We start from the raw sequence: 114,273 nt of genomic DNA, 5'->3' as shown, positions 1-114,273 counted from the left end.
TCACCTTTGCGTACCATGGGGCCCGCTTCCATGGCGGTATGCATTTCGTCGCCGGTACGGTCAAGGAAGCCGGTGTTGATAAACGCCACCCGTGAAGCCGCTTCAGCGATACACGCCTTGAGGTTGACGGTGGTGCGGCGCTCTTCGTCCATGATGCCCATTTTCAGGGTGTCACGGTTCATGCCCAAAATGTCTTCGACACGACCAAACAGTTCGTTGGCGAAGGCGACTTCTTTAGGGCCGTGCATCTTCGGCTTAACGATGTAAACCGAACCGGTGCGGGAGTTGCGCGGCTGGTCGGCGTCTTTCTTCAGGTCGTGCAGCGCGAGCAGTGAAGTGACCACCGCATCAAGGATACCTTCCGGTAGCTCGTTGCCTTTCTCATCCAGAATCGCTGGTGTGGTCATTAAGTGACCCACATTGCGCACGAACATCAGCGAACGGCCGGGCAGCGTGACGCTGCTGCCATCGGTGGTTTGCCAGGTGCGGTCAGCGTTAAGTTTACGAGTAAACGTCTTACCGCCTTTTTCGATCTTCTCTTCCAGATCGCCCTTCATTAGGCCCAGCCAGTTGCTGTAAACACCGACCTTGTCTTCTGAGTCCACCGCGGCTACGGAGTCTTCGCAATCCATGATGGCGGTCAGTGCAGCTTCAACCACGACATCTTTAACGCCTGCCGGGTCAGTTTTGCCGATGGAGTCGCTGGGATCGATCTGGATTTCTAGGTGCAGGCCGTTGTTACCCAACAGAATCGCGTCGGGTTTAGCCGCTTCACCGGTAAAACCGATCAGCTTGCCGGAGTCCTTAAGGCCCGTCTCACGACCGCCTTCCAGCGATACCACCAAGTGCTCATCACGAATGGCGTATTTCACCGCATCACGGTGCGAGCCAGTGGCCAGCGGGGCTGCGCGGTCAAGCACGCCACGGGCGTAGGCAATCACTTTGGCGCCACGTTTCGGGTTGAAGCTGGTGCCTTTTTCCGCGCCATCCTCTTCGGAAATCGCATCGGTGCCGTACAGGGCGTCGTAAAGGCTGCCCCAGCGTGCGTTAGCCGCATTCAGCGCATAGCGTGCGTTGCTCACCGGTACAACCAGCTGCGGGCCTGCCTGAACGGCTACTTCACGGTCAACGTTGGCAGTGGTCGCTTTGACGTTAGCCGGTGCTTCTGCCAAGTAGCCGACCTCTTTCAGGAAGCGGCGGTATCCCGGCATATCGGTGACCGGGCCGGGGTTTTCACGGTGCCACGCATCAAGTTTCTCTTGCAGCGTGTCGCGCTCTTCCAGCAATTGACGGTTTTTAGGTGTCAGATCATGAAACAGGGCATCCACACCGGCCCAAAAGGCGTTTTCATCAACACCTGTTCCCGGTAGCGCCTGCTCATTTATAAAACGATCTAAATCGGCTGCCACTTGTAAACGGTGGCGCGTGATACGCTCGCTCATGGGGTTTCTCCTGTGAGGATGCCCGTGGGGAATGTGTTGGCCACGGTCAGAGTAAAATGTATTTATGGAAAATAATTCCACACCTGCTCGGGCATGTAAACAGCGTAGACCCTAATGCGGTAAAATGCTCGACCAAATGACTAGGTATTAGGTTTTGGGAATGCGGCTCGACAGCCGCGTCTAGGCCAACGGAACATGGCGTTATGGAGAAACAACGATGCGTGATTTCCAACATCTGGAAGGCTTGTTTCGCCACGCCTCGGGCGATACCGCCCTTAGCCGCCTGTTGCCAGGAGAAGTATTGGCAGACGCCATGCAAGGCTATTTCCACCACTATGGCTTAGAAGCACTGCTGTTAGATACCAGTGAAGTGCATGCAGGCTTTATCGATACGGGGCGCTTCGCGCTGTGGTGCCAAGTGTGGAGCCCTCCGCAGCCGGTGGGCACTGCCTTTGTGGTACATGGCTATTTCGATCATATGGGGTTATATCGCCATTTGCTTGAACGCCTGCTGGCTAAGGGGTGGCGAGTGGTGCTGTGGGATCTTCCCGGCCATGGCCTTTCCAGCGGTGCGCGGGCGGCAATAGAAGATTTCGATGATTATCAGCACTGCCTGGCCCATTTGCAGATGACCCTAAAGAGCCAGGGCATGGCGCCTGAGCCGTGGTTAGGCGTGGGCCAGAGTACCGGTGGGGCGATTCTGGCTACCGATGCACTCACCCGCCGTGAGGCTTCCGGTTGGTCGGGTTTGGTGCTGTTGGCGCCCCTGGTGCGGCCTTGGGGATGGAGCCAAACCAGCTGGCTGCACTTGATTGCCAGTCCTTTCGTAAAAGAGTTGCCGCGTAAATATCGCCCCAACTCAACCGATGAGCAGTTCACCGAATTTCTACGTGAGGGTGACCCGCTGCAGCCCGAGCGCTTGAGCGTTGCCTGGGTGAGCGCTATGCGCCGCTGGATGCCTCGCTTACTTGCGCAGGAGCCCAACCCACTGCCTACCCTGATACTCCAGGGCGAGCAGGATTTGACCGTCGATTGGGAGTGGAATTTAGCGATTTTGGCGAAGAAGTTTCCTAATGCCGAAATTCACCGCCACCCGGAAGCTCGCCACCACTTGGTAAATGAGGCAGATCCCATTCGTGAAGTGTTGTTTGCAGCGCTGGATAATTTTGTAGATGGGTTTGTCGATGATCATCATTAACGTCATGTTAGAAGGAGAGCATTGTGTCAGCTTTAAAAGTACTGGTATTTGCGGGCAGTGCCCGAGAAGCGTCACTGAATAAGCAGCTAGCCAAGCTGGCCGCCAAGCGTATTGAGGCGCTTGGCGGGGAAGCCACTTTTATCGATTTAAAGGATTACCCCTGCCCACTGTTTGATGAAGATATCGAAGCCCAGGGCATGCCGGAGAATGTGCTGAAGCTGCGTGAGATTCTTGCGGATCACCAAGCAGTGATGATCGCCTCACCGGAGTACAACGGTTTTATCACCCCGCTGCTGAAAAACACTCTGGACTGGCTGTCACGACCCTACCAGGATACGCCGGGGCTCGGGTTGTTTGCCGGTAAGTGGGCAGCGCTGGTGGCGGCTTCCCCCGGTGGGCTAGGTGGCATCCGTGCGCTACCGCTGGGCCAGCAACTGTTAGCCAATCTGGGGCTGGTTGTGCTGCCACAGCCATTATCGCTGGCAAAAGCGGGCAGCGCCTTCAACGATAGTGGCGCGTTACACGATGAAACCACGGGGCAGAAGCTGGATGCGTTGTGCCAACGCCTAGTGGACTCACTCGCCGCCACTCGCTAATCGCCCAGTGGCTTTCGGGGGCTTACGCCCCCTTTAGCATCCGATCCAGCTTGCGTTAACCAATGGCCTCAATGTAAGTAAGGTTGCTCAAGTCGTTAAATGAGAGAATTGTTCATGCCACTTGGTGACGGCGGGCTTCCTCTAGGTCATAGGCGTTCTGCAAACGAAGCCAGTAACCTTCGCTCGTGCCGAAAATCTTTGCTAGACGTAAGTCAGTATCTGCCGTAATCGCTCGGCGGCCCAAGGTGATTTCACCAATGCGGGTCGCTGGGACGCACATCTGCTTGGCCAGCGCATTTTTACTCAGCGCCATTGGCTGCATGAAATCTTCGTACAAAATTTCACCGGGATGGATATTAGGAAGTTTGGCCATTTTGTCACCTCCCTTTATGAGTGATCGTGTCTACTTCAATGCTACGCACCTTTCAGCATTCGATCCAACTGCCGATAGCCAATCGCTTCAATAAGGTGCGGCTGGGTGGGCTTGGGTTCGCCCTGAAGGTCGGCCAGGGTCAGGGCTACGCGCAGTACGCGGTGGTAGGCGCGGGCGGAGAGCTTGAGCTTTTCCAGCACACCCGCCAGCCAAGCGCGCTCTTCATCGTTAAGCGCGCAGGCGGCCTCCAGGGCCTTGCCGCTGAGCTGGCTGTTTAGCGCGCCACGGGCCATTTGACGTTCTCGGGCTGCCATCACCCGCTCGCGCACGGCTTCTGACGACTCGCCTTGGGTTTGCGCGGTGAGCTGCTCTGGCGGCAGCGCGGGCACTTCCACTTGCAGATCGATACGGTCTAGCAGTGGCCCGGAAAGCCGTGCTTGATAACGCTGGATTTGGCTGGCGGTACACTGGCAGCGTTGGCGCGGGTCGCCTAAGTGGCCGCAGGGGCAGGGATTCATTGCGGCTACTAACTGAAATTGAGCAGGGTAGCGACGTTCATGACTGGCGCGGGCTAAATGGATCTCTCCTGTTTCTAGCGGCTGGCGCAAAACCTCTAGCACATGGCGGGAGAACTCCGGCAGTTCATCCAAAAACAGCACACCATGGTGAGCGAGAGAGATTTCACCGGGTTTGGGTTTTGAGCCGCTGTCATTTTCAGCAATTAATGCGACCCTCAGCGCGTATTATCGGGCTATTATGGTAGTCTGTGCAGGATTGAATGCGACAGAATTGATAGTAATTGCTGCGACAGGTCATGTTTTATTCAATATTTGGTGCGACTGCCCATGCCATTGCCTACATCCGTTCGTAAAATTGGCCCTACCCGACGAAGTGTGTCTGGCTACTATGCCTTTCGCGGGGAGGAGTCTATTGCGTTCGAGTCGACGCTCGAACGTGATTTCCTCATCAAGGCTGACTTTGATGTGAGCGTCCTTGGTGTGATTTCCCAGCCGTGCGAGATCCCGTTTCATCATCCAGTGACCGGTAGGCGTTACACCTACACGCCGGATTATTTGGTTTATTACCGTCTCGGTAACCGTCATTACAAGGACTACCCGAAACCTCTCCTGGTGGAGGTCAAACCACGGGAAAAGTGGCAAGAACATTGGCGTGAATGGTCGCCTAAATGGAAGGCGGCTATGCGGCATGCCAACAATGAGGGCTGGGCGTTTCGCATTCATGATGAAAGCCGCATTCGTGATAAGACCTTGGACAACATTACCTTCCTAGCGCGCTACAAGCGGATGGTGTTTCCCTCTGTCGAAAGCCAGGCAGTGCTCAATACGGTGAGGGAGATGGGGGTGGCGACCTTGGATTACCTGCTTTCTCGGCACTTCATGGGCGATATTTACCGGGCAGAGGGGATTGCGCATTTATGGCATCTGCTGGCGACCCGGCAGCTAGATTGCGATATGGCTCAATCCTTCAGTCCTCTATCGGAGGTATGGGTACCCGATCATGAATAATCATCGTGGCAGCGCAACTGAACCCAATAACGGCGTCGCCCAAACACGCCAACACTTGCAGATCATGGTGGGTGAGCAGGTTCAGAAAGATGGCACCGTTTACCGAATTTCCCAGGTGCTCGATTTTGAGACGGTCATTGGCATTGCCGTTGAGTCCGGGCGTAGTTGCCCGCTTCGCATCAAAGAACTAGCGCCTCTCAATAGCGGGTCTGTACCCCCTGAGCAGGATATGTCCGAGATTGGGGATGCCGATTGGCGGGAGGCCGAGCATCGCTTTTCCATCATTAAGCCCTTGGTGGATCGCCATACGGTGGGGAGGGATGCAGCGGAGGAGCGTGCTAAACAAACGGGGGTTGATACGGCTACGATCTACCGTTGGTTGAAGCGGTATAAAGCGACGGGCTCGGTGCTCGCATTGATTCCTCAAAAGCCAGGGTGGAAAAAGGGGAAGTCGCGCATACCCGCGCATGCCGAGGCGGTGATTCAGGAAGTCATCAAAGAGGTGTATTTGACGTTGCAGCGTCCGTCCGCACAAAAAGCGGTACAGGAAGTCATGCGGCGCTGCCATGAGCGGCGCATCGACCCGCCGAGCCCTGGTACTGTTCGTTCTCGTCTGCGCGACATCCCAGAGCGCGACCGATTGCGTGGGCATGGCTTTAGAGAAAAAGCGATTAATAAGTTTCAGCCGGCTGCCGGGAAGTTTCCCAATGCGGATTATCCATTAGCCGTCATGCAGATTGACCATACGCCTGCCGATATTATTTTGGTCGATGACGTGTATCGCAAACCGATTGGTCGACCATGGATCACGTTGGCCATGGACGTGTGTACCCGCGTGGTCACGGGGTATTACTTATCGTTTGACCCGCCCTCTGAAACATCCGTAGGCATGTGTGTGGCGCACTCCATGCTTCCTAAAGATGAGTGGCTGCTACTGCATAACGTGGAGGCTGAGTGGCCGGTATGGGGCACACCCGCCACGATTCATGTCGATAACGGCCCAGATTTTCGCTCAGAGTCGTTTCGGCGCTCATGCCTAGCCTATGGGATCAATCTTGAGTTTCGGCCTGTTAAGCAGCCTCGTTATGGTGGTCATATTGAGCGGGTACTGGGCTCTCTTCTCAAGGAAATCCATAACCTGCCTGGGACGACCTTCTCCTCCATTAAAGAGAAAGAGGGGTACGATCCAGAGAAGCACGCGGCCATGACGAAAAGCGAGTTTGAAGAGTGGCTGGTGACGTTGATTTGCAAGGTTTACCACCAGCGGCTTCATTCTGGAATTGGCATGTCCCCGATGAAGAAGTGGGAAATCGGTGTGTTTGGCAATGCCGACGTGCAGGGGGTGGGATTAGCACCAAGGCCTGCTGACAGGCTCTCTGTATTGCTTGATTTTTTGCCCAGCTTTCAGCGCACAATCCAGACCTTTGGTGTGACCATCGATGGCATGAACTATTACGATGAGGCGCTAAGGCCGTGGATCAATGCCAAAGATCCAGATACGCCAAGTAAGAAACGAACCTTTGTTTTTCGGCGTGATCCTCGCGACATTAGCGTCATTTGGTTCAAAGACCCTGAGCTTGGGCAGTATTTTCGCGTTCCGTTTGCCAACCTTGCCCTCCCCTCGATGAGTGTGTGGGAGTATGCCCAAGCTAAGGCACGCCTTCGCCAGGAAGGCAGGAACTCGGTGAATGAGTCTGAAATTCTACGCGCTATTAGTGAGCTGCGAACCCATGTGGAGGAGTCGCAAGCGCGTACCAAGCGAAGTCGCCGCCAGGCGCAACGACGTAAAGAGCATGAGAAAAAGGTGACGCCGGCAGATCCTCTTTTAAATGCACCCTCAACCGCGGCCCCTCAAGAGTCACCCGCTCAGGGGGACGGTCTTTTAACGGGTGATATCGATGTGAACTGGGACATAGCATGAGCACACACCTTCATCCTGATCTTCGTCATGTCTTGGGGCTGTCCGCTAAAGAGCGAATGGAGTTTATGGATCAACCGCGATGGTTGGGGTATCCATTGGCCAATCGCGTCATTGAGGTCATGCGTGGGCTGATGGAGAAGCCTAGTCGCCCTCGTATGCCCAATCTTTTGATCGTGGGTGACTCCAACAACGGAAAGACAACCATCGTTCAACGGTTTCGTAAACAGTACGGTGAGGGCTACGTGAATGAAGACGTAGAACCAGTGAAGCCAGTTATTGTCACCCAAGCCCCACCGAGTGCCGATGAGAAAAGTCTGTATATCGCAGTGCTAGAGAGCTTTTGGGCTCCCTACCGACCTACTGACCCGGTTCCCAAGCTGCGCTACCAGGTGATTCATCAACTGCGTGCTTGCCATACGCGCCTGCTGATCATTGATGAGTTTCACTCATTGCTAACCGGTGGTGCCGTCAAACAGCGAGAAACGATGAATGCCATTAAGCTCCTGTGCAATGAGTTAATGATTCCCATCGTTGGCGTGGGCACGCAGGATGCCGTGCGGGTGCTGCATTCAGACCCGCAGCATGCGAGTCGCTTTGATGTGGTCGCGTTACCCAAGTGGGAGCTCAATCAGGAGTTTCAGAAGCTGCTCGCTGGCTTTGAGAAGATCCTGCCGCTCAAACACCCCTCCCAGTTACATGAGCCACAATTGGCTACCCAGCTTCACGCGATCTCTGGCGGCAATTTTGGTGACCTTCACCGGCTGCTGATTGAGTGTGCCAATGCCGCTATTCTGTCCGGGGCTGAGCGTATCGATGAGAAAATTATCCAGAGTAAATCGTGGGTGCGACCAACCCGTGGCATTAGGGAAGTGATGCTGTAATGCCCTGGGCGCTGAGTGTGCCCCTGTTGCCTGAGGAGTCCCTTTCCTCATGGTTCGTTCGGGCGGCGTTGAGGCAGGGATGTGATCCTTTGTCGCTCACCGGGGCTATTTGGCCAACATGGCGTATATGGACGAGGGATATTGACAGGGAAATTCCCTTCGTAAGAATGCGCCCATTAGTCAATGCCTCGGGGATCTCTTCTGCTGAGTTTCAGAAGGCGGGGATGCGGGACGATTGTGAGAAAGTGGTCGGTTACTCATTACCGGAAACGCGGACTTGGCCCTGGTTGTTAGCACTCGGCAGCCGAAATCGAACCCGCCATGGAGGACAACAGGTATGCACGTTGTGCTTGGCAGAGGACTCAACCCCCTACTTGCGCCGACAATGGCGATTCGCTTGGCACACTGGGTGCCGCTTTCATGGGGTGCAGCTGATAGATGAGTGCCCAGCATGTAAGGCCCCGATAGAGCCCCATCGCCTGTCAGCGGAAGATCAACATTTAGCTCAGTGCAGCCGGTGTCATGACGATTTTAGAAAGGCGGTGCACACGTCGCATTTACCTGAAGCGTTCAGTTTCCAAGTGATGGCGGATCGTGTTTTAAAAACGGATAACGTGACGTTTAGGCAGGCCTCTATCGCACCCGCCGATTGGTTTTCTATGGTGACCTTCTTTCTTGGCGTTGTACGGCGTGCAAGTCGGCGGCCTTCGTCACCCCTCGGCGATGCGCTTCTGTCATTGGGCGTTTCGGTTACGGATAGCCGGATGCCTTTGTCTGGGTTAGCGTTTGAGCTGTTGCCTGTCAGCGAGCGTCGTGCTTTATTAGCGCGGGTTGAGCGGTTAGTGAGCATAGGCGTTGAGGAAACGTTCAATGCGTTGGTCGCGTTCAATGTGAAAACGAGCGCGCTTCATGATCCCCGAAAGTCACCCCCCGTTGTGCTGTTGCCAATGTTGTCACGATTATCTCATCACCCTCATGGGCCACATCGCCGCCGCGTTCAACCGGATCATCGCCCTACGTCGGAACGTGCTGTTAGAGCCTCTTGGGCGCGTTTAAAACGCAGAATGAAAGCGGAGCCAACCTTTTGAATCAACACCAAACGGTCGGCTGCGATGAGTGTGGCCGGGAAGTCTCCAAGTTGTGGCGACGCCACAAGGGGCATGGTTACTGCTCAACCTGCTATGCCCGGGTGTTTAAGCGACGGATGTGCCCACGATGCGGTGAGTTAGCCCGCCTGCCGAAGAATGACCCAGAAGCCGTCTGTCGCCAGTGTGATGTCGACAAGCCGTGCGCAAGATGTGGAAAAGCCAGCTCAGACTACAACATCGGCAAGGTTACTCCATACGGCCCTGTCTGCAACGCATGTGCTCCCTATTTTCGAGAGCCGGAACCCTGCGAGGCGTGTGGGAGGCCGTCTCAACGTCTTACCCGGGTGACTCGCATGGGTCATGATCATCGCTTATGTCCAAGCTGTGCGACTGCAGACCACGGTACCTGCTCTGCGTGTCGTCGACATCGTTTATTGGTGGTGGTACCCAACGGGGATGCGTTGTGCAAAGCCTGTTATGAGCAAGGTGAGGTTGCCTGCCCATCGTGTGGCCATCCTATGCCATCGGGTCGAGGCGATGCTTGTGAGCCTTGCTACTGGACGCGGACATGTCGTAAGCGGATCACCATTGGCCAAGCTGGTATCAGTGCCAAAGCGTTAAGTGAGGCATTTGGGGAGTTTGGTGAATGGTTGATTCGCACCACGGGGCCGCATAAGGCTGCCCTCAAGATCAACCATTTCTTATCGTTCTTCCTGGAGCTCGACCAGGCATGGTCACGCATACCAAGCTATACGGAACTGCTCCATCACTTTGGGGCTGAGGGGTTGCGGCGTGTGAGGCTCCCTATGCGCTGGTTGCATGAAGAGAAAGGGGTTGAGCCGGATCATCAGGCCAAGCGCATCAGCTCGGAGAAACGGCGTATTCAGGCGTGCCTCAGTTCCATGCCGTCCGCTTCGTTATCAGAAGGCGTGCTGCAAACCTATTGGCAGCAATTGGAAGCACGTATTGAGGCGGGCAGAACGTCGCATACGTCCGCACGCTTTGCACTAAGCGCAGCAGCCGCATTGTTACTCAATACTGACCGAGAGGGACAGCGGCTACCTAACCAGGGCGATGTGGACAGTTACTTGAGTGCGGTGCCCGGACAAGCAGCCTCGGTGACGGGGTTTACCAATTTCTTAAATCGCCAACATGCCACCACACTGACCCCTAGGGTGGATGAGAAACGGGCAAGAAAACGGCGAAAAGAAAAGTTGGCTCGCACCATGATGCAAATGGCTAAGTCCGCTGATCAAGGGGAGGAGTGGAAGGAGCGGTGGGTCGTCACTGCCATGGAATACTTTCATGACAAGAAAGTATCTAAAAAAGCACTCCGTCAACAGACCATAGAACATTCAGGAGACGGGGTACGGGTTAGCATGAAGGGTGTGAGCTACTGGCTGCCTATTGCATAAGGGCTCAGATGCCTTATTGATACGTTAACAAGCACCAAAGCACACATAAGTGTAAACCCTGTTGTTTGTCGTTAGATGCGTTATGGGTGTACCGCCCCGGCCTATTGGCCGGGGCGGTTCAGGTGAGATATCAAAGCATTTGCTTCAGTTCCCCATAGTCCCCCCCAACACGCAAGACGATGGTCACGTCGTTGTCATTGCGGTTACGGAAGAACCAGCCGTGATTGCCAGTGAAAGCAGCTTCAAGCTCACCTTCATCTTCGGGCACACCACGGCCTTTCTCGTAGCTAATGGAGTTCCCATTGCCATCACCGTGCGTGTCAAAGTTGACGGGGCCACCTTCGGATACCCAGGCAAAGGTAGCCACCGCCCCTTCTTGCATGGTGAGTTTGTACTCCGTGCCTTCCCCTGGCGTCAGAGTAAAGCTTACTTCATCACTCCATGGAGATGCTTCTTCCGCTTGCGCCGTCTGGGAAGTGGCTTCCTCAGTCGCTAATGCCTCCGCCAGAGCCACGCTGGCGTCGGTCATCACCCTTTCAGGCTCAGTGGGTGAAGGTGCGACTGGATCACTCGCTGAGGCTGAATTGGCTGTTTGGGGAGCCATCTCTGCATCCGAAGTGGAAGTTTGCGCATCAGCATTGCTTGTTGCCTCAGGCTGACGATCACTGACGGTCTCTTGAGATGCAGTAGGTTGAGAAGCCTGCTGGACACTGGCTTGGTCGTTGGCCTGATCGAGCTCGGCTTCCTCAGCCAACTGGGTCTTGATTTCTCCCATCTCAGTCAGCCCCAACAAGCGCCCAGCACCGGTGGGGTCGATGGCGTACTCAGCAGGCAGCACGACGGTGATCAGCAAAGCGACGGCAATAACGGCTGCCATCAACGTAGAGCGAAGTAACTTACCCGTTGACGGCAGTTCGGCACGGGTTGGAAGATCAGTATTATACATCGGGGACTCCCTCAATTAGGCAATGAAATAGCCGGTCAGTTGATAACCCACCAGCATAAAACCAGCACACATCATGGCGACGTTGGCGGTATACGCGTGGCGTAAGAAGCCCGTCGTGCGTCGCCAGAAGCCCATCACAATGAGAATGGCGCTCAATGCCAGTAGCTGGCCGATCTCTACGCCTACGTTGAATGCCAGGAGGTTAGGGACGAGACCATCGGACGAGATATCGTACTCAATTATCTTGCTCGACAGGCCAAAGCCATGAAACAGACCGAACACCAACGTGGCGACCTTGGTGTGGGGCTGAAAGCCGAACCAACGTTGATACGCCCCGATGTTATCGAGCGCCTTGTAGACAACGGAGAGTCCGATGATGGCGTCGATCAGGTAGCTATTGATGCCGATATTGAAGTACACCCCTAACAGCATCGTCGTCGAGTGACCGATGGCAAAGAGGCTGACGTAAATGGCGATATGCTGCATTCGGTAGAGGAAAAAGATGACCCCTAGCAAAAACAGAATGTGGTCATACCCCGTTACCATGTGCTTGGCACCGAGATACATAAACGAGATCAGATGAACGCCATAGATCTCTTGAATATAGCCCTTGTCACCTTCAGCCACCGCGTGAGCAAGTACCTCACCACTGGCGCCCAGTAGCATTAACAGCAGGGTTAGAAAGGCTAAGGCGTGGCGTCGGGCCATCATAGGCAAGCCGAGCGCACCCCTTACTTGGGATGGAAACATGCAACCTCCACGGGTCTGTCATTAGTCTTGGCCATCGGATGGATGGCCCCAGTCATCAAGCGACGACTGGCCGTGGAGGCCGCTCCAAGCGGTAGACACGACGCAGGGGAAAAGCGTGTCGTTCGCCTAGCCGCAGGGCATGACGGACGCTGGGTGCCAGGGCAATGCTCGCCCCCAACCGATCCGCTTGTTCGTGGAAGTGACTGCCGCTCTCATGAGGGAGCTGGCGACCGTCTTCATGCATGTGGCCATGGGTATGCCCATGGCCGCTTAGATCACTCTTGTGGTCAAACGACGCAACGCTCGCCGCCCCATGGGCTTGCGCCTCGCCGAGGCTGGAGATGACCAGGCTCGGCAAGAACAATAGTAAGAACATAAGGTAGCCAAGACGGTGGCGCAGCCGATGGAGCATGATAAAACAACCAGAGTGAAAGTGATAACCAAGCAACACATGCTGTTTCAGCGCGAGCGTTGGCAGCATGATACCAATAGATTGCCATCCCCCCTAGGGGGATAGAAACAATGAAAAGGAAAAGAACATGACACCGCATACCCACCAGTCGCATCCCGATATCATCAAGCGGCTCAATCGCGCTCGCGGCCATCTACAAAGCGTGACGCACATGATGGAAGAGGGTCGTCACTGCCTTGACATTGCGCAGCAGCTCCACGCGGTCGAGAAAGCTGTCCAGCAGGCTAAGCGCGTATTGATCCATGACCATATTGAGCACTGTCTGGATGACGCCCTTAGGCCGCTCTCACCGGAACAGCAACACCATGTCGACGATTTCAAAGCGATTGCGCGTTATCTGTGAGGAGCTAACGCCAGGCCAGCGCTCTGGTCTTCCTCACAGGGCAATATCTCAACCGTGATGTGAACGAGAGAGGAACAGTGGGCCTGGATATGGCGTTTGTAAGCCGTGGGCGACTCGGGTTCATGGGCCACGATGGAGACGATAGCGGCATAAATATTGGGGCCGATCGACCACACATGAAGATCAGTAACACGGGCATCATCGTTCTCAACAGCTTGCTTGATGGCGTTTTCCATCGATTGATGCTGATGATCCAGCAGTACTGTCGATGTCTCTTTAAGCAACTGCCATGACCAGCGGGTGACCAAGATAGCGCCCACGATTCCCATGGCAGGGTCCATCCAACCCCAACCCGCATATTTACCCGCCAGCAGAGCCACAATCGCGAGCACTGACGTCAGTGCATCCGCCAATACATGCAGGTAAGCAGCACGACGATTATGGTCATGATGATGGCTGTGGTCATGATCGTGCCCATGATGGTGATCATGACCGGCCTCGCCTAATATCCAAGCAGAAATACCGTTGACCACCAAACCGATGAAAGCGACAAAAATAGCCCCGTTAAACGAGATCTCAACGGGTTGAATAAAGCGGCCCACGCTTTCTATCACCATGTAAAGGGCGAACACGGCCAGCAGTATCGCGCCGGTAAATCCCCCCAGCGCGTTGACCTTTCCGGTGCCAAACGAGAACCGGTCATTCGTAGCATGCTTACGGGCATAGGCATACGCAAAGGCGGCAATACCCAGTGCCACCGCATGGGAGCCCATATGCAACCCATCGGCTAGCAGCGCCATTGACCCGTAGATCACCCCCGCCGTAATTTCCCAAACCATCATGGCCAGGGTCAGCCCGACCACAATGAGCGTCCGCAACTCACCGGAGCGTTTATGGTTCTGGCCAAACGTATGATCGTGCTGCCATTGGTCAAGGCGATGGTGAGGCATGACTAGCGTACCTAATGGAAGAAGAACATGTTCAGCGTATGCGCTATCGAGCATTGCGACGCCACCTATCCCCCCTGGGGGGATAGGTGGGATACTAGTGGAGATCAGGTGGGTTCACAACCGGACTTGCGATAGCAAGCACAGCAAAACACAAAAGGCGATACAGGCGAGCCGGAAACGCCATCAGCGGGTGACTGCTGGCTAAAAAACCACAAGAGACGCTAAGACACCAATAAGCGCGCACCCTGCCAGCACTTTGAGCATGCCCACCTTGAAATGAAAAATCGCGACCATCGCGCCTGCCGCCAGTAATAACGCCAGTAAATCGAGGGACGCTAAGTTCGGCGCTAAAAGTCGTGCCCCCATCACGTGCCATTCGCCTACGTCAGCGAAGATAACGTGAAGTCCAAACCAAATGGCTAGGTTGAGGATAACCCCGACGACCGCAGCGGTAATGGCGGACAGCGCAGCGCTTAAGGCGCGGTTGTCACGTAGACGCTCCACATAGGGAGCCCCTAAAAATATCCAAAGAAAACAAGGAACAAACGTTACCCACGTGGTCAGCAATGCGGCCAGCGTTGCCGCCAACATGGGATCAAGGCCTGTGGCCTCACGATAAGAGCCCATAAACCCAACAAACTGCACGACTTGAATTAACGGGCCCGGTGTCGTCTCCGCCATGCCCAGGCCATCCAGCATCTCGCCCGGTGCCAACCATCCATAATTTTGCACCGCCTCTTGAGTGACGTAACCCAGCACCGCATAGGCACCGCCAAAGGTCACCACCGCCATCTTACTGAAGAAGAATGCGATCTGACTGAACACATTCTCGCTGCCGAATAGGGCCAATAGCACCACCACCGGTGTTAGCCACAATAGGAGTAACGTGCCTGACATGCGTAGCGACCACTGGCGATTGGGGCGTGCATGGGCAGGCAGCCCTTTTCCCAGTAGGGAATCTCGGTCGCTAAGCACTGACTCGTCGGCATCACCGTGGCCACCTCCTACCTGAAAGGCTGTCATGCCACGCTTCCCTCCCCAGTACCCCAGAAGGGCCGCGCTTAGAACAATCACCGGAAACGCCACCTCAAAAAAGAAGATGGCGACAAACGCGGCAGTGGCGATGCCAAGCATTATCTGATTTTTTAGTGCCCGCTTGCCTATACGGACGACAGCGTTAAGCACCACGGCCAGCACCGCCGCTTTTAGACCAAAGAAGAGCCCCTCAACTGCCCCCACATTGCCCAAAGCTGCATACAGGTAGCTCAGGGCCAGAATGGCGATGAAGCCAGGTAACACAAAGAGGCTGCCCGCCACCAAGCCACCTTTGGTACGATGCATCAGCCAACCGATATAGATAGCCAACTGTTGCGCTTCTGGCCCCGGCAGCATCATGCAGTAGTTAAGTGCGTGCAGAAAACGGCGCTCGCCAATCCATTTTTTTTCTTCGACAAGGATGCGATGCATCACCGCTATCTGACCGGCGGGGCCGCCGAAGCTCAATAGTGCGATTCGTAACCAGACCCTAACGGCCTCACGGAACGGTACTTGATGGGGCGACTCAATGTTGGGCGGCATGGCACACTCTTTAGCGATGTAGGGGTGTTATTTTGTAGAATGTATAACAGTTAGGTTATACATACAACGAAAGAGGCGGTATGACAGATAACGTACAACACTGGTTAATCCTGATCATGCGTCTCAGTGGGCGGGCGGGCACGCCCCGTATGAGGATCTGGCGGGCGCTTCGTGGTTTAGGTGCCGTGGTACTCAGAGATGGTGTGTACTTACTGCCTACTAGCCCCTCGCGAAGGGAAGCGCTGGAGCAGCAAGTCGGCGCTATTCGGGAGCTGGGGGGTAACGCGCTGTTGATCGAGGTAGACGATTCAGCCATAGATAGCGTCGATGCGTTGCCTTCGCTCTTTGATCGAAAGCCAGATTTTCAAGCCTTACGGGCGGCGGTGGTTGAGTGGCAGCAGGCATGCCCTCAGTTGGAGGAGCGAGAAGCGCAGCGTCAATTGACCCAGTTGCAACGACGTTTACAAGGCATTGTGGAGATCGATTTTTTTCCAGGGTCAGAAAGCGAGCGCGCCATTATGGCCTTGGCAGAGGCGGAGACCGTCTTTAATCGCTATTTTGTGCCAGACGAGCCCCAGCCGATCCAAGCCGAGATCCCGCGGCTTGATCACGCTGCATTTCGTGGGAGATCGTGGGCCACGCGCTGTCGCCCTTGGGTGGACAGGCTAGCATCGGCTTGGTTGATCAAGCGCTTTATTGATCCCGAGGCTCGCTTCGTGTGGCTTGAGCATCCAAACCAGTGTCCGCAAGACGCGCTGGGGTTTGATTTTGATGGAGCCCCTTTCACCCATGTTGATGACAAGGTGACGTTTGAAGTGCTGCTCGCGAGTTTTAGCCTTGAGTCGCAGACAGGTTTGAGCAGAATTGCGGAGCTAGTCCACTACTTGGATGTGGGGGGCACCCCCGTGCCGGAGGCCGTGGGGCTAAAACTTATGCTGGCCGGGGCCAAGGAGCGTTGTGACGACGATGATGCCCTACTGCAACATACCGATATGTTGTTTGATGACCTTTACCAGGCGTATTTGGCAGGAGACCCAGGCCGGGAGTGAGCATGCGCTAATAGTGAACAAGCTGTCACACAACACAGATGAGCTGTGCTCTACCACCTGAATCCGTGAAGCCGGCGCCGACACTTTCCCTATCACCGCCAGCGAGCACTTTTTGATCATTCGCCCCGTGCAAGTTGGCTTTCGCAAGCCCGTTATTGCCAAAACCCACCGTGCTGATCGGTGCTGACGGCCCGTTTTGTCATGCCTTTCCACCCGCCAGGCACGACATATCTGGCGATCGCGTTTCGCTTGGAACTGCTTGTGGATAGAGTGTCGCCGATTGACGGTCAGCATGGCGTTCCTCATGGATAACGTAGTCGGCTCCGCAGCGTCTTGAGCACCGTCATGCGCCCGATATCCTGCCCGAAGTCGAGGATGATCTGCCGTGCCTTGTGAATCACGAGAGCCGCACGGTGCACCAACTCTTGTAGCACGGTGCGCAGCCGGCGCCGCTTGGCCGGGTGGCGAACCGGGCTCAGCTCGCCGGTCATGCCCAGCTGTCCCATCAGGCGCAGGATGTTGTAGGCCAACTGGGCGAGATGCAGGATCAGATCGTTGGTGGCGAACTTGCCGGACGGCAAGCGCTCCAGGTCGAGATCGGTCTTGATCTCGCTGTGAAACTGCTCATGGGTGGCATGCGCCTGGTAGCGCTTGATCACCGCCTCCGGCGCCTCGTCCAGGCTGGTCCACCAGCCTTCCAACTCATAGTCCGGTTCGAGCAGCAACTGGCCATCGCGATCGGCGGTGCGCTCTACCAGGCGCATCACGCGTTGGACGACATATTCGGTCTTGTTGTCGTCGTGGATCGAGACGGTCTGCGGCCACAGCGCCTGGCGCTTGCCAGGACGCAGCTCTTCCCAGTAGTCCGCCGCCACCGCCAGCCAGGTATCTCGATCAGCCGTGGCCGAGCCGCGCGGGTTCCATTTGACGACATAGTCGAGCCGGCGCCCCTCGTCGGCAAAGACCTGGCGTTGCTGTTCGAGAAGCGCCAGGTGCGCCTGGCTGTCGAAGCCGCTGTCCTCGCGTAACAGGATCGGTTGCTTGGTCAGGCATTGGGCGCGAGGCAGTACCCGCTCCAGGAAGGCGTTGCTCTCCTTCATGGTGTGCTGCTTGCCAGGCCGCAGTTCCAGACCCAGGCACCACCCTTCGTTGCCCAGATAGGCGGCGATCGGGGTGTAGCCATCGACCTTCTGGTAGGTCCGCGAGACGCCTTCCTTCTTCGAGTTGCTGTTGTCCATGACGAAGGTGTCGATGTCCAGGCAGACGTGCGTCGTCTCGGCGGTGATCGGTGCTTCGATCAGTGACAGCAGGGTCGTGGACCAGGTGGCGGTGCGCGCCTGCAGGTCGTTGGCGGCAAGTTTCTCCAGCCGCTGTCGCAGCGTCGCCGCGCTCGGCACCTTCTGCAGGGTCAGCAGTTGTTGGAAGGGCTTGTCGCGGCGGATGTTCTCGACAGCGTCATAGTCGCTCATGCCCAGACACAGCAGGCCCAGGTAGCTCTTGATCACGTCACTGGTGCGCATGCCCAGCGTGGTGGGGAAGCGGCTGTCGATGCTGTCGACGCCAGCGATCTCGAAGCATTGCCCGATGATGGACAGCCCGGCGTGGCTGGTGAGGGTGCGGCGACTGGCGCGGAACTTTATGTTGGGCATGGCACTGTCTGGGTGAATGGCGATAATGGCTATATTGCCATGCAGGTCAGTGGGTTAGCCCGGATGTTGCATCGGGTTGGTCAGCAGCACCCAAATGCCAGGTTTGGTGGCGATGATGCCGCCCAGAGCTGGAAGTTGGCTATATATTGATCAATTTCCTGAGCTCAAGGCGCATTTCCCCCTACCCCCATGTGTTTTCTGTGCCGGGGACAGCACGCCGCGGCGCTATCCCGGCACCAGCTTGCTGGCCAGCTTCAGGAAGAGGTCCTGCTCCGGGTACTGGCTGCTCAACATCAGCCGAATCGTGCGCGTGTTGCGGGTGATGACAGCGCCGATCTTCAGCAGCTTCAGGCGGAGGGTGTTGACCTGGGCCTGGGCGAAGGCGGTGCGCTTGAGGTAGACCCGGCGCAGCCGCTCCAGCAGCAGGTAGGCCAACCCCGACAGCAGCAGTCGGTACTGGTTGGGCCGCCATTCGTGGCAGCTGGTGCGGTCGGAGAACAGGAACTGCTGCTCCTTGATACGGTTCTCCATCTCGCCCCGAGCACAGTAGCGGTGGTCATAGAGCCACTCGGCGCTGCAGCCGCGCAGGCTGGTGACCACATAGCGGGTGTTGAAGCCACGCCGGCTGGTCTCGGACTTGACGATGACCTTTCGTCGACGCTCCTTCCAGCTCTTGGCAGCGTACTCGATGAAGCCGAAGACACGCTCCTTCTCCCAGGTCTTCTCGAAGCGGATGGCCGACGCGTAGTCGATGTTCAGAGCCAGCTTGGCCAAGCGCTTGTTGCCGGCGAGGCCGATGATGTAATCGACGCCGTGGCGGTCACACCAGTTGAGGATCAGTGGACGGCAGAAGCCGCTGTCGCCTCGGAAGACGATCTTCACCTCAGGCCACGCCTGGCGCAGCCGCCGGACCAACAGGGCGAGGATGGCACCGGCGTGGTGAGCGGCATCCAGCGAGGCCGGACGCAGATAGCTGACCAGCAGCTGGTCGCCACAGAATACGAACAGCGGCAGGAAGATGTAGTGGTTGTAGTAGCCGTTGAAGTGCCGCCCGAGCTGCTGGCCATGCACCCGATCGTCGGTGGCATCGAAGTCGAGGTAGAGCGGTTTCTTGGGTGGCCGCCGGAACGAGCGGATGAACTGCTCGATCATCTCTTCGTGGATGGTGATCGCCCAGTCCCGGTCGGCTTGCTGCTCGAAGCGGCACAAGGTGGACTGACTGGCCAGCACGCCATCGGTATCGACGGCGGTCTGCAGGGCGATATCGTGACGCAGGGCCTGGTGGTCATTGAGATCCTCATAGCCCAGCGCCAGGCCGAACACGCGCTGCCGGACCAGGGTTTCGGTGCGATGCAGGCAGCGCTGAGCGTCGCGCTCGTCGCTGAGCCGGCGAGCGACGGCGCGGGTCAGGCCCATCTCGCGATCGAGCTGCCGCAGCAGCAGGATACCGCCGTCGGAAGTGAGATCACCGCCATCGAAACGGGCGATGACCTGACGGCCTTTGCAGCGTGGAAAGGAAGCGGACGGCGTGGTACATTTTGTCATGGCGGCTGAGGCGGTTGGTTCTTGTGTAGGAGCTTGAATTATAACCGATTTTCAGCCGCCTTTTTCATGTCTTATGCAATATCCAGGTTAGAAGTGCTTCCGGGGGCCGGTCTCACGGATTCAGGATTAAGTTTAGGGTGCATCCAGTACTGGAAAATCTCCAGCAACAGCAACATCGTGGACGAACTGAAAAACCAAGGCGAAACGGTGGACGACGACACACTGGCACACAACTCATTATTGCCTTACAAACACGTGCTGCCCAAAGGCACTTATTTCATCAACAAAAAGGAAACGCAATCCCTATGAGGCAAAGAAAACTTTGTCCCCACATTCCCGCTTGCCATGACGAAACATTGGCGTGGGAGGTTTGATGGAAGTAGTTCAGGCCTTCTGGTTGGGCATCATTCAGGGCATCACTGAATTTTTGCCGATTTCCAGCTCCGCGCATCTGATTCTGGCTCCGGTGTTGGTTGGCTGGGCTGACCAAGGTGTCGCTTTTGACTTAGCGGTACATGTGGGCACTTTACTCGCCGTGATGTTGTATTTTCGTCGCGATGTTGGAGATTTGACCAAGGACAGCGTTACTTCGCTGATTCAGCGACGCTTTATCGGACAAGGCCTGATGGCAGGCTACCTGGTTATCGGCACCGTTCCAGCTGCACTGGCCGGTTTGCTCTTGCTGGATCTGATTGACACCCAACTGCGTTCTGTCGCGATCATCTTTTTCACCACGTTAATTTTTGGCTTGTTGCTGGGCTGGGCGGATTGGTGTCCCAAACAGAGCCGGAAGATCACCACATTGACCTGGAGAGATGTGCTGTTAGTCGGTGCAGCCCAAGCACTGTCACTCGTTCCCGGCACCTCCCGTTCGGGTGTGACCATCACTGCTGGGTTGATGTTAGGCCTCAGTCGAGAGGCAGCAGCTCGCTTTTCCTTCCTTCTGGCCATTCCCATTACCGCGCTGGCCGCTTCCGCCAAATTGCTGGAGGTGGCCACTGGTGATATTGCAGTGGATTGGATCGCGTTCCTAGTGGGCGGACTGACCTCCTTCGCTATGGCGCTAACAGCCATCCACTTTTTTCTGAAATGGCTCAACCGCTTTGGGATGTGGCCCTATGTGGTCTATCGCCTGGGGCTGGCTGCCCTGATTTACTGGGTTCTGATGAGATAAGGAGTACGATGGTAATTGTTTCAGTGGCTATTCAGGGGCTTGGCACAATAGCTGGGAAAGCCTCCAGATTGGTCAGCATGAGGCTTAAATGGCCTGTAGTGTTTGCCATCGCTTCGGTGCTATCAGGATGTGATTCATTCGACAATCAGGTGCATAAGCTGAGTGGTGCCGCTCAGGGCACTACTTGGCATGTCAGCGTCTGGCAATCTGAAGGCGTGGACGTTAACGCGCTCCAGCAACGGATCGATGCTGAATTCAATCGCCTGGATCGCTCGTTGTCGAACTACAAACCGGATTCAGATATTGAACGTTTTAACGCCACGGAGACTACCGCTCCGATTGATGACGGCTCCGAGATCGTCGAACTGGTAGAAGCCGCAAAGCAGGTCAGTCAAGCCAGCCAGGGGTGCTATGACCTGACCATCAAACCATTGTTTGATCTTTGGGGATTCTCGGGCCAAACGCTGACACCACCGGATCCGGCTACCCTGATGCAGCAGCTACAACACGTCGGTTTTAGCAAACTAGAAACCCCGACACCCACCCAACTGCGCAAAACCGACCCGCAGATTCATGTGGATATTTCCTCCATTGCTCAAGGCTACAGCGTTGGTCGGGTTGCCACCGTAGTGGAAGCTGCTGGGATACAGAACTATCTCGTGGAGATTGGCGGAGAGCTGCAAACCCGGGGGCATAAGCCGGACAGTTCTTCCTGGCGTATTGGCGTCAAGAGGCCTCTGCCCGGTGGTCATTCGGTGCAAAAAGCCCTCACCATCCGTCAGGATGCCCCAGTTTCCGTTATGACGTCGGGCACCTACCGCCATTACTTCGATGAACAGGGCAAGCGCTACAGCCATGTCCTGGATGCCCGCACGGGCAAACCGGTCACTCACAACACGGTCTCGGTCACTGTCATCAATGACAATCCAACCCTAGCGGACGCCTGGTCCACGGCCCTTCTCTGCCTGGGACGGGAATCCGGTATGCCGGCCGCGGATGATAATGGTATCGCCGCCTTGTTCATCACTACACACAATAACCAGTTCGAAGAAGCCGCAACCTATCGCTGGCAATCACTGAAAACAATAGAGATCCACTGATGTTGAGATTGTTTAAAATTGAAAACGGCCTGATCCACGAAATTAAATGCCCCCTCGAGGAGTTGGGTAGCCATCTGATCCAAGCCGACTGGATTGATGCCCACGAGCCGGATGAAGACGAACGTGCTCTCTTGCAACACATGCTGTGCACCGAGTTGCCCGAACCGGATGAAGTGGAAGAGATTGAAACCTCGGCCCGCTGCTTCGTGGACCAGGCCGGTATCCACGTCCACTCACTGTTTCTCGCCCAAAGCGAGGGTCGCCACACAACCGTATCCGTTGCCTGTATCCTTCAAAAAAATTGCTTGATCACCATTCGTGAAGGAGATTTGGCCGATTTCCGCCTGCTACGTATGAGAGATGGTCGCGCAGCTGAGCGCGCAGGGTGTCGAGCTCCTCCGGCGTCACCTCGTAGTCGGCACGCATCACCTCGCAGAGCAGAGCCGCCGCGGCAAGCTCGAGGCTCGGCGCCTCGAGACCGGCACCACCCTCCCCCTCGGCGAGCATCTCCTGAAAGAATCGCTGGATATTGGCTAACACGGGTGTCTCCTTTCTCTTTGCTAAGGCTGGGACCTGCCAGCCGCTCTCGGGTTCGCCAGCCCGTCGAGGTCAGACCCCTAAGTAGATTGAGGGGTCTGACCCCAAGGGGGCGGGGTTAATCGCGGCAGCGCCAGCGTGCCAGCAGGGAGAGCAGCGCCAGGCCCAGCAGCGCCGCCGCCGTCCAGCCCACCACGTCGACAACCTGGGGGAATGATGCCGGCGCTTCCACCGGACGGTGCTGAAGGCCGAACACCACGACACGCCCCAGGGCATAGAGCATCAGTGCCAGGCTGGCCAGGGGTAATAGGGAGTGACGCGCCGCCAGCCAGCGGGTGAGTGCCCAGGGCTCGCTGGGCGTCTTGGCCGACTGCCGGGTGCTCGTCTTACGCGGGGTCGCCGCCTTGCTGGCGGCCGGCATCCTCGCCGCAGGCTTGCGGGCTCGCGGCTTGACCTTCGATTTGCCCGCCGCGGGGCCACCGCCCAACCAGCCCAAGGCAGCACGGCCCAGACGCCATAGCGCCCAGCCCAAGGTAAAGCTTACCGAGAGGGCGAGACCGCCCATCACCAGCACATACGCCATTGGCGATCCTTGTCGAACAACAAAAGGAGTATTGTGCCATAGCGTCGGCGAGCCTACTCCCGATGATGCTTGTGAGCGCGGCTCATCAGGTAGAGGGCCCCGGCCAGGGCCAGCACCGAGAGCGCCAGGTAGATGGCATCCAGCGGTGTCTCGAAGGTGATATCCACCACCGCGCGAAAGAACTCGATGATCACCGCCAGGATCACCACCCGGGCGATCTTGTCCTTGAGCTCATCGAAGGACGAGACATTGAAGGGGTTCGAGGCCGGGTGCGACTCGGCCGGTTCGATCGGCGACACGAACAGCCGATACACCCCCAGGCCGAAGATCAGCAGCACGATCGCCACCAGGTAGATGTCCACCGCCATCACCACGCTCGGCACCACCGTCTCGTGAATATTGGGCTGCCCGCCGACCAGGTAGTAGGTCGCGGCGATCACGGTAAGCTTGAGAATATCCAGAGTACCGATGATGAACAGCACCAGTGCCCCCAGCAGGCTCGGCACCACCGCCAGCATCACCAGCAGCCGGCTGTTCCACAGGAAGCGCTCGAAGATGCGTTCATAGCGCTTGCCGCTGGTGGAAGGCACCGCTGTATCGGGTCGAGGTTCGGGAGGGGTGGGCTGGCTCATGAGGGCTCCTTGCGATAGTAGATCGAGGCCCAAGATAGCACAAGGGACAGGTGGAAGTGCAATCCCCACAAGACCTGTTGGTCACGCTGTTGGAGCAGAAAGAGGAGAACCATGCCGATGCTCTGGAAGATCTGCATCGCCAACTGGAAAAGATCAGTTATATGGTTCTAGAGGACGAGGAGTCGGAGTTGGAAGACGCCATCGGCAAACTGGCCCGCCTGGAGGACAGCAACGGAAAAATCCGCCTTTGCCTCATGGACACCCAACGGGATATTTCGTTTTTGCTGCGTCATCTAAAAACCCAACCGGAGCAGTCGGAAAGCCTACGTGAGATTATGCGCGATATCGAGACTCTCATGTCCCATACCACTTTTCTGTTCGATAAAATCAACTTTCTGATGGAGTCGACTCAGGGCTTTATTAATATCGAACAAAACCAAATCATCAAGACTTTCTCGATTGCTGCCGTAGTGTTCCTGCCGCCTACTCTCGTTGCCAGCATCTATGGAATGAATTTTGACTACATGCCGGAATTGAAGTGGTTGCTCGGCTATCCCTGGGCACTGGGGCTGATGGTTATGTCAGGCATCGCACCGTATTGGTACTTTAAACGTAAAGGATGGCTCTGATGGAAGGAAGCGAGCCGTAGGTGAAAATCGTTAAAGAATTTAAACTGGGTATCCTGATTAAATGGTTGACGATCCATTCTGATCCACCAAAGACTTAATCTCCCTAGAAGGTTGATAGATCGACGCCGCAGTTCTTCTCGACTCGGGGAAACCCCTGTTGTAGGTCATGGTGGCCTTGCCTAGGAACGGGGGACACCTTGGTCTGCGGCGCCTTCTGCTTGTGCTTGGTGGTATTGAATATTACGCACGCATCAGTGAATCATATCGAACAACCTCAGGCTGCCGTGTAACAGTGCTACAGAGACACCACTAGCCAATACCGCAAGGCTCATACCAACCAATACTGCAATCCCATCTTGCCTCGCGAGGCCTAGCGATAGAGCCAGAATCGCCAAGCCAGGCAAGGTATTTCCAAATGGGATGGGCAATGCAATCAGTAACGCCATAACAACAATAACCCCTCCGATAACTCGCATGGCCAAAGGGGACATCAGCCCGGCCAGACGGATGCTCAGGCGGCGTTCTAGCTTATCTATAAGTGGCGTAGCGCGCTGGAAGACTTGGCGCAGCACTTCTTGCCCAATACGCCGCTGAGCGATGAAAGACGGCAAGCGGACACGCTGTGCACCGACCACCATTTGCCCACCGAGCAGCGCAAGCGCCGAGCCGAATATCATGCCAGCTGGAATGCCTGGTGTCGGAATAATGGCTGGGATCGAAAAAATTAATAGAACGAGCCCAAGTCCACGATCCCCCAGAGCGCTCAGGATATCATTCAGCGTCGGACGCCCAGCTGGCAAACGGTCAGGCAGAACACGCAATGCAGAAGCCAGGCTTGAGTTGTCACCGCTCATGGCGAAATGGTTCCCGTCTCGTAAAGGTTAGGCCTTTAGGCTTACTAGGCGTGGTCAGTCGCTTCTCCCACTCTTGCCCCGCTTAGAGAAGCACACTGTCAATTAGACCGCTGAATCCTACAATAATCAATACGAGCCAAAGCGGAATTTTCCATGCTGACGATCTCGACCTTGTCGTGATCGGTCATGGTAGCGTTTGATCACCGCCTCCGGCGCCTCGTCCAGGCTGGCCCACCAGCCTTCCAACTCATAGTCCGGTTCGAGCAGCAACTGGCCATCGCCATCGGCGGTGCGCTCTACCAGGCGCATCACGCGTTGGACGACGTATTCGGTCTTGTTGTCGTCGTGGATCGAGACGGTCTGCGTCCACAGCGCCTGGCGCTTGCCAGGACGCAGCTCTTCCCAGTAGTCCGCCGCCACCGCCAGCCAGGTATCTCGATCAGCCGTGGCCGAGCCACGCGGGTTCCATTTGACGACATAGTCGAGCCGGCGCCCCTCGTCGGCAAAGACCTGGCGTTGCTGTTCGAGAAGCGCCAGGTGCGCCTGGCTGTCGAAGCCGCTGTCCTCGCGTAACAGGATCGGTTGCTTGGTCAGGCATTGGGCGCGAGGCAGTACCCGCTCCAGGAAGGCGTTGCTCTCCTTCATGGTGTGCTGCTTGCCAGGCCGCAGTTCCAGACCCAGGCACCACCCTTCGTTGCCCAGATAGGCGGCGATCGGGGTGTAGCCATCGACCTTCTGGTAGGTCCGCGAGACGCCTTCCTTCTTCGAGTTGCTGTTGTCCATGACGAAGGTGTCGATGTCCAGGCAGACGTGCGTCGTCTCGGCGGTGATCGGTGCTTCGATCAGTGACAGCAGGGTCGTGGACCAGGTGGGGGTGCGCGCCTGCAGGTCGTTGGCGGCAAGTTTTTCCAGCCGCTGTCGCAGTGTCGCCGCGCTCGGCACCTTCTGCAGGGTCAGCAGTTGTTGGAAGGGCTTGTCGCGGCGGAAGTTCTCGACAGCGTCATAGTCGCTCATGCCCAGACACAGCAGGCCCAGGTAGCTCTTGATCACGTCACTGGTGCGCATGCCCAGCGTGGTGGGGAAGCGGCTGTCGATGCTGTCGACGCCAGCGATCTCGAAGCATTGCCCGATGATGGACAGCCCGGCGTGGCTGGTGAGGGTGCGGCAACTGGCGCGGAACTTTATGTTGGGCATGGCACTGTCTGGGTGAATGGCGATAATGGCTATATTGCCATGCAGGTCAGTGGGTTAGAAGTGCTTCCGGGGGCCGGTCTCACGGATTCAGGTACCAGGTAGACACATCGATAGAGGGAGTACACGCTTTAAAATATCAACGAGTGTCCACCTTGCTTTTATCCATCGAGCCAGCTTGATACTACACTAGGTCTCCTCGCGTGATACCGATCTTGCTAAAGGCATTCAACACTGAAGCTTCGCAGGGAACGTTTTCGTTTTTGGCTTTAGGGTGTTTGAACGTATCGGCGAACCCTGGGCAGTGTCGAACCAGTTTTTGAACGACACCTTCTACGTGCCGCACGTTAGAAAGCACTTGGCGCAGCCAATGTTCAAAGCTGCCTTGAGGGCTCAGTGTGAATACTAAACCTTTGTAGGAGGGAGGTTTGGAGGCCTCCTCACTACCGCCGGCTCTAGGTTTAGGAGGGCGGCGTTGGATCTCCATGAGATAGAGCGTTTGATCTAACACATGCACTCTAATGACGAGTACCCCGCGAGGCACCTTGGTCTGAGTATCAATGTAAACCCAATTAGCGACTGACGTTTCCACCTCGTCGTCTATTTCGAAAGGTTCCAGGCTGATCAACCGAGGGTCGGGGGAAGTGCTAAAGCCGTCTTCAAAGGTAAACCAGCTGACGCTATGAACCGTCTCGGGATAAGCCGATTGTAAATAAAGAAGCGCATTCCACATATCACGTAGAAAGCCCTGCGACTCCAGTGTAATAGGAGCGTGAATAGAGGCCTGTCCGACCCCTTTTCCTGATCCATGTGGCTCCCCGGTGGAGAAAATGGTTTCGTCGCCAGGAACGGGGACGCCTCGTGTATCGGGCACGTTTTTTCGGGTATATCGTTTATCCAAGACGGCGCGAGGCTTACCTAATATAACGAATTCGTCCTCAGGAAGGTCTAGCCAAGAAGAACCATGGTCGGGTTCGTCATCATCCGTGAGGTCAATGACATCGGGGATGTCTTGAAGCTGATGATAGGGAAACTGAGAGGGGGTATCGTCGCCATCGGTGGCTGGTACTGTCGTTGATTTCTCTCTTTCACGGTGGATCGTGGCACCATCGGGCTGCGTACAGCCTAATATCTGCAAGCCTAGAAATGCGTTGCCATCATCAATAGGTACTCCAGAAACAGAGATCTCCCCGTCCCCCTGGAACCAAGGGGTAACCTCTAAAAGCATCTGGTCTGGGGTGAAGCTGGCTTCAATCTGCGAATAAATTCTTCTGGCAGCCCGCTCGGCATAGGGATCGTACAAAATGTGTGCGAGCAAAATCGCATCGTGCCTATGAACTCGATGAGTAAATCTGACGGGCCATGTGCCCGGTGATGCAGGTGCATTAAGCGGTCGATAAAGCCGTTCTTTGACCTCCTCCCAACGGTAAGTGGCGAGGACACGCTTAATTTCAGAAGAGCGACCGTAACAGCGTGCAAAAAACTCTGTACAAGGGATGAGCAGATGTTTGTCATCCGGGAGGTCAAAGTCAATCAGGTACGTTTTGTGCTGACTTTTCTGGGGTAAGTAGTTCGAATCATGAAAGGAGGTATAGAGGCTGCGCCCTTCTCTGAGCAAGTCGTCTAGGGAGACGATTCGCCAGCCGCCTGGAGAGAACGAAACGGGGAATTTTCTCTCCTCGTAGGCAATACGGGAGTTACTCACGCCCTTTTCCCATACGGAGCCGATTCTCAATAGCCCCACATGCGTTAAGACTGTCTCACGTCTAACCACGCCTCCTAAGTTATTCTCATGGTCGATGGTTCTCAAGAAGATATGGATTTTAGGGACGCTTCGTAAGCGATTATTCTTGAAGATAGGCCCATACCACCAAACGACCAAGCGCTCAGCTTCGTCTTTAAAGGTGCCATCTGGGAAGCTAAAAGTTCTGCATTGTTTGAGAGAAACGGTCACAAGGGCGCGCTCTATGTAAACTCAACATAGAGATTGTCGCAGCAATTATTGTTTAGTCGCAACAATTGTTGAAAATGACAGCCGCCACCCACCAAAGCGGCGGCACTGGCGCTATGATGGGGTTGCCTAAACGGCCGTTTACCCCAGTCGGCTTCCAGCGGAAGCCCGCAAACCGAACGCACGGCGGCGACTTCCAGAGCATTCTCTTCGGAAAGCGGCGGCAGAATGCCCGGCAGACGGCTGGCCAGCATAGTTTTGCCGGTGCCCGGCGGGCCGGCAAACAACAGGTTATGGCCACCGGCCGCCGCGACTTCCAGGGCGCGGCGGGCCTGCTGCTGGCCGCGCACATCGGCGAGGTCATCGATTGGGGCGGTGGTTTTCACCGAGGTGCTGAGCTTGTGCGGGGGGATCTTCTCTTGGTCGAGTAAGTGCGCCACGACTTGCCAGAGAGTATCGGCAGGCAGTACCGGCAGATCGCCCGCCAGGGCAGCTTCATCGGCGCAGTCGCGGGGAACAATCAACGCTTTCTTTGCCCGCCGTGTGGCCAGGGCAAAGGGCAGTATGCCCGTCACGGCGCGCAGCTTTCCGTCCAAGGCCAGCTCACCAGCGCACTCCATGCCTTCCAATGCGTCTACTGGAATTTGTCCAGAGGCGGCGAGGATGCCCAGGGCAATGGGCAGATCAAAACGGCCGCCCTCTTTGGGAAGATCGGCGGGGGCGAGGTTTAAGGTAATACGGCGGGTGTTGGGAAAATCAAAGCCTGCATTGACTAGCGCGCTGCGCACCCGCTCGCGGCTCTCTTTTACCGCCGTTTCCGGCAAACCCACCAGCGTTAGACCCGGCAAGCCGTTAGCCAGATGCACCTCAACATGCACCGCCGGTGCATCTAAACCTACGCCTGCCCGCGTGGCTACAATGGCTAGCGTCATTGCCTTCCCTCGCTGCTTTTAGATAAAACTCTAACTCGAATGTAAGCGAAATCTACATTACCTTAAGTGCTTAACCTATCGTAATTAAGAACGCTTTGGTAGCTTCACGCTCTTCTACTCATTGCCCTGATGGCTAACAGCTGGCGCTGCATCCAACGCCGTCGTCAGCTTCCGGGCAAAACGTTGGGCGGAGGGGAGTGCGCCGAAGCTCCATACCGGCGGCAGGTGTACTATCCTGCCATGCCTGACGCTGGGGAGCTGCTGCCAAAGGCCGCTTTTGGCAAGCTTCTCCTCGACTCCGGTGGGCAGCGGGTCGATGATCATCAGCGTTGCCTCGGGGTAGCGCGCCAGCGCTTCAATCCCTACCAGTGCAAATCCCCAGGCATTCGTGGCTTGATCCCAGGCATTGGGGAGGTCGAGCTGCTCCAGAACGGCGTTGTACAAACTGTTTTCCCCAAACACCCGCACGTGACGGGCATCCATAAATTGCACCATCAGCAGCGGCGCAGTTTCTGACGGTGAGAGGGTGCGGGATTCGCGCAGGCTAGTCATCAAGGCCTGGGTTTCTTCAATTAGCTCTTCTGCTTGGGGCTGGCGCTCGGTTAATTCGCCTAGCTGGCGGGTCAGGGTTTGCATCTCCTGCCAGGTATCGGTGCCGGGCGAGTAGAGCGAGAACGACGTGACGGGGGCTATTCGCTCCAGACGCGGCGTTAAACCGGCAAACATGGGCGAGATAAGTATCTGTTCTGGCGGTACCTGGGCCAGCAGTTCTAAATTGGGCTGGGTACGTAGACCCATATCGGTGACGCTGTCGGGTATATGGGGCTCGCCTACCCAGGCATGGTAATCACTTTGCTGAGCAATGCTGCTAACCGGTGCATCAATCGCTAGCAATGTTTCGGCAATCGTCCAGTCCACCGTTGCCCACTGGGCATGGGCGGTTGATAGGTGCAGCATACAAACGGCCAATAGCCCGCCGCGCATGAGCAAAGAGAACAGGTTGGTGTGGCGCATGGTGGTGAGAGGCCATCCAGAAAATAAGGGCTGTATTTAAACGATAATATTTATTGTTTGCAAACCTACACCCAAGAAAAAAGCCCAGGCACAGAGGCCTGGGCAGGTCAGGTTACAATAAATTAACAATGCTTAGATAAGGGCTTGAACTATCGCCTAGTACGAGCGTTTAGAAACGGTAGTGAACACTGGCAGTCACGCCGCGTTCGGCACCGAAGTAGCAGAACTCCAGGGAGTTGCAGGAGGCCACGTACTCTTTATCCAATAGGTTGTTCACGTTTAAGCGTGTTTCGACACCATCTACACCGAGTTGGCTGAGGTCGTAGCCAATGGTGGCATCCACCAGGGTGTAGTCGGGTACTGTTTCGGTATTGGCTCGGTCAGCGGCGATATCCGCGTAGTGTCGCACGCCGATCCCCATATCCACACCGTTTAACCAGCCCTTGTTGGCCTGGTAGTGGCCCCAGAGCTGCACTTGGTGCCGTGGGGAGTAAATCGCGTTGTTGCCCTGGTTGCCATCATCGCTTTTGGCATAAGTGATGTCGGTGAAGCTGTAGCCTGCCTGAACCGAGAGGGTATCCGTTAGCTGGGTTTGTGCTTCCAGCTCCAGCCCTTGGGATTCGATCTCCCCTACGGCGCGGTATGGGTCGGTGGGCTGCTCTTTGGTGGCGACGTTCTCCTGGCTGATATGAAACAGCGCCGCACTATATTGGTTTTGGCTACCGTTAGGCTGGTATTTAATGCCGGTTTCCCACTGTTCGCCCTCCATGGGCTTGAGCAGATCGCCACTCTCATCCACGAAGCTGGTGGGGGTGAACGCGGTGGAGTAGCTCATGTAGGGCGCCACGCCGTTATCGAACAGGTAGACCACCCCGGCGCGGCCGCTAAACTGGGTGTCGCTGAGGGAGCTGGTATCACCGCTATCGCGGTTGGCATTGTCGATATTGACCCAGTCGTAGCGGCCACCCAGGGTAAAGCGCCAGTTATCGAGGGCTATCTGGTCTTGCAGGTAAACCCCTGTCTGGTCGATCTCATGGCGTTCGCGTATAGGGGCGTAGAACTCGATGGGGTCGCTGCCATAGACGGGGTTAAAGGCATTGAGCGGCTGGAAATACCCCGATGGCCATGACACATCGTTTTCCCGCTGCTGGTAATCAACCCCGAGCAGCAGTGTGTGATCCATAAAGCCGCTGCTGAGGGTGGTTTCAAGCTGGTTATCGAGTGTCCAGGCTTCCAGCGACTCATCGCTGCCGGAGTAGTAGCGGGTGAGTTCGTCAGATTCCGGTGATACCCAGCCAAAGCCGTAGACCTGATTGAGCACCACGTCGGAATTGAGGTAGCGCATCAATTGGCGGCCAGTCACTTGGTCATTGAAGCGGTGCTCAAGGGCGTAGCCGAACATGCGCTGAGTGCGCTCATAGGTGTCGAAATCCTCTTCACCATCAAAGAAGTTATTGCTGATTTTGCGCCCGTTATGGGCGACCACGGCCCCCTCATAGGGTACGCCGGAGTGGTAGCCGCCTTCGGGTTCATCCTGTAGGTAGGCTTCTACGGTGAGGCTGGTGTCATCGGTGATATCCCAGGTGAGCCTGGGTGCTATGGCATAGCGTTCCTCTTCCGCCGGGCCAAACTGGGTATCCGCGGCGCTGGCAATCCCGGTCAGGCGAAAGGCCACCCGCTGCTCTTCGCCAATCGGCCCGGTGAAGTCAAAAGCGGCGCCGCGCTGGTTATTATTACCCACTCGAAAACGCAGCTCACCGCCCTGTTCAAACGCTGGTTGCTTGCTGTTCAGGGCGACCACCCCGCCAGGGGAGGCGCGGCCATAGAGCACCGAGGCGGGCCCGCGCACTACTTCGATGCTTTCCAGAAACCATGGGTCGATGCGCATGCTGCTATGGGAGTTGGCATCGCCCATCACTTTCAGGCCATCCAGGAAGGTATTGCTCAAGCTGCCGTCAGAAAACCCGCGCAGTACCAGGTAGTCGAAGCGATTGGAGGCGCCGACCTGATTGCTGTAAACACCGGGTGTGTAGTCGGTGGCGCGCTGCACGGTACTTACGCCGCGGTTATCCATCTGTTCGCGGGTAATCGTGGAAACGCTCTGGGGTATTTCGATCGTCGGCGTTTCCACTTTGGTGGCAGCCTGCTGGGCAGTCACCGTGACGGTGGCTAACTCGGTGCTTTCTTGAGCGTATAGCGGAGAAACAGCCAGTGCCGAGAGAACGGCGGCGCTAAGCGGAGAGCGTAGAAAGCGGTGATGGGGGATGAACATGGAGGCACCTGCAATAAGCATCAATTAACCAATGTGTTAATGAGAATTATTGCGCTTAATGGCGATTGAAAGGTATGCGCAATGACAAAAGGCGTATGGGTGCTGTCAAAAAACGCCCAACAGAGGAACTTAGCGCCCCAAAAACAACCCGCGGCTTTTAATGGCGATGGAAAACTTCGTGGGGCGCAATGCCAAAAGCGCGCTTAAAGGCGGTGGCAAAATTGGTGGCGTGGCGGTAGCCACAGGCGTGAGCGGTTTGCTGCACGCTATAGCCTTTGCGTAAGTACGCTTGAGCTTGGGTCAGGCGACAACGTCGTAGATAGTCGAATATCGAGCAGCCGTAACAGCGGTGAAATTTGGTGCGTAGGCTGCTCGGGCTCATCGCGGCGTTGCGGGCCAACTGCTCAAGCCGATAATCCTGGTTGGGGGAGTGTTCGAGCTGCTGACGCAAGCGCTCTAGGCGTTGGTAGTCCCGCTGGGTTAGGCCCGACCTCAGGCTAACTGCTTTACCTTCGTCGCTGGATTCATGGGAGGCAGCTGGCAGCCCATGCGCTAATAACTGGAGCGCGAGCCCCTGCCATAGCAGGCGCTGGCGCTCTACTGGCCAGTTCGAAGCCAGCGCTGCCTCCAGGCTATGAATAAGGAACTGCGGCACCTGCCAGGTATGCAGTACGGGCGTTGCCGGAGGGGCAAAATTGATAGGCGAAGAGTTAATGGACGAGAAAGAGGGCAGCTCTGTGCAAGCCAGAAGCGATACGTTGAGGATGCGCAATCGTTGTGGCGCGGGCTGGAAAACCTCAAGCCCAGTCTGCTCGTTGAAGTGCGCGCTGAAAGCGTCGCCAGCCTGCAACTGAAACGACTGGTGCCCTAGACCGACTTGGATACGGCCCTCGAGTATCACGCTGAGAAACCACGGTGCGGCACGCCGGGAAGTGGAGGCGTAAGCGTGCAGGACATCAAGATCCGAGTGTGTCACCCGCAGTGTGGGGTCTATCTCGACGTCCATCACCCGCCCACGGGCAACACAGGGCGCTGGCTGGGAGCGGTCTGGCGCTTCGGGAAAGCGGTAGTCGATCCCGAAGCGCTGACCAATAGCCAACAGGTCATGGGTGGTGAGTGGTACGCAAGATGGTGTTATCGAGCCGAGTGTAGCCACCCCGTTACCTCACCCTTGAGCGGTTGTCAGCGAGCAGCGAACCAGCACTCAGTACGCCATCGACCAGTTCAGGGTGTAAGTGCGCCCGCGGCCCTGGTAGTCGTAGAGGTACTCTGGGCCGTAGTAGGGCGAATAGAACATGGCGGCTCGTTGTCCCCAGACGGTGGAGTACTGATCATCCAGCAGGTTCTGCACGCCCAGGCTTAAGGTACCAAAATCGGTTTCCTGGCTGAGCGATAAGTCGAGGGTGGTATTGCCATCGATCTCCCGGTCGGCAGCGTCTTTCAGGTCGAAGTTGTGGTTGGCCTGCAAGCGAGCCGAACGTACATAGTCCGTCCAGCCAATAAAGGCGGTGGCGGAAGAGAGCGAGGCATAGCGGGCGTCACGTTTCTCCCACTCCCCTTGGTCGTTCTCCTGCTCGGAACGCACCAGGTGCAGAGTGCCCCCGGCCTCCAGGCCATTATCGAAGTAACGGGTCACGGCGCTTTCCAGGCCGAAGTCGCGCTTCTTCTCATCCACAACGCTAACGCTTAAATCCTCGGCGTTCTCTACTGCCTTGTCCGACCAGGCGTAGTAAAGCGCTGTTTGGGCCGTCCAGTTGCCCCCCTGATAGCGCCAGCCTAGCTCTACTTGATCCGTCTCGATGGCAGATAAAGGGTTGTTATCGACACTGACGTCGGGGCTCTTGCCGTAGTACTTAGCGGGATCTGGCAGTTCGAAGCCCTGGCTAAACTGCAGCCAGTTCTGGTGTCCGTTGCGGTAGTCGTAGAGGGCGCTGGCATTGAAAAGCGTTGCTTCGTAGTCATTCTTGCCGCCGGGAATCCCCTGGAATTCATCTACTTCGACGTCCATATGCTGCTGCCGCAACCCTGCGGAGAGCTTGAGTGCTTGGCTGGCCTGCCAGTCGCCCTGGAGGAAGCCTGAAAGCCCGTCCACCTGATAACCGGGGTAGCGGGGTTCAACCCCTGATGCCTGCTGAACCAGGCCGCCGGAGGCGTCCGAGATATCGGTATCGAACAGCATCTGGCTGGCATCGAAGGTTTCACGATCCAGATCGAGGCCGTAGGTTAGCGAAACGTCATCACCCAGGCGCGATTCAAACAGCGCCTTGATGCCGCTTAAATCGGTGTTTTGCTGTGAGGCGCGAAACTGCAGGCCGTCGGCGACTGGGTAGGGAAAGGCCTGGAAGCTGGACTCCTCCTCGCGGTGAAACGCCTGCAGGTAGAAGTTTTGCCCCCACAGGTTGGCGTGGTGATAGTTGACGTTGACGAGCTTACGGTCGGTTTCCGGATCGCGCTGTGAACGGTAGCCATCGCGAATTTCGGCATCGTTCAAGTTGGGCGTGGCCGCGTCGAGATTGGGAAAATAAACACCCCGATCACCTTCATAGCCTGAACGGTACAGCTGGGCGCCCAGCTCCAGGCTCTGTTCATCGGTCAAACGAAAAGAGAGGTTGCCCAAAACATCAATGCTGCGATTATCCTGCAGGTCGGTCTGGGCGATATCGGGGAAGATTTCCTGGCCGCTGCCGTCATAGTGGCGCCCGTTGTCGCCAATGGCGGTACCCAGATAGCCTTGAACTCGCTCATTGCCGCCGCTGATCGATTGTGACAGACGCCGATCCATATCATCGCTGTTATTGAAGCCAGAGGTGATGCCAGCTTCGGTACGCCAGTTCAGGCCTTCTTCGCCTTTGCGGGTAATGATATTGATCAAGCCCCCCGTCGCACCGCCGCCATACAGGCTGCTGGCGCCGGAAAGCACCTCCACGCGCTCAATATTGAAGGGATCAATGGCATCGAACTGTCGGGAAAGCCCCCGGGAACTGTTTAGCGACACACCATCGATGAGCACCTGCACGCCCCGGCCACGCATGTTTTGCCCATAATTGGTGCGCCCTTGAGGCGCTAGATCCAGCCCCGGCACCAGATGCCCCAATGCTGTCTTTAGGTCTGCACCATTGCGGGTCTGCTGTTGCAGCATCTCTTTATCAATGACCCATACAGCACCCGGAATCTGGCTGATCTGGCTGGGGGTACGCGACCCTACGACCACCATGGTGTCGTCGGCGCTGGCGCTAGACGAAGTACCAGAGGCAGTGTTTTGGGCGAAAACGCCGTTGGAGAAGCTCAGTAACAGACCTGTGCCAATAAGACTCGATAGTGAAACAAACGACGGCGAAGAAAACGGCTTTGTAAAAGGCAGCTTTGCAAAAGACAGCTTTGATAATGACGGGGCGTGCATAGTGAACAATCCGCAGATAGTAAGAAAATCAAAGGCGGAGAGTATCACCACGATATACAAAGTCAACGATAGTGATTCGTATTTATTTTGAGGTGCGCGCAGCAATAGGCTATCACCTATTGCTGCTAATGAAGTTTAAGCGTTATCGGGTTTGTTCTTCTCTTCTTCTGCATCTGATTCCGGCTCATGCGGCTCTGGAACCGGTGGAGCTTCTGCTTCTAATGGCGTGGCCGTTGTTGGCGTGGGCATTGTTGAAGCAGAGGCCTCAACGGCGGCTTCAAGGTTAGCGACTTGACGCTCTAACGCCTCTACCCGTGAACGGGTGCGCTGTAGTACGTCCATTAAAATGTCGAAATCCTCCCGTGAGACAAGCTCCAGGCGGTCAAAGGCGCCACGCACGACTTGCTGCACGCCCTTCTGAATATCTTCCGGCGCCTGGGAGGCGTTTTGTAAACGGTCGCCAATCTGCTGGGCCAGTCGGCTGATGCGGTCTTGAGGCGCCATAGCTGCTTTCTCCTAATAACTCGCTAAATGAACATATATAAAAGTGCTTACCGGTAAGGATACGCAACAGTTGGCGAATTCGCATGTATCGCGTGCTTTTACTGCTTAACCCAGGGTGTGCATCGAAATAGAGCAGGCTACTTTTGCTTACGCTCTTTTTTGGTGCAATAGCGGTGGTATGACAATGGCTTTGCTCGGATTTAGCCCTGAAGATTACTTTTGGTAGCGGCTAATCAACTGACTTGTAAGAAAAAAAAGTCAGCTGGCACAGTATGCGCATTATCGGTTCAGGTGCTTATTCTGGCGGCTGTGCCGCTACCAATCTAGCAGGACTTATCCAGCAGGGGAGATCCGGGATGAAACTCATCACCGCTATCATCAAGCCATTTAAGCTCGACGACGTTCGTGAGGCACTGGCCGACAACGGCGTTCAGGGCATTACGGTCACTGAAGTTAAAGGTTTTGGCCGTCAGAAAGGGCATACCGAGCTGTATCGTGGCGCGGAGTACGTGGTCGACTTTCTACCCAAGGTAAAAGTGGAAGTGGCCGTAGATGACGCCCGTTTAGAGAGCGTATTGGATGCGATCTGTAGTGCGGCTAACAGCGGCAAGATCGGTGACGGCAAGGTGTTTGTGACACCGCTTGAAGACGTTATTCGGATTCGGACAGGCGAGCGCGGTGCGGACGCCGTTTAACGCTGCTTTTTCGGATCATTTCTATAGTTCAACGGGGAACTTACAATGAATGAGTTGACTGATCTGAGCTACGCGCTCGATACGTTCTACTTTCTAATTTGCGGTGTGCTCGTCATGTGGATGGCGGCAGGCTTCTCCATGTTAGAAGCGGGCTTGGTACGCTCCAAAAACACCGCTGAGATCCTGACCAAGAATATCGCGCTGTTCGCCATTGCCTGCACCATGTATTTGCTGGTGGGCTACTACATCATGTACTCCAGCAGCGCTGGCGGCTTCCTGCCCAATCTGGGGTTCTTGATTGGCGCTGAAAACAGTGTGGATGCGGTGACAGCGGGCGGCGATGACGCGCCTTACTACTCCATGCGTTCCGACTTCTTCTTCCAGGTCGTGTTTGTTGCAACCGCCATGTCGATTGTGTCGGGTGCCGTGGCTGAGCGTATGAAACTGTGGGCCTTCCTGGCCTTTGCTGTGGTCATGACCGCATTTATCTATCCGGTGTCTGGCTACTGGACTTGGGGTGGCGGCTGGTTGTCTGAAGTGGGCTACTCGGACTATGCGGGTTCAGGCATTGTGCACCTTGCCGGTGCGGCGGCTGCGCTAGCGGGTGTGATCGTGCTCGGCCCACGTAAAGGCAAATACGGTAAAGACGGTTCTATCCACGCTATTCCTGGTGCCAACATGCCGCTGGCAACGCTGGGTACCTTCATCCTGTGGATGGGTTGGTTCGGTTTCAACGGCGGCTCTGAGCTCAAGCTGGCGGCTGTCGATTCTGCAAACAATGTGGCGCAAGTATTTGTAAACACTAACGCTGCTGCTGCGGGTGGTGTGATTGCCGCCTTGATCCTGGCCAAACTGTGGTTCCGCAAAGCGGATCTGACCATGGCGTTGAACGGTGCACTTGCAGGTTTGGTCGCCATTACTGCTGATCCACTCTCCCCGACTGCGCTGGGTGCCACTATTATTGGTGCAGTTGGCGGCATCATCGTAGTAGCTGCCATCGTTACCCTCGATAAACTGAAGTTGGATGATCCGGTCGGCGCGATCTCGGTTCACGGCGTTGTGGGTATCTGGGGCGTGCTGGCAGTACCGTTGACTAACGACGGGGCTTCGTTTGGTGCCCAGGTCATCGGTATCGCCGGTATCTTCGGTTGGGTCTTCCTGGCAAGCCTGGTGGTATGGCTCATCCTGAAAGCCATCATGGGCATCCGGGTTAGCGAAGAAGAAGAGTATGAAGGCGTGGATATCGCTGAGTGCGGTCTTGAAGCCTATCCCGAATTTGGAATTAAGAAGTAAATAGCGGCATTAAGAAATAATTTAATGCTGAACTAGTGAGCTGGCGTGCTCCTTATGGCCTCCCCTTAGTGGGAGGCTTTTTTATTCTCTGCCGATAGCGGTGTATGCTGATGGTTAGCGGTTACCGGTTGCGACATTCGCTTCCGTTCAACCCGTCCCCCATCACGGCCACCCAGTTAGAGGATATGGTAATGAAATTGATCACAGCGATTATCAAGCCGTTTAAGCTCGACGATGTACGCGAGTCGCTCTCCGATATCGGCGTTCAGGGTATTACGGTGACGGAAGTGAAAGGCTTTGGGCGACAGAAAGGGCATACCGAGCTGTATCGTGGCGCTGAGTATGTGGTGGACTTCCTACCCAAGGTGAAGTTGGAAGTTGCCGTGGACGACGACATGGCCGAGCAGGTGATTGATGCCATCACCCAGGTGGCGAACACGGGCAAAATCGGCGACGGCAAAATCTTTGTGATGCCGCTGGAGCAGGTGATTCGTATCCGTACTGGTGAGACGGGCAAAGATGCCGTCTGATAGGCAGATTAGGCATTAAAAACCCCCGCCGCTCGGTTGAAATACTCAAGCCGAGCGGTGGGGGTTTTTATCATCTGCGAAGAGTGCCTCATGCACCCTCATGGGTCGCGAGCTAAAGCTACCTCCCACTGGAGCAGCTACATGGCTGGCAGAGAAAATTCCACACTGTGAGGAGAAGGCGATTTTGTCTTATTTCTCAACCTTATTTCTCAACAAAGGCGCGCTCAATGACGTAGTCGCCCGGTTCGCCCATGCGCGGCGAAATATTAAGGCCCAACTCGTCAAGTAGCGCGCTGGTATCGTCCAGCATGGCAGGGCTGCCGCAGATCATCGCGCGATCCTGACGTGGGTCGATGGGCGGTAGGCCGGTATCTTCAAACAGCTTGCCCGAGCGAATATGGTCGGTCAGGCGTCCCATGGTGTGGAACTCTTCCCGAGTAACGGTGGGGTAGTAGACCAGCTTTTCAGCGATGTCTTCACCCAGGTATTCATGAGCTGGCAGCTCTTTGGTGATGAAATCGGCGTAGGCCAATTCAGAGACTTCCCGTACACCATGAACCAGCACGACTTTCTCGAAGCGCTCGTACACTTCAGGATCCTGGATCAAACTCATAAACGGCGCCAAGCCGGTACCGGTGGAGAGCATATAGAGGTTACGGCCCGGCAGTAGGTCATCGCATACCAGCGTGCCGGTGGGCTTGCGGCTGACCATAATCTGATCGCCTACTTTCAGGTGCTGAAGGCGTGACGTGAGCGGGCCATCGGGCACTTTAATGCTGAAGAACTCCAGGTGATCCTCGTAGTTGGGGCTGGCGATGGAGTAAGCACGCATCAGCGGTTTGCCGTTCACTTCCAAACCAATCATCACAAACTGACCGGTTTTGAAGCGCAGGCTGCGTTCGCGGGTGGTGCGGAAGCTGAACAGGGTATCGTTCCAGTGATGAACGCTAAGCACTTCTTCCAGAGCAAACTTACTCATGCCGTTTTCTCCATTAGTCGATGCTGGCGCTAGTCCGCATCGGTCATATTCTTAAAAAGAATAAAAATGATTAAATATGTTGCCAGCAAGTCTAAGCAAAGGGTGGTATATCTGTTAAGCGAATTATATTGATAACGGTTATCTGAAAAATAGATATAGATCAAATAAAGGCTAGTCTCTATGCACTACACCCTGCGGCAGTTGGAAGTCTTTGTGGCGGTTGCTCAGCATGAGAGCGTCTCCCATGCGGCGCGGGCGCTGGCCATGTCTCAGTCGGCGACCAGCACGGCGCTTGCGGAGCTTGAGCGGCAGTTCGACTGCCAACTGCTGGATCGGATTGGTAAACGCTTAAAACTCAACGCGCTGGGGTTTCAGCTGTTGCCCAAAGCGGTGGCGCTGCTGGATCGCGGTGAAGAGATTGAAGAGCTTCTACGAGGCCAGAAAGGGGTTGGCTCGCTGGATGTAGGGGCCACGCTGACCATTGGTAACTACCTCGCCACGCTGTTGATCAGCGACTTTATGCAACGCCACCCCGGCAGCCGGGTACGCTTGGCGGTGCGCAATACGCGCCATATTATCGAAGGCGTGCGCCAGCACTCGCTGGATTTAGGCTTGATCGAGGGGCAGTGCGACGATGACATGATCATCAGCCAGCCCTGGGTGGAAGATGAGCTGTGCGTGTTTTGCTCGCCGCGGCACCCACTGGCAGGCCGCGAGCACCTTGAGCTTGAGCAATTGCTGCGTGAAGACTGGATAATGCGCGAAGAGGGATCCGGTACGCGTATGACTCTGGAGCACGCCGCCCGCCACCGCCGCAGCCGGTTTAACACCCTGCTGGAGCTAGAGCATACGGAAGGTATTAAGCGTGCCGTGGAGTCGGGGTTGGGGATCGGCTGTGTCTCGCGCCTAGCGTTACGCGATGCCTTCCGGCGCGGCAGCTTGGTGCCGCTGCCTACGCCGGAATTGGATCTAAAGCGTCAGTTCACGTTTATTTGGCACCGGCATAAATACCTCACCACCGGCGTGCGCGAGTTCCTGCGCCTGTGCCGTGAGATGACGGCCGGGGCCAAGCGCAGTGACGATATTGCGCTGCCGCCGATTCCTTAGTCCCTCAAAACGATGGCAACGCTTGGGCGGACTTTAACGTTAGCGGAGCCGGTGGGTGTTGAGATAGTTTGAAACTGCCTATGGTGACCGCTAAATGGTCGGCTTGCTCTTTCAACTGCTCGGCAGCAGTCGTGGACTCTTCCACCATGGCCGCGTTCTCCTGGGTCATGCGATCCAGCTCTGCGACGGCGATGTTGACTTGTTTGATACCTTCGCTTTGCTCGCTGGTGGCGGCGTTGATCTCCTCCAGAACATCGGTCACGCGGGTAATATGCGCCACGATCTCCTTCATGGTAGACCCAGCATTACGCACCAACGTGGTGCCGTTATTGACCTTGCTTTGAGAATCCTCAATCAGTTTCTGGATATCGTTGGCCGCCTCGCTGCTGCGCCCTGCCAGCTTGCGTACCTCGTCCGCCACCACGGCAAAGCCGCGACCATGCTCACCCGCCCGTGCAGCTTCCACTGAGGCGTTGAGCGCCAGCAGGTTGGTCTGGAACGAAATGCTGTTCATTAACGTGACGATTTCACCGATCTTGTCCGACGCGTGGGTAATGTCTTCCATGGTAGTGACCACATTCGCCACGACTTGCCCGCCTTCTCTGGCTACTTCTGAGGCGGTCTGAGACAGTTTGTTGGCTTCTTTGGCCGAGGCCGCCGTGTGTTGAACCGTGCTGGTGATTTCCTCTATCGAGGCAGAGGTCTGCTGCAGGCTTGCGGCTGCATTATCGGTGCGGCGAGACAAATCCTGGCCGCCCATGGCGATCTCATTGGCCGCATGGTGAACGGATTCACTGCTGGTGCGTACATCAACCAATACATCGTGGATCTTGACCGCAAAGGCATTGAACTGAATCGCCAGCTCTGCCCCTTCGTCACGCCCACGCACCGGTAGCCGCTGGGTTAAGTCGCCATCTCCAGAGGCGATCTCGCGCATGCGATCGGCCAGTTGTTTCAGCGGGCGAGAGATGCTGCTTCCCAGCAACCAACTGGCAATCAGACCCAAAAAGGCGATCACCAGACCCATGCCAATCATACCGAGTGTCGAAGTCTCGCGTTGGCTTTGCATTTGCTCTTGTAAGTTATTTAGACCTGCAAGCACGGCGCTTTCAGGTAGCCGGATCATCAATACCCAGGGGTTACCACTCTCATCAATGGAAAAGGGCCAGTAAAGTTCGGTCATGCCCTGCTCTGTGTCGAGCCTGCGCACTTTCTCACCTTGCTGCGCCTGAGCGATGCCAGCCTGGAGGTCAGCATCGAGCACGTTTTCAACATGTTTGCCTAGCAGGTCAGGCGAGCTGGTATAGGCCGCCAGAGCACCTTGAGAAGCGATCAGCGCGATTTCTCCAGCGCCGTCATAGAGCGATGCATTGGCCTCTTCTAGCAGACTCTGAATAAATTCAACAGACAGGTCAACGCCGGCGCTGCCGCGAAACTCATTGTCTACCAGGATGGGCGCATTAAACGAAGTAACCAGTAATGTCTCGCCGTTATAATCGTATAGGTGGGGGTCGACAACACAGCTACGCTTCGTTTCTTTGGTGCATAGATAGTACTCCCCGCGCCGGATTCCATCAGCATCGCGCTCTTGGTTTTCCATGTCGCTGCCCAGCGCCAAAACTTCAATATCGCCGCTTTCGGTGCGATACCACCAGGGCATAAAGCGGCCGTCAGGGCCATAACCTTGGTCTTCGCGCCCGGTATAACGTGCATCACTACCAAAGGCGTTAGGCTCCCAGCCAATAAAAGCATCAAGTAGTTCGGTATTATCCACAACGGTTTGACGCACTAGCAGCGAAAGCTCGCGGCGACTCATGGTCATTAAAGGCCGCCCGTTTTCGTCCTCCTGACCTATCATGGCATTGGTGTTAGCCAAGCTAGTGGCAAGGGTCAGAGCGTGCTCAAGCTCTCCTTTGATTTCTTCGGTTTGGGCGGAGGCGATCGCCGTCAGGCGCGCTTCGATGTTGCGTTCGAGTAATTCCTTCGTCTGACTTTCAACCAGCGCCTGGGAGCGTGCATTGGCAATCACCGAATAGATGACAAGCGCAGCCACGACCAGAAGGATGCAACCACCGACCAGCGTGGCAATGAGGGTGCGGACGGACTTAAATTTCATTGTTATTGATCTCTTTATACTATGTTAATGCATATTGCAGCAGAGGAGAGGGCGCAAGATTATGGGCATTCTGGGGCGCTGGGCTACTTGAAAGAGTGAAGGCCCCCACGGTACTGACCTGTGGGTTTCCTTTCGCTAAGGGACTGAGGTTATGACTTACTGGTTGGCTATTATGGTGTTTATCGGTGATATAGCTGGCAACACCACTAATGACTTGGGCAAGGGGAATGACGGCCAAGTCGTCAAGTAGGATTGGGACTCTTAATGATGCAAACATAGTCGCTCTCTGGGTCGAAGTTTGTATCAGCGCGTTGTGACCGCGCAAGATAAAAGGGAGACCTTTCAACTATCGACGAGAGCGACTTTACCTTTAGTCGTAAAGTTTAATTACCGTTTAAATGACTAGCGGAGGTCGCTAACCGCATGTTGGATGTCGTTCAGTGAGGCTTTACTGAGGTCTTTTGAGAGGGAGTGAATAACAAGCTTTTGTGTGGGGCCATCAAGCTTATCCCGTAGTAGGCCTAAAAATTTGGGTGGCGCGACCATAATCAGCTTCTCCATACTATTGTCTACTCGAGCGCTATAAAGTCGCTGAGCGACCTCTTTCGCAAACAGCTCATTTTCGTGCTTACTAGCCGTCCCCTCTTCGCCAGCCGAGCGCGAGGTAGTGGACATCGACTCATGCACATCGCCTCGACCATCGGTGACCAAGTCACCTTCATGCAGCCGTCCTTCTGCGTGAACCAGGCTCTCTTGCTCCGCCAGCGTTAAGGCATCTCGGGTAAAAATACGTGCGCGAGCGGCGTCGGCTACCACGATATAAGTTGTCATCGCTGTGCATACTCCATGTCGTTGATGGTCATCTAACCATGGCAAGCGTTTGGCGTTAGGTCAAACGCTTGCCATGGCTTGAACAAGCTGGGTTACAGCACCTTGCTACGCAGCAGGCTGGTGACGGCTTCACCAATCAGCACCAGCACAATAATGGCAATCAAAATGGTTGCTACGGTAGGCCAGGCGAAGGTATCAATCGCTCCCTGTAAAATAACGCCGATCCCCCCGGCGCCCACTAGCCCTAGCACGGTCGATTCGCGGATATTGATATCCCAGCGCAGAATGACGATGGCAAAAAACGCGGGCATGACTTGGGGCACAATCGCGTAAGCGACCACTTTGGCCTTGGAAGCCCCGGTGGCCTCCATGGCCTCTACCGGTCGCCGGTCAATCTCCTCTATCGCTTCACCCATTAGCTTGCCGATAAAGCCAATGGAGCGAAACACGATGGCGAGAATGCCCGCAAGCACGCCAGGGCCAAAAATTGCCACGAAAAGCAACGCCCAGATAATGGTATTTACCGAACGGCTGGAGACCAGAATGAAGCGGCCCAGCCACAGACAGGCCCGGTTAGGCGTGGTGTTCTGGGCAGCAATGTAGGCCACCGGTAGCGCCAAAAAGATGGTTAAGAAAGTGGCCAGCGTAGCGATATGCACAGTCTCGATCAGCGCTGCGATAATACCGTTCAGCCCAGCCGGGCTGGGCGGCCACATGCGTGCCCCAAGTCCAGAAATTTGATTGGGCGCATCCCATACCCACGGCCAGAAAATATCAATATCGCGTACTGCCCATACCACCACCATCAAGGTGGCTAAAAGTACGCCATAACGGATAAGGCGCTGTTTGCGGTCGTAGCGTTGCCAAACCCGGTCGGCAAGCTGCTGTGCGTGATCTACCATATTTTTTTCCTTACCCAGCCGCTGACACCTTCGCTGAGCAAAATGACCGCGATGATAATGAGCAGAATCGCAAAGGCGAAGTCGTAGTCGTAGCGCCCAAAGGCGTTCATCAGCGTGCCGCCAATACCGCCTGCACCGACAATCCCGACCACCGCCGAGGCACGTAGATTACTGTCAAGTTGGTACATGGAAAGCCCTACTTGGCGTGGCAGTATCTGGGGAAAAACGGCATAGAACAGAATTGCTACATACCCGGCCCCAGCGGCTTTCATGGCCTCTACCTGACCCCAGTCAATCTCTTCTATCTCTTCGGCAAGCAGCTTACCCACGAAGCCGATTGAGTAGAGCGTTAAGGTGAGAATGCCCGCTAGCGGACCAAACCCAACGGCGGCAACAAATAGAATGGCGACAATCACCGGGTGAAAGCTGCGCGACACAATAATCACTGCCCGGCCAATGACATAGATGGGCATTGGGGCAATATTACGGGCCGCCATGACGGCAAACGGGATCGATAGAAAAACCCCTAACAGGGTAGCCAAAATGGCGATCTGGAAGCTCTCTTTAAAGCCCGTTAAAAGCAACTCGTAGCGCTCTAGGCTAGGTGGAAAACCGCCGCTAAAAATGCGTGCTGCGCGGGGCAGCCCTTCAGAGATCCGCGCCCAGTTGAACGGCAGTGAACCGAAGGCCCAGACCAGATAAACCACGGCAACTACGATTAACCCATAGCGTAGCAACGGGTTGGCAATAAACGGCGGTTTTCTCCAGGTGCGTGGCGCCGTTGAAGGGGGCTCAGGCGGAGTCATGGGAGCGCTCCTCCGCTGGCGTATCGGTAATTGCATCGTCCGGCGCTTCAATGCCACCGTAGATGGCGTCTAACGCGTCTTTATTGAAATCGGCAGGCAACCCATCAAAGATCATCTTGCCGTGGCGTAGACCCACAATGCGTTCGGTATAGGTTTTGGCCTGAGCAACGTTGTGGATATTAATCAGCACCGGCAGCGACAGCTCGCTGGCCAGGCTTTGCAGTAGAATCATGATTTGTTCAGAGGTGCGTGGGTCAAGCGAGGCGGTGGGTTCATCGGCCAGCAGTACTTCCGGTTCCTGCATCAACGCACGCACAACGCCTACCCGCTGGCGCTCACCGCCGGAAAGCTCATCAGCGCGCTTGTTGGCGTAGTGGGCAATACCGACTCGCTCCATCAGCACAAAGGCGCGCTCGATATCGGCCTGGGGGTAGCGGCGTGAGATCGCTTGATAGAGATTGACGTAGCCTAATCGCCCGGCCAGCACGTTCTCCATTACCGTTAATCGGTCGAGCAGGTTAAAGCCTTGGAAAACCATACCTATTTTGCGTCGGGCACGGCGTAGGTCGCCGCCTTTCAGGTTTACCAGCTCATTGCCATTGAGCTTGATCGAGCCCGAGGTTGGTTCGACCAGGCGATTGATACATCTCAGCATGGTGCTTTTACCTGCACCCGAGGCACCTACGATAGAAACAACGCTGTTTCCCTCTACCTTGAGGTCAAGCCCTTTCAGCACGGCTTCATCGTGGCCATAGCGTTTGACCAGATTGGTAATTTCCAGCATGTGTCCGCTTCCATCGTCGAGACAATAACCGCACCGCCGGCGGCGGTGCGCTACGTTTACTCTTCCAAATTTTCGGGCGTATAGCTCACGTTATTGGCCGCTTGGATGGTACGAATCACCTTCCAGTTGTCTTGGTAGTTGATGGGGATGAATTTTTCGACGCCTTCAAACTCTTCGCCTAGCTCGGTGCCGATAAAATCAAAGCTGAAGAAGGCTTCTTCAATTTTTTCGACCAGATCGGGGTGCAGGTTGTGCGCGTAATTGTACGAGGTGGTGGGGAAACGATCGGACTCAAATATCAGGCGCACGTCCTCTTCATCGTAAAGTCCGCGCGCCGCCATCCGCTCGACTACTTCGGAAGCGACCGGAGCCGCATCGTAGTCTTTAGCCACGACGCCCAGCATGGATTGGTCGTGGCTGCCCGAGTAGACCACTTCATAATCCTCATCGGGGGTAATGCCGAGTTCGGGCAGCAGAGCGCGAGGGGCTAGGTTACCCGAGTTGGACGTTGGAGAAGTATGGGCGACGCGTTTGCCTTTGAGATCCTCTACCTCATGGATATCAGAGTCGACATGGGTAAACAACTGCAGGGTATAGCCGAATTGGCCGTCATCAGAGCCCATTAACGCAAACGGCACGGCCCCGGCCAAGTTCACCGCAAAAGGCGTAGGGCCAGTGGAGAAACCGGCGATATGTAAGCGCCCGCTTCGCATAGCTTCAACTTGAGCAGCGTTGGACTGCACAGCAAAGAAGCGCACATCCCGCTCGGTAACCTCAGCTAAGTGATCGATAAAGGGCTGCCAAATATCTGAATAGATGGCCGGGTCTTCTACGGGGGTATAAGCAAAAATCAGCGTGTCTGGATTAGCCCACTCAGACTCATCGGCAGGGCGGTCGGCGACCATATCGCCATTTTCATCACAGTAAATAGTATCTAAATCGCCGCGTTCGCACTCAGCGAAAGCGGGCGTAGTGAGCAGGGCGAGCGGTAATAGAGATGCGGCGGTAAGCATCGCAAGCGGGCACTTGCGGAAGAGCGAAGTTGCCATGGTAAGCCTCGTTTGTGCGTTATTGTTGTGTTCTTGCTCTGGGTCGAACTGTGTTTCCTTTGCTGCGTTTTGCCACTACTGAAAACGAAAAATGTTTCGTAAGTGGACATTCCGCGCCAAGGATGGTTATTTTCGAAAGCAGACACCTTCAATCTAGGGTTTGTGACAAACTTATGTCAAATACTTTACAGCCCCTCTCCGACCATTGGCGCAACCGCTATTTATTAATGCGCCACGGCCATAGTCAGGCCAATCAGCAGGGCGTGATTGTCAGCTCGCCAGAGCGGGGAATAGAACGCTTCGGTCTTTCTGAACATGGCGAGCAACAGCTTGCCCAATTAGTTGCCGATTGGCAGTGGCCGGTGCCGACCCGCGTGGTGCATTCAGATTTTTTGCGCACTCGTCAAACCGCCGCCCATGTGGCAGCTAGGTTTGGGTTGGTGCCCAGCGTGGATACGCGCTTGCGAGAGCGAAATTTTGGTGAATTAGAGGGGCAGGGAGACGATCACTATCCCAGCGTGTGGGCTTTGGATGCCGAGGATGCCGAGCATCGTCACTATCAGGTAGAAGCGTTGAGCGGAGTGGCGAGCCGTATGCAGGCGGTGATAGCGGAGTGGGAGCAGCAGGTTAGCGGTGAAACCATCTTGTTGGTGAGTCACGGCGATCCGCTGCAAATCCTATTAACGGCGCTGGCGAATAAGCCCCTTACCCAGCACCGTGAGCAGCCCGCGTTACTTCCCGCGAGCATTACGCAAGTGGGCGATTAGGCGCCGTCTTGCGCAGGCGGGATCCAGGCAATCATATCGACTTCCACATCGGCACCACCGGCTAAGCCGGTCACCCCGATGCAGGTACGGGTAGGTAGCGGCTGTGGAAAGTAGCTGGCGTAGACTTTATTGACTTCCTCGAAGTGGCCCATATTGGTAATAAACACCCGGGACTGAACCACATACTCGAAGGCACTGCCGACTTCTTCCAGCACAATCGCCAGGTTTTGCATTACCCGATGGGTCTGTTCAGTGAAGGTGCCCAAAAGCATCTCGTTGGTTTCTGGCACCGTCGGCATTTGCCCGGTGATAAAGACCAGATCACCTACGCGACAGGCGTGGGAAAAAGGCGCAATGGGCTGGGGCGCGCGGTCGATAAACAGTTTTTCAATCATGCTTTTATCCTTAGTTAACTGTTTTTACTGGCTGTTTTTTTAAAGTTGTTAACCATCATGGGCCTCAAGTGAGGCCCATGATGATTGACTTATCCACACTACTTTATTGCTTGGGCTGTGTATTAGTGCCCCAGAATCTGGCTAAGGAACAGTTTGGTACGCTCAGACTGCGGGTCATTAAAGAACGGCTCTGGCGCATTCTCTTCAATGATTTGACCTTGATCCATAAAGATGACCCGGTCAGCCACTTTTTTGGCGAAGCCCATTTCGTGGGTTACACAGATCATGGTCATGCCTTCTTCCGCAAGCTCCACCATAACGTCGAGTACTTCCTTGATCATCTCGGGGTCGAGGGCGGAGGTGGGTTCGTCAAACAGCATGACGTCAGGGTGCATGCACAGTGAGCGGGCAATCGCTACACGCTGCTGCTGACCACCGGAGAGCTGCCCTGGGTACTTAGTCGCCTGCTCGGCAATGCGCACGCGCTCCAGATACTCCATGGCCAGCGCTTCGGCCTCTTTGCGGGGCTTCTTTTGTACCCACATTGGCGCGATACAGCAGTTTTCCAGCACCGTTAAATGCGGGAATAGATTGAAGTGCTGAAATACCATGCCGACACTGCGACGAATCTGCTCAATACGCTTAACGTCTTGGGTCAGCGGTACGCCACCCACCACAATTTCACCTTTCTGGTGCTCTTCAAGGTGGTTAATGCAGCGAATCAGCGTTGATTTACCCGAACCCGAAGGGCCGCAAACCACGATACGCTCACCGCGTTTTACTTCAAGGTAGATGTCCCGCAGTACGTGAAAATCGCCGTACCACTTATTGACGTTGCGCATCTCGACCATCAGGTCAGAAGTACTGGTGTCCGAGGTGTTGGTGGCTGCTTGTGTCATGTTGATATCCTACTTAAAACGTAATGAGATGCGGCGCTCGTAGTTAAACTCGAACTAGCGCTTATGGCCGGTGTTTAGCTTGCGCTCTAAGTACTGGCTGTAGCGCGACATGCTGAAACAGAAAATCCAGAACACGAACGCGGCAAATACATACCCCTCTATCGAGAAGCCCAGCCAGCGTGAGTCGGAAAGCGCCGCTTGCACTATGCCCAACAGGTCAAACAGCCCGATGATCATGACCAGGGTGGTGTCTTTAAACAGTGAGATAAACGTATTGACGATACCGGGAATCATCATTTTTAGCGCCTGCGGCATCACAATCAGCCCCATGCGCTTCCAATACGTCATCCCCAGCGCTGCGGCGGCCTCATCCTGCCCTTTAGGGATCGCCTGCAAACCACCGCGTATCACTTCGGCCATATAGGCACTTTGGAACAGTGTCAGGCCAATCAAGGCGCGTACCAGGCGATCCACGCTAAGTTCAGACGGTAGGAATAGTGGCAGCATCACCGAGGCCATAAACAGAATGGTGATGAGCGGCACGCCGCGCCAAAACTCGATAAAAATCACGCAGAAGGTTTTGACGATGGGCATGTTCGAGCGTCGCCCAAGGGCGAGTACGATGCCGATAGGAAGCGCACCAATCATCCCTACGCTTGCCAGTAGCAGCGTCAGCATCAAGCCGCCCCAGCGGTGGGTGGAAACCCGCGGTAGATCAAAATAGCCGCCGTGGAGCAGTACGTAGGCGATCACCGGGAAAATCAGCAGGGCAAACAGCGCCATCCAGCGCTTGAACGGAAGGCGCGGAATGACCATCCAGGCAATAATGCCTGCGAACATGGCGAACACGATATTGGCCCGCCAGTACTCCTCGCTGGGGTAGAGGCCATACATGAACTGGGAGAAGCGTGCGTTAACGAATACCCAGCAGGCGCCCGCCTGTGTGCAGTCTTCGCGGCTATCGCCCACCCAGTTGGCATCAATGAATGCCCACTGAACCGTGGGTACCACGAGTAGGTACAGCACGTAGAGGCCCAATAGCGTGAAAATGCTATTGATGGGGCCGTTGAACAGATTGCCGCGTAGCCAGGCAATCGGGCCAATGGTGCCTTTAGGGGCCGGGCGCTGAGGTATGGTTTCTTTATTGTGAATCATGGGGTTGCCTCCGGCCTAGCGTTCGACCAGCGCAACGCGAGCGTTGAACCAGTTCATGAACATGGACACCAGCAAGCTGATGATCAGATAAACCGCCATGGTCATGGCAATAACTTCGATGGCCTGACCGGTCTGGTTGAGCGTGGTGCCGGCGAAAACCGATACCAGGTCGGGGTAGCCGATGGCGGTGGCCAGGGACGAGTTTTTAATTAGGTTAAGATATTGGCTGGTGAGCGGCGGGATGATGACGCGCATGGCTTGCGGAATGACGACGAGGCGTAGAACCAGGTTGCGTGGCAAGCTCAGCGCCTGGGCGGCTTCCGTTTGGCCATGGGGAATGGCTTGGATGCCCGAGCGCACAATCTCAGCAATGAAGGAGGCCGTATAGATAGACAGCGCCAGCCATAGGGCCAGGAACTCAGGGATAATGGTGATGCCACCGCCGAAGTTAAAGCCCCGCAGTACCGGCATCTCCCAGGTCACCGGTACACCGGTAGCGACCAATACCAGCAGCGGTAGGCCAAAGATAATCACCAGCGACATCCAGAAAACCGGCAGGCGTTTGCCAGTGGCTTCGTGACGGCGCTTGTTCAAGATAACCAACGCAATGCTGGCAATGATGGCCAACACAAAGGTTGCAGGAATCAGTCCAAACCCTGATTCAAACAGCGGTTGAGGCAGGTAGAGCCCACGCACGTTGAGGAAAATGGCTTCGCCAAACGCCATGCTCTCTCTGGCACTGGGTAAGGTACGCAGTACCGCAAAGTACCAGAAGAAAATTTGCAGCAGTAGCGGGATATTACGAAAGGTTTCGATATAAGCGTTGGCCAACTTGGCGATCAACCAGTTGGGCGATAGTCGTGCGATACCGACGATAAAACCAATAATCGAAGCAGCTAGCACCCCTAGTCCACCGACCAGCAGCGTATTGAGCAAGCCAATCACAAAGGTGCGGCCGTAGGTGCTCTGGGAAGAGTATTCGATTAAGGTTTGACCAATACCAAAGCCGGCTGTGTTGCCCAGGAAGCCGAAGCCAGTGGTGATGCCGCGGGCGTTCAGGTTGGCTTGGGTATTGCCGATAATATAGATCAGGAAAGCCGCCACAACGGCGACTAAAATGAGCTGAAAAATAAGTGCGCGCTTAGCGCGGTCTCGCCAAAACGGCGGCTTGTGGCCGGCGGGGCGAATGTTGGGTCTTACAGACATGGGTGGCGTCTCCGCTACACGGAAGGTCAATCAAATGGCCCGCCATTCCCTTAAAACAGAAATCTGTGTAGAGGGCGGCGGGCCGGGGTCAAGCGAGACGCTTAGCGAATCGGGGGAGCGTACTGGAAGCCACCGTCGTTCCACAGGGCGTTGACACCGCGCTCAATTTCCAGCGGAGAGTCCATACCCACGTTACGTTCAAAGCTTTCAGCGTAGTTACCGACTTGGCTAATAATGTTGTAAGCCCAGTCTGCTTCAAGGTTCATGCCTTCGCCGTAGTTGCCGTCTTGGCCCAGCAGGCGAGCGATGTTGGGATCTTCAGAGTTAAGCATTTCTTCAGCGTTTTCACTGGTGACGCCGTACTCTTCGGCATTAATCATGGCAAACAGTGACCATTTCACGATGTTGAACCATAGATCGTCACCTTGGCGAACCACAGGGCCTAGCGGCTCTTTGGAGATAACGTCTGAAAGGATCATCGAGGCAGAGGGATCGTCTAGCTGTATACGTAGCGCCGCCAACTGAGATGTATCGGAGGTTAGCACGTCACAACGACCAGCCTGATAGCCACCTACGGTTTGCTCAGAAGTATCAAAAACAATCGGGTTGAACTCCATGTCGTTAGCACGGAAGTAGTCGGCCAGGTTCAACTCGGTGGTAGTGCCGGACTGGATACAGATAGAGGCACCGTCGAGCTCATCGGCACCGGTGATACCTAGATCGCGGGCGACCATGAAGCCTTGGCCGTCGTAAAAGTTAACGCCGGTGAAGTTCAGGCCCAGAGTTGTATCGCGGGTAGTCGTCCAAGTGGTGTTGCGTGACAGTACATCGACCTCGCCCGACTGTAGTGCGGTAAAGCGTTCAACAGCATTGAGTGAAATGTAGTTAACCGCATCTGCATCACCGAGTACCGCAGCTGCTACTGCACGACAAACATCAACGTCCAGGCCCTGCCAGTTACCGTCGTCATCCGGTGCTGAAAAGCCCGGCAAACCATCGCTCACACCACACTGAACGGCGCCACGCTCAATGGTATCTTCCAGGGTGTCGGCTTGAGCAGTCGCCATTCCCGCTAGGCTAAGTGAGCCAGCGGACGCCAGAAGCGCTAGGTGTTTTTTATTGAACATTTAGTTTCCCTCGAAGTTCTTGAAATTGGTTATTGAAATTCAGTCACTGAAACAGTTCTGCATGCCGCAGCATGTCACTAAACCTAGCAAGGAAGATGCCAACAGGGGTACAGGCGCTAATTCAGCGCTTTTCAACGCTACTCAACGAATTCGAGACGAAGGTCTAGGTGCAAAAAAGGTTACCGCCCACCTCGCTTTGCACCTTTATGGGGCGAGCTGAGGTGGGCGGTAACATACAGGCAGGTGTGAAGCGTGGGGTTACTCGGCCGCAAAGGCCTTGCGCATAAATGGCGGTAGGGCGAGAGCGCCACGGTGAGCGTCAACGCTATAGTACTCAAGGGGCAGGTCGTGGTTAGCGGCTGCCTGCTCGCGGAACGCATTTACGTCAGTGGCTTTACCCGCCAACGTCACGCTCCACCAGCCTGAGGGATAGACCGGCTGCGGGAAGGGTAGCGTGGCAACGCTGTCAAAACCGGCTTTTAGCATGTCGTTGCGCAGCTCACGGATAATCGAGCCACTGTGGTAAAGCGGTGATTCGCTCTGCTGCACCATCACGCCGCCACTTTTCAAGATACGGTGGCAGCGCTTGAGAAAATCTGTTTTAAACAGCCCTTCAGCAGGCCCAACCGGGTCGGTGGAGTCGATAATCAGCACATCGATGCTCTCATCAGGTGCATCGTCCACCCACTTCACGCCATCGGCGAACAGCAGCTCGGCGCGGGGATCGTTATTCGATTCCACTAACGACGGGAAAAAGCGCTCAGAAGCCTTGGTGACCTCTTCGTCGATATCAATTTGGGTCACTTTCTCGACACTCGAGTGACGCAGCACCTCTTTTAAGGTGCCGCAGTCGCCACCGCCAATGATCACCACCCGTTTGGGCTCTTGGTGGGTAAACAGCGCCGGATGCGCAATCATCTCGTGGTAGAGAAAGTTGTCGCGGTCGGTCAGCATCACGCAGCCATCCAGCACCATTAGGTTACCGTAGGTCTCGGTAGCGTAGACCTCCAGATGCTGGTACTGGCTCTGCACATCCAAGAGTTTTTCAGAGATCTTCAGTGAGAAAGCGCTGCCGTGGCTGTCAAAGACTTCGGTAAACCACTGGTCGTCGCGTAAATCGCTCATCAATTGGCTCCTGAATACTGTGCATTGGTGTGAGTCGGAATATCGCGGTGATACTGCGGGCTTAGCTCGTGCAGCGCCTCCATAAAGGCGGTGACGTTATCGGGGTTGGTGAATTGGCTGATACCGTGGCCCAGGTTAAATACGTGGCCAGGGCCGTGGCCGTAGCTCTCCAGCACCCGGGCCACTTCGGCGCGGATAGCCGAGGGGCGGGCAAACAATACGTTGGGATCCAGGTTGCCTTGTAGCGCCACTTTATGACCAACCCGGGCGCGGGCGTCGGAAAGTTCGGTAGACCAGTCGATACCCAGCGCGTCGGCACCGGCGCAAGCGATATGCTCGAGCCACTGGCCGCCGTTTTTGGTGAACAAAATCACCGGTACCCGGCGGCCGTCGTGCTCGCGGATCAGCCCGGAGACGATCTGCTCCATGTAGCGGAGAGAGAACTCCAGGTAAGCAGGGGTAGATAGCGCGCCGCCCCAGGTATCAAAAATCTGCACTGCTTGGGCGCCCGCGCGAATTTGGGCGTTCAGGTAGTCAGTTACCGCATGCGCCAGCGTATCCAGCAGCTGGTGCATGGTATCCGGGGTATCGTAAAGCATGGTTTTCAGATGGCGGAAGTCCTTGCTGGAACCGCCCTCCACCATGTAAGTCGCCAGCGTCCAGGGGCTGCCTGAGAAGCCGATTAGCGGCATGCGGCCGTTCAGCTCGCGGCGAATGGTGGAAACTGCACGCATCACGTAGTCCAGGTCGCGCTCGGCGTCGGGCACGCTGAGTGCGGCAACCTCTTCTTGAGTGCGCACCGTTTTGCGGAATTTGGGGCCTTCGCCGGTTTCAAAATAGAGTCCCAGGCCCATGGCATCGGGAATGGTTAAAATATCTGAAAACAGAATGGCCGCATCCAGCGGGTAACGCTCCAAGGGCTGCAGGGTGACTTCGCAGGCTAGGTCATGGTTGCGGCACAGATCCATAAAACTGCCCGCATCGGCGCGGCTGGCGCGGTATTCCGGCAGATAGCGGCCCGCTTGGCGCATCATCCACACCGGGGTGCGGTCGACGGGCTGGCGCGCTAGTGCGCGAAGAAAGCGATCATTTTGCAAAGGTGTAGTGGTCATAGACACTTGCTCTTAGGAAATTTGCCCGCATCGTATTGGAAACCGTACTTGGGAGCGTACTTGAAACCGTATTGGGGATCGTATGGGAGCAATTGTACTTGAAGATAGGCGCTAGGGCGGCGTACACGATGGCAAAAATCGTCGCACCCGGACAATTTTTCTCGCCTAATAAGCCGATTTTAGCTTCTTCCCCAGCGTGAGGCCTGCGCCGCTTCCTGTTAGAATACTGACCCACTTTGCCAACACTGGTGTGGTTAACTGGTTTGGTCAATCAGCGAGGTAACCTGTGACCATTCGCTTCATTGCCGCTTCCCGGCTGCCCACGCCCTGGGCAACATTTACTATGCATGGCTTCGAAGATGAGGCCACTGGCAAGGATCATATCGCCTTAACGCTGGGTGATGTGACCGGCGATGCGCCGGTGTTGGGGCGTGTGCACTCCGAGTGTTTGACCGGCGATGCGCTGTTTTCCATGCGCTGCGACTGTGGCTACCAGCTCCAGGAAGCGCTTAAACGCATCGCTGAAGAGGGCCGCGGTGTCCTGTTCTACTTACGCCAAGAGGGGCGCGGTATTGGCCTGTTGAATAAAATTCGCGCTTATCACCTGCAAGATCAGGGGGCAGATACGGTCGAGGCCAACGAGCAGCTCGGTTTTGGCGCCGACATGCGCCGCTATGACCTGTGCGTGCCGATGCTTAACCATTTGGGCATCACATCGTTAAGGTTAATGACCAATAACCCGCGCAAGGTGGATGCCCTCACCCGCGACGGCGTGAATGTCGTCGAACGCCTGCCGATCACCACCGGGCTTAACCCCCATAATGAGCAGTATCTATCCACCAAAGCGGGCAAGCTTGGCCACATGATGGCCTTGGATGACTTCACTCAGGCTAGCGATGTAGATATTGAACGTAAGGGGTGATATGAGTGGGAGATGGCATGCCAGGAGCGCCCCAGGATGAACGCCGTCAGTAAGGAGCATTACCAGCAGTATAAACAACAGCGTGAAAAGCCTTCCGAAGAGCAGGGTGAATTCAGCGTTATTGAAGAGTGGCTGCACAGTATCACCCACGGTATTGGTGCTGTGCTCAGTCTGGTCGGAATGGTAGTACTGTTGGTGGCGGCGAGCTACGCCGCCCATGTCGACCCCTGGAAAATTGTCAGCCTGAGCTTATACGGCACTACGCTAGTGCTGCTGTATACCGCTTCTACCCTTTACCACGGTATCCCTCATCGGCGTTGGAAACAGCGTTTTCAATTACTTGATCACTGCGCGATTTATCTTCTTATCGCAGGTACTTACACACCCTTTTTACTCGTCAATATGCGCGGTACGACGGGCTGGGTCTTGTTTGCCGCCGTGTGGTCGCTGGCGCTAGTGGGCATTGCCTGCATACTGCTGTGGCCACAGCGCTTTTCGATATTGCGCGTGGCGATTTACCTGCTTATGGGGTGGATGATCGTGCTGGCGTCAGGCGAGATGGCAGCGAGCCTATCGACAACGGGGATCGTCCTGCTTGCTGCGGGTGGAATCACCTACACACTAGGCGTTATTTTCTACGCCGTGCGCGCGATCCCCTACAACCATGCGATCTGGCATCTGTTTGTGGTTGCCGGAAGCGTCTGCCACTACTTTGCCGTTTATAATGCCGTGTTGCCCCACGTTTCGGCTGCGTAGCGGTTAATAGTCTGACGTCGAAATCACTCTCCTTTTTCGATTTGCCTATCTACTAGTTGCCTTTTTAGCAGCTCGAAAATTCCTGTAAGTCGTAGAATCCCTCTGTAAACTAAGCCAAAAACTTAAGTTTTAAGATATTAAGCCGAAAGTAGTAATAGGGTTAAATACTGACCTGGATGTATTTAACGCCGAATGGCCTGAAAAACCACAGCGGATTCGCATAGTGATGTCTATCGCCACACCCAAAACGACATTCAACAAGATTTTCCAACAAGAGGATTGTCATGAGCACTGTTAACAACGCCCACGACACGACCATGCCGTCGGTACTGGGCAAAAAAGACAGTACTGATGAAATGGTGCATCGCATAGGCCACTTGACGCGCCTGCTGCGGGACAGCATGAAAGAGCTGGGCTTAGATCAGCAAATTACCCAGGCGGCGCAAGCGATACCGGATGCCAATGACCGACTCAATTATGTTGCCTCCATGACGGAGCAGGCAGCAGAGCGGGCCTTGAATGCCGTTGAGCGCGCGCAACCCGTGCAAGACAGTCTCGAAGAAGAGGGCGCTGCGCTTAATAAGCGCTGGCAGTTAGCGGCAGCCAAGCTCGCGGCGGTAGAGGGTGATCCCAGTCTCGTCGAAGACACCCAGGACTTTTTGAACAGCAAGCTTCCCAGCGCAACCGGGGCTACACAAAAAGAGCTGCTTGAAATCATGATGGCTCAGGACTTCCAGGATCTCACCGGCCAGGTGATCAAGAAAATGATGGAAGTCATCAAACTCATCGAAGAGCAGCTTGTTCAGGTGTTAGTGGATAATGTGCCTAACGTCACCGATGGCGTTAAGCTTGAAGATGGCCGCGATGAACATGCCAAACTGCGCAATGGTCCCCAGGTAGGCGAAAACAAGGTTGACGCAGTGTCAGGCCAGGATCAGGTCGATGATTTGCTTGATGAACTTGGCTTTTAGGGGCACTCAGACCGGCAAACAACCGTTGCCATGCGCTGCCAGCAACGGTTTTGAAAGCGCTTAGCTGTCGTTTACTTTGATTAACCCTTCGCGGCTGCCTGCTCTTTCTCAATTGCTTTAGCCATCGCGGGGCGTCGTATGTGGCGTTCGCGATAGACCACCAGCGGCTCGGGCAGGCGGTGCTTCATGCTGATCGCCCACGATAAGGTATGGGCTAAAAACAGATCCGCGAGGGTAAAAGTATTGCCCACCAGGTTTTCTTGACCGTTGTAGCGACGCTCGAGGGCGCTTAGCGCACGCTGAAACTCCCAGGCGCAGGTCGGCAGCACAGCCGTCACGCGCTTATCTTCAGGCAGGGCGAATTTATGTTTGGCCTGATTCCACAGTGGCTGCTCAATTTCCGTAACAATAAAGCTAAGCCACTGGTCGACCTGAGCGCGGGCGGCGGGATCGCTGGGCAGCAGCGTACCATCGCCATACTGCTCCGCTAGATAACGGCAAATCGGCGCCGATTCAAAGAGGGTGAGCTCGCCATCCTCGATCACCGGCACCTTACCGTCCGGATGGCGCGCCAAATGTTCGGCTGTTTGGCCCTCACCCTTATCCAGCGCTACGTGCTGGCACTGATACTCTAGGCCTAACTCTTCAAGCGTCCACGCTGCGCGTAGCGAGCGGGAGTGGGGGAAAGTGTATAGCGTGATCATGGCGTGCTCCTGGCGAGAAATCGATGCTTTAATCTAACGGGCGTGAACGTCGCTGTCGATTATCTCGATGCTATCTATTAGAGCTACCTCTAAGCGCTACCCCGCGCCTCACGAATTCGCTCGTAAGCGTTGCCGATTTCGCTGGTGCGTGCTTGGGCGACGTCGCGCATGCTGTCGGGGAGGCCTTTGCCGGCGAGTTTGTCCGGGTGGTTTTGGCTCATCAGGCGGCGGTAGGCTTTTTTGATCTCTGCATCGCTGGCGTCTTCAGAAACCCCGAGCACGCGGTAAGCGTCTTTGAGGGCCTCTTCGCTGGCGCCCTGGGAATTAGCAGCGGCACCGTGGAGCATCGCTTCGATCTGCTGGACTTCCGCATCACTACAGCCTACGCCCCGGGCGACGCGCAGAATCATTTCGTGCTCGGCGGGATGAAGTACCCCGTCTGCCGCTATGGCGGTTAGCTGCACTTGGATAAACACCTGACGCAAAACCGGCTGGCGCTGGGTGAGGCGGTTAACGTTGGCTAGTTCGGTGTCCAGGTCGAAGTCATCGGCGCGGCCACGTTCGAAGGCGGCGCGGGCCTTGGCACGCTGTTCGCCCTGAAGATGCATCTGGTCAAACAGCTTTTCAGCGATGTCCAGCTCGCCGTCGGTCACCTTGCCGTCTGCTTGGCATAGGCAACCCATCACAGAGAAGATCGACTCCAGAAAGCCCTCCTGGATGCGCATGCGAGCGATATTCAGACGACGGCTAAGGCGTTTGCCTAGCCACCAGCCCAGACCACCGCCAATCAGGAGGCCCACCGGGCCACCAAACGCAAGGCCAATCAAGGCGAAGATAATAATCAGAAATAGCATATTGGTCTCAAAAGTAATGTGAAAATAATGGCTTACGGGAGTCGGGCGCGAATAGCCTGCTCAATGCCTGCGCTATCCAGCTGGCAGTCGGTAAGCAGCTGCGCAGGCGTGCCATGCTCTACAAAGGCGTCCGGTAGGCCGAGGTTGAGCACTTCCACCTGAACGCCTTCGGCGTGGAGCAGCTCATTCACAGCGCTGCCTGCGCCACCGGCTACCACGTTCTCTTCCAGGGTCACCAATAGTTCGTGCTCATCGGCGGCGTGAAGCACCGCATCGCGATCCAGCGGTTTGATGGAGCGCATATTGATATGGGTAGCATTGAGTCGTTCGGCGACTTCTGCTGCGGCGCTATTGAGGCTGCCAAAGGCGAGCAGCGCAATACGCACCCCGTCGTTGGCGGCATGGCGGCGTACTTCCGCTTTACCAATGGCCAGTGGCTCAAGGTGCGCGGGGATCTCCACACCTGGGCCAGTGCCGCGGGGGTAGCGCACCGCGGCGGGGCCGGGGTGGTGATAGGCGGCACTCAACATAGCGCGGCACTCAGCCTCATCCGCCGGGGCCAGAATCACCATGCCGGGCACACAGCGCAGGAAAGAGAGATCCATACTGCCGTGGTGGGTGGGGCCGTCTTCGCCCACCAAGCCTGCGCGGTCAATGGCGAAGGTAACATCCAGGTTCTGCACCGCGACGTCGTGAATCAACTGGTCATAGCCGCGTTGTAGAAAGGTGGAGTAGATCGCGACCACCGGTTTCATGCCTTCGCAGGCCATACCCGCGGCGAGGGTTACCGCGTGCTGCTCGGCAATCGCCACATCAAAATAGCGCTCTGGGTACTCTTTTGAGAAGCGAATCAGGTCGGAGCCTTCGCGCATGGCGGGGGTAATGCCCATCAGGCGTGAATCGGTGGCGGCCATATCGCAGAGCCATTCGCCGAACACATTGCAGTATTTTTTCTTCGCGGGTGGCGGGGTAACCACTGGTTTCTTGACCGTAGTCGTGTTGGCTAGCGTTTCGGGCTTTTCCAGTTTGGTAATGGCGTGGTAGCCAATCTGATCCGCCTCGGCGGGCAGGAAGCCTTTGCCTTTGACTGTTTTGATATGCAGAAACTGTGGGCCGTCCAGGTCACGCAGGTTTTCGAGCGTATCGGTGAGCGCGTCGAGATCGTGGCCATCCATGGGGCCTACGTAGTTAAAGCCCATCTCTTCAAACAGCGTGGCGGGGCTGACCATGCCTTTCATATGCTCTTCGGTGCGCCGGGCCAGTTCCAATGCGCCGGGCAGGTGGGAAAGCACTTTTTTGCTCTCTTCGCGTATTTTCAGATAGGGCTTGCTGGAGAGCACCCGGGCAAGATAGGTCGCCATGCCGCCGACGTTCTCGGAAATCGACATCTCGTTGTCGTTGAGAATCACTAGCAGGTTGGCATCTACGTGGCCCGCGTGGGCCAGGGCTTCAAAGGCCATGCCAGCGGTGAGTGCACCGTCGCCAATAATCGCGCACACACGGCGCTTATCGCCCTGTGCCTTGGCTGCCAGCGCCATTCCCAGCGCCGCCGAAATCGACGTGCTGGAGTGGCCGACGCCGAAGGTGTCGTACTCGGACTCGGCGCGGCGGGGAAACGCCGCCAAGCCGCCGTGCTGGCGAATACTGAGCATTGCCTCGCGGCGGCCAGTGAGAATCTTATGCGGGTAGGCCTGATGGCCTACGTCCCACACCAGTCGGTCATTGGGCGTTTGGTAGATATGGTGCAGAGCAACGCTCAGCTCAACCACGCCTAGTCCAGCGCCAAAGTGACCGCCGGAAACACCCACACTATAAAGCAGGTAGGCGCGCAGCTCGTCAGCCAATTGGGCGAGTTGCTTGGCGTTCATGGCCCGCAGCGCGGCGGGGTGCTCAAAGGAGTCGAGCAGCGGCGTCGTGGGGCGCTCGCGGGGGATTTCGTCGAACAGCTTCATGGGCATCTTTAGTGGTCGCGCTCGATCATATAGTGGGCTAAGTCGGCCAGCGGTGCAGCACGTTCGCCCAGTGGGGCGAGTGAGGCAATGGCCTCGTCAATCAGGCTGTGCGCTTTGCGTTGAGCACCTTCTAACCCCAGCAGGCTGGGGTAGGTGGGCTTGGCGCGTGCGGCATCGGCGCCTGACGTTTTGCCTAGGGTAACGGTATCGCCGATCACATCCAGGATGTCGTCGTGAATCTGAAAGGCTAGCCCAATGGCGCGGGCGTAGCGAGTCAGCGCCGTTAAGCGGGGGTCGGAGTCTTCAACGGCAACCAGACCGCCCAAGCGCACAGCGGCAACAATGAGGGCGCCCGTTTTATGGGCGTGCATATGGGCCAGGGCGTCGACATCCGGGTGGCCACCAACGGCGTCTAAATCCAGCGCTTGCCCCGCCACCATGCCATCACGTCCAGAGGCGGAAGCCAGGGTGTGCACCAGATGGCCCAGCCGTGGATGAGCGTTGCTTGCCAGTACCTCAAACGCCAGCGCCTGCAAGGCGTCGCCGGCCAGAATTGCGCTCGCTTCATCAAAGGCTTTATGCACCGTGGGCTGACCACGGCGAAGGTCGTCGTCATCCATGGCGGGTAAATCATCATGGATCAACGAATAGGCGTGGATTAACTCGATGGCCGCAGCGGGGGCGTCCAGGGCGCTCTCTTCAGCCCCTAGCGCGTGCCCGGCCATATAGACCAGCAGCGGGCGTAGGCGTTTGCCACCGGCAAGCAGGCCATGGCGCATGGCGGCTTCAAGCCTTGGCGCTACCGCTGGGCGGCTATCAAACAGCGCCGCCAGGGTGGCATCTACACGGGCATTGCTGGTCTGGCGCAGGGTGGCAAGCTGGCTAGGCTGCACGGCTACCATGGGGGCGTCTCCTTGCTGTCATCCTCGGCCGCATCCTTGGGGTCGTCGGGGCCAGCGAAGGGGGCGACGTTTAAACGCCCTTCGCTGTCTTCACTCAGCGCCCGCACTTTAAGTTCGGCGCTATCCAAACGCTGCTGGGCATCGCGGGTTAGCCGCACGCCTTGTTCAAACGCGGTCAGTGCATCTTCCAATGAGAGCTCGCCTGACTCGAGACGTTCAACGATGGTTTCGAGTTGCTCAACCGTCGCGGCAAAGTCCTGCGGGGGTGATGTCTTGTCGCTCATTGGGGGGTGCCTGCAAACCGGTATGTTTTTAAATAAGCTGAAATAAGCCCACAGTATACACCGAGGCTGGGGGGCGGCGTCTGCCCTCTTCAGTACAGCTTGTTGCGCAACTTGCGATCCATTCATCGTCTGCACGCAGACTTTTCATCATTCACACCCGGCCTGAACGGCGCGGGCTGTGCTACGATATGCGCCTCCCGTGAACCGATACACGGCGCATGCCGCCGACCATAGAGGTTGATTCAGCCATGGCCAAAACGTCCCTGGACAAGAGCAAGATCAAGATCCTGCTACTCGAGGGCGTCCACCAAAGTGCGGTGGACAATTTTCACAACGCCGGTTATGAAAATATCGAGCATCTGCCTACATCCCTTGATGAAGACGCGCTGATTGACAAGATCCGCGATGTTCACTTCATCGGTATTCGCTCCCGCACCCAGCTCACTGAGCGTGTGTTCGAAGCGGCTGAAAAACTGGTCGGCGTTGGCTGTTTCTGTATCGGCACCAATCAGGTAGATCTGACTGCCGCCCTTGCTCGCGGCATCGCGGTATTTAACGCACCTTACTCCAATACCCGTTCGGTGGCTGAGCTGGTGCTGGCAGAAGCGATTATGCTGCTGCGCGGAATCCCTGAGAAAAACGCCCGCGCTCACCAGGGTGGCTGGCTGAAGTCAGCGAAGAACTCCCACGAAGCGCGTGGTAAAACGCTGGGTATTGTGGGGTACGGTAGCATCGGCGCCCAGCTCTCTGTGCTGGCCGAGTCGCTAGGCTTTAACGTCATTTTTTACGATGTAGTTGCCAAGCTAGGCATGGGCAATGCCAGCCAAGTAGGCAGCCTTGAAGAGCTTCTGGGCCGGGCCGATGTGGTCAGCCTGCACGTGCCCGACCTTGCCTCTACCCGCTGGATGATTGGCGCGAAAGAGATCGCTGCCATGAAGCAAGGCGCTATCTTGATTAACGCTGCCCGCGGCAGCGTGGTGGAAATTGATGCGCTGGCTGAGGCGATTAAGGCTGGCAAGCTTAACGGCGCCGCGATTGATGTCTTCCCAGTTGAACCGAAAGGCAACAACGAGGAGTTCCAGAGCCCGCTACGCGGCCTGGAGAACGTGATTCTGACCCCGCATATCGGTGGCTCCACCCTGGAAGCTCAGGAGAACATCGGTATTGAAGTGTCAGAAAAACTGATCACTTACTCCGATAACGGCACCACCGTGACCTCGGTCAACTTCCCCGAGGTGGCGCTACCCGCTCACCCGGACAAGCACCGTTTGCTGCATATTCACGATAACGTGCCGGGCGTGCTGTCGCAGATTAACCGCGTGCTGTCTGAAAATGACATCAACATCTCCGGTCAATACCTGCAGACCAATGAAAAAGTCGGTTATGTAGTTATTGATGTGGATAAAGCCTACGGCCCCCAGGCGCTGGAAGCGTTGAAACAGGTGGAGCATACGCTGAAGATTCGTGCCCTTTACTCTGCGCAAAACAACTAAAGCAGTTAGTTGAATAAGTGGGTTGTAAAAACGGCGCCTCGCAAGAGGCGCCGTTTCGTAGTTTAGTAGGCTAGGTATTTAAGCAAGATCAAACAGCAGCACTTCGCCTGCCTCTTTGCCGGTCAGGTTGATCGCCTCATCCGGTTGGAACGCCGCGGCGTCGCCTGCGCTCAACGTCTCACCGTTAACCTCCATTTCACCATTCACCACATGCAGCCAAGCGTAGCGTGATGGCGGCGCTGTTGCCTGTTCTCCAGCGTTAAACAAGCCTGCGTAAAGATTCACATCCTGGTTGATGCTCACAGACCCGTCGCGGCCTTCTTCAGAAGCCACTAAACGCCATTGCCCTTGACGCTCAGCGACAGGGAAAGCCTTCTGCTCGTAGCTGGGTTTGATGCCGAGCTGCTTGGGTTCAATCCAGATCTGTAGAAAGTGCAGCTCATTCTCCTTGGAGTGATTGAACTCGCTGTGCAGTACCCCGGTGCCTGCCGACATGCGCTGCACATCGCCCGGGCGCATCACCTCGCCGTTGCCCATGTTGTCTTTGTGCTCCATCTCACCATCCAATACGTAGGAGATGATCTCCATATTGCGGTGAGGGTGGGCGCCAAAACCATGGCCGCCAGCAACGCGGTCTTCGTTGATCACGCGCAGGGCGCGAAACCCCATATGGTTGCGGTCAACGTAGTTGGCAAATGAAAAGGTGTGGAATGAGCGTAGCCAGCCGTGGTCGGCGTAGCCCCGCTCGTTTGAACGACGAATAATCATGGTGTGCTCCGCAGGTTGCGTGAGATTGAATAATGACAATATACGCCTTGCTGACGCCTTGTGGGGTGAAGCTTTCAGCACGTTTCTGTCGAATAAATCGATGTATTAAATGCCGGGCTGGGAGGACTGTTTGAAGAGCCAGGGCAAGCCATTCTCGGGGCAGACATGGCGCTTTGCCCTCGGCTTTTGGCTAGCTTTCGAGTAAAATCCCCGCCTCTGTTAACCCGGTCCGCCCTTTGCGAGGGTGACTACCAGGAGCTTTGCATGTCTGTATCCAACACGGCCTCAACCCCAATGCCGCCCATTGTGGTCGCGGCGCTCTATAAGTTTGTCACCCTGAACGACTTCGAAGCGCTGCGCGAGCCGCTGCGCCAAACCATGCTCGATAACGACGTAAAGGGCACGCTGCTACTCGCCAAAGAGGGCATTAACGGCACGGTGGCGGGCAACCGTGAAGGTATTGACGCGCTGCTTACTTGGCTGACCGCTGATCCGCGCTTGGCTGATATTGATCACAAAGAGTCTTATTGCGACGAAACGCCGTTCTACCGCACCAAGGTCAAGCTCAAAAAAGAGATCGTCACCCTCGGCGTACTGGATATCGACCCTAACGACACCGTGGGCACCTACGTCGAGCCGGAAAACTGGAACGACATCATTGCCGACCCGGAAGTGCTGGTGATCGATACCCGCAATGATTACGAAGTGGCGATTGGCAGCTTCGAGCGGGCGATCGATCCTAAAACCACCACATTCCGAGAGTTTCCCGAGTACGTGCGCGAGCACTACGACCCGGAAAAACATAAAAAAGTAGCGATGTTCTGCACCGGTGGCATCCGCTGTGAAAAAGCCTCCAGCTTTATGCTGAAAGAGGGCTTTGAAGAGGTCTATCATCTGAAAGGTGGCGTGCTGAACTACCTGGAAAAAGTCCCGGAAGAGCAGTCGCTATGGAAAGGTGAGTGTTTTGTATTCGATAACCGCGTGACGGTGCGCCACGACTTAAGCAAAGGCGAATTCGAGCAGTGCCACGCCTGCCGCATGCCGATCTCCGCCGAGGATATGCAGTCTTCCGCTTATGAGCCGGGCATTAGCTGCCCACACTGCATTGATTCGTTGCCAGAGAAGACCCGCGCCGCCGCTCGCGAGCGCCAGCGCCAAATCGATCTAGCCAAACAGCGTGGCGAGCCGCACCCCTTAGGCCGCGATACCCGCCTGATGAAGAAATGAAGTAGCGCACAGCAGGTAAGATTTTTAAACAAGAAACGTACGTAAAGCTTGTGCGCTAGACTGATGGGCAAAGTGTTACTCAACCTCAGGAGTTCACCATGCCTATCCCCTCTGACGGTCTATCGTCAACGGCTTCCCCTCTGCAGCGCCTTGACCACCAGGGCATAACAACGCTGACGATGGGCACACCGGAGCGCTTTAATGCGCTCTCGGAAGCCATGCTGGAAGCGCTTCATGACGCGTTAGCCGATATTGCCGACGATAGCAGCGTACGCTGCGTGGTCATTGCCGCCGAAGGAAAAGCCTTCTGCGCTGGGCATGACCTGAAGCAGATGCGCGCCAACCCCGATAAAGCCTACTACCAAGCACTGTTTACCCGCTGTAGCGACGTCATGCAGGCCATTGTGCATTTGCCGGTGCCAGTGATTGCCAAAGTGCAGGGCATCGCCACCGCCGCGGGCTGCCAACTCGTCGCGAGCTGTGATCTGGCCGTCGCCGCGCGCAGCGCCCGCTTTGCCGTTTCCGGTATCAACGTTGGCCTGTTTTGCTCCACCCCGGCGGTAGCACTTTCCCGCAACGTTGCCCGTAAGCGTGCCATGGAGATGCTGCTTACCGGCGAATTTGTCAGTGCCGAGCAGGCCGCCGAGTGGGGCTTGATTAACCGCGTGGCAGAAGACGGTGCGCTGGATGAGGCAATTCAAGAGCTGACAGCCAGTATCTGCGCTAAAAGCGCCGTGGCGGTGCGCACCGGAAAAGCCATGTTTGCCCGCCAGCTTGCCATGCCGCTCGACGAAGCCTACGCCTTTGCCGGGGAAACCATGGCCTGCAATATGTTGGCCGAGGATGTAAGCGAGGGGATTGATGCGTTTATTGCCAAGCGGCCACCGCATTGGCGACATCGCTGACGTGCTACCGCTGACGCACCATCGCTGAATGAATGGAATTCGTTTCCGTAAACGCGACAATCGCCGTGCTGTCACGTTATCCTGACGCCCTTTATGTTTTCAGGGAAGGCGCCGTCAGAAAAGGCGCTGTTAGTACGTATTAGAAGCGCTTTTGGGAGCTTATTTTAGGAGCGCCTTTTTGGAGAGAGCCAGGTGAGTGAAGCCAAACGCAGGACGGTCGGACGTCCGGCGAGTACCGCCAAAGCTAGCGGAGGCCACAGCCAGTCGCTGGTGCGTGGCTTAACACTGTTGGAGTACCTTGCGGCCAGCCCGCTTGGGTTGGCCCTTTCAGAAGTGGCAGAGATGGCCGAATTGGCGCCTTCTACCACCCACCGTTTGCTGCAAGCCTTGCAGAGCCAGGGGTTTGTGACCCAGGAGAACGAGCAGGGGCTATGGCGAATCGATGTTAAAACCTTCCGTATCGGCAATAGCTTTCTAGAAGCCCGCGACGTAGTGGCCACAAGTCGGCCCTTTCTGCGCCGCTTAACCGCTGAAACCGGTGAAACGGCCAACTTAGGCATCCGTGATGGGGCCACGGCGGTGTTTCTAGCCCAGCACGAGTCACCGCAGATGATGCGCATGATCACCCGCTTAGGCTCCCGCGCGCCGCTGCATGCCTCTGGGGTAGGTAAAGCACTGCTGGCGTGGATGCCCGATGACGAACGTGCGCAACTGCTGGATGGTCGTGAGCTGGCAAGAGTGACCGCCAATACGCTCTATCAGCCCGATACTCTGGGTGTGGAAATAGAGCAGATTCGCGCTCAAGGCTTTGCCTGCGACCGGGAAGAGCATGCCGTTGGCCTACATTGCGTGGCTGCCTGTGTGTTTGATGAGCACGGCGTGCCGCTGGCAGCGATCTCGGTTTCAGGCCCGGTGGCGCGAATTCCGGAAGCCCGCTTACTAACCCTAGGGGCGCTAGTCCGCCAAACGGCCGATGAGATAACCCTACAGTTGGGTGGGCAGGTGCCGCGTTAACGTGGGTCGCTGAGGTTATGGTAAGCCTATGCTAAGCCTGTTTTTTGTTGCCCTGGTCAGCGCAACGCTGCTGCCCGGTGGGTCGGAAGTGTGGTTAGCGCGGCTGTGGTGTCTCGGTGAGCCTCCGTTAGGGCTGTGGTTAGTGGCCACGGCGGGTAACACCCTTGGCAGCATGATCAACGTAGTAATGGGCCGCTATGCACGTCAGTTTCAGGATCGCCGTTGGTTCCCCGCATCGCCACGTAGCTTGGCTCGCGCAGAAGGCTGGTATCACCGCTTTGGCGAGCTGAGCCTGTTGATTTCCTGGGCGCCGATTATTGGCGACCCCCTCACCGTGTTGGCCGGCGTGTTTCGGCTGCCCTGGTGGCGGGCACTGACCTGGATCGTGGTCGCTAAAGGCGCGCGTTACGCCGTGGTGTTACTGCTGGCACAGCAGTGGCTAGTCCCGCTATGCCAGTGAAACGCCTTATTAATCAAGTCATGTTACCCTGTACAACTTTTTAACAAGCTGTGCAGGCAGTGTAGAGTGTAAGCAACATAAGTTGCCTAACGTTAGCTTGCGTAAAACCAGGCAGCCGTTAGATTGAACACAACACTCACCCAAAAGGAGGTTTAGGTGTGAAGCCACTTCGTTTATTACCCTGGCTAGGTGTCTGGCTGTTGGCAATGGTTGCCATCATGGCCACGCCAGCAATGGCGCAGAGCACGTCAAGTGAGTCGGCCAGCGCCGATGCGGCATCCTCATCTGAGGCAGCGCCGACGTCCTACGAGGCGCTGGCAAACCTGCTGGAGGATGAGCAGTCGCGGCAAGAATTGATTGAAATGTTGCGTAATCAAGCCTCAGCGCTGCCCGAAGGTGTTGCTACAGAACTCTCCCCGGAAGCGGCTGCTCAAGGCAGTGAGATAGCACCGGAGGATGTTTCGCTGCCGCGCCAACTCGCTGAGCTCACCAGTCGTGTGGTCAGCGATGTGGGAGGCCAGTTCGAGCAAGTGGTAGGCATTGTTGGTGGGCTGTTGGCGGGTCAAGAGGGCGACAGTGTCTTTGATATGGGCGCGTTCACCAGTGCGGCGATTAATTTAGGCATGGTGATTGTCGCCACCTTTGCGCTGTTTATGATTGTTCGACGGTTAGCTAAGCCGCTGTTTACTAAAATCAGCGGCTGGTCGCTGAATGGCAACAATTTAACCCCCGTTTTACGTTTGGTTGTCTGCGTTGCAATTGCGGCGGTCATCGATGTGCTGCTTGTCGGCTTGGCCTATGTGGGTGGTAATCTGCTGGCCACCTTTGCGATTGGTGAAGCCGGGGAGCTTTCGACCCGTGCCTCTTTGTTTTTAAATGCGTTCTTGATTATTGAACTGCTCAAAGCCGGTGTGCGGATGCTGTTCTCTTCGCGCTACGAAGGGCTGCGCTTACTGCCTATTTCTGCTCAGGAAGCCTCCTACTGGAATCGCTGGCTAGCCCGTTTGATCGGCATGGTTGGTTACGGTCTGATGGTGGTAGTACCGCTGGTTAACTTCTACGTGGCGGCCTCGCTGGGGCAAGCGGTCGGCACGCTGATTATGCTGTTAGCATTTATCTACGCAGTGGTCGTAGTACTAAGAAACCGCACCCGCCTGCGCGACAACCTGAACGAGATGGCGGCAAAATCAACGCTGACTGCCAGCCGCGTCTCGCTGCAGCTATTTGCGCGTACCTGGCACCTGTTCGCGCTGCTCTATTTCTTGATCGTATTTGTGCTGACGTTAACGCGACCCGGCGATGCGCTGCCGTTTGTAATGTACGCCACTCTGAAGTCGCTGGCCGCTATTGTCGTTGGGCTCTTGGTGTCGTCTTTCCTCACCCAGACCATTGGCCGTCGGATTACTCTGTCGGACGATCTGCGGCGAAAACTACCGCTGCTTGAAAAGCGCTTGAACAGCTATGTACCCAATGCACTTCGCGTGCTGCGTACGATCATTCTGATCGTGGTCATCATGTTGGTGCTGAACGCCTGGGGCGCCTTTGATCTTGCTGCTTGGTATGCTTCTGAAGGCGGTGCCGTGCTGGTCGGCAATCTGACCAGCGTGGCGGTGATTTTGATCGTGGCGCTCGCCGTTTGGCTGGGGCTGGCGAGCCTTATTGAGCATAAGCTCAATCCGGAAACCGGCTACGGAGAGCCGTCGGCGCGGGCGAAAACCCTTCTCAGCCTATTTCGCAATGCCCTGGCGATCGCCATGGTGACGATAACCGGCATGATCGTGCTGTCGGAAATTGGCATCAATATCGGCCCGCTCATTGCCGGTGCCGGTGTGCTTGGTTTGGCGATTGGTTTTGGCGCCCAGAAGCTGGTGCAGGACGTTATCACCGGGGTGTTTATCCAGGTTGAAAATGCCATGAATACCGGGGATGTGGTAACGGTCGGTGGCGTGACGGGCACCGCCGAGCGGCTTAGTATCCGCTCTGTAGGGATTCGCGATTTGTCCGGGACTTATCACATCGTGCCGTTCTCCAGCGTGGATACCGTATCTAACTACATGCGCGAGTACGGCAACCATGTGGGCGAATACGGCATTGGCTATAACGAGAGCATTGACGAAGCCATTGAGCAGCTCAAACTGGCCTTTGAGGATCTCAAAGCCAGCGAAGAGTTCGGTACCAAGCTGCTGGCTGATCTCACCGTTGCGGGGGTTACCGCCCTGGCAGATAGCTCTGTGAACATCCGTGTGGTGATTAAAACCACGCCGGGTGATCAGTGGGCCGTCGGCCGCGCCTACAATCGTCTGGTTAAACTGCGCTTTGATGAGGCGGGTATCGAGATCCCCTTCCCGCACACCACGCTCTACTTTGGCGATAACAAAAACGGCAATCCACCGCCTGCCCATGTGCGGGTATTGGAGTCGACTGCTAAAGAGAAGAAGGTGGAGGAGTCAGCAGTTGCTACGCCAGCTGCTAAGAGCGACACTCCAGAAGGAGTGCAGCAAACCAACGAGCCTGATCATCTGAAACCCGACCACGATGATGTCGATGAAACCTAAACGGTGTTCATCTTAACCTTCAGCAGGGCCGCCTTCGGGCGGCCCTGCTGCGTTTGGAGCAGAAGCAATTTTAAGCCGAGTCATTAAGCAGAGTTCTTAAGCCTAGTTATTCAAGCAGAGTAATTTTCCGAGTGACGCCCCTCTAAATTGATTGACTCCCCGCCATCGACAAACAGAATCTGCCCCGCTACAAAGGGATTGTCCAACAAGTAGTGCAAAGCTTGTACAAGATGGTCGGGGTGACCCTGGCGCTTGAGCGGAATGCCTTCAATACGCCACTCGATATAGGCGCTAGTGCGCTGGGAAGCGGGCAGTACCACGCCGGGGGCGATGCCGTTAATGCGAATGCGCGGTGCGAACTCCAGAGCCGCCATACGAGTCATCTCCGCCAGGCTTTTTTTAGATAGCAGATACGCCGCGTAAGGGTATTGGTGGTAGGCCACTTTGTTATCGATGATATTAATCACCTGGCCCTCTTTCACCTCTTTGGCAAAGTGGCGTGTCAGCAGTAGTGGGGTAAACATATTGACCCTAAACTGCGTCTCCAGCATCGCCAGCTCGGTCGCCGCGATCAGCGCAGGTTCGTAGGCAGAGGCGCTGTTCAGCAGCAAATCAAGCCCAGGAAAACGGCTTTTTGCTGCCTGAATTAAATCTCGCGGTTCATCGCTTAAAAAATCGCAGTGAAATATTTCACACTCCCGTCCTTTTGTGCGAATGCTGTTGGCGACCTCTTCCGCCTCTTCGCGGGAGCGATTAACGTGTAGTGCAATATCGAAACCGGCATCAGCCAACGCTTCGGAGAAGAATCGGCCCAAGCGGGTAGCACCGCCGGTTACCAGAGCAGCTTGTTGGTGCATAAAGCGTTCCCTACAGTTTTATTGGTATAGGAGGACTTTCTGCGTGAGTGCAGCGTTTGTCAATAACTTATACAGAGCTTACACGAGGCGCTAGATTTGGAGGTGTTAAAAAAGTGCCCTACTCTAGGGTAGTTCTACAAGGCGTCACTTTGAACAGGATGTCGCTATGCCACCCATGTCTTTACCTTCCGAACATGCCGCTCAGCTTCATGAGTGTTTTATCTCACTGGGATCCAATATCGACCCTGACCACTATTTCGTTCAAGCACTTGAGATTATCAGCCGCGAGTGCGTGTTGTTGGCACGTTCAAAAGCTATTCGTACAGCGCCTGTGGGGTACCAGCATCAGCCCGATTTCTTGAACGCCGCACTGTTGGTGAACACGCCGCTTGAACGTGAAGCGTTTCGCAATTATCTCAAAGGGGTAGAAGATCGTCTGGGCCGTGTGCGAGGTGCAATTAAATCGGGCCCGCGGACTATGGATCTAGATATCGTGGCGTGGGATGGGGAGATCGTTGATGATGGCTACTTCCAGCACGACTACGTGAGAAAACCGATCGATGAAGTACTGATTAGCAGCGGCCGCACCCTGGAACCTTCAAAGCACTTATGATTTTTGTTTACAGGCCGATAATAACGCCATAGCCACCAGGTTTTAGGTGGGCTAACTTCCTCCGGAGGCGTGCGTTGCTCAGCCTAAATACCAATGTGATGTCGCTTATCGTGCAGAACAATCTGCGCGGCAGTCAGCAGGCCATGCAGACAGCCATGCAGCGTCTCTCTTCAGGGCTGCGTATTAATAGCGCCAAGGATGATGCCGCCGGTCAGGCGATTGCCAATCGTATGACCGCGCAAATCAAAGGCATGACCCAGGCGATCCGTAACACCAATGATGGCATTTCAATGGTGCAGACGGCGGAAGGCTCACTCAATCAGATTAACGACAACCTGCAGCGTATCCGTGAGCTGAGTGTACAAGCGGCTAACGGCACGAACTCTTCCGATGACCTTGTTTCTATCCAAGACGAAATCGATCAACGTTTAGAAGAGATTGAGCGCATCGCCGAGCAGAGTAATTTCAACGGCATTGGGCTGATTGATGAGTCAAAATCGTTAAATATTCAGGTGGGTGCTAACGATGGCAATGTCATTGCGGTGCGTTTTGAAGGGATGAGCTTGCTGGCGCTGGGCCTGGAGGGCTTTAGCGTTTTGGAAGGAAGCGCGACAGAGAGCCCGCTGGCGGCCATGGATGACGCTATCAAGCGCGTAGATCGTCAGCGCAGCTATATGGGCGCCGTGCAGAATCGCTTTGAAAGCGTGATTGATGGGCTTAATACCAACATTATCAACAGTTCCGCTGCCCGGTCGCGCATTCAGGATGCCGACTACGCTAAGGAAGTCTCCAATCTTATTCGTGCACAGATCCTGCAGCAGGTAGGCATCGCTATGTTAGCCCAGGCCAACCAGCAGCCGCAGATGATTCTGCGGCTTCTGGAAAGGTTATAAAATTGATAGGGCTTTCAATCAGACTGGACTGCTGAGCTAGTCAATAATCCCCTGTTCACGGGCCATGGCGTAGGCTGCCTGCGGACCATTCCAGAGTGACGGCATTAGTATCAACGAGACCGGAATCGCAGTAATCACAATGAACTGCTGTAGCGCGCCAATTTGACCTGCGCCCATATACAGCAGTACCGCAGCCATCAGCGCCATGGCGATTCCCCAAAACGCCCGCATGACCGGGCTGGGGTTATCATGGCCCGCGCCTACTACCGCAATGGCGTAGCTCATCGAGTCTCCGGTGGTGGCAACGAAAATGGTGGTCAGCATCAGGATCGCCAGTGCCATCCAGGTACCGCCGGGCAGTGCCTGGGCAACGGTTAAGGTAGCTACATCAAACTGGAAGTTGTTGAGCGCTTCGGTCAGGTCAATCACGCCGGTGAGCTGATAATAGATACCTGAGCCGCCGAGCAGGGTAAACCAAACGGTGGTGGCAATCGGCGCCAGGATCGCTACCGCGATGATCATTTCGCGGATGCTGCGACCGCGGGAAATACGTGCCACAAAAATAGCCATCAGTGGCGCGTAGCCAATAAACCAAGCAAAGAAAAATACTGTCCACCACTGCATCCACCATGCCGGAGCGGTCTCTGCGGTCATTGTGGCCATGGTAAAGAATTCGCTGATATACGCGCCCATACCTGAAACGTAGCTATTGACTAAAAACAGCGTCGGGCCAAAGACAATAATGACCGCACCAATGGCTAGCGCCAGTAGTACATTAAAGCGGCTAAGCAGTTGAATACCTTTGTGGACACCGCTCATGGAAGAGAGCACATAGATGCTGCCGAGCACGGCAAGAATGATCAACTGACCGGGATAACCTTCTGGTAAGCCAAACAGTTCGTGCAGGCCGAAGCTGACCTGGGTAGCCAGAAAGCCAATCGGGCCCACGGTGCCCGCAACTAAAGAAATCACGCAGCAGGCATCGACAATGCCACCAAGTGGGCCGCGCATTAGGCGCTCCCCTAGTACTGGGTAGAGCAGGGTACGCGGCTGAAGAGGTTGCCCCTTCACGTAATGGGCGTGGGCGAGAACCACTGCCGTTAACGATCCTAGTACTGCCCAAGCCATAAAGCCCCAGTGCATAAAGGACTGTCCCAGGGCGCCGGAAACGGCCTCAGCCGTGCCTGCTTCGCTCTCAAAGGCGGGAGGTGTTACCACAAAGTGGTATACCGGCTCGCCAGCTGCAAAGAACACCCCGCCGCCTGCCAGCAGAGTACACAGAATAATCGAAAGCCACTTAAACGTGCTCATTTCTGGTGCATCGAGATTGCCGATTTTCGCTTTAGCGGCGGGTGTCATAGCCAAGCCGATGGCGATGAAGAAGGTCAATAGGAGTAGCAGTTGAAAGTAGCTTCCTAATACTAACGCGGTCCAGGCGAAACCCGCGCTGATACTGTCAGCGACTAGCGTTAGGTCGTAAAGCGACAAAGCGAGAAAGGCGACGATGAAGCCAATACTGAATATCAGCACAATTGGATCGCCGAGCGAAAACCTTTGGGAGCCCTCTACGTTGGGGCTAGGCTGGGGCATGTCAAATACCTTATGGGGAGCGGGGGAAGTGGAGATAACAGCCTATCAAAGCGCGCCGTTAAGCTGTTTAACGGCGCATAGTCGTCAAGGTAGTTACTGATTGATGCTGGTGAAATAACGGATAAAAAAAAGCGCCATTCAAGGAATGGCGCAAGACAGGAAACTGAGCGTAGTATATCGACAATTTAGACCAACGTCTAATATGTTTTAACTTGGTGCATAGTCCAGGTGCAAATGCACTGTTTTGGCCATGCGGCGGTAGGTGGTGATACCTGGGTGGAAATATAACGGTTTGAAAATAAAGTAAAAATCCAATAATGGCAGTATTGCTGCAATGCTAAAGCATATTTTGTATACAAGGTATGCTCACGATGATGACCTCCACTTCGAAACGCCGTTTTTCTCCTGCGCGCCTGTTGACTGGCTGCGCGACAGCGTTGGTTTTATTTCCGGCTGTTAGCCATGCCAACGACACCCAAATACGTTTTCAGCTGGATTGGCGCTTTGAGGGCCCCTCCGCGCCGTTTTTAATGGCTGCTGAGAAAGGCTACTTCGCTGATGAAGGGCTGGACGTTCAGATCGATTCCGGCAGCGGCTCGGCGGGGGCGATTAACCGCGTGGCGTCTGGGGCCTACGAAATGGGCTTTGGCGATCTGAATGCGCTGGTCGAGTTTCTCGCTGAAAATCCCGATGGCCCTGGTATTCAGGGCGTCTATATCGTCTACGACGGCACACCCGCTGCAGTGTTTGCGCGTAAAGAGAGCGGTATAGAGAGCCCGGCTGACTTAGCCGGTAAAACCATCGCCGCTCCCGCCTTTGACACCGGTTACCGCGCCTGGGGCGTGTTTGCTGCCGCTAATGATCTTGAAGCCGACGCGGTGGAGTGGCAAAACGTCGACCCCACGCTGCGTGAAACGCTGCTCACCCGGGGCGATGTGGATGCCATCACCGGTTTTTACTTTACCAGCCTGCTCAACCTTGAAGAGCGGGGGATGAGTGAAGAGGAACTCACCATCATGCCGTTCCCCGAATACGGCGTGCCGCTTTATGGTAATGCGATCATCGCCAGTGAAGCCTTTGCAGAGGCTAATCCCGACGCCGTGCAGGGCTTTCTACGCGCCTTCAACCGCGCCTTGGGGGAGACCATTGCGGATCCTGATGGCGCCATTGAGTACGTCAAAAATCGCGATGGCCTGATTGATGTAGAGATGGAAACCCGGCGCCTGAAGCTTGCCTTGGAGAGCGTCGTCGATACCCCCGATGCCCGTGAGCATGGCGTAGGTGGCGTAGATGAAGCGCGCTTGGAGCAGGCCATTCAACTGGTCGCCGACGCCTATGACCTGCCCGCCGTGCCTTCGCCAGACCAGGTGTTTAACTCAAGCTACTTACCTACTCAGGAAACGCGCAGGCTGTTTTCGGCAGAGGGTGAATAAGCATGTCGGCAGCCTTCGTCACCTTTGATGACGTTAGCCTGGCCTACGATGCGTCGGGCAACGCCATTGAAGATATCAACTTGAGTATCCACGAAGGCGAGTTCGTCGCTTTCGTGGGCCCCTCCGGCTGCGGTAAATCGACCTTTATGAAGCTTTGCACCGGTCTGCATGCGCCTACCACTGGTGCCGTGCGAGTGGATGGAGAGCCGGTTACAGGCCCACTGAAGATCTCCGGCATGGCGTTTCAAAATGCCAACCTGCTGCCCTGGCGCACCACCTTGGATAACGTCTTGCTGCCGCTGGAGATCGTCAAACCTTACCGCCATCAGTTTCGTAAGCGGCGCGAAGAGTTTGTCGGCTGGGCACGCAAGCTGCTCAAGACTGTAGGGCTTGAAGGCTACGAAGATCAGTACCCGTGGCAGCTTTCTGGTGGTATGCAGCAGCGGGCCTCGATCTGCCGGGCGCTGATTCACCAGCCGCGTTTACTAATGCTGGATGAACCCTTCGGTGCGCTGGATGCGTTTACCCGCGAAGAGCTGTGGTGCGTGCTGCGCGACCTCTGGGAGGCGCAACGCTTTACGGTAGTGCTGGTGACCCACGACCTGCGCGAGGCGGCGTTTCTGGCCGATACCGTCTACATCATGAGCCGCCGCCCTGGCCGGGTGATCGAGCGCCGTCAAATCGAGTTGCCGCGCCCCCGTGCGCTGGAAACCACCTACCAAAAACCCTTTATTGATCTGGTTCAGGAGCTGCGGGCTCAAATTGGCGAAGTGCGCAGCACTTGATACCCGCACTTAATGGTTATTCAGCAGCTTATGTGGGAGGCCGCTTCCAGCGGGCGAAGGGTGCCGCAGGCACCCCCGGCTATAAAGCTGGCAGCCTCAATGGTCGCGAGCTAAAGCTACCTCCCACCGAAGGCTGTTATCAGGCTGGCAAAGCCAATTGCACGCTTAGTTACAAGAAACCTACTTAATATCAGTACTAAATAAAAGGTACATTTATGGCACAGAATCCCCCGTTAATTGAACGACTGGCGCCGTGGATAGCGGTGGTGGCGCTGGTCATCATCTGGGAAATCACGGTGCGGGTGTTTGACGTGCCCAGCTTTATCTTCCCAAGTGCCTTGGAAACTGCCCAGGCGCTGGTAACTTATTCCGGGCCTATCGCCATGCACTCCTGGCAAACCTTCTGGACAACGCTGATTGGCTTTGGTCTGGGCGTTGCCGTTGGGCTGGTGTTGGGGTTTATTATCGGCTCTTCACGCTTTCTGTATAACGCCTGCTACCCGCTGCTGGTGGGCTTTAACGCGATTCCCAAAGTGGCTTTTGTGCCCATTCTGGTCGTCTGGTTTGGGATTGGTTCGGTGCCGGCGATACTCACCGCCTTTTTAATCTGTTTCTTCCCCATCGTGGTGAACGTGGCTACCGGTTTAGCCACGCTGGAGCCCGAGATGGAAGACGTGCTGCGGGTACTGGGCGCGCGGCGTATGGACGTGCTGCTGAAAGTAGGTCTGCCGCGCTCGCTGCCGTATTTCTTTGCCTCACTGAAAGTCGCTATCACGTTGGCATTCGTGGGTACGGTGGTGTCAGAAACCGTCGCCTCCAATCAGGGCATTGGCTACCTAATGATGAGCGCCGGTTCACAAATGCGCATGGGGCTGGTCTTTGCCGGGCTGCTGGTGATCAGCGCCATGGCGATGGTGATGTACGAGCTATTTGCGCAGTTGGAAAAACGCATGACCGGGTGGGCACACCGAGGGCAGAATCGTTAAGCCAGTCTTGGACTTACCAACGGTAGAGCAAAGACGCACTGGTGGTCGTATCTGTGCGTACGTTGGTTTCATCAGGTGGCTGTGAGTTGTGCTTGATTTCGTGCGATAAGCGCAGCGATAACTTTGAGTTAAGCCTCGCTGTAAGCGCTGTCAGCGACCGAGAGGTGATGTTTTTATCGGTATACTCCACCGACATTTCCTGCTGAATATCAGCGTAGTCCGAGAACCACCAGCGATAGTCCAGCGCGGTGTAAGTCACCATTAAGCGTTCATCATCGTACTCGCGCAGCCGGTCATGACGATAACCCGGGCCCGCTTCCAGCGACAACGTATGGGTGCCGTTCTCCAGAATTTGGCGCCCGTAGCCACCAATCGCGGAGAGCTGCTGATCGTAACCGGCAAAGCGATCCTTTTCCCAGCGGGCAAAGCCAAACAGGTAGTGGGGGCCATCCAGCTCATAGCGTTCGCGTCCGGCGACTAGGTACTGCTCGGCGCTGGTTTCATTATCCTTGGTAACGTTTCTCACTTCACCTCGCAGCGAGTAGGTGAAGTTTCCGGTAAGCCACGTCAGCCGCGTTTTGCCGATCAGCGTCTGGCTATCGGTATTGCCCGAAAGGCGGGTGAAGCCCAACTCAGCATCGCCGCTGAATACGGGGGCATCTTCCTGGGGAGGCGGTGGTGCGTAGAACGGGTTGGCATAAGCCGCGGTTAGCCATAGAGGCCAGCAGGCCAGCAAAAGTATCCATCGAACGATCGCCACTACATCCCTCCTTGGTTTCGGCATTAGGCCATTATATCAGCGAACGATGACTCTGGGGTGACGGCGATTAACGCCGTTGGCTGGCGCGTGCCATAATGGCGTGGTCACGCATTTCGAGTCTACCTATGAGCGCTTCCCGCCCCCGAACGTTAGCCGACCTGCAGCGCTGGCGCCGAACCCGCGCAAGACGCAGCTGGTACAAACGCAGCTTTCGCGTCCAGGTGATGCTGTTAGTCGGGCTACTGCTGGCTGGCATGCTACTGGCACAGGGTACGTATCTCAATCACCGCAAGGCGGAAATTATTAGCCAGCAGATGGGCGAGCGAGCGCTGGCAGTGGCCAAAACGGTGGCGTCGATGCCGCAAATTATTAATGCCTTCGCGATCCCCGACCCATCTTTCATTATTCAGCCCCTCGCAGAGCGCGTTCGCCATGAAACGGGAGCGCGCTATGTCGTTGTGGGCAACGCCCAAAGTATTCGCTATTCCCACCCCGTACCGGAGCGGATTGGGAAACCAATGGTGGGGGGCGATAATGATCAGGCGCTGATTCATGGCCAGTACTATGTATCCGAGGCAACCGGGTCATTGGGCACCGCCATTCGTGGCAAAGCGCCCATTTGGGACGAAGAGGGCAATATCATTGGCTTGGTCTCCGTCGGTTTTATGATGGATCGCGTGGCCATGGACGTAGCCCGCTATAACAGCTTTGGCTGGGCGCTGGTGGCGCTGATGATTTGTCTCGGCTTTGCCGGTGCCTATTGGCTATCGCAGCATCTTAAAAAGGTCATTTTGGGCCTGGAACCCTACGAAATTGCCCGCTTGGCCATGGAAAAAGAGGCCATTTTGCAGTCGATCCACGAGGGCATTCTGGCGGTTAATCGTGAAGGTCATATTACCTTGGTCAACCAGCAGGCGCGGCGCTTTCTCAACTTAGACGATGAGCACGTGCTGCTGGGGCAGCCCATCCGTGAGGTCGTGCCTAATTCGCGGCTGCTGGAGGTGCTCCGACGTGGTGAGCAGGAGTTCGACCAGGAGATGTGGCTGGGCGATCACCCGGTAGTGGTTAACCGCGTGCCGATTCTGCACGAAGGTGAGATTGAGGGGGCGGTGGCCACTTTCCGCAGCCGTCGCGAGATCGTGGATCTATCTCACGCGCTAACCCAAGCCAGCCGTGACGTGGATATGCTGCGCGCTCAGGCCCACGAGTTTTCCAATAAGCTCTACACCATCTCTGGGTTACTGCAATTAGAGCGCATCGAGGAAGCCTTGGCGCTGATCCATCAGGAAACCGAACGAGCCCAGGCGCAGATGAGCTTTTTAATGCGCAACGTTGCCGACGCCGTGCTTAGCGGTACGCTACTGGGTAAACTTACCCGCGCGCGGGAACTGGGCGTATCGCTGGAAATCGATGAGCAAAGCTCGCTCTCCTGCCCGCTAACGCCCACTGGCCAAGAGGTGATGATGAGCGTGGTGGGTAACCTGCTGGACAACGCCTGCCACGCAGCGCTGAATGGGCCGAGTAACGAGCCCAAAGTACGCCTGTTTTTTACTGATTTGGGCGAGCAACTGCTGATCGAAGTGGAGGACAACGGGCCCGGAGTGCCTGCTCAGTTAGCTGAGTCGATTTTCCAGGAAGGCTTTTCGACCAAAACGGGTAAACACCAGGGCATTGGCCTGGCGCTGGTGGCCAGGCTGTGCCGTCAGCACGGCGGCGCCGTGACCCTGGAGGAGAGCGAACTGGGCGGCGCGTGCTTTATCGCGGTGCTCGACCGCTCGCTGTGCGCGCAGCAAGACCAACAGCAGTCTCTCGGATACTCTTAAAAACAACAGTCTCAACAACAGTCTCAACAACAATTTCAAAACAGTCTCGAAAATAGTGACCACGACGGCTAGGGGGAACGCAATGTCTGATGGGCAGTATGGCATTTTGGTCGTTGAAGATGATTTTCGCATTGCCGATATCCACAGAGCCTTCATTGAACAGAGCGATGGCTTTTATGTAGTGGGCATGGCGCGCAACGGCAGTGAAGCCAAGGCTATCATGGCGGAGCAGGCTGCCAGTATCCATTTGATTTTGCTAGACGCCTACCTTCCCGATGTTGAAGGCTTGGAGCTGCTATGGGCAATTCGCCGCGACTACGTGCATGTGGATATCGTCATGGTCACCGCTGCCCGGGAAGTGGAAACCATCAGCGAGGCGCTGCGCGGCGGTGTATTCGACTACCTGATCAAACCGATTGAGGCCGTGCGAATGACGCAAATGCTGACTCGCTTCCGGCGCGAGCGTGAAGCGTTGGCCAACCGCGCCGAGATGAATCAGGATGAACTGGACTCCGTGCTAGCGCGCCTGAAGCCTGGCGAGCCGTTGCGTGCTAAAAGCCAAACCTCGTCTCAAACCCTGCCTAAGGGTATTGATCGGCTGACGCTGCGCCGGGTGATTGATGCCCTGGCCGATGCTCCCGACTCCCTCACCGCCATGCAGATGGCACGTACCATGGGCGCCAGCCGCTCAACCGCACGCCGCTATTTAGAGTTTTTAGTCGCCGAGCAGGCAGTCAGTGCCGAGCTAGGCTATGGTGATGTAGGGCGGCCCGAGCGTCGCTATCGGCTGTTGGAGGCGGCACACGAGTGGCTCAACACTCTATGAAGTAATGTTGTAAGTAAGTGGGCGTGAACAAAATGAACAAAATAGCCATAAAGAACATTTTGTCTTTTATGCGCACAAGCTTGTCGGTCAGGGTAGTGGTCTTCTAACGTTCGCGGCGTGCAGTCTCACAATAAGAAGCTCTACACAGCAAACTCATCACACAACAAAACTGATACGTGGAGAACGCCATGATTCACAAGCCTGCCTTTAAATATATAACCCTGCTGGCCCTTCCACTGGCGGCAGTTACAACCTTCTCTAGCACTGCCGCTGCCTTCGAACCGGAGGGTAAGGTGGAGTGTATCGCTCCGTCCGACCCAGGCGGCGGCTGGGACTTTACCTGCCGCAGCGTGGGGAATGTCATGCAGGAGCTTGATCTAGTACCGGCGAATGTACAAACCATCAATATGGCTGGCGCTGGTGGCGGCGTGGCGTTTGCTCATACTGTAAGCAAGCGCGCCGGTGACGACCATCTGCTGGTAGCGGCGTCCACGGCTACTACGACTCGTCTGGCTCAAGGACAATTCCCTGGGCTGACCGCCGATCAGGTCAATTGGATCGGTGCTCTAGGTGCGGATTACGGGATTATCGCCGTAGCCGCTGATTCCGAGATCGATGACCTGAATGAATTGATGGACTCACTTAAGGAAGACCCGCGTAGTGTCAAGTTCGCCGGCGGTAGCGCTAAGGGCGGTTGGGATCATCTTAAAGTGTTGATTGCTGCTCAGGCAGCCGATGTCGAGAATCTTCCGCGCATTGCCTACCTTTCGTACAACAATGGTGGTGAAGCGTTAACCCAAGTGATCGGCGGGCACGTAGACGCCTTTACCGGTGATATCACCGAAGCCCAAGGGTTTATGGAGTCTGGCGACTTGCGCGTCCTAGCGGTACTCTCCGAAGAGCGCCTACCGGGCGACCTGTCTGATATCCCCACCGCACGTGAGCAAGGCATCGACGCCCTTGGCCCCAACTGGCGCGGCTTTTATATGCCTGCGGATGTCTCCGAAGAAGCTAAAGCGTATTGGACCGATGCCATGGACACTATTTACCAGAGTGAAGAGTGGCAGAATGTCATGGCTCAAAACGGTTTGATGCCTTTCCACATGACCGCTGGTGAGTTTGAAGAGTTTGTACTCAACCAGATCAGTGACATTGAACAGCTCTCTAAAGATATTGGATTGATTCAGTAATGACTTTCAATGACCGCATCTTTGGGGTCTTGATGATCGTCCTGGCCGTTGCGTACGGCTGGGCCGCGACTCAGTTCCCAGAGCCGTTTGGTGGGGCCGAAGCCGTCGGCCCTGACACTTTTCCGAAGCTGCTGGCCGTGGTACTGGCAATTTCCAGCCTTTATCTGATTGTACGCCCTGATCCCGACAACGCCTGGCCTTGGAGCCGTACGGGTGTCGAGCTCATTATCGCCGTGGTGGTGCTGATCTTTTACGCCATGCTGCTTCAGCCGCTGGGCTTCATTATTAGCACCACGTTGGCGGTGGGGACGCTTTGCTGGCGAATGGGGGCTCGTCCACTCAATGCTTACATTACTGGGGCAGTCTCGGCAGTGGTGGTGTACTTCCTATTTAGTTTTGCACTTGATCTCGCCTTGCCGCTGGGTCTGTTGTCATTCCTGGAGGTGAACTAATGGAAACTCTAGGTTATTTGATGGATGGTTTTGGCGTTGCTCTGCAGCCCCATAACCTAATGTTCGCCCTGCTGGGTGCTTTTCTAGGCACCTTGATCGGCGCCTTGCCGGGATTAGGCCCGGCCAATGGTGTGGCCATCCTGATTCCGCTGGCGTTCAGTTTGGGACTCGCACCAGAAACCGCCCTGATTATGCTGACCTCGGTGTATGCGGGTGCCATGTACGGTGGGCGTATTTCATCGATTCTGTTGAATATTCCGGGCGATGAACCGGCCATGATGACCTGTCTTGACGGCTATCCTATGGCCCAAAAAGGCAAGGCGTCGGAGGCGCTCGCTATCTCGGCGGTGGCCTCCTTCATTGGCAGCCTGGTGGCCACCGTCGGTTTGATCCTGCTGGCGCCGCTGCTGGCTAATTTCGCTCTGACGTTCGGCCCTGCGGAGTATTTCGCGCTCTTCCTGCTGGCGTTCGCTACCTTAGGTGGCATCACCGGCAAAAACCCTGTTAAAACAGTAGTCGCCGCCAGTATTGGCCTAATGATCGCCACGGTGGGTATCGACAATACCGGCGTGCAGCGCTACACCTTCGGGGTGCTCGAACTTTTTGAAGGCGTGGACTTCATCATTGCTATCGTCGGTCTGTTTGCCATTTCTGAACTGCTGTTTTTCATTGAGGAGCGGGCAGGTGGTGGTAAGGAAAAGATGAAGGTCAATAAGCTTTCGCTCTCTTGGAAAGATATCCGCGATATTCTACCCACCAGTTTCCGTGGCGGGGTGCTGGGTTTTGTCGCCGGTGTGCTACCGGGTGCCGGTGCTTCGTTGGGTAGCTTTATCAGCTATACCCTTGAAAAACGTGTGTTGGGTAAGAAAGGCTATTTTGGACAAGGTGATCCGCGCGGTGTGGCGGCGCCTGAAGCGGGTAACAATGGTGCGTCCAGCGGTGCTTTAGTCCCTATGTTGACGCTAGGCGTGCCGGGTAGTGGTACCACGGCGGTGCTGCTGGCGCTGTTGATTTCATTGAATATCACACCAGGACCTTTGATGTTCACCCAGAATGCCGACATCGTCTGGGGCGTGATCGCGGCGCTGCTGATCGGTAACTTTTTGCTGCTGATTCTAAACATTCCGTTGGTGGGCATCTTCGTCAAGCTGCTGTCCGTACCGCCGATGTACCTACTGCCGATCGTCACGATGATCGCTTTCGTGGGTATCTACTCGATCAGTAACACCATCTTTGACCTCTACTTCATGGTGGCCTTTGGAGTGGGTGGTTACGTCCTGCGTAAGCTTGAGATTCCGCTGGTGCCAGTGATTCTTGGCTTGTTGCTGGGGCCTGAGATGGAGAAGAACCTTCGCCATGCCATGGATATCTCCGATGGCGACTGGATGATCCTATGGGACAGCGGTCTGGCTATCGGCCTTTGGGTCTTTGCTGGGTTGGGCTTGATCTTGCCTTATATCTTGGGTCCCCTTTTGCGACGCGGGATGAAGGCAACCCCCAATTCAGGTTCGCCTGAAAGCGATTAATACCCGAATAGATCAATCACAATCACCGGGGCGTCGACGAAAGTCGACGCCCCTTTTTTATAGGCAACATCTATAGAAGAAGTCCAAGGCTTCTGTTATCTGCTCTTTCTTACCTATTTTTTTAACTAATAATAAAGAATGGCTTTGTAGTCAATAAGTAACTAATGCGTTAATGCTCTGTATTTCAAAAGTTCAAGTTCTTAGTTGGTGCACTGTCTTTTATTGGTGCATTGCGAGGGTGCTTTAGCTGCGTTCTTGCGCTTTATTTTGGTGCATGCGGTGAGTGTTGAGATTTTCTGTTGATTATTAAGTGGCTGATTAAATAGCTATAAAGCAACTTTGTGTCAATCTGGCGCACCCCTTGCAGGTGTTAATGGCTAGTGGACGTATTGGGGGAGCTAACACAACAGCCCCAAGCGCGAAGCCAACCATCAAGCCCCAATCATAAGGGGTGCAAGGAGATTAACAATGAACACTCTCAAACGCTCGACACACCCTCGCCCCTTCCTTTCAAGTGGCCGCTTCGCGACCGCTTTACTCACCGCTGCCATCATGAGTGCCAGCACCCAGGCCATCGCCCAAGACGATGACCCGATCAAAGTCGGTATCCTGCACTCACTCTCTGGCACCATGGCGATCAGTGAAACCGTCCTCAAAGACACCGTCGAAATGCTTATTGAGCAGCAGAACGAAGCCGGTGGTTTGCTGGGCCGTCAGTTAGAGGCCGTGGTGGTTGACCCGGCGTCTAACTGGCCGCTGTTTGCCGAACGCGCCCGGGAGCTACTAGACCAGGAAGAAGTGGACGTGATTTTCGGCAACTGGACGTCGGTTTCGCGTAAATCCGTACTGCCCGTCGTAGAAGAGCTCAACGGCCTGCTGTTCTACCCGGTGCAGTATGAAGGCGAAGAGTCTTCTGAAAACGTCTTCTACACCGGCGCAGCGCCTAACCAGCAGGCGATTCCTGCGGTTGAATACCTTATCAACGAAGTCGGTATCGAGCGCTTTGCGCTAGTGGGTACCGACTATGTCTACCCGCGTACCACCAACCGTATCCTTGAAGCCTTCCTCAAGGATGAACACGGCATTGCGGAAGAGGACATCATGGTTAACTACACGCCGTTCGGTCACTCCGATTGGCAGAACATCGTGGCAGAAATTCGTCGCTTCGGTGAAGAGGGTAAACCAACTGCCGTGATCTCGACGGTTAACGGCGACGCCAACGTGCCGTTCTATACCGAGCTCTCCAACCAGGGTATCGACGCTGCCGATATTCCCGTCATCGCCTTCTCCGTGGGTGAGCAGGAGCTTACCGGTATTGATACCGGCCCGCTGGTGGGCCACCTGGCCGCCTGGAACTACTTCATGAGCGTCGATAACGACGACAACTACGACTTCATCGATGCCTGGATCGAGTACACCGGCGACGATATGGCAGTGACTAACGACCCAATGGAAGCGCACTACATTGGCTTCAACATGTGGGCCGAAGCGGTTCGCAAAGCGGGCACCACGGATGTCGATACCGTTAAAGACGCCATTATCGGTGTGACGGTGCCTAACCTCTCCGGCGGCTATGCGGCGATGATGCCCAACCACCACATCACCAAGCCGGTGTTGATCGGTGAGATTCAGGACAACGGCCAGTTCGATATCGTGTGGCAAACGCCGTCTACCGTGGCCGGCGATGCCTGGTCTGACTACCTGCCTGGCTCCCGTGACTTGATTGCCGATTGGCGTAAGCCGATGGAGTGCGGCAACTTCAACGTCGTGAACGGCTCGTGCGGTGGTAGTACCGCAGTAGAAGAAGCCGAAGCGGCACTCGCTGAGTAACGAATAACACCCCTTGCCGCGCCGCGGTTCGATGGTTGGCGCGGCAAGGAGCACGCTATCTTTCCCTCTTAGATAACCAAAGGAAGAACCCCATGAGGCGTTTCCTTTCCTTGGCGATGCTCTGTTTTCTGCTGTTGGGTATGACGCTCACCGCACAGGCACAATCAACAGACACCGCCAGCAGTTCCACGAATGATGAGGCCGCGCTCGAACTATTAGAAGCGCTGGACGTTGAATCCTACTCTGCCAAAGGCGAAGCCATCACCGCTATTCTGCAAAGCGACGACGAGCGCGCCCGTGATTGGCTGCAGGCCTTGCTGGATGGCCGCCTACAGCGCACCGAAGACGGCCGCTTTGTATTAGTGTTGGAGAACCGTGGCCGTGACTGGCCGGTGGCCGATGTTCTAACCGGCGAAGCGCTGGGCGAGATGTCTCGCCGTGATCTGGAGCGTATCGGTATTAACAACAACCTGCGTAATCAACTGCGCAGTGCCATTGCGGTCGTTGACCTCTACTCGCCTAACGTGGAACGCCGCCGCACCTCGGCCGAGCGCCTGCTAGGGGAAGTAGATGCTGAGCTGGTGCCGACCCTCGACGACTTGATTGCGCAGGAAGAGGACGAGCAGGTGCGCTATCGCCTGACCCAGGCGGTGGCGATTTATCGCGCTGAAGCGGGTGAAATAGCCGGGGTCGAAGCGCTGGATGGCAGCCTGCATCCGCGTTCGCGTGTGGCGTTGAGCCGGGCAGCCAATAGCGATGATCCCGTTGTTGCCAACGCCGCTGCCGCTTCCCTGGCGGGTATCGAGCAGCAGCTAAAAATCAATCGCGGTCTGGAAACGCTCTATTTCGGCTTGAGCCTTGGCTCGGTGCTGGTGCTAGCTGCCATTGGCCTGGCGATCACCTTCGGTGTCATGGGCGTCATCAACATGGCTCATGGCGAGCTGATGATGCTGGGTGCCTACACCACCTGGGCGATGCAGCAACTGCTGCCCGGCCAGCCTGGGCTGGCGTTGATTCTATCGATTCCCGCGGGCTTTATGGTTGCCGCTCTGGCGGGTGTGGCGATCGAGCGCGGCGTTATCCAGTTCCTCAAGGGACGCCCGCTGGAAACCCTGCTGGCGACCTTTGGTATCAGCCTGATTCTGCAGCAGCTGGTGCGCACGGTGATTTCACCGCTTAACCGTACCGTCATCACCCCTGAGTGGATGAGCGGTTCACTGGTGGTTAACGATGCGCTCTCATTAACGCTGAATCGTATGTACGTGCTCGGCTTTGCGCTAGTGGTGTTTGCGGGCCTGATGTTGATTATGCGCCGCACCCGGCTGGGGCTTGAAGTGCGCGCCGTGACCCAAAACCGCGCCATGGCCCGCTCCATGGGCATTCGTGCGACTCGCGTGGATATCATGACCTTTGCATTGGGCTCCGGCGTAGCCGGGCTTGCCGGGGTCGCGCTCTCCCAGCTCACCAACGTCGGCCCCAACCTGGGGCAGAACTACATCATCGACTCCTTCATGGTGGTGGTGTTCGGCGGCGTGGGCAACCTGTGGGGCACGCTGGTGGCTGGTCTATCGCTGGGGGTGATCAACCAGGTGCTGGAACCCTGGGCAGGCGCGGTACTGGCCAAAATTATCGTGCTGGTCTTTATCATCCTATTCATTCAAAAACGCCCGCGTGGACTCTTCCCGCAGAAGGGCCGGGCTGCGGAGGGCTAAACGATGTCATTAACGACCGAATCATCGACAAATTTTTGGCTAACACGCCCGTTCAGCGAACGCTCTACGCAGATTTTTCTCGGCGTGCTACTGGCCGCGCTGGCGCTGGTCACCCTGCTGCATGTGGCAGTGCCGCCGGATAACCCGCTTCATGTGGGGGCTTATACGGTTAACCTTTTCGGTAAGTACCTAAGCTACGCGCTGCTGGCGGTGGCGGTGGATCTGGTGTGGGGCTATCTGGGCATTTTAAGCCTCGGCCACGGTGCGTTTTTTGCTATCGGCGGTTACGCCATGGGCATGTACCTGATGCGCCAGATTGGCGATCGCGGCACCTACGGCCATCCGGTACTGCCCGACTTTATGGTGTTCCTCAACTGGGACAGCCTGCCGTGGTTCTGGCACGGTTTCGATATGGCCTGGTTTGCCTTTGCCATGGTGCTGCTGGCCCCCGGCCTACTGGCGCTGGTGTTCGGCTTCTTGGCGTTTCGCTCACGGGTCACCGGGGTGTATCTGTCGATCATCACCCAGGCACTGACCTTTGCCTTGATGCTGGCTTTCTTCCGCAATGAGATGGGCTTCGGCGGTAATAACGGCCTGACTGACTTCCGCGAGATCGTCGGTTTTGATCTACGCAGCGACGCCACGCGGTTAGGGCTTTTCCTGGCCACCGGGGTGGCCTTGGCGCTGGGGTTTATCCTTTGCCGCGCAATTGTCACCAGTAAGCTGGGCCGTGTGAGCGTGGCCACCCGCGACGCCGAGGCGCGCACGCGCTTTCTCGGCTATCGGGTCGAACGCTTTCAGCTGTTTGTGTTTGTGGTCTCGGCGATGCTGGCGGGCCTGGCGGGGGCGCTCTACGTGCCGCAAGTGGGTATTATCAACCCCAGTGAATTCTCGCCGATTTTCTCCATCGAGATTGTGCTGTGGGTAGCGTTAGGCGGTCGCGCCACGCTGTATGGCGCGGTGATTGGTGCCATTTTAGTTAACTACGCCAAAACTATCTTTACCGGCGTCATGCCCGATGCCTGGCTGTTTGCCCTGGGCGCGATGTTCGTACTGGTCACGGTGTTTCTGCCCAAGGGTGTGGCGGGGCTGTTTGGCTACCTCAAGCGTCGTAAGCGCGAGGATCAGACGACGGATCCTGACCATCAACACACGTCCAAGGAGGCCTCCGCATGAGTTTGCTGCAATCGCTGTCCCAGCGTGACCGGGTGTTCGATTTTATGGCGCCCCAAGCCTCACCGGTGGACGTTCGTCACGGGCCGATTCTTTATATGGAAGATGTCACTGTCAGCTTCGATGGTTTTAAAGCCATCAATAATCTTAACCTGACCATCAATGACGGAGAGCTACGTTGCATTATCGGCCCCAACGGGGCGGGTAAAACCACCATGATGGATATCATTACCGGCAAAACCCGCCCCACCAGCGGCAGCGTATGGTTCGGCAGTCGCCATAACCTGCTGCACATGAACGAACCCGACATCGCCAGCCTGGGCATTGGCCGCAAGTTTCAAAAGCCCACGGTCTTCGAAGCGCTCTCGGTGTTTGAAAACCTGGAGTTGGCCATGGCGGCGGACAAGCGGATTTTTCCCACCCTGACCGCCCGCATGACCGGCGAGATCAAAGACCGTATTAACGACGTGCTGGAAACCATCGGCCTGACGGAGTTGCGTCATCAGCCCGCCGGGATTCTTTCCCACGGCCAGAAGCAGTGGCTGGAGATCGGCATGCTGCTGATGCAGCGCCCGCGCCTGCTGCTGGTGGATGAACCGGTGGCGGGCATGACCGAGCAGGAGATGGAGCGCACTGCCGAGTTGCTCACCGGGCTGGCCGGTAAACAGTCCGTGGTGGTGGTGGAGCACGATATGGGCTTTGTGCGCTCCATCGCTCGCCAGGTGACCGTGCTGCACCAGGGCAGCGTGCTGGCGGAAGGCACCATGGATCAAGTCTCCAGCGACCCCAAAGTAATCGAGGTCTACCTGGGTGCCGATGACGAGGAGGCCGCCTGATGCTAGCCATTGAAAAGCTTAACCAGTTCTACGGCGAAAGCCACACCCTCTGGGATCTTGATCTTGAGGTGCCCGCCGGTCAGTGTACCTGCGTGATGGGACGCAACGGCGTGGGCAAAACCACGCTGCTGAAAGCCGTGATGGGCGAGGTGGCCGTCAAAAGTGGCGAGCTGCGCTACACCGCCGACACCGGCGAGATCGAGCTGACTAAAAAAGCCGTTGAGGCGCGCTCGCGGTTGGGAATTGGTTACGTGCCCCAGGGGCGGCAGATATTTCCGCTGCTGACCGTGGAGGAGAACCTGCGCACCGGCCTTGCCGCCCGCAGCGACGGGCTGAAAAAGATACCTGAGCGGGTCTATGAGCTGTTCCCAGTGCTTAAAGAGATGAAACACCGCCGTGGCGGCGATCTCTCCGGCGGGCAACAGCAGCAGCTGGCGATTGGCCGTGCGCTGGTCATCGAACCCAAACTGCTGATTTTGGACGAGCCAGGTGAGGGTATTCAGCCCAATATCGTCGCTCAAATCGGCCAAGTGATCCGTCAGTTGATCAACGAGGATGGCCTTACGGTGCTACTGGTAGAGCAGAAGCTGCCCTTTGCCCGTAAATACGCCGATCGCTTTGTGATCATGGATCGCGGTCGCCCGGTGGCCAAAGGTGAGATCAGCGAGCTCTCCAATGAGCTGATCAAGCAGCATCTGACGGTTTAAGTTATCCACACCCGGTTACCGCCTGCCCGGCCAAGCGGCTGTCGAAAGGCGGTCGCTTTTTTGCGCGCGGATGAGCGGTGTTTCCAAAAGCTGGGCTTCAAACGCTGGGCGGCGGCTCCACCGGCGCCTGGCGTGCCCGTTGGCGTTTGACCAGTTGGGTAATCACGCCGTAGCGTGGCCCTGCCAGAAAGGCGAGCATCAGGAATACGCCGGTCATGACGGCCATCATGCCGCCAATGGAGACGTTGAGAAACACGGCGAGGTAGTAGCCGGAAATACTCGAGGCGATAGAAATTAGCGCACCGATGATAAACATCATCCACAGCCGGTCGGTCAGCAAATAGGCGGCGGAGGCGGGAACGATGGCAAAGGCGATAAACAGCACCGCGCCTACCGCATCAAAGGCCGCCACGGCAGTGGAACTAGTTAGCATTAGCAGCACATAGAAAAGAATCGAGGGCATAAAGCCGAACGTTTTGGCCAGCGCCGGATCGAAGGTGGCCAGCTTCAGCTCCTTATAAAAGAGTCCGATAAACGCGTAGTTGAGCACCGTCATCACGCTCATCGATACCAGCGCCTGGGGGATGGGCAGGCCGAAGATGTCGACTGTATCCAGCCAGACAAAACCGATCTCACCGAGCAGCACAGTATGCGTGTCGATATGCACATCATTGGCATAAATATTCAACAGCAGTACGCCGATAGAGAACAGCGCCGGGAAGACCAGGCCAATAGCGGTATCCTGCTTGACCCGTTTGGTGCTCGCTAAGGCTTCGGTGAGCAGCACGGTTAACAGCCCGGTGAGGGCGGCCCCAATCAGTTGTACCGGCCCGCTCTGTTGCTTGGTCAGCAGCCAGACGATGACGATGCCAAACACAATCGAATGGCTGATTGCGTCGGATAACATGCTGTTGCCGCGCAGCACTAAAAAGGTACCCACCGCCGAGGAGGCGATGCCTACCATCGCGCCCACTAGCATAATGGGCAGGGCAGTTGTGGTCAGTAGCTCTGCCATCATGATGCTAATTCCTCAAAGGCCGCGACCACTCTTCTAGCCTCCGCCTGGCCCTGTGCCGTTAGCCCCCAGCCATCGTCGCCTGGGGTGGTACCGCGCCGAGAGCGGGTTAGGTAGCCTTGCTGCTTAAGCTTGTTGAGCATCCTGCGTGAACCGAGTGTTGAAGGGGCGCATGAGGGATCAGCCGAGTGTTTATATAGCGCATAAAGTAGCTGCTGTTTCTGCAGCGCTGACTTCTGGCGATAGTGCTTTATCACACCCCACAGCAGGCCACGGCCGGGCGCCAATGCCAACGATATCAGCACGATGACGGTTGCGGTAAGGACAATCAGCGGGCCGGTTGCCAGGCCCCGCGATAGGGTGCTGATGGTCGCCCCTGACACGCCACTGACAATACCGACGCCTGCGGCGATGGTGAGCATGCCGCCCAGGTGGCGGCTCCACTGTCGCGCGGCCGCCGCGGGTGCCACGATCATGGCGGCCATCAAAATCACACCGACCATCTGCAGGCCGACGACGACCGCTAGCGCCACCATAGCGGTGAGCGATGCTTCAATCACGGTGATAGGCATGCCGAGCGTGCGGGCGTACTCCGCATCAAAGGTGACCAGCTTGGCCTGTTTCCAGAAGACGGCAAGCAGTAGCAGCGTGACCAGCGTAATGCTGCCCATCACCCATAAGTCGGAGCGCAGCGTCGCGGCGGCCTGGCCGAAAAGAAAGGCCTCAAGACCGCCCTGGGAGGCGTTGTTGGTGCTCTGGATATAGGTGAGCAGAACGATACCCACGGCAAAAAAGATACTCAGGCAGGCGCCCAGGGCTGCGTCAGTTTTCAGGCGGCTTAAGCGCGTCAGCATCAGCATAATCAGCGCGGCGGCGGAGCCGGTGATCAGTGAACCCATAATAATCCCGCCAATATCTCGGCTGCCAGTGATGATAAAGCTTAAACAGATGCCGGGAAGGGCTGCGTGGGAAATCGCGTCTCCCAGCAGGCTTTGGCGACGCAGCACCGCAAAACAGCCCAGCGGGCCGCTGATCAGCCCCAGCAGCGAGGCGCCAATGACTACATTCTGAAAGGTGTAGTCAGATAAAAGCTCAAGCCACACCATGGGTTACTTCACCTTTGAGGCGGAAAACATTAACGATTCATTATCATTAAGTAGCGCGATTTGGCCGCCGTAAGCCTGGCGCAGGTGATCGATCTTGAACACCTCCTCGGCCTTGCCGCTGGCGATGACTCGCACGTTGAGTAGCAGTAGCCAGTCAAAGTAGGTGCGCACCGTTTGTAGATCGTGGTGTACCACGATCAGCGTCTTACCCGCGTCGCGCAGGCGGCGCAGGATATCGATAATGGCCCGCTCGGTGGTGGCATCGACGCCCGCCATGGGTTCATCAAGAAAATACACATCGGCTTGCTGCACCAGCGCACGGGCCAAAAATACGCGCTGCTGCTGGCCACCTGAGAGCTGGCTAATCTGGCGCTCGGCCAAGGCACTCATACCGACCATCTCAAGTGCTTCCTGCGCCTCGTGGCGCTCTTTTCGCCCCGGTCTTCTGAGCCAACCCAAGCGCCCGTAAAGCCCCATGGTGACCACATCCAGCGCAGTGGTGGGAAAATCCCAATCAACGCTTGAGCGCTGTGGCACATAGCCCACTCGTTTACGCTGCGTGGCGTAGGGCCGCCCATGCACCATCACCTCGCCTGACAACGACGGCACCAGCCCCAGTAGGCTTTTGATCAACGTGCTCTTGCCCGCCCCGTTAGGGCCGACAATGCCCGCCATGACACCGGCAGGGATATCCAGATCGATATCCCAAAGCACGGGTTGGTTATGGTAGCTCACCGTCAGGTTTTTAATGCTCAGTGCGGTGTCTGTAAGGTCGGATGTCGCCATGGATGCACTGCCTTATCGAATGCTTATTGAGCGAGTTGCCACTCGCTGGCCCAGTCATCTAGTGCCTTTGGCAGCGGCGCCAAGGAACCGCCTAGCGCCTCGACAATGTGCTGGGTATTACGGTAGATCATGCCCATATAGGTACCATCTACCGTGCCTTCATCGCCCATGGCGTCGGAATAAAGCTGGCCGCCGATGGTCACATCATGGCCGCGCTGCCTTGCAGCATCGATCACTGCCTGAATGGTGCGCGGGTTGATCGTGCTCTCGATAAATACCGCAGGCACGTTATGTGCAACGACGCTATCCGCCATGCTGCGAATATCGGCGATCCCGGTTTCGGTTTCGGTACTGATGCCCTGAATCCCTTCCACCTCAATGTCATAGGCACGGCCAAAGTAGCTGAAAGCGTCGTGGGCAGTGACAAGAATACGCTGCTCTTCGGGGATGCTGGCAATGCTCTCTTTAACCCACTCATGCAGGGCTAGCAACTGAGCCTGATAACGCTCGGTATTGGTTTCAATCGTCGTGGCGCACTCAGGGCGTGCTTCGCTCAATGCATCGCTCAGGGTGGGCAGTGTCTGGGCCCATAAAGAGACATCCATCCACAGGTGAGGGTCGACCCCGTAGACATCCTGAGCGGTGATCAACGACGCCGGATCAATGGAAGCGGGCGCCACGGCAAGCGTAGGTGTTCGTGCCGAGAAATTCTCCAGCACACTCCCCAGCTGTCCTTCCAATGAGTAGCCTGAATAGAGAATGTGTTCGGCGCCCCGCAGCAAGGCCACGTCGCTAGCGCTTGCCTGATACAGATGGGGGTCTACGCCGGGGCCCATCATGGCTTCCACATTAACGCATTCGCCGCCTACTTCCTGCGCTACATCGGCAATCATCCCAATCGTTGCCACCACGTTTAAGGGCGTTTCATCGGCAGTTGCCAACGCACTAAAAGGCAGCGTTCCCAATAGAATCACGGCATATTTTGTTGCCATTATTTAGCTCCAGACTCGTCATGAGGTAGATAGGTTGAAGTTGCTTTGTGTAAACTGATTGTCCTAGGGAAAGAAGTATAGCCTTGGCTAAGTTTGTGACGCTATCCATGCAATGTCAAGCGGATAAAAGGCGCTGAGGTGGGCTGAAAAGGGTATTTGAGTATTGCGGGAATAAACGTAAGACGGGCTACTAACGCGCCTTTGAAGTCTGCTAAGAACGGTTTAAGTTATCCACACCCGGTTCAAAGTCTTGGATCGGGTTGAAATGGCAGTGCCTCGGCCGTCGTGACGATTTGATCGAATAAAGGATCCGCCGGATTGAGCATGTAGTTGAGCTCTCTTGGCACGACCACGCTCGGCACTGCCAGTGCCAGACTTTGCTTGGATGCCAACCAGCCATCGCCAAGTTCAGCAGTCTCTGCAGGCGCTGGGGCTTCCTGCCAGTTTTCCGGTAGATCTTCTTCGCCAACGCTTAAAATACTCTCCGCTGGCAGCGTCAAACGCAGTAGCGCATAGGCGTTGAGCAGCCGATAGCTCTCCAGATGCACCATTATTTCCAGCAGCGCCAACGACTCGGAGCTTGCCACATACACACAGGCGTTACCGGGACTGTTCCAGCGCCCACCGTAAAGCCGTGCGCCTTCGCCATCAAACGCTGTTTCCTGAAACTTACGCTTAACCAGTCGATAGGCGGTGACCTCGTTCATACCGAGACCCCGTGCTCCAGCCGCCCGATCAGGTTCAACACCGTTTGATACTCTGCCGATGTGGCGCTCATTTCGACGGGGCGCCGCCCGCCTAGCCCGGCATTGGGTTTGAGCAGCCAGGCGCGAGCACTTTCAGCGTCACCCTCGAATAGATCCAGGGCCGCCTTGAAAAGCTCAGCAAAGCGATACAGCCGGTCGCTTTCCGCCATCTTGAAGCGGCCTGACTTGGCGCGACGGCTCAACGTGGCAGAGGGAATATCCACATAGCGCGCCAGCGCCTTCTGCTCGATACCTGATACCTTGGCTAGCCGGGGGTAAACCCGGTACTCCACGCCTTGATGCAATAGCTCATGCAACTTGCGGCCCCGTGCAGGCAGGCCAATCTGTTGCCAGAAGCCGGACGCCAAAGCTTTGGGGGGCTGGTATTGAGTGAAGTGGATATCCATGGCGCTATCCTCATTTGATACTTCAAAAGGCTATCAACTGGTGTACACGACGCTGTTGCCCTGGTCAAGTGATACCCAGGGTAGAGAGGTATTTGGGGGAATGATCTAGCAGGTGCCTGCTTATTCGCTAAAACCCTGCTCTGTGTTCGGTTTTAGGCGATTTTTTGCCTGTAACATTGATTGATTTCGCAATAAGAAGCAGGTGGGGTATGCGCTATAAAGATAAACATCAGCTCGCCGCCGAGTGGCAGACGCTTCTGGAGCGCACGCCCAAACCGTTGCGGCAAGCAGTCGAGACGTTGGTAGAGCACCACGGCCAAAACTTTGCTGACCACTTTTATCGGGTGATGCTGGAAGACCCCCATGCTTCGCTGTTCCTCTCCAACGCTCAAGTGGAGCAGCGTTTACACCCCTCAATGCAGCGCTGGCTGAAGGCCATGTTTGCCGTCGATCACGCCGATTTTGAGTCCCTGGTTGAGCAGCAGGAGAAAGTGGGGCAGGTGCATGCCCGTATCGATATACCGGTCAACCTGGTGCTAAGCGGAGCGCGGCAGCTTAAGCAGGCGTTTTATGAGCAGATCAACGCCACGTTCAAAAGCCCGCTATCGCCGGGGGATGCCTCGGTGTACGTCTCCGACCATATCGATATGGCCATGGAAATCATGAGCCACGCCTACTCGGTGGCCAGTGACCGTAATGCGCGCACTGAAGAAGCGTACAAGCTGTTTTCACTCACCCAGAACATTGGCGACGAGCGTGAACGCCAGCGTTCGGCGCTGCTGAACTGGGAAAACGCACTGATGTTTGCCGTCGCCGCCCAGCAGGATATCGCCACGCTGCCGCGGTTATCGAATTCCGATTTTGGTCTGTGGTACTTACATAAAGCATGCCATGCGTTTGAGGGCGCGCCGGAAATTGCCACTATCTCACGTCATATAAAGCAAGTGGATTGTGAATGGCTGGAAGTGCTGCTTCATGAAGATCCTAGCCAGCGGCTGAAAGCGCTCGGCGAGATTCGTGACGCTGCCCGTACGGTGTTGATGCTACTTGACGATGTGTTGCAGCGCGCCTCAGGTTTGGACGCAGGACGCGACAGCTTGACCAGGTTACTCAACCGCAAATTTTTGTCAGTGGTGCTTAGCCGCGAAATAGACATCGCCCGCCACTCGGAGCACTGCTTTGCGCTGTTGATGGTCGATATCGACCACTTCAAATCGATCAACGATACCCATGGGCATGACGCTGGCGACAACGTACTGCAGCAGGTGGCAAGCATCCTTGATCGCTCCACCCGTGGGGGAGATTACGTGTTTCGCATGGGTGGCGAGGAGTTTTTGATTGTACTGGTCAATACTGACCACGACGGCAGCCGGTTATTTGCTGAGCGTTTGCGTCAATCGGTGGCCAAAGAAGCGATGCTTGCCGCCGCCGATACGCTGCTTAACGTGACGATTAGCGTGGGCGTCACGCTTCACGATGGTCACCCAGACTATCACCACTCCCTGCAGCGGGCTGATCAAGCCCTTTATGAAGCGAAGCGCGGTGGGCGTGACCGGGTCGTTGTGCAGTGATGGTGTGAAGAGTGAGTGCAGGCTGAGCGCTAAAACAGTAGCGAATGCATTTATTTGGTGCATTAAAGGTCTATTGTCGTGCCGTTTTGGTGCGCGCGGGTGCGTAGCACTGCCAGTCATCACCTTTCATCCATACCATTGACCGCACAGTAGGGCTTTTCACCATTTTGGCGCATTAATTGCTTCTATAAGTTAAAGGCTTAGTGAAAAGGAAGCGATAGCAACCCATGATCCTGTGCGAACTCGCCAAACCACACATTGCCTCCGGCCACCGCTTCGATGCAGGCCGCCACTGGGCGGCTTCGTTAGCGCTCACCTTTGCCCATCGCGACGGCGCCACTCGCATGGTGCAGGCGCGCCATCAGGGGCCACTGCGGGTGCAGCGCCCTTTCTATCCCGAAGGGCGTAGTGAGGCTTGCCATGTTTATGTGCTTCACCCGCCAGGCGGATTAGTCAGCGGCGATGCGCTTACCATTAGTGCTCATGTAGAGGGCGGTGCCCATGCGCTGCTGACGACCCCGGCTGCCAATAAGCTCTATAAAGCCGACAGCCAGGGCGTGGCCTGGACGCAGCACACCCGGTTGAGCGTTGAAGATGGCGCGACACTTGAATGGCTGCCCCAGGAGACCATCGCCTTTGATGGTTCCAAGGGCGAGCAGCGCACCCAGATTGATCTTCACGGCAGCGCCCGCTGCCTGGGCTGGGAAGTGATGGCGCTGGGCCGCCCCGCTAGCGACTTACCCTATGTTTCTGGACGCATTGAGCAGCACTTCCGCTTAACCCTGGATGGCAAGCCGTTGTGGCTAGAGCGCCAACCGCTAGACCCACTACACCCACGCTTTGCCGGGCGCTGGGGTCAGGGCGGTGCCACGGTGCAGGCCACGCTCTGGGCGGTGGGGATTGCCGACGCGCCTGCGGCCATTGAAGCCTTGCGAGAAGCGCTGCCGGATAACCCGCGCTGGGCGGTTACCGTCCGCCACGATGTTCTGCTGCTGCGCTACTTAGGGAATTCGCGGAACGAAGCCTGGGCGTTATGCGAACAGGCCTGGCAACTGCTGCGCCCGCGGTGGATCGAGCGTGAAGCGCATACACCACGAATTTGGCTAACCTAATTGGCATCACTGCGATGCCCTGCTGGAGACACGTTCCATGGAATTAACCCCGAGAGACAAAGACAAACTGCTGCTGTTCTCCGCCGCCCAATTGGCGGAGCGCCGCAAGGCGCGTGGTTTAAAGCTCAACTACCCGGAAGCGGTGGCGCTGATCAGCTTCGAGATTATGGAAGGCGCCCGGGATGGCCGCAGCGTGGCGGACTTAATGAGCTATGGCCGCGAGATCCTTAGCCGTGAGGATGTGATGGACGGCGTCGCCGAGATGGTCGACGAAGTGCAGGTGGAAGCCACCTTCCCCGACGGCACCAAGCTGGTCACTGTCCATACGCCTATTGTTTGAGGGGCGATTGAAAGGAGCAACCAAATGATTCCCGGTGAGTACAAGTTAAAAGAAGGTGATATCGAGCTGTGCGCGGGGCGTGAGCGGATCAGTGTCGAGGTGGCCAATACCGGCGACCGGCCGATCCAGATTGGCTCCCACTACCACTTCGCCGAAGCCAACACAGCGCTGGTGTTTGATCGCGCCAAAACCCGAGGCTTTCGCCTGGACGTGGCCGCAGGCACGGCGATTCGCTTTGAGCCCGGCCAGACCCGCGAAGTCACGTTGATTCCCTATGTCGGCAAGCGCGAAATTTACGGCTTCCGTGGCGATGTGATGGGCGCGCTCGACGGAGGTAAACAATGAAACCGGTTAATAAGATCAGTCGGCAAGCCTACGCCGATATGTATGGCCCCACGGTGGGCGATCGCGTGCGCCTGGGTGATACCGAGCTGTGGATCGAAGTCGAGCAAGACGCCACCTACTACGGCGATGAAGTAAAATTCGGCGGCGGCAAGGTCATCCGCGACGGCATGGGTCAAAGTCAGCGCGCTGACGACACCGTCATGGATACCGTGATTACCAACGCACTGATTCTAGACTGGTGGGGTATCGTCAAAGCCGACGTGGGCATTCAAAATGGCCGCATCGCCGCGATTGGCAAGGCAGGCAATCCTGACGTACAGCCTGATGTTGAAATCGTCATTGGCCCCGGCACCGAAATCATCTCCGGCGAAGGCAAGATCCTGACCGCAGGCGGTATCGACTCCCACATTCACTTCATTTGCCCCCAGCAGGTCGAAGAAGCACTGATGAGCGGTGTCACCACCATGCTCGGCGGCGGCACCGGCCCGGCCACCGGCACCAACGCAACCACCTGTACCCCCGGCCCCTGGCACATCGGTAAGATGCTGCAAGCGGTGGACGATATGCCCATGAACATCGGCTTTCTGGGCAAAGGCAACGCCAGCCTGCCCGAGTCCCTGGAACTCCAGCTCCAAGCAGGCGCCATGGGGCTCAAATTGCACGAAGATTGGGGCACCACGCCCGCCTCGATCAACAACTGCCTCAACGTGGCGGATGCCTACGATGTGCAGGTGGCGATCCACACCGATACCCTGAACGAATCGGGCTTTGTGGAAGACACCCTGGCCGCGTTCAAAGAGCGCTGCATTCATACTTACCACACCGAGGGTGCAGGGGGTGGCCACGCGCCGGATATCCTCACCGCCTGCTCGAAAGCCTACGTACTGCCGTCTTCTACCAACCCAACGCGGCCCTACACGGTCAACACCATCGACGAACACCTCGACATGCTGATGGTGTGCCATCACCTGGATCCCAATATCCCCGAAGACGTGGCCTTCGCCGACTCACGCATTCGCCGGGAAACCATCGCCGCTGAAGATATTCTTCATGATTTGGGCGTGATCTCTATGATCGCCTCGGATTCCCAGGCCATGGGGCGGGTAGGCGAAGTGGTCTGCCGCACCTGGCAAACCGCCCATAAAATGAAGGTACAGCGCGGCCTGTTGCCGGAAGACGAGGCAATGGGCGCGGATAACTTCCGTGCCAAGCGCTATATCGCTAAGTACACCATAAACCCGGCAATCACCCATGGTATTGCCCATGAAGTGGGCTCTATCGAAGTCGGTAAGCTGGCCGATTTAGTGCTGTGGAAACCGGCCTTTTTCGGCGTTAAACCAGCGATGATGATCAAAGGTGGCATGATTGCGGCAGCGCCCATGGGCGACCCTAACGCCTCGATTCCCACCCCGCAGCCGGTGCATTACCGCTATATGTTTGGTGCCTTTGGCCGTGCGGCCAGCCAAACCCGGCTCAGTTTTGTCAGCCAGGCTGCGCTGGACGCCGGTATTAAAGAGACCCTGGGACTAAATAGCGAACTGGCGGCGTGCAAAAACGTGCGCCAGGTGCGCAAGCAGGATATGAAGCTAAACGATGCCTGCCCAGAACTCACCGTCGACCCGCAAACCTACGAAGTGCGCTGCGATGGCGAGATTTTAACCTGCGAGCCCGCCACTGAACTGCCGCTGGCTCAGCGGTATCACTTGTTTTGATTGAGCTATTATCCGGGGCGCCGGGGGTAGGCCTACGAGAGGGCGCTGTGAATACGTCCGTGTACGCTACTTTTGCCATCCATGGCAAAAGACCCTCTCTACGGCCTACCCCCGGCACAGCCGCACCGAGCGATAAAGGACGCTAGTCATGCTGAAACTGATAGAAAGATTAGGGCTGATAGAGGAAAGCGCGGCTAACGACACACTCACGCTGCCCTTTGAGCTACGTATTCGCGGGCGCTTAAAAGCCCAAAGCGATAGCGGCCGTGAGCTGGGGCTGTTTCTTGATCGTGGCCCGGTGCTGCGCAGTGGCGAAGGCCTTAAAGCCGAAAGCGGCGAAGTAGTGCGCGTCTGCGCCGCGGTAGAACCGGTGGTTACCGCGCGAGTGAGTGCTGGCTTACCGCTGGCACGGCTGGCCTACCATCTGGGTAATCGCCACGTGCAGCTGGCGCTGGGGGAAGATGACAAAGGCGGCTGGGTGCGCTTCCCGCCGGATCATGTGCTGGAAGAGCTCGCCGAGCTATTGGGCGCTGAACTAGAGCACCACAACGCCACCTTCGACCCGGAGCCGGGCGCTTATAACCAAGTGGGTGGCGGGCACTCTCATTCGCACGGGCACTCCCACGGGCATGGTCACTCACACGATCATTCTCACAAGCATGAACATTCACACGACCACGACCACGACCACTCGCATGAGCATCACCATGCCCACTGAACTCGCCGCGCTAGAAAGCCAAAGTGATGAACTCGCGCTGCTGGGGCTGATGCAGTTGGTGAGCCCTGCGCTGCCGATTGGCGCCTTTGCCTTCTCACAAGGCCTGGAAAGCGCCTTTGAGCTGGACTGGGTGCGCGATGAAGCGAGCCTTGCCGAGTGGCTAAACGGCGTGCTGGAAGATGGCTTAACCCGCTGCGAACTGCCGGTGCTGGCGCGGTTGCACGAAGCGTTTAGCCAAGCAGATCGCCAATCAATTGGTGAGTGGGACGAGTGGCTGGCCGCCACCCGGGAAACCGCCGAGCTCGCCGCGGAAGATAGCCGCCTGGGCGCCTCGCTTAAGCGCCTGTTGAAAAGCCTAGACTTGATGCCAAGTGAGGGCTTACTACTGCCCTTGCTACCGCCTCATGCTGGCTATGTGACACTCTTTGCCTATACGGCGCACACTCGTGGCGTGTCTGTACGCCAAACCCTGCTGGGCTTTGCCTGGGCCTGGCTGGAGAACCAACTAGCGGTGGCCTGTAAAGCCTTGCCGCTAGGGCATACGGCTGCACAGCGAGTAATTGAACAACTGCGCCCAGCGTTAGTGAATGCCGTTAATCAGGCGTTGGCGCTTGAGGATGAAGAACTAGGCCCGGTGCTACCTGGATTGGCCCTGGCCAGTGCGCTACACGAAACCCAGTATTCGCGCCTGTTTAGAAGTTAAAGGTTTAGAAGTTAAAGGTTTAGACGTTAACTAGCTTAGAAGTTAATCAGCTTATCGATTGAGGAGAGAACAATGACTCACTGTTTACGCGTTGGCGTGGGTGGCCCGGTTGGATCCGGCAAAACCGCACTGCTCAAACAACTCTGTTTAGCGCTGCGCGATTACTACGATATCGCCGTGGTCACCAACGACATCTACACCCGCGAAGACGCCGATTTTTTGCTCAAGCACGATGCGCTGCCGGCGGATCGTATTCTGGGCGTGGAGACCGGCGGTTGCCCGCATACCGCGATTCGCGAAGACGCCTCGATGAACCTGGCGGCCATCGATGAGCTACAGGGGCGCCATCCCAAGCTAGAGCTGGTAATGGTGGAGTCGGGCGGCGACAACCTCTCGGCGACCTTCAGCCCCGAGCTTTCAGATCTGACGCTCTACGTAATTGATGTTTCCGCTGGGGACAAAATCCCCCGCAAGGGTGGGCCAGGCATTACCAAGTCGGATCTGCTGATTATCAATAAAATCGACATCGCCGAGCAGGTACATGCTTCGCTAGACGTCATGGAGCGCGACTCGAAGAAAATGCGCGGTGAACGGCCCTTTGTGTTCACCAACCTCTATGACGGAGTAGGGCTTGAGGAGATCATCCGCTTTATTCTCGATAAAGGGATGCTTGATGAGCGGCGTCCGCAGGCCGAAGTGGCCGCTAGCTAACGTCAATTGACCCGCGTAATCGGCTGGCGATTGGGGTCGACGTGCCAGGGCAGGCCAAGGCGGGTATTACGTTCCAGTTCGGCTATCACCTGGGCGCCCAACAGCAAAATGATGGCGCCCACCTCCAGGCTAATCAGTACGACTACCAGCGCCGCCAGCGAGCCATAAACGGCGTTAACGAACGAGAGATTGGCGAAATAGTAAACCAACAATAGCCGAACCCCCTCCCACAGCAGTGCTGCCACAAAGCCTCCTACGATCGCCCGGCGTAAGGCGATGCGCACCACCGGCAGCACTTTGTAGATAGCGCTGAACAGCAAGAACACACCAGTGAAACTGGCCAGGTTAAGCACCGGCTCTGAAAACCCCGCCAGCGGCAGTTCCCGTTCAAATAGCAGCATTACCAGTGTATTTAGCGAACTGGCCAGAGTGACCACCAGTGTGAGAACCATCAGCGCCGCCCCCAGTACCACCATAAAGGCATAGGGCAACATCACCGAAACCCAAACGCTGCGCTTGATATGCGGGCTATCTGGCGCATGGAAAATGATTGCCAGAGCGTCTTCGAGCATACGAAAGGCAAATGAGCTGAACAGGAGCAGAATGGGAAAGCTCAGAATGCCGATCACATCCCGAGAATCCAGCAGGCTGCGAACGGCTTCTAGCAACACCTCGGCATGGGCAGGCGCCATATGGCGCGCCTGTACGGCCAGCACATTGAGTAGATGTTGCTGATCCACCACTTGGGTTAACAGCACAACGAGCACGGCAAAAAGCGGCACGATAGAGAGCAGGATGTTGTAACCCACTCCGCCTGCCAGCAGGACACCGTGATTTTTCAGGAAATTGCGTAATACGCGCCAAGCAAAGTGAGCCAGCCGAGGGAGCAGGAGCAAGACAGCGCTAATAAAGGGGTGGTTTCGAACCATGCTTGCTATTCTCCTTGGACATCAGGCCCTATCGCCATGATACGCTGATGGCGATAGCAAATAACAAGGAAGTCACGAATTGTCTGATTTGGCTTTAGGAGAGAGAGTAGTAAAAGGCAGGAACTAAACAACCGCGTTGCAAACAAAAAGGTCGCCCTGACCAGGCGGTAGGAAGGTCAGGGCAACCGAAGTTCGTGGTTTAGCATCATGCTAAAACGGGCCATCCCTGGCCACCACACCCCCACCTTGGACCTTTACTCCTTGAATAACCTTAACTTAGGTTATGAACCTAACTATTAATTGCTAATTATTTGAATATTAAGTGAAAAAACAAAAAAACTGGTTAAAGTTCGTGCATTTTAGGCCGATAAGGCCCCTATAACTACTAAAAACTATTCACTCAAGACTGACTCTGGAACTTGCTCACAAATGGCCACTCCTTCTGCTCCCAAACGAACCCTTGGTTTACAAACCAAGGTGCTGATGCTTGTACTGCTCCCCCTTCTATTAGTGACGGTTGTGCTGGTCGGGTTTAAAGCCTACAGCAACGCCCAAGACACCCGCGAAACGTTGGCAAGCCAGCGCGAAATGATGATTGAAGAGCGCCGCAACGCGGTGCGCGACATCGTCGAAATTGCTACCACCGCCATCGCGCCTATTTATGAACAGGCCGGTGCCAACGACGAGGCCGCCAAACAGCGGGTAGCGGAGCTGGTGCGCTCCATGCGCTTTGAAGACAACAACTACATTTTTATCTACGACTATGACGGTAACAACATCGTCACGGCACCTGCGCCAGAGCGTGAAGGTACCAACATGATCGACGCGCAAACCCCTGATGGCACTTATCTGATTCGCGAGATCATTAAGGTTGCCCAAAGCGGCGGGGGCTTCTATAGCTATATGTGGGATTACCCAGGTACCGACAGAATTGAGCCCAAGCACTCCTACGTTGATCGCCTTGAAAAATGGGGCTGGCTGATTGGTGCCGGTGTTTACGTTACCGATGTTGACGACACCATAGCCGAGGTGGAAGCCGCCGCTGCCGCCGATTTGCGCAAAGATATTATGTTTGCCTCTCTGCTGGGCTTGGGGCTGTTTATTATCATCGCTCTGGTAGCGTATGGCTTGGTGCGTCGCACGCTGGGGCCGATCAAGCGTACTACGGCGGCTATGCACGATATCGCTCAGGGGCGCGGTGATTTAACCCGCCGCTTGACAGTCGAAAGCGGCGATGAGATTGGTGATCTTAGCGTTCAGTTCAACGCCTTTGTGGCACGTATGCAAGACACGCTGCGTGATGTACGCCGCAGTACGCTCAGTGTGCACCAGGCCGCGGGGGAGATCTCACAAAGCTCTGATGAGCTTGCCACCCGTACCGAGCAGGCGGCTGCGAACCTGCAACAAACCTCAGCCTCCATGGAAGAGATCACCTCGACAGTCAACCACAGCGCCGACAATGCCCAGCAGGCCAATACGCTGGTGCAATCGACTGCCGACGTAGCCCGCGAAGGCGAGACTTCGATGGGGCAAGTTGAGAGCACCATGCGTGATATTAACGACTCTGCGTCGCGCATCAGTGACATCATCAGCATGATCGACTCGATTGCCTTCCAAACCAATATTTTGGCGCTGAATGCCTCGGTGGAAGCCGCAAGGGCAGGTGAGCATGGCCGCGGCTTTGCCGTGGTGGCGCAAGAAGTTAGGGTTCTGGCCAGTCGTTCCAGCGATGCTTCCAAAGAGATTCGTGCGCTTATCGATGCATCGGTTCAGCACACTAACTCCGGTGCGAAGCTGGTGCGCAGTGCCGGTGACACCATGCGCGAGATTGTCTCCAGCGTGGCGAAAGTCACCGATGTAATCGGTGAGATCACCGCGGGTGCCAAAGAGCAGAGCAGCGGTATTGGTCAGATCAACACCGCCGTGGCTGAAATGGACACCATGACCCAGCAGAACGCCGCCATGGTGCAAGAATCGACCACCGCCGCTGCCAATATGCGCCGCCATGCGGAGCATCTTAATCAGTTAATCAACTCCTTCGTACTCGGTGATGATGAGCCCACGCAGCAGCAGGCGCTGGCCTCTCCGGCGCCTCAGCAACGTGGTGGTGATAGCGGCCTGAAGCGTCCTGCGCTTTCATCACACGCCTCATCACAGCCATCGTCAAAACCCTCACCGGCGAAGCATGCCGCCGATGAGTGGGAAGAGTTCTAACGCTCACTACCTATGCCTGTGATATCAGCGCCTGGGAAATAGGGGCATAAAAACGGGGCTTGCCAGATGGCAAGCCCCGTTGCGTTAACGACAGCGATGTTTATCCGGTATGGCGCCTGACCAATCTTTCCGCCAGCAAGGTGACGGCGCGTTTTGCCAGTGGTGAAAGCCCAGCATCCTCGCGTTCCAGTGTGGCGACCAGGCGATGCTTCATGGAGCGTGCCCAGAAGGTTTCCAGGTGGCGGCAGGTAGCCGCTGCCGCTGTTTCTTCATCACGACCGCCGCCCAGGTTAGCGGCGATCTGGTTGGTCATGTGAATCAGGTGAGTATCGTGGTGCGACGACATTGCGTGTCTCCTAAGCCGTGGCCATTGCCGCCGTGGCAGGTCGATGGTAGATCAAATGGCGACCGGGCCGAGCAAAGCCTGCCAGCAGCAGCCCCGATGCCTGGGCCTGTTCCACAGCCAGGGCGGTGGCCGCCGAGACCGCTACCAGGGCGCCAATGCCGGCACTGGCACATTTATGAACCATCTCATAACTGGCGCGACTGGTGACCAGCGCGAAACCTTCTCCGAGGGGAAGGGCTTCGCGGGCAAGGGCACCGATCAGTTTGTCCAGGGCGTTATGCCGACCGACATCCTCGCGCAGTTGTTTAATATTCCCCCACGCATCGCACCAGGCGGCACCGTGGCTGGCGCCAGTGGCAGCTTGCAGCGGTTGGTGGGCGGATAGTTCCTGCAGGGAGCGCTGGATGGCAGCGTCACTCAACGGCGGCGCTATGACATTGGGGATCGGGCGTATGGCCTGCTCCAGGGCTTCGGTGCCGCACAGGCCGCAGCCGGTTCGCCCCGTCAGGCTGCGCCGCCGCTGTTTGAGCTCGGCCATTCGCTGGGTGGCAATGGTGAGGTGAACGGTGAGGCCCTGAGGTGCTTCGTGGATATCGAGATCGTAGCACTCGGTGATGTTGGCCAGGATACCTTCGGAAAGGCTGAAGCCCAGGGCAAAATCCTCAAGGTCGGTGGGACTTGCCATCATCACCGCATGGGAGATGCCGTTGTAAACCATTGCCACCGGCCTTTCCAAGGCCAGCAGATCCTCCTGGGTATCGGTGTGCCAGCCGTTAGCGCCACGGCGTACCTCCACCGGCTGGTGCGCTACCGCATCGCGTGTGTGATGGGTGCTCATGGAGCCTCCTGCTGAGCCTTGGCCAGGTAATCACGCTGGGCCAGGTCAAAGGCGCTAAAGCGCTGCTGCCAGGCGGAGGGTTGGCTGACTTTTTCCACCTGCACCGCCGTGACCTTGTATTCCGGACAGTTGGTGGCCCAGTCCGAGTTGTCCGTCGTGATAACGTTGGCGCCGCTGCCGGGGTGGTGGAAGGTGGTGTAGACCACCCCAGGCTGCATGCGTTCGCTGAGTCGCGCGCGAAGTACTGTCTGGCCCGAGCGGCTGGTGATGCCCAGCCAGTCGCCGTCACGCACGCCGCGTAGCTCTGCGTCAGATGGGTGCAGCTCCAGCATGTCCTCGTCGTGCCAGCGCTGGTTGTCGGTACGCCGGGTCTGGGCGCCCACATTGTACTGGCTGAGAATCCGTCCGGTGGTGAGCAGTAGCGGGAAGCGGCGGTTGGCCCGCTCCTCGGTGGCCACGTACTCGGTAATGGCAAAGCGCCCCAGCCCGATGGGGAACTCAACCTCGTGCATGGTCGGCATGCCCAGCGGGTACTCGGCGTTGCATGGCCACTGCAGGCTGCCGCGTTCCTCCAGCTTGGCGTAGCTGACCCCCGTGAAGCTTGGCGTCAACTGGGCGATTTCGTCCATGATCTCGGAGGGATGGGTGTAATGCATCGGATAGCCCAGCGCATTGGCCAGATCCTGGGTGACTTGCCAGTCTTCCTTGCCGGCCACCGGGGCTGTCACCTTGCGCACCCGGTTTATGCGTCGCTCGGCGTTAGTGAAGGTGCCGTTCTTCTCCAGGAAGCTGGAACCCGGCAGCAGAACGTGGGCGAACTTGGCCGTTTCGTTGAGGAAAATATCCTGCACGATCAGGCAGTCCAGCGACGTGAGCGCCGCCTCGACGTGCTGGGTGTTGGGATCAGACTGGGCGATATCTTCGCCCTGTACGTAAAGCGCTTTAAAGGTGCCTTCGATGGCGGCATCGAACATATTGGGAATGCGCAGCCCCGGCTCGTCGTCCAGCTTGACGCCCCACACCGACTCAAAGCGGCCCCGGGCGATGGGGTCGGCCACGTGCTGGTAGCCTGGCAGCTCGTGGGGAAAGGAGCCCATGTCGCAGGAACCCTGGACGTTGTTCTGGCCGCGCAGCGGGTTCACGCCCACGCCTTCGCGGCCAATGTTGCCGGTAGCCAGGGCCAGGTTGGCAATGCCCATCACCATGGTCGAGCCCTGGCTATGTTCGGTGACGCCCAGCCCGTAGTAGATGGCACCGTTGCCTGCCGTGGCGTAGGTGCGGGCGGCCTGACGCACGGCCTCTGCAGGCACGCCGGTAATCGCTTCGCTGGCTTCCGGAGAGTGGCGCGGTTCAGCAATAAACTCACGCCAGCGGTTATAGGCTTCGGTGTCGCAGCGCTTGGCCACGAACGCCTTGTCTTCCAGATCTTCCGTCACCACCACGTGGCCCAGCGCGTTGACCAGCGCCACGTTGGTGCCCGGGCGCAGTGGCAGATGCTGGGCCTCGCCCAGGTGCGGTGTTTTCAACAGGTCGATGCGGCGCGGGTCGGCGACGATCAGCTTTGCCCCCTGGCGCAGGCGTTTGCGCATCATCGAGCCGAACACCGGGTGGGCGTCGGTGGGGTTGGCGCCGATCACGATGATCGCGTCCGACTTCATCACCGAGTCAAAGGTCTGGGTACCCGCCGACTCGCCCAGCGTGGTCTTAAGCCCGTAGCCGGTGGGCGAGTGGCAGACCCGCGCGCAGGTGTCGGTATTGTTGTTGCCGAATGCAGCGCGGATCAGCTTCTGCACCAGGTAGGTCTCTTCGTTGGTACAGCGCGAGGAGGTAATCCCGCCGATGCTCTCGCGGCCGTGCTCGGCCTGAATGGCTTTCAGGCGGCTGGCGGCAAAGCCGATGGCTTCTTCCCAGCTGACTTCGCGCCAGGGCTGGTCGATGCTGTCGCGAATCATCGGCGTGGTCAGACGATCCGGGTGGGTGGTGTAGCCGAAGGCAAAGCGCCCCTTTACGCAGGAGTGGCCGTGGTTAGCATCGCCGCCCTTGTAGGGCACCATGCGCACCAGCTGGTCGCCCTTCATCTGGGCTTCAAACGAGCAGCCCACACCGCAGTAGGCGCAGGTGGTGACCACGCTGTGATCTGGCACGCCGTGGTCGATCACGCTCTTCTCCATCAGCGTGGCCGTGGGGCAGGCCTGTACGCAGGCCCCGCAGGAGACGCAGTCCGAGTCCATGAAGGCGTCGTTCTGGCCTGCTGATACTTTGGATTCGAACCCGCGGCCATCGATGGTTAGCGCGAAGGTGCCCTGGACTTCGTCGCAGGCACGCACGCAGCGCGAGCAGAGGATGCACTTGCTGGGATCGAAGGTGAAGTAGGGATTGGATTCGTCTTTGACGGCATCCAGGTGGTTCTCGCCAGTAAAGCCATAGCGCACTTCGCGCAGCCCCACGCTACCGGCCATGTCCTGCAGTTCGCAGTCGCCGTTGGCCGGACAGGTCAGGCAGTCCAGCGGGTGGTCGGAGATGTACAGCTCCATCACGTTGCGGCGCAGCTTGGCCAGTCGCTCGTTCTGGGTGGTCACCTTCATGCCCTCCACCACCGGCGTGGTGCACGAGGCGGGAAAGCCCCGACGCCCCTCTACCTGTACGGCGCACAGCCGGCAGGAACCGAAGGGCTCAAGGCTGTCGGTGGCGCACAGCTTGGGAATGTTGATATCCGCCAGGGCCGCGGCGCGCAGTACCGAGGTGCCCTCTGGCACGCTGATGAATACGCCGTCGATCTCCAGGTTGACTGTGGCGGCGCCCGGGTAGGGGGAGGGCGTGCCATAGTCCTTGGAAAAATCGACGCTGTTGGCCTGACGCCGTGGATCGTAATGTTCAATCATGATCTGTCTCCGTTCGCCGCCCGCTGGAAGTCGTCGGGAAAGTGTTTGAGCGCGCTTTGCACCGGGAAGGGCGTCATGCCGCCCATGGCGCAGAGCGAGCCATCCACCATCGTTTCGCAGAGGTCGTGGAGTAGAGTGAGGTTGGCCTCACGATTGTCGTTGGCGCGAATGCGATCGATCACCTCCACGCCCCGGGTCGAGCCGATGCGGCAGGGCGTACACTTGCCGCAGGACTCCACCTTGCAGAACTCCATTGAAAAGCGCGCCTGTTCGGCCATATCGACGCTGTCGTCGAACATCACCACGCCGCCGTGGCCGACGCCTGCACCCACCTCGGCGAAGGTTTCGTAATCCAGCGGCATATCCCACTGGCTTTCGGGCAGGTAGGCGCACAGCGGCCCGCCCACCTGCACGGCGCGCAATGGCTTGCCGGTAAGCGTACCGCCGCCGAAATCCTCCATCAGAGTGCGCAGGGTGGTGCCAAAGGCCAACTCCACCAGGCCGCCACGCTTGACGTTGCCAGCCATTTGGAGGGCCAGCGTGCCTCGCGAGCGGCCCATGCCGTGATTGGCGTAGGCCTCGGCACCTTCGGCCAGAATGAACGGCACGGCGGCTAGCGAGAGCACGTTGTTGACCACCGTAGGGCGGCCAAAAAGCCCCTCGATGGCGGGCAGCGGTGGCTTGAAGCGCACCAGCCCGCGCTTGCCTTCTAGACTTTCCAGAAGCGATGTCTCTTCGCCGCAAATATACGCCCCGGCGCCCAGACGTACTTCCAGATGGAAGGTGCGGCCGCTGCCGCGGAGGTCGTCGCCGAGATACCCGGCGGTCTCGGCGCGGCGGATGGCCTCGTCGAGGATCTCTTTCGCCAGCGGATACTCCGAACGCAGGTAGATATAGCCTTGGGTGGCACCCACCGCGAGGCCGGCAATCGCCATGCCCTCGATCAGCATGTAGGGGTCGCACTCCATCGCCAGCCGGTCGGCGAAAGTGCCGGAGTCGCCCTCATCGGCATTGCAAACGATATATTTCTGGTCGGCGGGTGTGTCGAGCACGGTCTGCCACTTGATGCCGGTGGGGAAGGCCGCACCGCCGCGCCCGCGCAGGCCAGAGGCTTTGACTTCCTCGACGATGTCCTGGGGCTCGCGTTGCAGCGCTGCCTCCAGGCCGCAAAAACCGCTGTGGGCGCGATAGTCATCAATCGACAGCGGGTCAGTAATACCGATACGCGCGAAGGTTAGGCGCTGCTGCCGGGCGAGGTAGTCAATCTCTTCCGTGGGGCCCAGAGCCAGGGGATGGCTGACGCTACCTTCGAGTAGGCCGCTGTCGAGCAGCGTCGTTACATCCCCCGGTGTTACCGGGCCGTAGGCGAAACGCCCGATGGGGGTTTCCACTTCCACCAGCGGCTCAAGCCAAGCAAGACCGCGGGATCCGTTACGTACCAGCGTGATTGACTGGCCGCGTGCGGTTGCCTCTCTTCTCAGTCGGCTGGCGATCACATCGGCACCCAGTGAAAGCGCGGTGGTATCGCGGGGGACAAAAACGCGAATGCTCATCCCATCACCTCCAGCGGCCGGGTTTGTAGCTCATCCATCAATTCATCGAAGGCTTCCGGTGTAACGCGGCCGCGTATGCTGTCGTCCACGCGGATCGATGGGCCGCAGGCGCAGTTGCCCAGGCAGTAAACGGCTTCGAGGGTGATCTCGCGATCCGCCGTAGTCTGGTGGTAGTCGACTCCTAAACGCGCCTTGGCGTGGACTTCGAGCTGGCGCGCCCCTACCGACTGACACGCCTCGGCACGGCAGATCTGCACGACGTGGCGCCCCGGCGGCGTGGTGCGAAAGTGGTGGTAGAAGCTGATGACACCGTGCACTTCGGCACGTGTCTGGTGGAGGGCATCGGCGATGATGGGCACCGCTGCCTCGGGGATGAAGCCGATGCGATCCTGAAGGGCGTGGAGGATCGGCAGTAGGGCGCCGGGCTTGTCCTTCAGGGCGTCGACCTCGGCCTGAATTGCCTGCGGCGCCCACTCCTGGGATTGGTTCATGATGCCCTCCTCACGACTGCTTTTTATGTTTTAAATATGCACTACTTTTCATATTTAAAAAGACGTGCATCACGGTTAAGACAACGCTAGCATCAAGTTATCGACTTAAAAATATGAAAAAGTGTGCCTATGAAGCGGATCAAGGTAACGCCCACCTGGTGCTTTAGCGATGAAGAGGGGCATCGTCTCGATAGCAATCTTTTGCGCCTGCTCGGGGCGGTTCATCGCCACGGCAAGTTGACCCATGCCGCCGAGGAAGCGGGTATTTCCTATCGTCACGCGTGGAATTTACTGCGCCAGGGCGGGGAGTTTTTTGGTGTCACTTTGGTAGAGATGGCGCGTGGGCGCGGGGCGCGGTTATCGCCGTTGGGTGAGAAGCTGCTGTGGGCCGAGCAGCGCGCCACCGCTCGGTTAAGTCCGCAGCTTGATAGCCTGAGCTCAGAGCTGAATCTTGCCATTCAGCAGCACCAGGAAGGCGTGCACCCCGTTCTACGCCTCCACGCCAGCCACGGGTTTGCGATAGAGCTGCTGCCGCAGCATCTGGGCGAGTTGCAGCTTGACCTGCAGTACTGCAGCCCGCTGGAAGCACTGGCCGCGCTTAACCGCAATGGCTGCGACCTGGCGGGCTGTCATCTGCCACGGGGAGCGGTGGGTGAGAAGGCTCGGCGTAAATACCGCCGCTTGCTTAAGCCCCGCTATCATCGGCTGGTAGGATTTATCGCCCGCCAGCAGGGGCTAATGGTGGCGTCAGGTAACCCGCTGGGCATTGATGGCGTTGCAGCACTGGCCGATAGGCCGGTCACGTTTATCAACCGGCAGGCATCATCGGGAACCCGGGAACTGCTGGATAGCTTGCTGGCCGAGGCAGGTATTGCTACATCCAAAGTGAACGGTTACGAGATTGAGGAGTACACCCACTCAGCGGTAGCGGCCTATGTGGCGGCGGGAATGGCGGATGCAGGGTTTGGTGTCGAGGCCGCCGCGCAACGGTTTGGGCTTGATTTTGTGCCGCTGGCCACGGAAGACTATTTGCTGGCCTGCCACAGCCGCTCCCTGAAAGAGCCTAAATTTGCCGACTTTTTGCAAGCGCTGCGCAGCAACTCATTCCAGGAGGCGGTTCAGCGTCTGCCGGGTTATAGCCCCAGCCAGTGTGGTTGCGTGATCGAGATTGGCAGTTTTTTATAAGGTGGTGCTGGTTGGAAGAGCGCCTCCCTCTAACCACCCGATCAGCCAAGCCACCGCGGGACGTAAACGACCTATAGCAGCATGCCGATCAAGCCCAGTAATACGGCGCGGGTCTGGGTGATGCGCGCCAGGGGTAGCGGGGCTCATGCGTATGGCATTTAAACTACTATAGGCTCTCTCTTTAGCTAGAGAGGGCCTATAGTTCAGCAATATCATTTAGTGGGTTTAAGTTATTCTAAAAGCTAGTGACCCACAAAATGATGTTAGGGAATAGCGTAAATACTCCTATGGCGCCCAGTAAAATTAGCCAGTAAGGAAATGAGGCCTTTGCTGCAGATGTTAAATTAACTTCATTTTTAGAAATGGATGATAGGACAAAGAGGTTTAGCCCTACGGGGGGCGTTATCATGCCAATTTCTATCAGTAGCGTCACAATAAT

At 56.5% G+C, this 114,273-nt stretch carries 106 protein-coding genes and 4 pseudogenes (2 of these 110 only partly in view); 52 read left to right on the top strand and 58 right to left on the bottom strand.

The window, feature by feature from the left end; all coding sequences use genetic code 11:
* Positions 1-1,442, bottom strand: the 5' portion of a protein-coding gene (locus KF947_RS10250) for a malate synthase G (RefSeq protein ID WP_227406177.1). It extends 733 nt beyond the left edge of the window; the window shows 1,442 of its 2,175 coding nt (coding positions 1-1,442); its start codon is at positions 1,440-1,442; its stop codon lies off the left edge, out of view.
* A 217-nt stretch (positions 1,443-1,659) separates the two neighbouring features.
* Here KF947_RS10250 and KF947_RS10245 point away from each other — a divergent pair, with 217 nt between their 5' ends.
* Together KF947_RS10245 and KF947_RS10240 are read left to right on the top strand one after the other, a co-directional pair.
* Complete coding sequence (locus KF947_RS10245; RefSeq protein ID WP_133733603.1) at positions 1,660-2,640, top strand: alpha/beta hydrolase; 981 nt, start codon at positions 1,660-1,662, stop codon at positions 2,638-2,640.
* A gap of 23 nt (positions 2,641-2,663) precedes the next feature.
* Positions 2,664-3,236, top strand: coding sequence for an NADPH-dependent FMN reductase (locus KF947_RS10240; RefSeq protein WP_227406176.1), 573 nt, complete (start codon positions 2,664-2,666; stop codon positions 3,234-3,236).
* Positions 3,237-3,348: 112 nt separating this feature from the next.
* On the opposite strand, the gene KF947_RS10235 is transcribed toward KF947_RS10240, so the two are convergent.
* Both KF947_RS10235 and KF947_RS10230 read right to left on the bottom strand, forming a co-directional pair.
* Complete coding sequence (locus KF947_RS10235; protein ID WP_133733601.1) at positions 3,349-3,609, bottom strand: HigA family addiction module antitoxin; 261 nt, start codon at positions 3,607-3,609, stop codon at positions 3,349-3,351.
* Positions 3,610-3,650: 41 nt separating this feature from the next.
* Positions 3,651-4,313: pseudogene (locus KF947_RS10230) on the bottom strand (ATP-binding protein); the annotation flags it as partial.
* A gap of 141 nt (positions 4,314-4,454) precedes the next feature.
* On the opposite strand from KF947_RS10230, the gene KF947_RS10225 reads away from it, so the two are divergent.
* The 5 genes from KF947_RS10225 (at position 4,455) to KF947_RS10205 (ending at position 10,440) form a co-directional block, all read left to right on the top strand.
* Entirely contained in the window at positions 4,455-5,135 is a 681-nt protein-coding gene (locus KF947_RS10225; protein ID WP_085919475.1) for a TnsA endonuclease N-terminal domain-containing protein, read from the top strand.
* Positions 5,128-7,056 (top strand): Mu transposase C-terminal domain-containing protein, encoded by a 1,929-nt coding sequence (locus KF947_RS10220; RefSeq protein ID WP_227406175.1) that lies wholly within the window; start codon positions 5,128-5,130, stop codon positions 7,054-7,056. Before KF947_RS10225 ends, KF947_RS10220 begins: the two co-directional genes overlap by 8 nt.
* A complete protein-coding gene (locus KF947_RS10215) occupies positions 7,053-7,937 on the top strand; it encodes a TniB family NTP-binding protein (RefSeq protein ID WP_085919473.1) in 885 nt (294 codons plus the stop codon). The genes KF947_RS10220 and KF947_RS10215 overlap by 4 nt, the downstream gene beginning before the upstream one ends.
* Positions 7,937-9,025, top strand: a complete 1,089-nt coding sequence (locus KF947_RS22205) for a TniQ family protein (RefSeq protein ID WP_227406174.1) — start codon at positions 7,937-7,939, stop codon at positions 9,023-9,025. The genes KF947_RS10215 and KF947_RS22205 overlap by 1 nt, the downstream gene beginning before the upstream one ends.
* 518 nt (positions 9,026-9,543) lie before the next feature.
* Entirely contained in the window at positions 9,544-10,440 is an 897-nt protein-coding gene (locus tag KF947_RS10205) for a hypothetical protein (RefSeq protein WP_227406173.1), read from the top strand.
* A 130-nt stretch (positions 10,441-10,570) separates the two neighbouring features.
* Here KF947_RS10205 and KF947_RS10200 read toward each other — a convergent pair whose 3' ends face one another.
* The 3 genes from KF947_RS10200 to KF947_RS10190 all read right to left on the bottom strand — a co-directional run bounded on the left by KF947_RS10200 (position 10,571) and on the right by KF947_RS10190 (position 12,617).
* A complete protein-coding gene (locus KF947_RS10200) occupies positions 10,571-11,386 on the bottom strand; it encodes a hypothetical protein (RefSeq protein WP_227406172.1) in 816 nt (271 codons plus the stop codon).
* A gap of 15 nt (positions 11,387-11,401) precedes the next feature.
* On the bottom strand, positions 11,402-12,097 hold the full coding sequence (locus tag KF947_RS10195) for a HupE/UreJ family protein (RefSeq protein ID WP_413614129.1): 696 nt from the start codon (positions 12,095-12,097) through the stop codon (positions 11,402-11,404).
* Between the two features lie 94 nt (positions 12,098-12,191).
* Positions 12,192-12,617 (bottom strand): hypothetical protein, encoded by a 426-nt coding sequence (locus KF947_RS10190; RefSeq protein ID WP_227406170.1) that lies wholly within the window; start codon positions 12,615-12,617, stop codon positions 12,192-12,194.
* Between the two features lie 58 nt (positions 12,618-12,675).
* Between KF947_RS10190 and KF947_RS10185 the strand changes: the two genes are divergently transcribed.
* A complete protein-coding gene (locus KF947_RS10185) occupies positions 12,676-12,951 on the top strand; it encodes a metal-sensing transcriptional repressor (RefSeq protein ID WP_085919469.1) in 276 nt (91 codons plus the stop codon).
* Here KF947_RS10185 and dmeF read toward each other — a convergent pair.
* Together dmeF and chrA are read right to left on the bottom strand one after the other, a co-directional pair.
* Entirely contained in the window at positions 12,942-13,901 is a 960-nt protein-coding gene (gene dmeF / locus KF947_RS10180; RefSeq protein ID WP_227406169.1) for a CDF family Co(II)/Ni(II) efflux transporter DmeF, read from the bottom strand. The two genes, KF947_RS10185 and dmeF, sit on opposite strands and share 10 nt — an antisense overlap.
* A 201-nt stretch (positions 13,902-14,102) precedes the next feature.
* Positions 14,103-15,479 carry a chromate efflux transporter gene (chrA, locus tag KF947_RS10175; protein WP_227406168.1) on the bottom strand — a complete coding sequence of 459 codons (1,377 nt, stop codon included), beginning with the start codon at positions 15,477-15,479 and terminating at the stop codon, positions 14,103-14,105.
* A gap of 80 nt (positions 15,480-15,559) precedes the next feature.
* Between chrA and KF947_RS10170 the strand changes: the two genes are divergently transcribed.
* Positions 15,560-16,528: a chromate resistance protein ChrB domain-containing protein gene (locus KF947_RS10170; RefSeq protein WP_153844159.1), complete on the top strand. Its 969-nt coding sequence runs from the start codon at positions 15,560-15,562 to the stop codon at positions 16,526-16,528.
* A gap of 302 nt (positions 16,529-16,830) precedes the next feature.
* Here KF947_RS10170 and KF947_RS10165 read toward each other — a convergent pair whose 3' ends face one another.
* Entirely contained in the window at positions 16,831-18,177 is a 1,347-nt protein-coding gene (locus tag KF947_RS10165) for an IS1380 family transposase (protein ID WP_227406167.1), read from the bottom strand.
* A 225-nt stretch (positions 18,178-18,402) separates the two neighbouring features.
* Entirely contained in the window at positions 18,403-19,722 is a 1,320-nt protein-coding gene (locus tag KF947_RS10160) for an IS1380 family transposase (protein ID WP_227406166.1), read from the bottom strand.
* Positions 19,723-20,095: 373 nt separating this feature from the next.
* On the opposite strand from KF947_RS10160, the gene KF947_RS10155 reads away from it, so the two are divergent.
* From KF947_RS10155 to KF947_RS22180, 3 genes and pseudogenes are all read left to right on the top strand, one after another.
* Positions 20,096-20,896: an undecaprenyl-diphosphate phosphatase gene (locus KF947_RS10155; protein WP_023006435.1), complete on the top strand. Its 801-nt coding sequence runs from the start codon at positions 20,096-20,098 to the stop codon at positions 20,894-20,896.
* An 8-nt stretch (positions 20,897-20,904) separates the two neighbouring features.
* On the top strand, positions 20,905-21,996 hold the full coding sequence (locus KF947_RS10150) for an FAD:protein FMN transferase (RefSeq protein ID WP_227406165.1): 1,092 nt from the start codon (positions 20,905-20,907) through the stop codon (positions 21,994-21,996).
* A pseudogene (locus tag KF947_RS22180) lies at positions 21,996-22,271 on the top strand (magnesium transporter CorA); the annotation flags it as partial. The gene KF947_RS10150 and the pseudogene KF947_RS22180, both read left to right, overlap by 1 nt.
* Before the next feature lie 34 nt (positions 22,272-22,305).
* Here the strand turns inward: KF947_RS22180 and KF947_RS10140 are convergent.
* From KF947_RS10140 to KF947_RS10130, 3 genes are all read right to left on the bottom strand, one after another.
* The gene (locus tag KF947_RS10140) at positions 22,306-22,536 is read right to left on the bottom strand and encodes a TerB family tellurite resistance protein (protein ID WP_227406337.1); all 231 of its coding nucleotides are present in this window, start codon (positions 22,534-22,536) and stop codon (positions 22,306-22,308) included.
* A 115-nt stretch (positions 22,537-22,651) separates the two neighbouring features.
* Positions 22,652-23,116, bottom strand: a complete 465-nt coding sequence (locus tag KF947_RS10135) for a hypothetical protein (RefSeq protein ID WP_227406164.1) — start codon at positions 23,114-23,116, stop codon at positions 22,652-22,654.
* Positions 23,117-23,169: 53 nt separating this feature from the next.
* Positions 23,170-23,748 carry a YqhA family protein gene (locus tag KF947_RS10130; RefSeq protein ID WP_153844200.1) on the bottom strand — a complete coding sequence of 193 codons (579 nt, stop codon included), beginning with the start codon at positions 23,746-23,748 and terminating at the stop codon, positions 23,170-23,172.
* Positions 23,749-23,813: 65 nt separating this feature from the next.
* Between KF947_RS10130 and KF947_RS10125 the strand changes: the two are divergent.
* Positions 23,814-24,377: pseudogene (locus KF947_RS10125) on the top strand (CorA family divalent cation transporter); the annotation flags it as partial.
* 251 nt (positions 24,378-24,628) lie between these two features.
* Here the strand turns inward: KF947_RS10125 and KF947_RS10120 are convergent.
* From KF947_RS10120 to KF947_RS10080, 9 genes and pseudogenes are all read right to left on the bottom strand, one after another.
* Positions 24,629-25,231 (bottom strand): exopolysaccharide biosynthesis protein, encoded by a 603-nt coding sequence (locus KF947_RS10120; RefSeq protein ID WP_227406163.1) that lies wholly within the window; start codon positions 25,229-25,231, stop codon positions 24,629-24,631.
* Between the two features lie 126 nt (positions 25,232-25,357).
* Positions 25,358-26,425 carry an IS1380 family transposase gene (locus tag KF947_RS10115; protein ID WP_227406162.1) on the bottom strand — a complete coding sequence of 356 codons (1,068 nt, stop codon included), beginning with the start codon at positions 26,423-26,425 and terminating at the stop codon, positions 25,358-25,360.
* 181 nt (positions 26,426-26,606) lie between these two features.
* Entirely contained in the window at positions 26,607-28,376 is a 1,770-nt protein-coding gene (locus KF947_RS10110; RefSeq protein ID WP_227406161.1) for a hypothetical protein, read from the bottom strand.
* 80 nt (positions 28,377-28,456) lie between these two features.
* A pseudogene (locus KF947_RS10105) lies at positions 28,457-29,305 on the bottom strand (YifB family Mg chelatase-like AAA ATPase); the annotation flags it as partial.
* Positions 29,306-29,419: 114 nt separating this feature from the next.
* The gene (locus KF947_RS10100) at positions 29,420-30,319 is read right to left on the bottom strand and encodes an ABC transporter substrate-binding protein (protein ID WP_227406160.1); all 900 of its coding nucleotides are present in this window, start codon (positions 30,317-30,319) and stop codon (positions 29,420-29,422) included.
* A gap of 169 nt (positions 30,320-30,488) precedes the next feature.
* Positions 30,489-32,591, bottom strand: a complete 2,103-nt coding sequence (locus tag KF947_RS10095) for a TonB-dependent siderophore receptor (protein ID WP_227406159.1) — start codon at positions 32,589-32,591, stop codon at positions 30,489-30,491.
* Positions 32,592-32,748: 157 nt separating this feature from the next.
* Positions 32,749-33,747 (bottom strand): helix-turn-helix transcriptional regulator, encoded by a 999-nt coding sequence (locus KF947_RS10090; RefSeq protein WP_227406158.1) that lies wholly within the window; start codon positions 33,745-33,747, stop codon positions 32,749-32,751.
* 48 nt (positions 33,748-33,795) lie between these two features.
* Positions 33,796-35,991: a TonB-dependent receptor gene (locus tag KF947_RS10085; protein WP_227406157.1), complete on the bottom strand. Its 2,196-nt coding sequence runs from the start codon at positions 35,989-35,991 to the stop codon at positions 33,796-33,798.
* A gap of 135 nt (positions 35,992-36,126) precedes the next feature.
* Positions 36,127-36,495 (bottom strand): accessory factor UbiK family protein, encoded by a 369-nt coding sequence (locus KF947_RS10080; RefSeq protein WP_227406156.1) that lies wholly within the window; start codon positions 36,493-36,495, stop codon positions 36,127-36,129.
* A gap of 356 nt (positions 36,496-36,851) precedes the next feature.
* Here KF947_RS10080 and KF947_RS10075 point away from each other — a divergent pair, with 356 nt between their 5' ends.
* The 3 genes from KF947_RS10075 to glnK all read left to right on the top strand — a co-directional run bounded on the left by KF947_RS10075 (position 36,852) and on the right by glnK (position 39,013).
* Positions 36,852-37,190, top strand: a complete 339-nt coding sequence (locus KF947_RS10075) for a P-II family nitrogen regulator (RefSeq protein ID WP_007112359.1) — start codon at positions 36,852-36,854, stop codon at positions 37,188-37,190.
* 45 nt (positions 37,191-37,235) lie between these two features.
* Entirely contained in the window at positions 37,236-38,483 is a 1,248-nt protein-coding gene (locus tag KF947_RS10070) for an ammonium transporter (protein ID WP_088700196.1), read from the top strand.
* Between the two features lie 191 nt (positions 38,484-38,674).
* Entirely contained in the window at positions 38,675-39,013 is a 339-nt protein-coding gene (gene glnK, locus KF947_RS10065; protein WP_007112362.1) for a P-II family nitrogen regulator, read from the top strand.
* 202 nt (positions 39,014-39,215) lie between these two features.
* Here the strand turns inward: glnK and KF947_RS10060 are convergent, their stop codons facing one another.
* Positions 39,216-39,992: a ferredoxin--NADP reductase gene (locus KF947_RS10060; RefSeq protein WP_133731876.1), complete on the bottom strand. Its 777-nt coding sequence runs from the start codon at positions 39,990-39,992 to the stop codon at positions 39,216-39,218.
* A 180-nt stretch (positions 39,993-40,172) separates the two neighbouring features.
* Between KF947_RS10060 and KF947_RS10055 the strand changes: the two genes are divergently transcribed.
* On the top strand, positions 40,173-41,099 hold the full coding sequence (locus KF947_RS10055; RefSeq protein WP_009286188.1) for a LysR family transcriptional regulator: 927 nt from the start codon (positions 40,173-40,175) through the stop codon (positions 41,097-41,099).
* Positions 41,100-41,103: 4 nt separating this feature from the next.
* Here the strand turns inward: KF947_RS10055 and KF947_RS10050 are convergent, their stop codons facing one another.
* From KF947_RS10050 to phnD, 6 genes are all read right to left on the bottom strand, one after another.
* Positions 41,104-43,215 (bottom strand): methyl-accepting chemotaxis protein, encoded by a 2,112-nt coding sequence (locus KF947_RS10050; protein ID WP_227406155.1) that lies wholly within the window; start codon positions 43,213-43,215, stop codon positions 41,104-41,106.
* A 402-nt stretch (positions 43,216-43,617) separates the two neighbouring features.
* On the bottom strand, positions 43,618-44,046 hold the full coding sequence (locus KF947_RS10045; RefSeq protein ID WP_223288740.1) for a host attachment protein: 429 nt from the start codon (positions 44,044-44,046) through the stop codon (positions 43,618-43,620).
* A 92-nt stretch (positions 44,047-44,138) separates the two neighbouring features.
* Entirely contained in the window at positions 44,139-44,948 is an 810-nt protein-coding gene (gene phnE / locus KF947_RS10040; RefSeq protein WP_223288739.1) for a phosphonate ABC transporter, permease protein PhnE, read from the bottom strand.
* The gene (gene phnE / locus KF947_RS10035) at positions 44,942-45,754 is read right to left on the bottom strand and encodes a phosphonate ABC transporter, permease protein PhnE (RefSeq protein ID WP_223288738.1); all 813 of its coding nucleotides are present in this window, start codon (positions 45,752-45,754) and stop codon (positions 44,942-44,944) included. Before phnE (KF947_RS10035) ends, phnE (KF947_RS10040) begins: the two co-directional genes overlap by 7 nt.
* On the bottom strand, positions 45,741-46,538 hold the full coding sequence (gene phnC, locus KF947_RS10030; RefSeq protein WP_223288737.1) for a phosphonate ABC transporter ATP-binding protein: 798 nt from the start codon (positions 46,536-46,538) through the stop codon (positions 45,741-45,743). The genes phnE (KF947_RS10035) and phnC overlap by 14 nt, the downstream gene beginning before the upstream one ends.
* 56 nt (positions 46,539-46,594) lie before the next feature.
* Positions 46,595-47,587, bottom strand: coding sequence for a phosphate/phosphite/phosphonate ABC transporter substrate-binding protein (phnD, locus tag KF947_RS10025; RefSeq protein ID WP_223288736.1), 993 nt, complete (start codon positions 47,585-47,587; stop codon positions 46,595-46,597).
* Between the two features lie 173 nt (positions 47,588-47,760).
* On the opposite strand from phnD, the gene KF947_RS10020 reads away from it, so the two are divergent.
* The gene (locus KF947_RS10020; RefSeq protein ID WP_133731868.1) at positions 47,761-48,354 is read left to right on the top strand and encodes a histidine phosphatase family protein; all 594 of its coding nucleotides are present in this window, start codon (positions 47,761-47,763) and stop codon (positions 48,352-48,354) included.
* On the opposite strand, the gene KF947_RS10015 is transcribed toward KF947_RS10020, so the two are convergent.
* The 7 genes from KF947_RS10015 to hemE form a co-directional block, all read right to left on the bottom strand.
* Positions 48,351-48,749, bottom strand: coding sequence for a RidA family protein (locus tag KF947_RS10015; protein WP_133731867.1), 399 nt, complete (start codon positions 48,747-48,749; stop codon positions 48,351-48,353). The genes KF947_RS10020 and KF947_RS10015 overlap by 4 nt on opposite strands.
* A gap of 122 nt (positions 48,750-48,871) precedes the next feature.
* Positions 48,872-49,600: an amino acid ABC transporter ATP-binding protein gene (locus tag KF947_RS10010; RefSeq protein WP_133731895.1), complete on the bottom strand. Its 729-nt coding sequence runs from the start codon at positions 49,598-49,600 to the stop codon at positions 48,872-48,874.
* A 102-nt stretch (positions 49,601-49,702) separates the two neighbouring features.
* Positions 49,703-50,803, bottom strand: a complete 1,101-nt coding sequence (locus tag KF947_RS10005; RefSeq protein WP_133731866.1) for an amino acid ABC transporter permease — start codon at positions 50,801-50,803, stop codon at positions 49,703-49,705.
* Positions 50,804-50,818: 15 nt separating this feature from the next.
* Positions 50,819-52,009, bottom strand: a complete 1,191-nt coding sequence (locus KF947_RS10000) for an amino acid ABC transporter permease (protein WP_227406154.1) — start codon at positions 52,007-52,009, stop codon at positions 50,819-50,821.
* 101 nt (positions 52,010-52,110) lie between these two features.
* A complete protein-coding gene (locus KF947_RS09995) occupies positions 52,111-53,136 on the bottom strand; it encodes an amino acid ABC transporter substrate-binding protein (RefSeq protein ID WP_133731864.1) in 1,026 nt (341 codons plus the stop codon).
* Positions 53,137-53,394: 258 nt separating this feature from the next.
* On the bottom strand, positions 53,395-54,261 hold the full coding sequence (gene speE / locus KF947_RS09990) for a polyamine aminopropyltransferase (RefSeq protein ID WP_133731863.1): 867 nt from the start codon (positions 54,259-54,261) through the stop codon (positions 53,395-53,397).
* On the bottom strand, positions 54,261-55,373 hold the full coding sequence (gene hemE / locus KF947_RS09985; RefSeq protein ID WP_133731862.1) for a uroporphyrinogen decarboxylase: 1,113 nt from the start codon (positions 55,371-55,373) through the stop codon (positions 54,261-54,263). Before hemE ends, speE begins: the two co-directional genes overlap by 1 nt.
* 286 nt (positions 55,374-55,659) lie before the next feature.
* Between hemE and ribA the strand changes: the two genes are divergently transcribed.
* From ribA to cheZ, 3 genes are all read left to right on the top strand, one after another.
* Positions 55,660-56,295 (top strand): GTP cyclohydrolase II, encoded by a 636-nt coding sequence (gene ribA / locus KF947_RS09980; protein ID WP_088700213.1) that lies wholly within the window; start codon positions 55,660-55,662, stop codon positions 56,293-56,295.
* Between the two features lie 36 nt (positions 56,296-56,331).
* A complete protein-coding gene (trhA, locus tag KF947_RS09975; protein WP_211594460.1) occupies positions 56,332-57,051 on the top strand; it encodes a PAQR family membrane homeostasis protein TrhA in 720 nt (239 codons plus the stop codon).
* A gap of 284 nt (positions 57,052-57,335) precedes the next feature.
* Positions 57,336-58,022 (top strand): protein phosphatase CheZ, encoded by a 687-nt coding sequence (gene cheZ, locus KF947_RS09970; protein WP_227406153.1) that lies wholly within the window; start codon positions 57,336-57,338, stop codon positions 58,020-58,022.
* An 80-nt stretch (positions 58,023-58,102) separates the two neighbouring features.
* Here the strand turns inward: cheZ and KF947_RS09965 are convergent, their stop codons facing one another.
* From KF947_RS09965 to KF947_RS09945, 5 genes are all read right to left on the bottom strand, one after another.
* Positions 58,103-58,726, bottom strand: a complete 624-nt coding sequence (locus KF947_RS09965) for a glutathione S-transferase family protein (protein WP_211594458.1) — start codon at positions 58,724-58,726, stop codon at positions 58,103-58,105.
* A gap of 89 nt (positions 58,727-58,815) precedes the next feature.
* Positions 58,816-59,580, bottom strand: a complete 765-nt coding sequence (gene djlA / locus KF947_RS09960; protein WP_227406152.1) for a co-chaperone DjlA — start codon at positions 59,578-59,580, stop codon at positions 58,816-58,818.
* Positions 59,581-59,612: 32 nt separating this feature from the next.
* Positions 59,613-61,538, bottom strand: a complete 1,926-nt coding sequence (dxs, locus tag KF947_RS09955; protein WP_227406151.1) for a 1-deoxy-D-xylulose-5-phosphate synthase — start codon at positions 61,536-61,538, stop codon at positions 59,613-59,615.
* Positions 61,539-61,540: 2 nt separating this feature from the next.
* Positions 61,541-62,434, bottom strand: a complete 894-nt coding sequence (gene ispA, locus KF947_RS09950) for a (2E,6E)-farnesyl diphosphate synthase (RefSeq protein ID WP_088700219.1) — start codon at positions 62,432-62,434, stop codon at positions 61,541-61,543.
* A complete protein-coding gene (locus KF947_RS09945) occupies positions 62,428-62,718 on the bottom strand; it encodes an exodeoxyribonuclease VII small subunit (RefSeq protein ID WP_227406150.1) in 291 nt (96 codons plus the stop codon). The genes ispA and KF947_RS09945 overlap by 7 nt, the downstream gene beginning before the upstream one ends.
* 248 nt (positions 62,719-62,966) lie before the next feature.
* Here KF947_RS09945 and serA point away from each other — a divergent pair, with 248 nt between their 5' ends.
* Complete coding sequence (gene serA, locus KF947_RS09940) at positions 62,967-64,211, top strand: phosphoglycerate dehydrogenase (protein ID WP_227406149.1); 1,245 nt, start codon at positions 62,967-62,969, stop codon at positions 64,209-64,211.
* 78 nt (positions 64,212-64,289) lie between these two features.
* Here serA and KF947_RS09935 read toward each other — a convergent pair whose 3' ends face one another.
* Entirely contained in the window at positions 64,290-64,979 is a 690-nt protein-coding gene (locus tag KF947_RS09935) for a pirin family protein (RefSeq protein ID WP_227406148.1), read from the bottom strand.
* Between the two features lie 264 nt (positions 64,980-65,243).
* Between KF947_RS09935 and KF947_RS09930 the strand changes: the two genes are divergently transcribed.
* From KF947_RS09930 to ybiO, 5 genes are all read left to right on the top strand, one after another.
* Complete coding sequence (locus KF947_RS09930; RefSeq protein WP_227406147.1) at positions 65,244-66,206, top strand: rhodanese-related sulfurtransferase; 963 nt, start codon at positions 65,244-65,246, stop codon at positions 66,204-66,206.
* Between the two features lie 98 nt (positions 66,207-66,304).
* Positions 66,305-67,111 (top strand): enoyl-CoA hydratase, encoded by an 807-nt coding sequence (locus tag KF947_RS09925; protein WP_133731851.1) that lies wholly within the window; start codon positions 66,305-66,307, stop codon positions 67,109-67,111.
* A gap of 192 nt (positions 67,112-67,303) precedes the next feature.
* Positions 67,304-68,125 (top strand): IclR family transcriptional regulator C-terminal domain-containing protein, encoded by an 822-nt coding sequence (locus KF947_RS09920; protein WP_133731850.1) that lies wholly within the window; start codon positions 67,304-67,306, stop codon positions 68,123-68,125.
* 28 nt (positions 68,126-68,153) lie between these two features.
* Complete coding sequence (locus KF947_RS09915) at positions 68,154-68,585, top strand: YqaA family protein (protein WP_133731849.1); 432 nt, start codon at positions 68,154-68,156, stop codon at positions 68,583-68,585.
* Positions 68,586-68,743: 158 nt separating this feature from the next.
* Positions 68,744-71,140 (top strand): mechanosensitive channel protein, encoded by a 2,397-nt coding sequence (gene ybiO / locus KF947_RS09910; protein WP_133731848.1) that lies wholly within the window; start codon positions 68,744-68,746, stop codon positions 71,138-71,140.
* A 110-nt stretch (positions 71,141-71,250) separates the two neighbouring features.
* Here ybiO and KF947_RS09905 read toward each other — a convergent pair whose 3' ends face one another.
* Positions 71,251-71,997: an SDR family NAD(P)-dependent oxidoreductase gene (locus tag KF947_RS09905; RefSeq protein WP_227406146.1), complete on the bottom strand. Its 747-nt coding sequence runs from the start codon at positions 71,995-71,997 to the stop codon at positions 71,251-71,253.
* Between the two features lie 166 nt (positions 71,998-72,163).
* On the opposite strand from KF947_RS09905, the gene folK reads away from it, so the two are divergent.
* Together folK and KF947_RS09895 are read left to right on the top strand one after the other, a co-directional pair.
* Positions 72,164-72,610 (top strand): 2-amino-4-hydroxy-6-hydroxymethyldihydropteridine diphosphokinase, encoded by a 447-nt coding sequence (gene folK / locus KF947_RS09900; protein WP_133731846.1) that lies wholly within the window; start codon positions 72,164-72,166, stop codon positions 72,608-72,610.
* A 74-nt stretch (positions 72,611-72,684) separates the two neighbouring features.
* Positions 72,685-73,503: a flagellin gene (locus KF947_RS09895; RefSeq protein WP_133731845.1), complete on the top strand. Its 819-nt coding sequence runs from the start codon at positions 72,685-72,687 to the stop codon at positions 73,501-73,503.
* 36 nt (positions 73,504-73,539) lie between these two features.
* Here the strand turns inward: KF947_RS09895 and KF947_RS09890 are convergent, their stop codons facing one another.
* Positions 73,540-75,093 (bottom strand): BCCT family transporter, encoded by a 1,554-nt coding sequence (locus KF947_RS09890; RefSeq protein WP_227406145.1) that lies wholly within the window; start codon positions 75,091-75,093, stop codon positions 73,540-73,542.
* 371 nt (positions 75,094-75,464) lie between these two features.
* Between KF947_RS09890 and KF947_RS09885 the strand changes: the two genes are divergently transcribed.
* The 3 genes from KF947_RS09885 (at position 75,465) to KF947_RS09875 (ending at position 78,297) form a co-directional block, all read left to right on the top strand.
* Positions 75,465-76,526 carry an ABC transporter substrate-binding protein gene (locus KF947_RS09885; RefSeq protein WP_227406144.1) on the top strand — a complete coding sequence of 354 codons (1,062 nt, stop codon included), beginning with the start codon at positions 75,465-75,467 and terminating at the stop codon, positions 76,524-76,526.
* A gap of 2 nt (positions 76,527-76,528) precedes the next feature.
* Positions 76,529-77,311 carry an ABC transporter ATP-binding protein gene (locus KF947_RS09880; protein ID WP_227406143.1) on the top strand — a complete coding sequence of 261 codons (783 nt, stop codon included), beginning with the start codon at positions 76,529-76,531 and terminating at the stop codon, positions 77,309-77,311.
* Positions 77,312-77,526: 215 nt separating this feature from the next.
* Positions 77,527-78,297: an ABC transporter permease gene (locus tag KF947_RS09875; protein WP_227406142.1), complete on the top strand. Its 771-nt coding sequence runs from the start codon at positions 77,527-77,529 to the stop codon at positions 78,295-78,297.
* A gap of 13 nt (positions 78,298-78,310) precedes the next feature.
* Here KF947_RS09875 and KF947_RS09870 read toward each other — a convergent pair whose 3' ends face one another.
* Positions 78,311-79,081: a YdiY family protein gene (locus KF947_RS09870; protein ID WP_227406141.1), complete on the bottom strand. Its 771-nt coding sequence runs from the start codon at positions 79,079-79,081 to the stop codon at positions 78,311-78,313.
* Positions 79,082-79,182: 101 nt separating this feature from the next.
* Between KF947_RS09870 and KF947_RS09865 the strand changes: the two genes are divergently transcribed.
* The 10 genes from KF947_RS09865 to urtE all read left to right on the top strand — a co-directional run bounded on the left by KF947_RS09865 (position 79,183) and on the right by urtE (position 91,132).
* Complete coding sequence (locus tag KF947_RS09865) at positions 79,183-80,880, top strand: sensor histidine kinase (protein WP_227406140.1); 1,698 nt, start codon at positions 79,183-79,185, stop codon at positions 80,878-80,880.
* A gap of 82 nt (positions 80,881-80,962) precedes the next feature.
* Complete coding sequence (locus KF947_RS09860; protein WP_133731839.1) at positions 80,963-81,706, top strand: response regulator; 744 nt, start codon at positions 80,963-80,965, stop codon at positions 81,704-81,706.
* Between the two features lie 188 nt (positions 81,707-81,894).
* Positions 81,895-82,896 (top strand): Bug family tripartite tricarboxylate transporter substrate binding protein, encoded by a 1,002-nt coding sequence (locus KF947_RS09855; RefSeq protein WP_227406139.1) that lies wholly within the window; start codon positions 81,895-81,897, stop codon positions 82,894-82,896.
* A complete protein-coding gene (locus KF947_RS09850) occupies positions 82,896-83,348 on the top strand; it encodes a tripartite tricarboxylate transporter TctB family protein (protein ID WP_133731837.1) in 453 nt (150 codons plus the stop codon). The genes KF947_RS09855 and KF947_RS09850 overlap by 1 nt, the downstream gene beginning before the upstream one ends.
* Entirely contained in the window at positions 83,348-84,874 is a 1,527-nt protein-coding gene (locus tag KF947_RS09845) for a tripartite tricarboxylate transporter permease (RefSeq protein ID WP_133731836.1), read from the top strand. The genes KF947_RS09850 and KF947_RS09845 overlap by 1 nt, the downstream gene beginning before the upstream one ends.
* 468 nt (positions 84,875-85,342) lie before the next feature.
* Positions 85,343-86,704 (top strand): urea ABC transporter substrate-binding protein, encoded by a 1,362-nt coding sequence (urtA, locus tag KF947_RS09840; protein WP_227406138.1) that lies wholly within the window; start codon positions 85,343-85,345, stop codon positions 86,702-86,704.
* Between the two features lie 92 nt (positions 86,705-86,796).
* Positions 86,797-88,416, top strand: coding sequence for an urea ABC transporter permease subunit UrtB (gene urtB / locus KF947_RS09835; RefSeq protein WP_227406137.1), 1,620 nt, complete (start codon positions 86,797-86,799; stop codon positions 88,414-88,416).
* A gap of 3 nt (positions 88,417-88,419) precedes the next feature.
* Positions 88,420-89,592, top strand: a complete 1,173-nt coding sequence (gene urtC / locus KF947_RS09830; protein WP_227406136.1) for an urea ABC transporter permease subunit UrtC — start codon at positions 88,420-88,422, stop codon at positions 89,590-89,592.
* Positions 89,589-90,425 carry an urea ABC transporter ATP-binding protein UrtD gene (urtD, locus tag KF947_RS09825; RefSeq protein ID WP_227406135.1) on the top strand — a complete coding sequence of 279 codons (837 nt, stop codon included), beginning with the start codon at positions 89,589-89,591 and terminating at the stop codon, positions 90,423-90,425. Before urtC ends, urtD begins: the two co-directional genes overlap by 4 nt.
* A complete protein-coding gene (gene urtE / locus KF947_RS09820; protein WP_227406134.1) occupies positions 90,425-91,132 on the top strand; it encodes an urea ABC transporter ATP-binding subunit UrtE in 708 nt (235 codons plus the stop codon). Before urtD ends, urtE begins: the two co-directional genes overlap by 1 nt.
* Before the next feature lie 97 nt (positions 91,133-91,229).
* On the opposite strand, the gene KF947_RS09815 is transcribed toward urtE, so the two are convergent.
* From KF947_RS09815 to KF947_RS09790, 6 genes are all read right to left on the bottom strand, one after another.
* Entirely contained in the window at positions 91,230-92,150 is a 921-nt protein-coding gene (locus tag KF947_RS09815; protein WP_227406133.1) for a metal ABC transporter permease, read from the bottom strand.
* A complete protein-coding gene (locus KF947_RS09810; RefSeq protein ID WP_227406132.1) occupies positions 92,147-93,253 on the bottom strand; it encodes a metal ABC transporter permease in 1,107 nt (368 codons plus the stop codon). The genes KF947_RS09815 and KF947_RS09810 overlap by 4 nt, the downstream gene beginning before the upstream one ends.
* A 3-nt stretch (positions 93,254-93,256) precedes the next feature.
* Positions 93,257-94,039: a metal ABC transporter ATP-binding protein gene (locus KF947_RS09805; RefSeq protein WP_133731829.1), complete on the bottom strand. Its 783-nt coding sequence runs from the start codon at positions 94,037-94,039 to the stop codon at positions 93,257-93,259.
* Between the two features lie 23 nt (positions 94,040-94,062).
* The gene (locus tag KF947_RS09800) at positions 94,063-95,031 is read right to left on the bottom strand and encodes a metal ABC transporter solute-binding protein, Zn/Mn family (protein WP_227406131.1); all 969 of its coding nucleotides are present in this window, start codon (positions 95,029-95,031) and stop codon (positions 94,063-94,065) included.
* 242 nt (positions 95,032-95,273) lie between these two features.
* Positions 95,274-95,738 carry an RES family NAD+ phosphorylase gene (locus tag KF947_RS09795; RefSeq protein ID WP_133731827.1) on the bottom strand — a complete coding sequence of 155 codons (465 nt, stop codon included), beginning with the start codon at positions 95,736-95,738 and terminating at the stop codon, positions 95,274-95,276.
* Entirely contained in the window at positions 95,735-96,184 is a 450-nt protein-coding gene (locus KF947_RS09790; RefSeq protein WP_227406130.1) for an antitoxin Xre/MbcA/ParS toxin-binding domain-containing protein, read from the bottom strand. The genes KF947_RS09795 and KF947_RS09790 overlap by 4 nt, the downstream gene beginning before the upstream one ends.
* Positions 96,185-96,393: 209 nt before the next feature.
* On the opposite strand from KF947_RS09790, the gene KF947_RS09785 reads away from it, so the two are divergent.
* The 8 genes from KF947_RS09785 to ureG all read left to right on the top strand — a co-directional run bounded on the left by KF947_RS09785 (position 96,394) and on the right by ureG (position 103,396).
* Positions 96,394-97,755: a diguanylate cyclase gene (locus KF947_RS09785; RefSeq protein ID WP_227406129.1), complete on the top strand. Its 1,362-nt coding sequence runs from the start codon at positions 96,394-96,396 to the stop codon at positions 97,753-97,755.
* Between the two features lie 227 nt (positions 97,756-97,982).
* Complete coding sequence (locus tag KF947_RS09780) at positions 97,983-98,867, top strand: urease accessory protein UreD (protein WP_227406128.1); 885 nt, start codon at positions 97,983-97,985, stop codon at positions 98,865-98,867.
* A gap of 37 nt (positions 98,868-98,904) precedes the next feature.
* Positions 98,905-99,207, top strand: coding sequence for an urease subunit gamma (locus tag KF947_RS09775; protein ID WP_022521353.1), 303 nt, complete (start codon positions 98,905-98,907; stop codon positions 99,205-99,207).
* A 24-nt stretch (positions 99,208-99,231) separates the two neighbouring features.
* Complete coding sequence (locus tag KF947_RS09770) at positions 99,232-99,552, top strand: urease subunit beta (protein WP_227406127.1); 321 nt, start codon at positions 99,232-99,234, stop codon at positions 99,550-99,552.
* Positions 99,549-101,264, top strand: a complete 1,716-nt coding sequence (gene ureC, locus KF947_RS09765) for an urease subunit alpha (protein ID WP_227406126.1) — start codon at positions 99,549-99,551, stop codon at positions 101,262-101,264. Before KF947_RS09770 ends, ureC begins: the two co-directional genes overlap by 4 nt.
* A 148-nt stretch (positions 101,265-101,412) precedes the next feature.
* A complete protein-coding gene (locus KF947_RS09760; protein ID WP_227406125.1) occupies positions 101,413-101,982 on the top strand; it encodes an urease accessory protein UreE in 570 nt (189 codons plus the stop codon).
* Positions 101,972-102,685 (top strand): urease accessory protein UreF, encoded by a 714-nt coding sequence (locus KF947_RS09755; protein ID WP_227406124.1) that lies wholly within the window; start codon positions 101,972-101,974, stop codon positions 102,683-102,685. The genes KF947_RS09760 and KF947_RS09755 overlap by 11 nt, the downstream gene beginning before the upstream one ends.
* A 72-nt stretch (positions 102,686-102,757) precedes the next feature.
* Positions 102,758-103,396 carry an urease accessory protein UreG gene (gene ureG, locus KF947_RS09750; protein ID WP_227406123.1) on the top strand — a complete coding sequence of 213 codons (639 nt, stop codon included), beginning with the start codon at positions 102,758-102,760 and terminating at the stop codon, positions 103,394-103,396.
* Positions 103,397-103,398: 2 nt separating this feature from the next.
* Here ureG and KF947_RS09745 read toward each other — a convergent pair whose 3' ends face one another.
* Complete coding sequence (locus tag KF947_RS09745) at positions 103,399-104,325, bottom strand: YihY/virulence factor BrkB family protein (protein WP_133731813.1); 927 nt, start codon at positions 104,323-104,325, stop codon at positions 103,399-103,401.
* Positions 104,326-104,754: 429 nt separating this feature from the next.
* Between KF947_RS09745 and KF947_RS09740 the strand changes: the two genes are divergently transcribed.
* Positions 104,755-106,539, top strand: a complete 1,785-nt coding sequence (locus KF947_RS09740) for a methyl-accepting chemotaxis protein (protein ID WP_227406122.1) — start codon at positions 104,755-104,757, stop codon at positions 106,537-106,539.
* A 100-nt stretch (positions 106,540-106,639) separates the two neighbouring features.
* Here the strand turns inward: KF947_RS09740 and KF947_RS09735 are convergent, their stop codons facing one another.
* The 5 genes from KF947_RS09735 to KF947_RS09715 are packed head-to-tail and all read right to left on the bottom strand — an operon-like array spanning position 106,640 to position 112,649.
* The gene (locus KF947_RS09735) at positions 106,640-106,885 is read right to left on the bottom strand and encodes a formate dehydrogenase subunit delta (protein ID WP_227406121.1); all 246 of its coding nucleotides are present in this window, start codon (positions 106,883-106,885) and stop codon (positions 106,640-106,642) included.
* A gap of 10 nt (positions 106,886-106,895) precedes the next feature.
* Positions 106,896-107,723 carry a formate dehydrogenase accessory sulfurtransferase FdhD gene (gene fdhD, locus KF947_RS09730; RefSeq protein ID WP_227406120.1) on the bottom strand — a complete coding sequence of 276 codons (828 nt, stop codon included), beginning with the start codon at positions 107,721-107,723 and terminating at the stop codon, positions 106,896-106,898.
* Positions 107,720-110,605 (bottom strand): formate dehydrogenase subunit alpha, encoded by a 2,886-nt coding sequence (gene fdhF / locus KF947_RS09725; RefSeq protein ID WP_227406119.1) that lies wholly within the window; start codon positions 110,603-110,605, stop codon positions 107,720-107,722. Before fdhF ends, fdhD begins: the two co-directional genes overlap by 4 nt.
* Positions 110,602-112,158, bottom strand: a complete 1,557-nt coding sequence (locus tag KF947_RS09720) for a formate dehydrogenase beta subunit (protein WP_227406118.1) — start codon at positions 112,156-112,158, stop codon at positions 110,602-110,604. Before KF947_RS09720 ends, fdhF begins: the two co-directional genes overlap by 4 nt.
* The gene (locus KF947_RS09715) at positions 112,155-112,649 is read right to left on the bottom strand and encodes a formate dehydrogenase subunit gamma (protein ID WP_227406117.1); all 495 of its coding nucleotides are present in this window, start codon (positions 112,647-112,649) and stop codon (positions 112,155-112,157) included. Before KF947_RS09715 ends, KF947_RS09720 begins: the two co-directional genes overlap by 4 nt.
* 129 nt (positions 112,650-112,778) lie before the next feature.
* Between KF947_RS09715 and KF947_RS09710 the strand changes: the two genes are divergently transcribed.
* Entirely contained in the window at positions 112,779-113,834 is a 1,056-nt protein-coding gene (locus KF947_RS09710) for a substrate-binding domain-containing protein (RefSeq protein WP_227406116.1), read from the top strand.
* 235 nt (positions 113,835-114,069) lie between these two features.
* On the opposite strand, the gene KF947_RS09705 is transcribed toward KF947_RS09710, so the two are convergent.
* On the bottom strand, positions 114,070-114,273 hold the end of the coding sequence (locus KF947_RS09705; RefSeq protein ID WP_227406115.1) for a TRAP transporter large permease. It continues 1,080 nt past the right edge of the window; the window shows 204 of its 1,284 coding nt (coding positions 1,081-1,284); the start codon falls outside the window, past its right edge — the gene reads right to left on this strand; it ends in the stop codon at positions 114,070-114,072.

It is taken from the genome of Halomonas sp. FeN2 (assembly GCF_020595105.1).
GTDB lineage: Bacteria > Pseudomonadota > Gammaproteobacteria > Pseudomonadales > Halomonadaceae > Vreelandella > Vreelandella neptunia.
This window is presented reverse-complemented; position numbering and strand designations above follow the sequence as displayed.

Excerpts from the sequence above, each read along its gene's own strand:
- KF947_RS10245 (WP_133733603.1), top strand. The coding sequence starts at position 1,660 with ATGCGTGATTTCCAACATCTGGAAGGCTTGTTTCGCCACGCCTCGGGC.
- KF947_RS10235 (WP_133733601.1), bottom strand. The coding sequence starts at position 3,609 with ATGGCCAAACTTCCTAATATCCATCCCGGTGAAATTTTGTACGAAGAT.
- KF947_RS10225 (WP_085919475.1), top strand. The coding sequence starts at position 4,455 with ATGCCATTGCCTACATCCGTTCGTAAAATTGGCCCTACCCGACGAAGT.
- KF947_RS10220 (WP_227406175.1), top strand. The coding sequence starts at position 5,128 with ATGAATAATCATCGTGGCAGCGCAACTGAACCCAATAACGGCGTCGCC.
- KF947_RS10215 (WP_085919473.1), top strand. The coding sequence starts at position 7,053 with ATGAGCACACACCTTCATCCTGATCTTCGTCATGTCTTGGGGCTGTCC.
- KF947_RS22205 (WP_227406174.1), top strand. The coding sequence starts at position 7,937 with ATGCCCTGGGCGCTGAGTGTGCCCCTGTTGCCTGAGGAGTCCCTTTCC.
- KF947_RS10205 (WP_227406173.1), top strand. The coding sequence starts at position 9,544 with ATGCCATCGGGTCGAGGCGATGCTTGTGAGCCTTGCTACTGGACGCGG.
- KF947_RS10200 (WP_227406172.1), bottom strand. The coding sequence starts at position 11,386 with ATGTATAATACTGATCTTCCAACCCGTGCCGAACTGCCGTCAACGGGT.
- KF947_RS10195 (WP_413614129.1), bottom strand. The coding sequence starts at position 12,097 with ATGATGGCCCGACGCCACGCCTTAGCCTTTCTAACCCTGCTGTTAATG.
- KF947_RS10190 (WP_227406170.1), bottom strand. The coding sequence starts at position 12,617 with ATGCTGCCAACGCTCGCGCTGAAACAGCATGTGTTGCTTGGTTATCAC.
- KF947_RS10185 (WP_085919469.1), top strand. The coding sequence starts at position 12,676 with ATGACACCGCATACCCACCAGTCGCATCCCGATATCATCAAGCGGCTC.
- dmeF (WP_227406169.1), bottom strand. The coding sequence starts at position 13,901 with ATGCCTCACCATCGCCTTGACCAATGGCAGCACGATCATACGTTTGGC.
- chrA (WP_227406168.1), bottom strand. The coding sequence starts at position 15,479 with ATGCCGCCCAACATTGAGTCGCCCCATCAAGTACCGTTCCGTGAGGCC.
- KF947_RS10170 (WP_153844159.1), top strand. The coding sequence starts at position 15,560 with ATGACAGATAACGTACAACACTGGTTAATCCTGATCATGCGTCTCAGT.
- KF947_RS10165 (WP_227406167.1), bottom strand. The coding sequence starts at position 18,177 with ATGCCCAACATAAAGTTCCGCGCCAGTCGCCGCACCCTCACCAGCCAC.
- KF947_RS10160 (WP_227406166.1), bottom strand. The coding sequence starts at position 19,722 with ATGACAAAATGTACCACGCCGTCCGCTTCCTTTCCACGCTGCAAAGGC.
- KF947_RS10155 (WP_023006435.1), top strand. The coding sequence starts at position 20,096 with ATGGAAGTAGTTCAGGCCTTCTGGTTGGGCATCATTCAGGGCATCACT.
- KF947_RS10150 (WP_227406165.1), top strand. The coding sequence starts at position 20,905 with ATGGTAATTGTTTCAGTGGCTATTCAGGGGCTTGGCACAATAGCTGGG.
- KF947_RS10135 (WP_227406164.1), bottom strand. The coding sequence starts at position 23,116 with ATGGCGTATGTGCTGGTGATGGGCGGTCTCGCCCTCTCGGTAAGCTTT.
- KF947_RS10130 (WP_153844200.1), bottom strand. The coding sequence starts at position 23,748 with ATGAGCCAGCCCACCCCTCCCGAACCTCGACCCGATACAGCGGTGCCT.
- KF947_RS10120 (WP_227406163.1), bottom strand. The coding sequence starts at position 25,231 with ATGAGCGGTGACAACTCAAGCCTGGCTTCTGCATTGCGTGTTCTGCCT.
- KF947_RS10115 (WP_227406162.1), bottom strand. The coding sequence starts at position 26,425 with ATGCCCAACATAAAGTTCCGCGCCAGTTGCCGCACCCTCACCAGCCAC.
- KF947_RS10100 (WP_227406160.1), bottom strand. The coding sequence starts at position 30,319 with ATGCGCCACACCAACCTGTTCTCTTTGCTCATGCGCGGCGGGCTATTG.
- KF947_RS10095 (WP_227406159.1), bottom strand. The coding sequence starts at position 32,591 with ATGTTCATCCCCCATCACCGCTTTCTACGCTCTCCGCTTAGCGCCGCC.
- KF947_RS10085 (WP_227406157.1), bottom strand. The coding sequence starts at position 35,991 with ATGCACGCCCCGTCATTATCAAAGCTGTCTTTTGCAAAGCTGCCTTTT.
- KF947_RS10080 (WP_227406156.1), bottom strand. The coding sequence starts at position 36,495 with ATGGCGCCTCAAGACCGCATCAGCCGACTGGCCCAGCAGATTGGCGAC.
- KF947_RS10075 (WP_007112359.1), top strand. The coding sequence starts at position 36,852 with ATGAAACTCATCACCGCTATCATCAAGCCATTTAAGCTCGACGACGTT.
- KF947_RS10070 (WP_088700196.1), top strand. The coding sequence starts at position 37,236 with ATGAATGAGTTGACTGATCTGAGCTACGCGCTCGATACGTTCTACTTT.
- glnK (WP_007112362.1), top strand. The coding sequence starts at position 38,675 with ATGAAATTGATCACAGCGATTATCAAGCCGTTTAAGCTCGACGATGTA.
- KF947_RS10060 (WP_133731876.1), bottom strand. The coding sequence starts at position 39,992 with ATGAGTAAGTTTGCTCTGGAAGAAGTGCTTAGCGTTCATCACTGGAAC.
- KF947_RS10055 (WP_009286188.1), top strand. The coding sequence starts at position 40,173 with ATGCACTACACCCTGCGGCAGTTGGAAGTCTTTGTGGCGGTTGCTCAG.
- KF947_RS10050 (WP_227406155.1), bottom strand. The coding sequence starts at position 43,215 with ATGAAATTTAAGTCCGTCCGCACCCTCATTGCCACGCTGGTCGGTGGT.
- KF947_RS10045 (WP_223288740.1), bottom strand. The coding sequence starts at position 44,046 with ATGACAACTTATATCGTGGTAGCCGACGCCGCTCGCGCACGTATTTTT.
- phnE (WP_223288739.1), bottom strand. The coding sequence starts at position 44,948 with ATGGTAGATCACGCACAGCAGCTTGCCGACCGGGTTTGGCAACGCTAC.
- phnE (WP_223288738.1), bottom strand. The coding sequence starts at position 45,754 with ATGACTCCGCCTGAGCCCCCTTCAACGGCGCCACGCACCTGGAGAAAA.
- phnC (WP_223288737.1), bottom strand. The coding sequence starts at position 46,538 with ATGCTGGAAATTACCAATCTGGTCAAACGCTATGGCCACGATGAAGCC.
- phnD (WP_223288736.1), bottom strand. The coding sequence starts at position 47,587 with ATGGCAACTTCGCTCTTCCGCAAGTGCCCGCTTGCGATGCTTACCGCC.
- KF947_RS10020 (WP_133731868.1), top strand. The coding sequence starts at position 47,761 with ATGTCAAATACTTTACAGCCCCTCTCCGACCATTGGCGCAACCGCTAT.
- KF947_RS10015 (WP_133731867.1), bottom strand. The coding sequence starts at position 48,749 with ATGATTGAAAAACTGTTTATCGACCGCGCGCCCCAGCCCATTGCGCCT.
- KF947_RS10010 (WP_133731895.1), bottom strand. The coding sequence starts at position 49,600 with ATGGTCGAGATGCGCAACGTCAATAAGTGGTACGGCGATTTTCACGTA.
- KF947_RS10005 (WP_133731866.1), bottom strand. The coding sequence starts at position 50,803 with ATGATTCACAATAAAGAAACCATACCTCAGCGCCCGGCCCCTAAAGGC.
- KF947_RS10000 (WP_227406154.1), bottom strand. The coding sequence starts at position 52,009 with ATGTCTGTAAGACCCAACATTCGCCCCGCCGGCCACAAGCCGCCGTTT.
- KF947_RS09995 (WP_133731864.1), bottom strand. The coding sequence starts at position 53,136 with ATGTTCAATAAAAAACACCTAGCGCTTCTGGCGTCCGCTGGCTCACTT.
- speE (WP_133731863.1), bottom strand. The coding sequence starts at position 54,261 with ATGAGCGATTTACGCGACGACCAGTGGTTTACCGAAGTCTTTGACAGC.
- hemE (WP_133731862.1), bottom strand. The coding sequence starts at position 55,373 with ATGACCACTACACCTTTGCAAAATGATCGCTTTCTTCGCGCACTAGCG.
- trhA (WP_211594460.1), top strand. The coding sequence starts at position 56,332 with ATGAACGCCGTCAGTAAGGAGCATTACCAGCAGTATAAACAACAGCGT.
- cheZ (WP_227406153.1), top strand. The coding sequence starts at position 57,336 with ATGAGCACTGTTAACAACGCCCACGACACGACCATGCCGTCGGTACTG.
- KF947_RS09965 (WP_211594458.1), bottom strand. The coding sequence starts at position 58,726 with ATGATCACGCTATACACTTTCCCCCACTCCCGCTCGCTACGCGCAGCG.
- djlA (WP_227406152.1), bottom strand. The coding sequence starts at position 59,580 with ATGCTATTTCTGATTATTATCTTCGCCTTGATTGGCCTTGCGTTTGGT.
- dxs (WP_227406151.1), bottom strand. The coding sequence starts at position 61,538 with ATGCCCATGAAGCTGTTCGACGAAATCCCCCGCGAGCGCCCCACGACG.
- ispA (WP_088700219.1), bottom strand. The coding sequence starts at position 62,434 with ATGGTAGCCGTGCAGCCTAGCCAGCTTGCCACCCTGCGCCAGACCAGC.
- KF947_RS09945 (WP_227406150.1), bottom strand. The coding sequence starts at position 62,718 with ATGAGCGACAAGACATCACCCCCGCAGGACTTTGCCGCGACGGTTGAG.
- serA (WP_227406149.1), top strand. The coding sequence starts at position 62,967 with ATGGCCAAAACGTCCCTGGACAAGAGCAAGATCAAGATCCTGCTACTC.
- KF947_RS09935 (WP_227406148.1), bottom strand. The coding sequence starts at position 64,979 with ATGATTATTCGTCGTTCAAACGAGCGGGGCTACGCCGACCACGGCTGG.
- KF947_RS09930 (WP_227406147.1), top strand. The coding sequence starts at position 65,244 with ATGTCTGTATCCAACACGGCCTCAACCCCAATGCCGCCCATTGTGGTC.
- KF947_RS09925 (WP_133731851.1), top strand. The coding sequence starts at position 66,305 with ATGCCTATCCCCTCTGACGGTCTATCGTCAACGGCTTCCCCTCTGCAG.
- KF947_RS09915 (WP_133731849.1), top strand. The coding sequence starts at position 68,154 with ATGCTAAGCCTGTTTTTTGTTGCCCTGGTCAGCGCAACGCTGCTGCCC.
- KF947_RS09905 (WP_227406146.1), bottom strand. The coding sequence starts at position 71,997 with ATGCACCAACAAGCTGCTCTGGTAACCGGCGGTGCTACCCGCTTGGGC.
- folK (WP_133731846.1), top strand. The coding sequence starts at position 72,164 with ATGCCACCCATGTCTTTACCTTCCGAACATGCCGCTCAGCTTCATGAG.
- KF947_RS09890 (WP_227406145.1), bottom strand. The coding sequence starts at position 75,093 with ATGCCCCAGCCTAGCCCCAACGTAGAGGGCTCCCAAAGGTTTTCGCTC.
- KF947_RS09885 (WP_227406144.1), top strand. The coding sequence starts at position 75,465 with ATGATGACCTCCACTTCGAAACGCCGTTTTTCTCCTGCGCGCCTGTTG.
- KF947_RS09880 (WP_227406143.1), top strand. The coding sequence starts at position 76,529 with ATGTCGGCAGCCTTCGTCACCTTTGATGACGTTAGCCTGGCCTACGAT.
- KF947_RS09875 (WP_227406142.1), top strand. The coding sequence starts at position 77,527 with ATGGCACAGAATCCCCCGTTAATTGAACGACTGGCGCCGTGGATAGCG.
- KF947_RS09870 (WP_227406141.1), bottom strand. The coding sequence starts at position 79,081 with ATGCCGAAACCAAGGAGGGATGTAGTGGCGATCGTTCGATGGATACTT.
- KF947_RS09865 (WP_227406140.1), top strand. The coding sequence starts at position 79,183 with ATGAGCGCTTCCCGCCCCCGAACGTTAGCCGACCTGCAGCGCTGGCGC.
- KF947_RS09860 (WP_133731839.1), top strand. The coding sequence starts at position 80,963 with ATGTCTGATGGGCAGTATGGCATTTTGGTCGTTGAAGATGATTTTCGC.
- KF947_RS09855 (WP_227406139.1), top strand. The coding sequence starts at position 81,895 with ATGATTCACAAGCCTGCCTTTAAATATATAACCCTGCTGGCCCTTCCA.
- KF947_RS09850 (WP_133731837.1), top strand. The coding sequence starts at position 82,896 with ATGACTTTCAATGACCGCATCTTTGGGGTCTTGATGATCGTCCTGGCC.
- KF947_RS09845 (WP_133731836.1), top strand. The coding sequence starts at position 83,348 with ATGGAAACTCTAGGTTATTTGATGGATGGTTTTGGCGTTGCTCTGCAG.
- urtA (WP_227406138.1), top strand. The coding sequence starts at position 85,343 with ATGAACACTCTCAAACGCTCGACACACCCTCGCCCCTTCCTTTCAAGT.
- urtB (WP_227406137.1), top strand. The coding sequence starts at position 86,797 with ATGAGGCGTTTCCTTTCCTTGGCGATGCTCTGTTTTCTGCTGTTGGGT.
- urtC (WP_227406136.1), top strand. The coding sequence starts at position 88,420 with ATGTCATTAACGACCGAATCATCGACAAATTTTTGGCTAACACGCCCG.
- urtD (WP_227406135.1), top strand. The coding sequence starts at position 89,589 with ATGAGTTTGCTGCAATCGCTGTCCCAGCGTGACCGGGTGTTCGATTTT.
- urtE (WP_227406134.1), top strand. The coding sequence starts at position 90,425 with ATGCTAGCCATTGAAAAGCTTAACCAGTTCTACGGCGAAAGCCACACC.
- KF947_RS09815 (WP_227406133.1), bottom strand. The coding sequence starts at position 92,150 with ATGATGGCAGAGCTACTGACCACAACTGCCCTGCCCATTATGCTAGTG.
- KF947_RS09810 (WP_227406132.1), bottom strand. The coding sequence starts at position 93,253 with ATGGTGTGGCTTGAGCTTTTATCTGACTACACCTTTCAGAATGTAGTC.
- KF947_RS09805 (WP_133731829.1), bottom strand. The coding sequence starts at position 94,039 with ATGGCGACATCCGACCTTACAGACACCGCACTGAGCATTAAAAACCTG.
- KF947_RS09800 (WP_227406131.1), bottom strand. The coding sequence starts at position 95,031 with ATGGCAACAAAATATGCCGTGATTCTATTGGGAACGCTGCCTTTTAGT.
- KF947_RS09795 (WP_133731827.1), bottom strand. The coding sequence starts at position 95,738 with ATGAACGAGGTCACCGCCTATCGACTGGTTAAGCGTAAGTTTCAGGAA.
- KF947_RS09790 (WP_227406130.1), bottom strand. The coding sequence starts at position 96,184 with ATGGATATCCACTTCACTCAATACCAGCCCCCCAAAGCTTTGGCGTCC.
- KF947_RS09785 (WP_227406129.1), top strand. The coding sequence starts at position 96,394 with ATGCGCTATAAAGATAAACATCAGCTCGCCGCCGAGTGGCAGACGCTT.
- KF947_RS09780 (WP_227406128.1), top strand. The coding sequence starts at position 97,983 with ATGATCCTGTGCGAACTCGCCAAACCACACATTGCCTCCGGCCACCGC.
- KF947_RS09775 (WP_022521353.1), top strand. The coding sequence starts at position 98,905 with ATGGAATTAACCCCGAGAGACAAAGACAAACTGCTGCTGTTCTCCGCC.
- KF947_RS09770 (WP_227406127.1), top strand. The coding sequence starts at position 99,232 with ATGATTCCCGGTGAGTACAAGTTAAAAGAAGGTGATATCGAGCTGTGC.
- ureC (WP_227406126.1), top strand. The coding sequence starts at position 99,549 with ATGAAACCGGTTAATAAGATCAGTCGGCAAGCCTACGCCGATATGTAT.
- KF947_RS09760 (WP_227406125.1), top strand. The coding sequence starts at position 101,413 with ATGCTGAAACTGATAGAAAGATTAGGGCTGATAGAGGAAAGCGCGGCT.
- KF947_RS09755 (WP_227406124.1), top strand. The coding sequence starts at position 101,972 with ATGCCCACTGAACTCGCCGCGCTAGAAAGCCAAAGTGATGAACTCGCG.
- ureG (WP_227406123.1), top strand. The coding sequence starts at position 102,758 with ATGACTCACTGTTTACGCGTTGGCGTGGGTGGCCCGGTTGGATCCGGC.
- KF947_RS09745 (WP_133731813.1), bottom strand. The coding sequence starts at position 104,325 with ATGGTTCGAAACCACCCCTTTATTAGCGCTGTCTTGCTCCTGCTCCCT.
- KF947_RS09740 (WP_227406122.1), top strand. The coding sequence starts at position 104,755 with ATGGCCACTCCTTCTGCTCCCAAACGAACCCTTGGTTTACAAACCAAG.
- KF947_RS09735 (WP_227406121.1), bottom strand. The coding sequence starts at position 106,885 with ATGTCGTCGCACCACGATACTCACCTGATTCACATGACCAACCAGATC.
- fdhD (WP_227406120.1), bottom strand. The coding sequence starts at position 107,723 with ATGAGCACCCATCACACACGCGATGCGGTAGCGCACCAGCCGGTGGAG.
- fdhF (WP_227406119.1), bottom strand. The coding sequence starts at position 110,605 with ATGATTGAACATTACGATCCACGGCGTCAGGCCAACAGCGTCGATTTT.
- KF947_RS09720 (WP_227406118.1), bottom strand. The coding sequence starts at position 112,158 with ATGAGCATTCGCGTTTTTGTCCCCCGCGATACCACCGCGCTTTCACTG.
- KF947_RS09715 (WP_227406117.1), bottom strand. The coding sequence starts at position 112,649 with ATGAACCAATCCCAGGAGTGGGCGCCGCAGGCAATTCAGGCCGAGGTC.
- KF947_RS09710 (WP_227406116.1), top strand. The coding sequence starts at position 112,779 with ATGAAGCGGATCAAGGTAACGCCCACCTGGTGCTTTAGCGATGAAGAG.